The organism is Parasporobacterium paucivorans DSM 15970 (genome assembly GCF_900141895.1).
In the GTDB taxonomy this organism is placed as follows: domain Bacteria; phylum Bacillota; class Clostridia; order Lachnospirales; family Lachnospiraceae; genus Parasporobacterium; species Parasporobacterium paucivorans.
The window spans coordinates 55473-167825 of the sequence record NZ_FQYT01000003.1 but is presented as its reverse complement, the minus strand read 5'-3'; the positions used below and the strand labels follow the sequence as shown (position 1 = coordinate 167825).

123 protein-coding genes, 2 tRNA genes, 1 other RNA gene, 1 riboswitch and 1 other annotated feature are annotated in these 112353 nt (G+C 43.3%); of the genes, 29 read left to right on the top strand and 97 right to left on the bottom strand.

The genetic code is table 11. The features are described 5' to 3' along the window. The coding region (locus BUA79_RS02035) for an IS3 family transposase (protein ID WP_143147864.1) at positions 1-266 on the top strand (266 nt) is incomplete at its 5' end. 260 nt (positions 267-526) lie between these two features. Here BUA79_RS02035 and BUA79_RS02030 read toward each other — a convergent pair. The 40 genes from BUA79_RS02030 to rpsJ form a co-directional block, all read right to left on the bottom strand. Next, positions 527-790 carry a Txe/YoeB family addiction module toxin gene (locus tag BUA79_RS02030; RefSeq protein WP_073992692.1) on the bottom strand — a complete coding sequence of 88 codons (264 nt, stop codon included), beginning with the start codon at positions 788-790 and terminating at the stop codon, positions 527-529. Further along, the gene (locus tag BUA79_RS02025) at positions 783-1049 is read right to left on the bottom strand and encodes a type II toxin-antitoxin system Phd/YefM family antitoxin (protein ID WP_073992691.1); all 267 of its coding nucleotides are present in this window, start codon (positions 1047-1049) and stop codon (positions 783-785) included. Before BUA79_RS02025 ends, BUA79_RS02030 begins: the two co-directional genes overlap by 8 nt. 142 nt (positions 1050-1191) lie before the next feature. After that, positions 1192-1584, bottom strand: a complete 393-nt coding sequence (gene rpsI / locus BUA79_RS02020; RefSeq protein WP_073992690.1) for a 30S ribosomal protein S9 — start codon at positions 1582-1584, stop codon at positions 1192-1194. 24 nt (positions 1585-1608) lie between these two features. Then, complete coding sequence (rplM, locus tag BUA79_RS02015) at positions 1609-2037, bottom strand: 50S ribosomal protein L13 (protein WP_073992689.1); 429 nt, start codon at positions 2035-2037, stop codon at positions 1609-1611. A 106-nt stretch (positions 2038-2143) separates the two neighbouring features. Further along, positions 2144-2923: a tRNA pseudouridine(38-40) synthase TruA gene (gene truA / locus BUA79_RS02010; RefSeq protein WP_073992688.1), complete on the bottom strand. Its 780-nt coding sequence runs from the start codon at positions 2921-2923 to the stop codon at positions 2144-2146. A 12-nt stretch (positions 2924-2935) separates the two neighbouring features. Beyond that, entirely contained in the window at positions 2936-3769 is an 834-nt protein-coding gene (locus BUA79_RS02005; RefSeq protein WP_073992687.1) for an energy-coupling factor transporter transmembrane component T family protein, read from the bottom strand. Further along, positions 3766-4629, bottom strand: a complete 864-nt coding sequence (locus BUA79_RS02000) for an energy-coupling factor transporter ATPase (RefSeq protein WP_073992686.1) — start codon at positions 4627-4629, stop codon at positions 3766-3768. The genes BUA79_RS02005 and BUA79_RS02000 overlap by 4 nt, the downstream gene beginning before the upstream one ends. Beyond that, complete coding sequence (locus tag BUA79_RS01995) at positions 4605-5465, bottom strand: energy-coupling factor transporter ATPase (protein WP_073992685.1); 861 nt, start codon at positions 5463-5465, stop codon at positions 4605-4607. Before BUA79_RS01995 ends, BUA79_RS02000 begins: the two co-directional genes overlap by 25 nt. A gap of 144 nt (positions 5466-5609) precedes the next feature. Next, positions 5610-6146 (bottom strand): bL17 family ribosomal protein, encoded by a 537-nt coding sequence (locus BUA79_RS01990; protein WP_073992684.1) that lies wholly within the window; start codon positions 6144-6146, stop codon positions 5610-5612. A 26-nt stretch (positions 6147-6172) separates the two neighbouring features. Further along, positions 6173-7132, bottom strand: coding sequence for a DNA-directed RNA polymerase subunit alpha (locus BUA79_RS01985; protein WP_073992683.1), 960 nt, complete (start codon positions 7130-7132; stop codon positions 6173-6175). A 29-nt stretch (positions 7133-7161) separates the two neighbouring features. Then, on the bottom strand, positions 7162-7758 hold the full coding sequence (gene rpsD, locus BUA79_RS01980; RefSeq protein WP_073992682.1) for a 30S ribosomal protein S4: 597 nt from the start codon (positions 7756-7758) through the stop codon (positions 7162-7164). 16 nt (positions 7759-7774) lie between these two features. Next, positions 7775-8170, bottom strand: a complete 396-nt coding sequence (rpsK, locus tag BUA79_RS01975) for a 30S ribosomal protein S11 (RefSeq protein ID WP_073992681.1) — start codon at positions 8168-8170, stop codon at positions 7775-7777. Positions 8171-8213: 43 nt separating this feature from the next. Continuing rightward, positions 8214-8582, bottom strand: a complete 369-nt coding sequence (rpsM, locus tag BUA79_RS01970; protein ID WP_073992680.1) for a 30S ribosomal protein S13 — start codon at positions 8580-8582, stop codon at positions 8214-8216. 98 nt (positions 8583-8680) lie between these two features. Then, on the bottom strand, positions 8681-8794 hold the full coding sequence (rpmJ, locus tag BUA79_RS01965) for a 50S ribosomal protein L36 (protein WP_073992704.1): 114 nt from the start codon (positions 8792-8794) through the stop codon (positions 8681-8683). Positions 8795-8902: 108 nt separating this feature from the next. Continuing rightward, a complete protein-coding gene (gene infA / locus BUA79_RS01960) occupies positions 8903-9121 on the bottom strand; it encodes a translation initiation factor IF-1 (RefSeq protein WP_073992679.1) in 219 nt (72 codons plus the stop codon). A gap of 19 nt (positions 9122-9140) precedes the next feature. Further along, positions 9141-9386 (bottom strand): KOW domain-containing RNA-binding protein, encoded by a 246-nt coding sequence (locus BUA79_RS01955; protein ID WP_073992678.1) that lies wholly within the window; start codon positions 9384-9386, stop codon positions 9141-9143. A 12-nt stretch (positions 9387-9398) separates the two neighbouring features. After that, positions 9399-10148, bottom strand: coding sequence for a type I methionyl aminopeptidase (map, locus tag BUA79_RS01950; RefSeq protein WP_073992677.1), 750 nt, complete (start codon positions 10146-10148; stop codon positions 9399-9401). A 2-nt stretch (positions 10149-10150) separates the two neighbouring features. Then, positions 10151-10795, bottom strand: a complete 645-nt coding sequence (locus BUA79_RS01945; protein ID WP_073992676.1) for an adenylate kinase — start codon at positions 10793-10795, stop codon at positions 10151-10153. A 38-nt stretch (positions 10796-10833) separates the two neighbouring features. After that, positions 10834-12159 (bottom strand): preprotein translocase subunit SecY, encoded by a 1326-nt coding sequence (gene secY / locus BUA79_RS01940; RefSeq protein WP_073992675.1) that lies wholly within the window; start codon positions 12157-12159, stop codon positions 10834-10836. Continuing rightward, positions 12159-12599: a 50S ribosomal protein L15 gene (gene rplO, locus BUA79_RS01935; RefSeq protein WP_073992674.1), complete on the bottom strand. Its 441-nt coding sequence runs from the start codon at positions 12597-12599 to the stop codon at positions 12159-12161. The genes secY and rplO overlap by 1 nt, the downstream gene beginning before the upstream one ends. 22 nt (positions 12600-12621) lie before the next feature. Beyond that, positions 12622-12804 carry a 50S ribosomal protein L30 gene (gene rpmD / locus BUA79_RS01930; protein ID WP_073992673.1) on the bottom strand — a complete coding sequence of 61 codons (183 nt, stop codon included), beginning with the start codon at positions 12802-12804 and terminating at the stop codon, positions 12622-12624. A 15-nt stretch (positions 12805-12819) separates the two neighbouring features. Continuing rightward, the gene (rpsE, locus tag BUA79_RS01925) at positions 12820-13329 is read right to left on the bottom strand and encodes a 30S ribosomal protein S5 (protein WP_073992672.1); all 510 of its coding nucleotides are present in this window, start codon (positions 13327-13329) and stop codon (positions 12820-12822) included. A 16-nt stretch (positions 13330-13345) separates the two neighbouring features. Further along, a complete protein-coding gene (rplR, locus tag BUA79_RS01920; protein WP_073992671.1) occupies positions 13346-13714 on the bottom strand; it encodes a 50S ribosomal protein L18 in 369 nt (122 codons plus the stop codon). Positions 13715-13731: 17 nt separating this feature from the next. Then, a complete protein-coding gene (gene rplF, locus BUA79_RS01915) occupies positions 13732-14274 on the bottom strand; it encodes a 50S ribosomal protein L6 (RefSeq protein WP_073992670.1) in 543 nt (180 codons plus the stop codon). Positions 14275-14303: 29 nt separating this feature from the next. Continuing rightward, complete coding sequence (rpsH, locus tag BUA79_RS01910) at positions 14304-14705, bottom strand: 30S ribosomal protein S8 (RefSeq protein ID WP_073992669.1); 402 nt, start codon at positions 14703-14705, stop codon at positions 14304-14306. Positions 14706-14760: 55 nt separating this feature from the next. Then, positions 14761-14946 carry a type Z 30S ribosomal protein S14 gene (locus BUA79_RS01905; protein WP_073992668.1) on the bottom strand — a complete coding sequence of 62 codons (186 nt, stop codon included), beginning with the start codon at positions 14944-14946 and terminating at the stop codon, positions 14761-14763. Between the two features lie 13 nt (positions 14947-14959). Further along, on the bottom strand, positions 14960-15502 hold the full coding sequence (gene rplE, locus BUA79_RS01900) for a 50S ribosomal protein L5 (RefSeq protein WP_073992667.1): 543 nt from the start codon (positions 15500-15502) through the stop codon (positions 14960-14962). Between the two features lie 23 nt (positions 15503-15525). Then, on the bottom strand, positions 15526-15834 hold the full coding sequence (rplX, locus tag BUA79_RS01895; protein ID WP_073992666.1) for a 50S ribosomal protein L24: 309 nt from the start codon (positions 15832-15834) through the stop codon (positions 15526-15528). 13 nt (positions 15835-15847) lie between these two features. Continuing rightward, on the bottom strand, positions 15848-16216 hold the full coding sequence (gene rplN, locus BUA79_RS01890) for a 50S ribosomal protein L14 (RefSeq protein ID WP_073992665.1): 369 nt from the start codon (positions 16214-16216) through the stop codon (positions 15848-15850). Positions 16217-16233: 17 nt separating this feature from the next. After that, positions 16234-16488: a 30S ribosomal protein S17 gene (gene rpsQ / locus BUA79_RS01885; RefSeq protein WP_334292707.1), complete on the bottom strand. Its 255-nt coding sequence runs from the start codon at positions 16486-16488 to the stop codon at positions 16234-16236. Positions 16489-16511: 23 nt separating this feature from the next. After that, complete coding sequence (gene rpmC, locus BUA79_RS01880; RefSeq protein ID WP_073992664.1) at positions 16512-16721, bottom strand: 50S ribosomal protein L29; 210 nt, start codon at positions 16719-16721, stop codon at positions 16512-16514. After that, on the bottom strand, positions 16711-17148 hold the full coding sequence (gene rplP / locus BUA79_RS01875) for a 50S ribosomal protein L16 (protein ID WP_073992663.1): 438 nt from the start codon (positions 17146-17148) through the stop codon (positions 16711-16713). Before rplP ends, rpmC begins: the two co-directional genes overlap by 11 nt. After that, positions 17148-17804: a 30S ribosomal protein S3 gene (rpsC, locus tag BUA79_RS01870; RefSeq protein ID WP_073992662.1), complete on the bottom strand. Its 657-nt coding sequence runs from the start codon at positions 17802-17804 to the stop codon at positions 17148-17150. Before rpsC ends, rplP begins: the two co-directional genes overlap by 1 nt. A gap of 11 nt (positions 17805-17815) precedes the next feature. Beyond that, positions 17816-18202: a 50S ribosomal protein L22 gene (gene rplV / locus BUA79_RS01865; RefSeq protein WP_073992661.1), complete on the bottom strand. Its 387-nt coding sequence runs from the start codon at positions 18200-18202 to the stop codon at positions 17816-17818. Between the two features lie 28 nt (positions 18203-18230). Next, on the bottom strand, positions 18231-18512 hold the full coding sequence (gene rpsS, locus BUA79_RS01860) for a 30S ribosomal protein S19 (protein ID WP_073992660.1): 282 nt from the start codon (positions 18510-18512) through the stop codon (positions 18231-18233). 14 nt (positions 18513-18526) lie between these two features. Continuing rightward, positions 18527-19369: a 50S ribosomal protein L2 gene (rplB, locus tag BUA79_RS01855; protein WP_073992659.1), complete on the bottom strand. Its 843-nt coding sequence runs from the start codon at positions 19367-19369 to the stop codon at positions 18527-18529. Between the two features lie 66 nt (positions 19370-19435). Continuing rightward, entirely contained in the window at positions 19436-19735 is a 300-nt protein-coding gene (gene rplW / locus BUA79_RS01850; RefSeq protein ID WP_073992658.1) for a 50S ribosomal protein L23, read from the bottom strand. Further along, the gene (rplD, locus tag BUA79_RS01845; RefSeq protein WP_073992657.1) at positions 19735-20355 is read right to left on the bottom strand and encodes a 50S ribosomal protein L4; all 621 of its coding nucleotides are present in this window, start codon (positions 20353-20355) and stop codon (positions 19735-19737) included. Before rplD ends, rplW begins: the two co-directional genes overlap by 1 nt. Positions 20356-20383: 28 nt before the next feature. Next, positions 20384-21019: a 50S ribosomal protein L3 gene (rplC, locus tag BUA79_RS01840; RefSeq protein WP_073992656.1), complete on the bottom strand. Its 636-nt coding sequence runs from the start codon at positions 21017-21019 to the stop codon at positions 20384-20386. An 89-nt stretch (positions 21020-21108) separates the two neighbouring features. After that, the gene (gene rpsJ, locus BUA79_RS01835) at positions 21109-21426 is read right to left on the bottom strand and encodes a 30S ribosomal protein S10 (protein WP_073992655.1); all 318 of its coding nucleotides are present in this window, start codon (positions 21424-21426) and stop codon (positions 21109-21111) included. 552 nt (positions 21427-21978) lie between these two features. Between rpsJ and BUA79_RS01830 the strand changes: the two genes are divergently transcribed. Then, entirely contained in the window at positions 21979-22839 is an 861-nt protein-coding gene (locus BUA79_RS01830) for a class I SAM-dependent methyltransferase (protein ID WP_073992654.1), read from the top strand. A 54-nt stretch (positions 22840-22893) separates the two neighbouring features. Here BUA79_RS01830 and tuf read toward each other — a convergent pair whose 3' ends face one another. The 4 genes from tuf to rpsL all read right to left on the bottom strand — a co-directional run bounded on the left by tuf (position 22894) and on the right by rpsL (position 27434). Continuing rightward, positions 22894-24087 carry an elongation factor Tu gene (gene tuf / locus BUA79_RS01825; protein WP_073992653.1) on the bottom strand — a complete coding sequence of 398 codons (1194 nt, stop codon included), beginning with the start codon at positions 24085-24087 and terminating at the stop codon, positions 22894-22896. A gap of 127 nt (positions 24088-24214) precedes the next feature. After that, positions 24215-26332: an elongation factor G gene (fusA, locus tag BUA79_RS01820; protein ID WP_073992652.1), complete on the bottom strand. Its 2118-nt coding sequence runs from the start codon at positions 26330-26332 to the stop codon at positions 24215-24217. Between the two features lie 45 nt (positions 26333-26377). Next, on the bottom strand, positions 26378-26848 hold the full coding sequence (rpsG, locus tag BUA79_RS01815) for a 30S ribosomal protein S7 (protein WP_207647306.1): 471 nt from the start codon (positions 26846-26848) through the stop codon (positions 26378-26380). 163 nt (positions 26849-27011) lie between these two features. Further along, positions 27012-27434 (bottom strand): 30S ribosomal protein S12, encoded by a 423-nt coding sequence (gene rpsL, locus BUA79_RS01810; protein WP_073992702.1) that lies wholly within the window; start codon positions 27432-27434, stop codon positions 27012-27014. Between the two features lie 176 nt (positions 27435-27610). Here rpsL and BUA79_RS01805 point away from each other — a divergent pair, with 176 nt between their 5' ends. Next, on the top strand, positions 27611-28066 hold the full coding sequence (locus BUA79_RS01805; protein WP_073992650.1) for a GNAT family N-acetyltransferase: 456 nt from the start codon (positions 27611-27613) through the stop codon (positions 28064-28066). A gap of 38 nt (positions 28067-28104) precedes the next feature. On the opposite strand, the gene rpoC is transcribed toward BUA79_RS01805, so the two are convergent. The 15 genes from rpoC to glpK form a co-directional block, all read right to left on the bottom strand. Further along, positions 28105-31743, bottom strand: coding sequence for a DNA-directed RNA polymerase subunit beta' (gene rpoC / locus BUA79_RS01800; RefSeq protein ID WP_073992649.1), 3639 nt, complete (start codon positions 31741-31743; stop codon positions 28105-28107). A gap of 18 nt (positions 31744-31761) precedes the next feature. Further along, the gene (gene rpoB / locus BUA79_RS01795) at positions 31762-35601 is read right to left on the bottom strand and encodes a DNA-directed RNA polymerase subunit beta (RefSeq protein WP_073992648.1); all 3840 of its coding nucleotides are present in this window, start codon (positions 35599-35601) and stop codon (positions 31762-31764) included. A gap of 204 nt (positions 35602-35805) precedes the next feature. Beyond that, a complete protein-coding gene (gene rplL / locus BUA79_RS01790; RefSeq protein ID WP_178138514.1) occupies positions 35806-36165 on the bottom strand; it encodes a 50S ribosomal protein L7/L12 in 360 nt (119 codons plus the stop codon). 49 nt (positions 36166-36214) lie between these two features. Next, positions 36215-36709, bottom strand: a complete 495-nt coding sequence (gene rplJ, locus BUA79_RS01785) for a 50S ribosomal protein L10 (RefSeq protein WP_073992646.1) — start codon at positions 36707-36709, stop codon at positions 36215-36217. Positions 36710-36740: 31 nt separating this feature from the next. After that, positions 36741-36887, bottom strand: a sequence feature (ribosomal protein L10 leader region). Between the two features lie 30 nt (positions 36888-36917). After that, positions 36918-37616: a 50S ribosomal protein L1 gene (gene rplA / locus BUA79_RS01780; RefSeq protein WP_073992645.1), complete on the bottom strand. Its 699-nt coding sequence runs from the start codon at positions 37614-37616 to the stop codon at positions 36918-36920. Between the two features lie 55 nt (positions 37617-37671). Next, on the bottom strand, positions 37672-38097 hold the full coding sequence (rplK, locus tag BUA79_RS01775; RefSeq protein WP_073992644.1) for a 50S ribosomal protein L11: 426 nt from the start codon (positions 38095-38097) through the stop codon (positions 37672-37674). Positions 38098-38159: 62 nt separating this feature from the next. After that, complete coding sequence (nusG, locus tag BUA79_RS01770; RefSeq protein ID WP_073992643.1) at positions 38160-38675, bottom strand: transcription termination/antitermination protein NusG; 516 nt, start codon at positions 38673-38675, stop codon at positions 38160-38162. A gap of 18 nt (positions 38676-38693) precedes the next feature. Continuing rightward, positions 38694-38894 (bottom strand): preprotein translocase subunit SecE, encoded by a 201-nt coding sequence (gene secE, locus BUA79_RS01765; protein WP_073992642.1) that lies wholly within the window; start codon positions 38892-38894, stop codon positions 38694-38696. A 63-nt stretch (positions 38895-38957) separates the two neighbouring features. Continuing rightward, on the bottom strand, positions 38958-39107 hold the full coding sequence (gene rpmG, locus BUA79_RS01760; RefSeq protein ID WP_143147862.1) for a 50S ribosomal protein L33: 150 nt from the start codon (positions 39105-39107) through the stop codon (positions 38958-38960). A 137-nt stretch (positions 39108-39244) separates the two neighbouring features. After that, positions 39245-39973: a ComF family protein gene (locus BUA79_RS01755; protein WP_073992640.1), complete on the bottom strand. Its 729-nt coding sequence runs from the start codon at positions 39971-39973 to the stop codon at positions 39245-39247. Then, positions 39970-42213 (bottom strand): SF1B family DNA helicase RecD2, encoded by a 2244-nt coding sequence (gene recD2 / locus BUA79_RS01750; protein ID WP_073992639.1) that lies wholly within the window; start codon positions 42211-42213, stop codon positions 39970-39972. Before recD2 ends, BUA79_RS01755 begins: the two co-directional genes overlap by 4 nt. A 68-nt stretch (positions 42214-42281) precedes the next feature. Beyond that, positions 42282-43295: a rod shape-determining protein gene (gene mreB, locus BUA79_RS01745; RefSeq protein WP_073992638.1), complete on the bottom strand. Its 1014-nt coding sequence runs from the start codon at positions 43293-43295 to the stop codon at positions 42282-42284. Positions 43296-43544: 249 nt separating this feature from the next. After that, positions 43545-45575 carry a sodium-translocating pyrophosphatase gene (locus BUA79_RS01740; RefSeq protein ID WP_073992637.1) on the bottom strand — a complete coding sequence of 677 codons (2031 nt, stop codon included), beginning with the start codon at positions 45573-45575 and terminating at the stop codon, positions 43545-43547. Positions 45576-45714: 139 nt separating this feature from the next. Then, on the bottom strand, positions 45715-46311 hold the full coding sequence (gene mobA / locus BUA79_RS01735; protein ID WP_073992636.1) for a molybdenum cofactor guanylyltransferase: 597 nt from the start codon (positions 46309-46311) through the stop codon (positions 45715-45717). Positions 46312-46356: 45 nt separating this feature from the next. Beyond that, entirely contained in the window at positions 46357-47856 is a 1500-nt protein-coding gene (gene glpK, locus BUA79_RS01730; protein WP_073992635.1) for a glycerol kinase GlpK, read from the bottom strand. 137 nt (positions 47857-47993) lie between these two features. Between glpK and BUA79_RS01725 the strand changes: the two genes are divergently transcribed. Continuing rightward, positions 47994-48407, top strand: coding sequence for a Fur family transcriptional regulator (locus BUA79_RS01725; protein WP_073992634.1), 414 nt, complete (start codon positions 47994-47996; stop codon positions 48405-48407). A 45-nt stretch (positions 48408-48452) separates the two neighbouring features. Continuing rightward, complete coding sequence (locus tag BUA79_RS01720; protein ID WP_073992633.1) at positions 48453-48995, top strand: NADH peroxidase; 543 nt, start codon at positions 48453-48455, stop codon at positions 48993-48995. A gap of 60 nt (positions 48996-49055) precedes the next feature. Here the strand turns inward: BUA79_RS01720 and ileS are convergent, their stop codons facing one another. Further along, positions 49056-52169, bottom strand: a complete 3114-nt coding sequence (gene ileS / locus BUA79_RS01715) for an isoleucine--tRNA ligase (RefSeq protein WP_073992632.1) — start codon at positions 52167-52169, stop codon at positions 49056-49058. A 313-nt stretch (positions 52170-52482) separates the two neighbouring features. Continuing rightward, positions 52483-53958: a nicotinate phosphoribosyltransferase gene (locus tag BUA79_RS01710; RefSeq protein ID WP_073992631.1), complete on the bottom strand. Its 1476-nt coding sequence runs from the start codon at positions 53956-53958 to the stop codon at positions 52483-52485. Between the two features lie 159 nt (positions 53959-54117). Between BUA79_RS01710 and BUA79_RS01705 the strand changes: the two genes are divergently transcribed. Next, positions 54118-54852, top strand: a complete 735-nt coding sequence (locus BUA79_RS01705; RefSeq protein ID WP_073992630.1) for a lysophospholipid acyltransferase family protein — start codon at positions 54118-54120, stop codon at positions 54850-54852. Here BUA79_RS01705 and cls read toward each other — a convergent pair. Further along, entirely contained in the window at positions 54845-56317 is a 1473-nt protein-coding gene (gene cls / locus BUA79_RS01700) for a cardiolipin synthase (protein ID WP_073992629.1), read from the bottom strand. The genes BUA79_RS01705 and cls overlap by 8 nt on opposite strands. Before the next feature lie 158 nt (positions 56318-56475). Between cls and BUA79_RS01695 the strand changes: the two genes are divergently transcribed. Further along, complete coding sequence (locus BUA79_RS01695) at positions 56476-56928, top strand: hypothetical protein (RefSeq protein ID WP_073992628.1); 453 nt, start codon at positions 56476-56478, stop codon at positions 56926-56928. Positions 56929-56946: 18 nt separating this feature from the next. On the opposite strand, the gene BUA79_RS01690 is transcribed toward BUA79_RS01695, so the two are convergent. From BUA79_RS01690 to ffs, 22 genes are all read right to left on the bottom strand, one after another. Further along, on the bottom strand, positions 56947-57417 hold the full coding sequence (locus tag BUA79_RS01690; RefSeq protein WP_094757256.1) for a YwiB family protein: 471 nt from the start codon (positions 57415-57417) through the stop codon (positions 56947-56949). Further along, positions 57404-58234 carry a glutamate racemase gene (murI, locus tag BUA79_RS01685; protein WP_073992627.1) on the bottom strand — a complete coding sequence of 277 codons (831 nt, stop codon included), beginning with the start codon at positions 58232-58234 and terminating at the stop codon, positions 57404-57406. Before murI ends, BUA79_RS01690 begins: the two co-directional genes overlap by 14 nt. 15 nt (positions 58235-58249) lie before the next feature. Further along, positions 58250-58930 (bottom strand): GntR family transcriptional regulator, encoded by a 681-nt coding sequence (locus BUA79_RS01680; RefSeq protein ID WP_073992626.1) that lies wholly within the window; start codon positions 58928-58930, stop codon positions 58250-58252. Between the two features lie 17 nt (positions 58931-58947). Further along, complete coding sequence (ispE, locus tag BUA79_RS01675; RefSeq protein ID WP_073992625.1) at positions 58948-59817, bottom strand: 4-(cytidine 5'-diphospho)-2-C-methyl-D-erythritol kinase; 870 nt, start codon at positions 59815-59817, stop codon at positions 58948-58950. A 39-nt stretch (positions 59818-59856) separates the two neighbouring features. After that, entirely contained in the window at positions 59857-61587 is a 1731-nt protein-coding gene (locus BUA79_RS01670; RefSeq protein ID WP_073992624.1) for a phospho-sugar mutase, read from the bottom strand. After that, positions 61557-62957: a CCA tRNA nucleotidyltransferase gene (locus BUA79_RS01665; protein ID WP_242941624.1), complete on the bottom strand. Its 1401-nt coding sequence runs from the start codon at positions 62955-62957 to the stop codon at positions 61557-61559. The genes BUA79_RS01670 and BUA79_RS01665 overlap by 31 nt, the downstream gene beginning before the upstream one ends. Beyond that, positions 62957-64390 carry a proline--tRNA ligase gene (proS, locus tag BUA79_RS01660; protein ID WP_073992623.1) on the bottom strand — a complete coding sequence of 478 codons (1434 nt, stop codon included), beginning with the start codon at positions 64388-64390 and terminating at the stop codon, positions 62957-62959. The genes BUA79_RS01665 and proS overlap by 1 nt, the downstream gene beginning before the upstream one ends. A 117-nt stretch (positions 64391-64507) precedes the next feature. Next, complete coding sequence (gene metK, locus BUA79_RS01655; RefSeq protein WP_073992622.1) at positions 64508-65695, bottom strand: methionine adenosyltransferase; 1188 nt, start codon at positions 65693-65695, stop codon at positions 64508-64510. A gap of 77 nt (positions 65696-65772) precedes the next feature. Next, a riboswitch (SAM riboswitch) is annotated at positions 65773-65869 on the bottom strand. Positions 65870-65934: 65 nt separating this feature from the next. Continuing rightward, on the bottom strand, positions 65935-67227 hold the full coding sequence (locus BUA79_RS01650; protein WP_073992621.1) for a UDP-N-acetylglucosamine 1-carboxyvinyltransferase: 1293 nt from the start codon (positions 67225-67227) through the stop codon (positions 65935-65937). 138 nt (positions 67228-67365) lie between these two features. Continuing rightward, complete coding sequence (locus BUA79_RS01645; protein WP_094757255.1) at positions 67366-68850, bottom strand: LysM peptidoglycan-binding domain-containing M23 family metallopeptidase; 1485 nt, start codon at positions 68848-68850, stop codon at positions 67366-67368. A gap of 102 nt (positions 68851-68952) precedes the next feature. Next, positions 68953-69516: a flavin reductase family protein gene (locus BUA79_RS01640; RefSeq protein ID WP_073992620.1), complete on the bottom strand. Its 564-nt coding sequence runs from the start codon at positions 69514-69516 to the stop codon at positions 68953-68955. 20 nt (positions 69517-69536) lie between these two features. Beyond that, entirely contained in the window at positions 69537-71183 is a 1647-nt protein-coding gene (locus BUA79_RS01635; protein WP_073992619.1) for a putative manganese-dependent inorganic diphosphatase, read from the bottom strand. A gap of 6 nt (positions 71184-71189) precedes the next feature. Further along, a complete protein-coding gene (locus BUA79_RS01630; RefSeq protein WP_073992618.1) occupies positions 71190-71891 on the bottom strand; it encodes an NUDIX domain-containing protein in 702 nt (233 codons plus the stop codon). A 12-nt stretch (positions 71892-71903) separates the two neighbouring features. Further along, a complete protein-coding gene (locus BUA79_RS01625; protein WP_073992617.1) occupies positions 71904-72857 on the bottom strand; it encodes a transketolase family protein in 954 nt (317 codons plus the stop codon). Further along, complete coding sequence (locus BUA79_RS01620) at positions 72845-73681, bottom strand: transketolase (protein ID WP_073992616.1); 837 nt, start codon at positions 73679-73681, stop codon at positions 72845-72847. The genes BUA79_RS01625 and BUA79_RS01620 overlap by 13 nt, the downstream gene beginning before the upstream one ends. Positions 73682-73699: 18 nt before the next feature. Continuing rightward, a complete protein-coding gene (gene fsa, locus BUA79_RS01615) occupies positions 73700-74353 on the bottom strand; it encodes a fructose-6-phosphate aldolase (RefSeq protein WP_073992615.1) in 654 nt (217 codons plus the stop codon). 22 nt (positions 74354-74375) lie between these two features. Next, complete coding sequence (locus tag BUA79_RS01610) at positions 74376-76145, bottom strand: tetratricopeptide repeat protein (RefSeq protein ID WP_073992614.1); 1770 nt, start codon at positions 76143-76145, stop codon at positions 74376-74378. Positions 76146-76165: 20 nt separating this feature from the next. Next, positions 76166-76765 carry a recombination mediator RecR gene (gene recR, locus BUA79_RS01605; RefSeq protein WP_073992613.1) on the bottom strand — a complete coding sequence of 200 codons (600 nt, stop codon included), beginning with the start codon at positions 76763-76765 and terminating at the stop codon, positions 76166-76168. Positions 76766-76782: 17 nt separating this feature from the next. Then, the gene (locus BUA79_RS01600; protein WP_073992612.1) at positions 76783-77151 is read right to left on the bottom strand and encodes a YbaB/EbfC family nucleoid-associated protein; all 369 of its coding nucleotides are present in this window, start codon (positions 77149-77151) and stop codon (positions 76783-76785) included. Positions 77152-77154: 3 nt separating this feature from the next. Then, positions 77155-78717 carry a DNA polymerase III subunit gamma/tau gene (gene dnaX, locus BUA79_RS01595; protein WP_073992611.1) on the bottom strand — a complete coding sequence of 521 codons (1563 nt, stop codon included), beginning with the start codon at positions 78715-78717 and terminating at the stop codon, positions 77155-77157. 86 nt (positions 78718-78803) lie between these two features. Further along, positions 78804-79451, bottom strand: a complete 648-nt coding sequence (locus BUA79_RS01590) for a DUF1287 domain-containing protein (RefSeq protein ID WP_073992610.1) — start codon at positions 79449-79451, stop codon at positions 78804-78806. Between the two features lie 144 nt (positions 79452-79595). Beyond that, positions 79596-79857: signal recognition particle sRNA large type (gene ffs, locus BUA79_RS01585), an RNA gene on the bottom strand. Between the two features lie 140 nt (positions 79858-79997). On the opposite strand from ffs, the gene BUA79_RS01580 reads away from it, so the two are divergent. After that, positions 79998-80954 carry a metallophosphoesterase family protein gene (locus BUA79_RS01580; RefSeq protein ID WP_073992609.1) on the top strand — a complete coding sequence of 319 codons (957 nt, stop codon included), beginning with the start codon at positions 79998-80000 and terminating at the stop codon, positions 80952-80954. Position 80955: 1 nt separating this feature from the next. Here the strand turns inward: BUA79_RS01580 and tadA are convergent, their stop codons facing one another. Beyond that, entirely contained in the window at positions 80956-81435 is a 480-nt protein-coding gene (tadA, locus tag BUA79_RS01575; RefSeq protein ID WP_073992608.1) for a tRNA adenosine(34) deaminase TadA, read from the bottom strand. Between the two features lie 79 nt (positions 81436-81514). Between tadA and BUA79_RS01570 the strand changes: the two genes are divergently transcribed. Genes BUA79_RS01570 through BUA79_RS01550 form a run of 4 tightly spaced genes read left to right on the top strand, consistent with a single transcriptional unit; the run spans position 81515 to position 83792 of the window. Further along, entirely contained in the window at positions 81515-82195 is a 681-nt protein-coding gene (locus BUA79_RS01570) for an anaerobic ribonucleoside-triphosphate reductase activating protein (protein WP_073992607.1), read from the top strand. 37 nt (positions 82196-82232) lie between these two features. Then, on the top strand, positions 82233-82571 hold the full coding sequence (locus BUA79_RS01565; protein ID WP_073992606.1) for a DUF4190 domain-containing protein: 339 nt from the start codon (positions 82233-82235) through the stop codon (positions 82569-82571). A gap of 17 nt (positions 82572-82588) precedes the next feature. Further along, positions 82589-82981: a DUF4190 domain-containing protein gene (locus tag BUA79_RS01555; protein ID WP_094757254.1), complete on the top strand. Its 393-nt coding sequence runs from the start codon at positions 82589-82591 to the stop codon at positions 82979-82981. Between the two features lie 22 nt (positions 82982-83003). After that, positions 83004-83792, top strand: coding sequence for a prolipoprotein diacylglyceryl transferase (locus BUA79_RS01550; RefSeq protein ID WP_073992605.1), 789 nt, complete (start codon positions 83004-83006; stop codon positions 83790-83792). Here the strand turns inward: BUA79_RS01550 and rsmA are convergent. The 3 genes from rsmA to metG are packed head-to-tail and all read right to left on the bottom strand — an operon-like array spanning position 83742 to position 87310. Continuing rightward, positions 83742-84602 carry a 16S rRNA (adenine(1518)-N(6)/adenine(1519)-N(6))-dimethyltransferase RsmA gene (gene rsmA, locus BUA79_RS01545; RefSeq protein WP_073992604.1) on the bottom strand — a complete coding sequence of 287 codons (861 nt, stop codon included), beginning with the start codon at positions 84600-84602 and terminating at the stop codon, positions 83742-83744. The two genes, BUA79_RS01550 and rsmA, sit on opposite strands and share 51 nt — an antisense overlap. 2 nt (positions 84603-84604) lie before the next feature. Beyond that, complete coding sequence (locus tag BUA79_RS01540; protein WP_073992603.1) at positions 84605-85378, bottom strand: TatD family hydrolase; 774 nt, start codon at positions 85376-85378, stop codon at positions 84605-84607. Then, positions 85379-87310, bottom strand: a complete 1932-nt coding sequence (gene metG, locus BUA79_RS01535) for a methionine--tRNA ligase (protein ID WP_073992602.1) — start codon at positions 87308-87310, stop codon at positions 85379-85381. It abuts the gene before it with no gap. Positions 87311-87426: 116 nt separating this feature from the next. Here metG and BUA79_RS01530 point away from each other — a divergent pair, with 116 nt between their 5' ends. Next, on the top strand, positions 87427-88137 hold the full coding sequence (locus tag BUA79_RS01530; protein WP_073992601.1) for an HAD family hydrolase: 711 nt from the start codon (positions 87427-87429) through the stop codon (positions 88135-88137). Positions 88138-88148: 11 nt separating this feature from the next. Here BUA79_RS01530 and BUA79_RS01525 read toward each other — a convergent pair whose 3' ends face one another. From BUA79_RS01525 to dnaA, 8 genes are all read right to left on the bottom strand, one after another. Further along, a complete protein-coding gene (locus BUA79_RS01525) occupies positions 88149-88682 on the bottom strand; it encodes a Fe-S-containing hydro-lyase (protein WP_073992600.1) in 534 nt (177 codons plus the stop codon). A 13-nt stretch (positions 88683-88695) separates the two neighbouring features. Further along, the gene (locus tag BUA79_RS01520) at positions 88696-89541 is read right to left on the bottom strand and encodes a fumarate hydratase (RefSeq protein WP_073992599.1); all 846 of its coding nucleotides are present in this window, start codon (positions 89539-89541) and stop codon (positions 88696-88698) included. Then, positions 89538-92024 (bottom strand): DNA gyrase subunit A, encoded by a 2487-nt coding sequence (gene gyrA / locus BUA79_RS01515; RefSeq protein ID WP_073992598.1) that lies wholly within the window; start codon positions 92022-92024, stop codon positions 89538-89540. Before gyrA ends, BUA79_RS01520 begins: the two co-directional genes overlap by 4 nt. A 24-nt stretch (positions 92025-92048) precedes the next feature. Beyond that, positions 92049-93968 carry a DNA topoisomerase (ATP-hydrolyzing) subunit B gene (gene gyrB / locus BUA79_RS01510; RefSeq protein WP_073992597.1) on the bottom strand — a complete coding sequence of 640 codons (1920 nt, stop codon included), beginning with the start codon at positions 93966-93968 and terminating at the stop codon, positions 92049-92051. Positions 93969-93990: 22 nt separating this feature from the next. Beyond that, a complete protein-coding gene (gene recF, locus BUA79_RS01505; RefSeq protein WP_073992596.1) occupies positions 93991-95070 on the bottom strand; it encodes a DNA replication/repair protein RecF in 1080 nt (359 codons plus the stop codon). After that, on the bottom strand, positions 95070-95276 hold the full coding sequence (locus BUA79_RS01500; protein WP_073992595.1) for an RNA-binding S4 domain-containing protein: 207 nt from the start codon (positions 95274-95276) through the stop codon (positions 95070-95072). Before BUA79_RS01500 ends, recF begins: the two co-directional genes overlap by 1 nt. Positions 95277-95294: 18 nt before the next feature. Then, a complete protein-coding gene (dnaN, locus tag BUA79_RS01495) occupies positions 95295-96398 on the bottom strand; it encodes a DNA polymerase III subunit beta (protein ID WP_073992594.1) in 1104 nt (367 codons plus the stop codon). Positions 96399-96663: 265 nt separating this feature from the next. Beyond that, on the bottom strand, positions 96664-98025 hold the full coding sequence (gene dnaA, locus BUA79_RS01490; protein ID WP_073992697.1) for a chromosomal replication initiator protein DnaA: 1362 nt from the start codon (positions 98023-98025) through the stop codon (positions 96664-96666). Positions 98026-98519: 494 nt separating this feature from the next. Between dnaA and rpmH the strand changes: the two genes are divergently transcribed. The 14 genes from rpmH to BUA79_RS01420 all read left to right on the top strand — a co-directional run bounded on the left by rpmH (position 98520) and on the right by BUA79_RS01420 (position 109870). Continuing rightward, positions 98520-98654: a 50S ribosomal protein L34 gene (rpmH, locus tag BUA79_RS01485; protein ID WP_073992593.1), complete on the top strand. Its 135-nt coding sequence runs from the start codon at positions 98520-98522 to the stop codon at positions 98652-98654. 52 nt (positions 98655-98706) lie between these two features. Next, a complete protein-coding gene (rnpA, locus tag BUA79_RS01480; RefSeq protein ID WP_073992592.1) occupies positions 98707-99051 on the top strand; it encodes a ribonuclease P protein component in 345 nt (114 codons plus the stop codon). Positions 99052-99054: 3 nt separating this feature from the next. Continuing rightward, positions 99055-99285 (top strand): membrane protein insertion efficiency factor YidD, encoded by a 231-nt coding sequence (gene yidD, locus BUA79_RS01475; RefSeq protein WP_094757253.1) that lies wholly within the window; start codon positions 99055-99057, stop codon positions 99283-99285. Between the two features lie 17 nt (positions 99286-99302). Next, positions 99303-100373, top strand: a complete 1071-nt coding sequence (locus BUA79_RS01470; protein ID WP_073992590.1) for a YidC/Oxa1 family membrane protein insertase — start codon at positions 99303-99305, stop codon at positions 100371-100373. A 15-nt stretch (positions 100374-100388) separates the two neighbouring features. Then, a complete protein-coding gene (jag, locus tag BUA79_RS01465) occupies positions 100389-101015 on the top strand; it encodes an RNA-binding cell elongation regulator Jag/EloR (RefSeq protein WP_073992589.1) in 627 nt (208 codons plus the stop codon). Between the two features lie 67 nt (positions 101016-101082). Beyond that, positions 101083-102462, top strand: a complete 1380-nt coding sequence (gene mnmE / locus BUA79_RS01460) for a tRNA uridine-5-carboxymethylaminomethyl(34) synthesis GTPase MnmE (RefSeq protein ID WP_073992588.1) — start codon at positions 101083-101085, stop codon at positions 102460-102462. A 19-nt stretch (positions 102463-102481) separates the two neighbouring features. Continuing rightward, complete coding sequence (mnmG, locus tag BUA79_RS01455) at positions 102482-104362, top strand: tRNA uridine-5-carboxymethylaminomethyl(34) synthesis enzyme MnmG (protein WP_073992587.1); 1881 nt, start codon at positions 102482-102484, stop codon at positions 104360-104362. 10 nt (positions 104363-104372) lie between these two features. Beyond that, positions 104373-105095, top strand: coding sequence for a 16S rRNA (guanine(527)-N(7))-methyltransferase RsmG (gene rsmG, locus BUA79_RS01450; RefSeq protein WP_073992586.1), 723 nt, complete (start codon positions 104373-104375; stop codon positions 105093-105095). Between the two features lie 133 nt (positions 105096-105228). Beyond that, a complete protein-coding gene (locus BUA79_RS01445; RefSeq protein ID WP_073992585.1) occupies positions 105229-106044 on the top strand; it encodes a ParA family protein in 816 nt (271 codons plus the stop codon). Continuing rightward, positions 106041-106919 (top strand): ParB/RepB/Spo0J family partition protein, encoded by an 879-nt coding sequence (locus BUA79_RS01440; RefSeq protein WP_073992584.1) that lies wholly within the window; start codon positions 106041-106043, stop codon positions 106917-106919. The genes BUA79_RS01445 and BUA79_RS01440 overlap by 4 nt, the downstream gene beginning before the upstream one ends. 21 nt (positions 106920-106940) lie before the next feature. Next, positions 106941-107453, top strand: coding sequence for a DUF4446 family protein (locus BUA79_RS01435; RefSeq protein ID WP_073992583.1), 513 nt, complete (start codon positions 106941-106943; stop codon positions 107451-107453). 63 nt (positions 107454-107516) lie between these two features. Continuing rightward, the gene (serS, locus tag BUA79_RS01430) at positions 107517-108800 is read left to right on the top strand and encodes a serine--tRNA ligase (protein ID WP_073992582.1); all 1284 of its coding nucleotides are present in this window, start codon (positions 107517-107519) and stop codon (positions 108798-108800) included. A gap of 9 nt (positions 108801-108809) precedes the next feature. Beyond that, the gene (locus BUA79_RS01425; protein WP_073992581.1) at positions 108810-109691 is read left to right on the top strand and encodes a DUF3881 family protein; all 882 of its coding nucleotides are present in this window, start codon (positions 108810-108812) and stop codon (positions 109689-109691) included. A gap of 102 nt (positions 109692-109793) precedes the next feature. Further along, positions 109794-109870: transfer RNA gene (locus tag BUA79_RS01420), tRNA-Arg, on the top strand. Between the two features lie 52 nt (positions 109871-109922). On the opposite strand, the gene BUA79_RS01415 is transcribed toward BUA79_RS01420, so the two are convergent. Beyond that, positions 109923-111260 carry a D-alanyl-D-alanine carboxypeptidase family protein gene (locus tag BUA79_RS01415; RefSeq protein ID WP_073992580.1) on the bottom strand — a complete coding sequence of 446 codons (1338 nt, stop codon included), beginning with the start codon at positions 111258-111260 and terminating at the stop codon, positions 109923-109925. A 132-nt stretch (positions 111261-111392) separates the two neighbouring features. Between BUA79_RS01415 and trmB the strand changes: the two genes are divergently transcribed. Both trmB and BUA79_RS01405 read left to right on the top strand, forming a co-directional pair. Beyond that, positions 111393-112037, top strand: a complete 645-nt coding sequence (gene trmB, locus BUA79_RS01410) for a tRNA (guanosine(46)-N7)-methyltransferase TrmB (RefSeq protein WP_073992579.1) — start codon at positions 111393-111395, stop codon at positions 112035-112037. A 123-nt stretch (positions 112038-112160) separates the two neighbouring features. Further along, positions 112161-112233 (top strand) — tRNA-Lys (locus tag BUA79_RS01405). Positions 112234-112353 lie beyond the last annotated feature (120 nt).

The following is a 112353-nucleotide window of genomic DNA, read 5'->3' as shown; positions in this document are numbered from 1 at the left end:
ACAGAACATTTCATTCAAAACTTGAAAGGGCAGGAATGACCCAGAGTATGTCAAGGGTAGCCAAATGCATTGATAATGGACCGATGGAAGGATTTTGGGGGATCATAAAAAGAGAACGTTATTACGGAAAAAGATTTACTAGCAGAGAAGCTATCGTTGAAATGATAGAAAATTACATTAGATACTATAACAATAAAAGATTACAACGAAACTTAGGTGTGCTGACTCCAATGGAAAAGCACGAAATGTATTTACAAGCGGCGTAAAAACTGCCAGTAGGTTATCTACTGGCAGAAAAGATTTATATTTTTTCAATTGTCTACTTGACGGGAAGCAGTTCAGCATTCTGGGGCTTTGATATACATTTTTGATTCGCAGGTAACTGCCTATCTCTTTGATAGCTGTTTGAGAACTGTAGAATCGCATGGATGCTGGATTCTTTTGACAGAGTGTTAGTTACGTGTTTGTTACCCAGGACAATATTATACGATTAAATACGTTTTATCATTTTCAACTAATCATACCATCACTTATCACCATAATGGTATCTGCACGCCAAAACATAGATATTTTCATTATCAATTTTATATATCAAACGATCCTTGTCATTGATTCTTCTGCTCCAAAATCCGGCCAGATTTCCACTCAGAGCTTCTGGCTTTCCAACCCCTTCATTTCCATTTCTAGCGATATCTTCAATTAATTGATTAATTTTTCTTAATGTTTTTCTATCTTCCGTCTGCCAATAAATGTAATCATCCCATCCATTTTTTGTAAATACCTTATTCATCAGCTTCAACCTCAGGAAGATCATGTACAGATGCCATTCCATTTTCCAACTGAGCCTTTGATTCCATTAACCAATCATAATTATATTTATTTCCCATTACATATATATTTTCCATCATATTGTTATAAGACTCTTCGGATATAATAACAACATTTTTGTTATCTTTTCTTGTAACTATCATTGTCTCATAATCATCTGTGATTTTATCCATATATGTCTTCATATTATCTCTTAACGTTGTATAGTTAACCGCCAACATAAAAACACCTCCATTTCGTACGTTTTTCTGTACTCTCATTATACCGTACAGATATCTGTACGTCAACAATAATAATTTATGCTAAATAATAAAAAAAAATCCCCAAAACATTTCTGTCCTAGGGATTTGAATTTTATAATGATTATCTCTTTGAAAACTGAGGTGCTCTACGGGCTGATTTAAGTCCGGGTTTCTTTCTTTCCTTCATTCTTGGATCTCTTGTCAGGAATCCTGCTTTTTTCAGAGCCGGACGGAAGTCACCATCTGCCTGTAATAAAGCTCTTGAAACTCCGTGTCTGATTGCGCCCGCCTGGCCAGTATATCCGCCTCCGCGTACGTTTACAAGAACATCAAATTTACCCAATGTCTCAGTCAGAACCAAAGGCTGACGGACAATAACCTTTAAGGTCTCCAGTCCGAAATATGCATCAATATCTCTTTTATTTACAGTAATCTTACCTGTTCCAGGTACCAGATATACTCTCGCAACACTCTTTTTTCTTCTGCCAGTTCCATACAATCTATCTTTAGTCAATGTTATTTCCTCCTTTCAGTTCAATTAGAATTTTAATGCTTCGGGTTTCTGTGCTTCATGTTTATGCTCTGGTCCTGCATATACAAATAACTTTTTGTGCATCTGTCTTCCCAGAGGTCCTTTTGGAAGCATTCCCTTAACTGCAAGTTCAATAACTTTTTCAGGTTTTTTAGCAAGCATTTCTTTTAAGGTTGTTTCTTTCATACCGCCAACATAATCTGAATGGTTGTAGTATACTTTCTGATCCAGTTTTTTTCCGGTAACAGTAATTTTTTCTGCATTTATAACAATTACATAATCCCCTGTATCTGCATGAGGTGTAAAGATTGGTTTGTTTTTTCCTCTTAATACTTTTGCGATTTCAGTGGAGAGACGTCCTAATGTACAGCCGTCTGCATCAACTACATGCCATTTTCTATCAACTTTATCCGGATTTACCATATAAGTTTTCATCGGTTTTCCTCCCATTATTCATAAATCTATAATCATATACAAAATACTCTTACCGGGGCATTGGCTGGAGTATTCTTATCATATGTCGTCACAGTGATTAATTATATTATACTTGTCCACCCATGTCAATAATTTTATCATCATTTCCGGTGAAATTAATCCCTATTAGGGTCAGACCCCTCGGGGGGGCGGTCGGTCCGGCAAACCTCCGGTCTCTTTTTTCTATTATTTCCTGCACGCTCTCGGGAGTCCTGTACCCCTGGCCCACCTGAATCAGAGTCCCCGAAATGATTCTGACCATATTATATAGAAAACCGGTCCCCGATACGCGTATTGTGATGATGTCACCCTCTTTTTCCACATCCAGTGCGGTAATTGTCCGGACGCTTGTCTTTGTCTGCCCTCCAATCGAGCTGAAGCTTTTAAAATCGTGCTCACCGACCAGATAAGCGGCTGCCTTCTGCATAGCCTCCACGTCTAAGGGATAATATATGAAGTGTGTATATAAGCGGCATATGGGCTGTGGAAACGTGCGGTTTAATATTTTATATTCATAAGTCTTTATGGCGGCAGCGTATCTGGGATGAAATTCCTTGGGAACCTCTTCTGATTTCTGCACCGTTATATCCTCCGGAAGCCTCTGGTTGAGTCCATACGATATTTTTTCCGGCGGTATTCTTGTATGCGTATCAAACACGGCCACGTTACCAAGGGCATGTACACCTGCGTCGGTCCGGCTTGCCCCCATAATGCATATTTTCTCACCCAGCAGTCCGCTGAGACTCTTGTTGATCATTTCCTCTACTGTAATTCCATTTTCCTGTATCTGCCATCCGCAATAGCGGGTGCCGTCATAAGCTATGGTCAGTTTTATTCTTTTATGCATGTCCGGTTCCTTTTATACTACAAAAATGCTCAGAGCGGGTATCCTTGGTACGATTATGCTTTCCGCCAGAACTACAACGAGAAACAGAATGATTACTGCGTAGGCCACTCCATCTCTTTTTGCATACTTGAGCGGCTTCATTTTTGTCCTGCCTTCCCCTCCGTGATAACAGCGGGCTTCCATTGCTGTTGCGAGATCCGTCGCTCTTCTGAAAGACGATATGAACAGCGGAATAAGGATTGGGATAAGGGATTTAGCTCTTTTCAGAATATTTCCACTTTCAAAATCTGCCCCTCTGGCAATCTGTGCTTTCATTATCTTATCCGTCTCGTCCACAAGTATCGGAATGAACCTCAATGCAATAGACATCATCATTGCCATCTCGTGGATTGGGAACTTCACTTTATTCAGGATATGAAGGGATTTTTCCAGCCCTGAAGTCAGGTCGTTTGGCGTCGTCGTCAATGTCATCAGGGATGATCCTACGATTACATAAATAAGCCTTACTGCAAGAAAAACGGCAAGCCGTATCCCTTCCTTTGTAATTTTAATGATCCATATCTGAAAGACGATTTCCCCCTTGGTAAGAAAAAGGTTGAACGCAACGCTGAGCAGAAGAAGAAGAATAATGGCTTTCAGGCCCTTCATAATAAAGGAAAGAGGTATTTTTGAGACATAAATTATTGCACCCAGAAAAATTGTTGCGATAATATAACCCAGGAAGCTGTTGACTATAAATAGTGATACTACAAACAGCAGGGTTCCGAATAGTTTTACCCTGGGGTCCAGCCGGTGCATAACTGATTCCGACGGATAATACTGTCCGATTGTTATATCTCTGATCATGATTTCCTTTCAGCGCCGGCCATTTTGTCATAAATTTCCCTGCAGGCATCCTCTATTGTTATTAGGCTGGTATCCACCGCTATCCCTGATTCTTTCAGTTTATTGAGTATATATGTGACCTGGGGTGCAGCCAGACCTATACTCTCCAGTTCTTTGTAGTGGGCGAAAACCTTCCTGGTTTCGTCATCATACAGGATTCTTCCCTGATTCATAACGATTATTCTTTCCACATACTTTGCCACATCTTCCATACTGTGGGAGACCAGGATGACTGTGATGTTTTTCTCCTTCTGCAGTATGGCAATCTGGTTAAGGATTTCTCCCTTTCCACCAGGATCCAGGCCTGCGGTTGGTTCATCCAAAATGAGATATTCCGGCTGCATGGCAAGGACGCCGGCAATGGCAACTCTTCTCTTCTGCCCACCGGAAATCTCGAAAGGAGATTTATTGTAAAGCTCCTTATCTATTCCCACTATATCCAGGGCATATTCCGCCCTGGCTCTGACTTCATCCGCACCCAGTCCCAGATTTTTCGGTCCGAAGCAGACGTCCTCAAACACAGTTTCTTCAAAAAGCTGGTATTCCGGGTATTGAAAGACCAGACCCACATGGGTACGAAGATTCCGCATGTTGAAGTCCTTGTCATAGATGTTTTTTCCATTATAGTAGATATTTCCTGATGTTGGCTTTATCAATCCATTAAGGTGCTGTATCAGGGTTGATTTCCCCGAACCGGTGTGTCCGATCAGCCCGATAAAAGATCCTGCTTCTATCTCAAGATTGATATCCACCAGGGCCGCACTTTCCATAATTGTATCTACACTGTATGCATAATTTATATTTTCGAGCTTAATCGACATACTTCATCCACCAATTCATCTATCGTGAGAATTCCCTCACGGATTTGAAGACCTTTCTCTTTGAGGCAGTACGCCAGCTCCGTAACAGCCGGAACCTCCAACCCTAAAGATTTCAATTCTGTCACCTTCGAAAAAATTTCACCAGGAGTTCCCTGCATTCGTATCTGACCTCCATCCATGACGATGACCCGGTCTGCATGAATGACTTCTTCCATGTTGTGCGTAATATATATTACCGTGACCTTTTCCCGGCGGTTCAGTTCTCTGACCGTCTGAAGTACCTCTTTTCTGCCAAGAGGATCCAGCATGGCCGTAGGTTCATCCAGTACGATGCACTTTGGCTTCATGGCAAGAACACCGGCAATGGCTACCCTCTGCTTCTGTCCACCAGACAGCTTGTTCGGAGACTTCTTCCGGAATGCATTCATATCCACTGCTTCCAGCGCATCATTAACCCGGTTCCAGATCTCACCGGTTTCTATTCCCATATTTTCCGGTCCGAATCCGACGTCTTCTTCCACCACGGTTCCAATAATCTGGTTGTCCGGGTTCTGGAATACCATTCCAGCCGTCTGCCGAATTTGCCAGAGGAATTCCCTGTCCTGCGTATCCATGCCGTCCAGCCACAAAGTCCCTTCCGTCGGCGTCAGCAGCGCATTTATGTGCTTGGCAAAAGTCGACTTCCCTGAACCGTTATGTCCTAGTATGGCAATAAATTCGCCATCGAGGACTTCTATGTCCACTCCGTTTATTGCCCTGCTTATTTCTTCACTTTTTTCGTCTTCGCTCAATCTCACATAATCGTAGACAAGCCTCGTGGATTTAATGATACTCATTCGAATTTTTCCTTAATTTATTTACCTTTTTAAGAGTACCTTATATTGTAAATTATTTAATCGTATTTTGCAACTGTTCTGTTGCAGCATCAAAAAAAGAAAAGTGTTCAGCCATTAAGACCGGACACTTTTCTGATATTTGAATTATACAAGTTCTAATAATACTTCCATTGCTGCATCACCTTTACGCAGGCCGATTTTCACAATTCTTGTGTATCCGCCATTACGCTGGGTGTATTTAGGAGCAATTTCATCAAAAAGTTTACCAACCAGATCAACATCAACCGTGTTTTTCTTTTTGCCGGCAGCCTTCTGTGGCACTTCCTTTACAGGGTAAAGTACGCTGAGCATTTTTCTTCTGGCATGCAGACGGGAAGGAGCATCTTTTTTGATAGTTTTATCAACTTCATCAAAAATATCAACCTTTTTGCCATCTACTACTTCCTTAACCCTCTTACCATCTTTATCCTTACGGGCTACTTTAGCTTTTACCGTAACTTCCTCAAAATTGTCTTTCTCTTTTACAGCTAATGCAATCAATCCTTCAGCAACTTTTCTAATTTCCTTGGCTTTCGCCTCAGTTGTTACGATTTTGCCATTATATAACAGATTAGTTACCTGATTTCTGATCAGGGCCTTTCTCTGACTGCTGGTTCTACTGAGTTTTCTGTATCCTGACATCTTACTACCTCCTTTACACAGGCTTTTTATTCCTCGCTTTGATTTAACGCCAAGCCAAGTTCTTTAAGTTTTGCAAGCACTTCTTCCAAAGACTTGCGGCCAAGGTTTCTAACCTTCATCATGTCGTCAGCTGTCCTGTTGGTCAACTCTTCGACTGTGTTGATTCCGGCTCTCTTGAGACAATTATATGAACGAACGGAAAGTTCCAATTCATCAATGTTCATTTCAAGCACTTTTTCTTTTTTGTTATCTTCCTTCTCCACCATAATTTCAGCATTTTTTGCATTGGCGGATAAGTCTATAAATAAACTTAAATGTTCACTGAGAACTTTAGCTGCAAGACTTACGGCTTCATCCGGGAAGAGTGTTCCGTTTGTATAGCAGTCCAAGGTAAGTTTATCATAATCTGTAATCTGGCCTACACGGGTGTTCTGCACGTTCAGATTAACCCTTTCAACCGGAGTATAGATGGAATCAATCGCAATCACGCCGATTGGCAGATCGTCATTTTTATTCTTTTCAGCACTTACATAGCCTCGTCCCTTAGTGATGGTAAGCTCCATGTACAGCCTGCAATCCGCTGAGCCGTCAAGCGTTGCTATTACCAGCTCCGGATTGATAATCTCAATATCCGGATCCGCTTTGATATCGGCAGCAGTAATCACACCTTCACCAGTGTACTCAATATATGCGGTTTTTGCTTCATCCGTGTCGCATGTATTTCTTATGGCCAAGTTTTTTATATTCATAATGATTTCAGTAACATCTTCCTTAACACCGGGGATTGTACTGAATTCATGTAAAACTCCGTCGATCTTTACCTGGCTTACTGCAGAACCCGGTAACGATGAAAGCATAATTCTTCTCAAAGAGTTGCCAAGGGTGATACCATAACCTCTCTCCAAGGGTTCAACTACAAATCTTCCATATTTCTTGTCATCGGATATTTCAGCAATTTCAATATTGGGTTTCTCAAAATCGAACACTACACAGCCCCTCCTTTTTTTGGAATTGCCTAATTCTTAGAATATAATTCGACAATAAGCACTTCATTAACTGGTACGTCAATGTTTTCTCTTAAAGGAAGTTCTTTGATTGCACCTTTAAGATTTTCGGGATCTGCCTCCAACCAATCAGGAACAAGTCTTCCTCCGGTTGCTTCTAACACATCCTTATATCTCTGGGAATCTTTGCATTTCTCTTTAATTTCAATAGTATCGCCTGCTTTAACCAGGTAGGATGGAATATTAACGCATCTTCCATTTACAAGTACATGTTTATGACCAACGATCTGTCTTGCTTCTCTTCTGGTTCTGGCAAATCCTAAACGGTAAATAATATTATCAAGTCTTGTCTCTAACATGATTATAAGGTTAGGACCAGCCTGTCCGCTCATTTTTTTCGCTTTATCATAATAGTTTCTGAAAGGTTTCTCCAGAACACCATATATGAATTTTGCTTTCTGTTTTTCTCTAAGCTGAAGACCATACTCGCTGAGCTTTCTGTTGCTTCTTCTTAATTCTCTTGTTGATTTCTTATCTATTCCTAAATAAACTGGATCTAATCCAAGTGATCTGCATCTTTTAAGAACAGGAACTCTATTTACTGCCATCTATGTGCACCTCCCATTAAACTCTTCTGCGTTTTGGTGGACGACATCCGTTATGTGGTACCGGTGTAACGTCCTTAATACTTGTGACTTCAAGACCGCAGGCCTGGAGCGCACGGATTGCTGCTTCTCTTCCTGATCCCGGACCTTTAACCATAACATCAACTGATTTCAAGCCGTGAATCAAAGCTGCTTTAGTTGCAGTTTCCGCTGCCATTTGAGCTGCATAAGGAGTAGATTTCCTTGAACCTCTAAATCCAAGACCACCGGCACTAGCCCATGATAAGGCGTTTCCTTCTGTATCCGTTAACGTTACAATCGTATTGTTAAAAGATGATTGGATATGTGCCTGTCCTCGTTCAACGTTTTTCTTAACACGCTTCTTTGTCACTTTTTTCGTAACTTTTTTAGCCATTTATAAACTAACCTCCCTTATGGGTTCCCGTTTCTGGGTTTAATTATTTTTTCTTGTTCGCAACTGTTCTTCTTGGGCCTTTTCTAGTTCTTGCGTTAGTTTTTGTTTTCTGTCCGCGAACTGGAAGTCCTTTTCTATGACGAATGCCTCTGTAGCATCCAATTTCCTGTAATCTCTTGATGTTCATAGCGATTTCTCTTCTTAAATCGCCTTCAACCATTTGTGAATCATCGATAACTGCGCTGATTCTTTTGATTTCATCATCTGTTAAGTCTCTGACTCTTGTATCGGGATTAACTTTTGCATCAGCAAGTATGCGATTTGCACTAACTCTGCCGATACCATAAATGTATGTTAATCCAATTTCAATTCGTTTTTCTCTTGGTAAATCAATTCCGGAAATACGAGCCATGGTTTATTGCACCTCCATTGTTTATTATATAGATTTTATTTAATAGTAGTGAACAACTTTACCTGGTGTCTCACTACTGCAGCCGCTTAGAACCAGCATTAACCCTGTCTTTGTTTATGCTTAGGGTTTTCACAGATTACTCTGATACTGCCTTTTCTTTTAATGACTTTGCATTTTTCACAAATAGGTTTAACTGATGATCTTACTTTCACAGTAAATCCTCCTTTCAAAAAAAGTCCGCTTTTCATTATAGCATCCCAATATGGAATAATCAAGCAAAACTTGTGTTGAGTTTTTCTTCCCAATTACGTGCATCCGGCTTACTTATCTCGCCAGATTATTCTTCCTTTTGTCAGGTCGTAGGGAGAAAGTTCTATGGTAACTTTGTCACCTGGTAAAATTTTAATAAAGTTCATTCTGAGTTTTCCGCTTATATGCGCCAGTACTTTGTGTCCGTTTTCCAGCTCAACCTGGAACATAGCATTTGGGAGTTTTTCGATTACTCTTCCTTCAATTTCGATAACGTCAGCTTTTGACATTCACAAGACCTCCTATAATCTATTTTGACTTGTAGAGTTTTATTCCTCTTTTTATATCCTCATTGGTAATTGTCTTCTCGGTCTCGATTTTACTGTGAATTACCTGGATGTGTTTCTTGTTTTTTTTCTTGGGATTTTCTATTGTTTTGATCTTTCCATCTGCCAGGAATACATATTCAGGTTCCTCCGATATTATAACATAGAGATTGTCCTTGTCATGCCCTGCCCTTGAAAACACCAGCGTCCCAATTTCATATTGTGTCATAAGTACTTCCTCTTACAAAGTCAAAATTTCAGGCTCACCGTCCGTGATCAGTACTGTGTTTTCGTAATGAGCTGAAAGCGATCCGTCATCCGTGACTACGGTCCAGTCATCATCCATCCAGACCACGTCATACCTTCCGGCGTTGATCATGGGTTCTATGGCCAGCGTCATTCCCGCTTTAAGTCTGACGCCTCTTTTTACCTGCTTAAAATTTGGAATCTGCGGATCTTCATGCAGATGTTTCCCTATTCCATGCCCGACCAAATCCCGGACAACTCCATACCCAAAATTTTCTGCGTATTCTGCAATTGCATTGGATATGTCGTGCAGGTAATTTCCCTCTTTTGCATATTTCATTCCTTCAAAGAAGCTTTGCTTTGTAACCTCAATCAGTGCGGCTGCCTCTTCCGAAATATTGCCTACCGGGTAAGTCCTGGCTGCATCAGCATGATATCCGCTGTATATCACCCCGGCATCAAAACTGACAATGTCGCCATCATGAAGTATTTTTTCTTTAGTAGGAATCCCGTGTACCACTTCATCATTTACTGAAATGCACACAGAAGCTGGAAATCCCTCATAATTCAGAAATGATGGTTCACAGCCATAGCTGCGGATTAGCTTTTCGCCGATTTGATCAATCTCCCAGGTGGAAACTCCTGCCTTTACGGACTCGCCCAGTTGAAGGAGCACATCCGACAGTATTTTCCCAGCTTCGCGCATTAACGCTATTTCTCTGTTCGATTTAATGGACACCGACATTTTTACGCCTCCAATATGCTGATGATGTTGTTGAATACTTCCATCATTTCCTGAGTTCCATCAATATTTACCAGAATCTTCTTATCCTCATAATACTGAATCAAAGGCTGAGTCTGTTCATGGTATACATCCAAACGTTTTTTAACCGTCTCCGGTCTGTCGTCATCCCTTATAATAAGATTGCCTTTGCATATGTCGCATATTCCTTCAACTTTGGGAGGAACATTTTCGATATGGTAGGTAGCGCTGCATGAACCGCAGGCTCTTCTTCCAGCCATTCTTTTTACAATCTTTTCGTCAGGGACTTCAATATTAAGTGCAAATTCAATCTTTTCATTCAGATTTTTCAATGCAGCTTCCAGGCTTTCTGCCTGTGGTATTGTCCTGGGGAATCCGTCAAGTATGTAACCGTTCCTGCAGTCTTCCTGTTGAAGGCGATCCACCACCAGGTCCACCACCAGCTCGTCCGGAACCAGAAGCCCCTGGTCCATATAGGATTTTGCCTTAGTACCAAGTTCCGTACCGTTTTTAATATTTGCCCTGAATATATCTCCTGTGGAAATATGGGGGATCTTGTACTTGTCTGAAATCATTTTTGCCTGTGTACCTTTTCCTGCTCCAGGTGCACCTAACATAATTATTTTCATTTTAACTTAACCTCTTTTCAAAATCGCGGAACCTTGCATCAGTCATTCAGGAAGCCTTTATAGTTACGGACAACCATCATGGACTCAACCTTCTTAACCGTGTCCAGTATAACGCCTACGATGATGATCAGTGAAGTACCTCCAAATGATAATGATGTTGCAAAATATCCTGAGAATATGATTGGCACAGCTGCAACTATAAGCAGTCCGACCGCTCCTATAAAAATAACGTAGTTCAAAATTCTGGTAAGGTACTCGGTCGTTGGTTTTCCTGGCCTGATACCTGGTATGAATCCACCCTGTTTTTTCATGTTGTCTGCCACTTCCATTGGATTGAAAGTGATTGACGTATAGAAATAAGCAAAAAATATAACAAGGATGATATATAGGATAAAACCTACTGAATAAATCGGATACTGCGGATTGCACCAGTAGTGTGTACTGAAGAATCTGGTCCATTCCGGGGTGGATGTCGACGTAAAGCTTGTTATGATAACCGGTATCTGTAAAAGTGAAGACGCAAAGATGATTGGAATTACACCGGCCGTGTTTACCCTTAAAGGGATATTGGACGACTGGCCTCCATAGGTCTTTCTGCCTGCAATTCTTTTAGCATACTGGACCGGAATCTTCCGCTGTCCGCCCTGCAGGTATACAACAAACAGGACTACAAATACAATTACTGCAATGATTATCAGAGCTGCCAGTGCAGAACCACCTACGGAGCTGGCTCCTTTTACGAACTGATTGATCAGTCCTGCAAGATCCGTCGGCATACGGTCAATAATGTTAACCATAAGAATTATGGAGATACCGTTTCCGATACCTTTTTCCGTAATTCTTTCACCAAGCCACATGATAACCGCTGCACCAGCGGTCATAGTAATAACGGCTACAGCAAGTGTCCATACATATTCAGTAGTGGACATCGAGGATTTTGAGCCGAACATACCCTGGTTTCCAAATCCGATGCTCATGGCCGTCGACTGAACCAGCGCAAGACCTACCGTCAAATATCTTGTAATCTTTGCAATTTTCTTTCTTCCGTCTTCTCCCTCTTTCTGCAGTTCCTCAAGCTTTGGTATGGCTATCGTCAGAAGCTGCATGATAATGGTCGAAGTGATGTACGGCGTGATGTTCAATGCAAATATGGACATATTACTAAAGGAGCTGCCGGTCAGGGCATCGAAGAAGCTGAATGCACCAACCGAGAAGTCTCCCATGATTTGTTTTATTACGTCGGCGTCAGTGCCTGGTAATGGAAGCTGGCATCCTATTCTGACGATAATCAGAATAATAAAAGTGTAGAAAATGCGGTTTCTGATTTCTTTAATCTTAAATGCATTTCTTAAGCCTTCCAGCATTAAATCACCTCGCTGACTCCACCAACTGCCTCAATTTTCTCTTTCGCTCCGGCACTAAAACCGTTTGCTATAACTGTCAGCTTTTTGGTAAGTTCTCCATTACCCAATATTTTAACTCCATCTTTAGGGTTTCTAACGATTCTTGTATCAACCAACATTTCGATGGTAACAACAGTATCATTATCAAATATTTCCAATGAGCCTATATTAACGCTGACAATATCTTTAGTGTTTCTGTTTGTGAAGCCTCTTTTAGGGATTCTTCTGTAAAGGGGCATCTGTCCGCCTTCAAATCCGATTCTCGGACTTCCTGAACGGGCTTTCTGGCCTTTATGTCCTTTACCAGCGGTTTTTCCGTTTCCTGATCCGTGGCCGCGTCCCCGTCTGAAGTTATCACTATGTTTTGATCCCTCAGCTGCTTGTAAGTTTGATAAGTTCATTTCCAGCACCTCCTTATCGTTATTAAATTTCTTCTACTTTTACTAAATGCTTAACGTGCCAAATCATTCCTCTTATGGCTTCATTATCCGGCATCTCAACGCATTTGTTTAATTTTCTCAAGCCTAATGCTTCTATCGTTTTCTTATGCTTTGGAATTGCACCAATAGGAGATTTGACTAAAGTTATTTTTAATTTACCTGCCATCTCTGACCCTCCTGGTTATCCTAAAATTTCTTCTACGGTCTTCCCGCGAAGTTTTGCTACCTGCTCAGGTGTCTTCAAAGCTGCTAATCCCTGGATTGTAGCAAGAACAACATTCTGTTTGTTATTAGATCCTAAAGATTTTGTACGGATATTCTTAATTCCGGCCATTTCCAATACGTTACGCGCAGGACCTCCTGCGATAACTCCTGTACCTTCCGGTGCCCTCTTAAGCAGTACGGAAGCACTGCCGAATTTTCCGATAATATCGTGAGGAATACTTGCGTTGTCATCCATTGGTATTGCTACCAGTTTTTTGGAAGCGTCTTCTTTTCCCTTGCGGATTGCTTCAGGAATTTCAGTCGCTTTTCCCAGACCTACGCCAACGTTTCCGTTGCCGTCGCCGACAACAACTAAAGCGGTAAATCTGAAATTACGTCCACCTTTAACAACCTTGGTAACACGTTTAATGGATACTACTTTTTCTTCCAGTTCCAGCTGACTGGCATCAACGATTGTACGTTTCATATGTTCTCCTCCCTGATTAGAATTTCAGACCAGCTTCTCTTGCCGCATCTGCCAAAGCCTGAACTTTGCCGTGATATATGAAGCCGCCTCTATCGAAGACAACATCCGTTATACCTTTTTCAATTGCTCTTTTGGCAACCGTTGCACCTAAATATGCTGCTGCATCAACGTTATTGGTTTTTTCCAGCTCTGCCTTAATATCTTTTTCAAGCGTAGAGGCAGACGCCAAGGTATTTCCAACTGTATCGTCAATAATTTGAGCATACATATGATTATTACTTCTGAACACAGCCAGACGTGGTCTTTGTGCAGTACCACTGAAACGATTACGTAATTTTCTGTGTTTATTAACACGGACTTCTGTTCTTGATTTTTTATTAACCATTTTTGTCACTCCTTTAATTATTTCTTACCAGTCTTACCAACTTTACGTCTGACAACTTCATTAGCATATTTAATACCTTTGCCTTTATATGGCTCTGGTCTTCTCTTATCTCTGATTTCAGCTGCATATTGGCCAACTTTTTCTTTATCAATACCACTTACGGTTATCTTGGTCTGATCGGTAACTATTGCTTCGATTCCTTCGGGATCTTCCATCTCAACCGGGTGGGAATATCCAAGTGTCAATACTAATTTATTTCCCTGTTTTGCCGCTCTGTAACCAACGCCAACGATTTCCAGGTTTTTCTTATATCCTTCGGATACACCGATTACCATATTGTTAATCAGCGACCTTGTAAGTCCGTGCAATGACTTCATTCTCTTTAAATCATTAGGTCTGGAAACAATAAGTGTTTCGCCTTCTAATTTAAGATCCATTTCCGCAGGCAATACTCTTTCAAGTGTTCCCATTGGTCCTTTCACAGTCACTTTATTATTTTCTGCTATATCGACCGTTACTGCTGCCGGGATAGCGATAGGCATTCTTCCTATACGTGACATGCCGTTACCTCCTTAATAATCTGGTTATTTTACCAAACAAACGCTAATACTTCTCCGCCTACGTTCAGCTTTCTAGCTACTTTATCAGTTACAACTCCACTATTCGTTGAAATAATAGCTATTCCGAGTCCTCCGAGAACTCTTGGAAGCTCATCTTTGTTAGCATATACACGAAGTCCTGGTTTTGATATTCTCTTGAGGCCGGTAATGATTTTTTCATTCTTGTCTTTACCGTACTTGAGGGTTACGTGGATATTCTGAAAATTTCCGTCCTGGACTACTTCATATTTTTTGATATAGCCTTCCTTAAAAAGGATCTCAGCTATAGCTAATTTCATCTTTGATAATGGGATATCCACAGTGTCGTGTTTAGCAGTATTTGCGTTACGAATTCTTGTAAGCATATCTGCGATTGGATCACTCATAGTCATTTATTTTTCCTCCTTTAAATCTGGAAAACTTCTGGCTGTTTTCCGAATGTTCCACCTACCAGCTTGCTTTTCTGACTCCTGGTATTTGTCCTTTATATGCTAATTCACGGAAACATATTCTGCAGATTCCGTATTTTCTTAAATAAGCATGTGGTCTTCCACATATTCTGCAGCGAGTGTATTCCTGAGTGGAAAACTTAGCTTTGCGCTGCTGTTTTATTTTCATAGCGGTCTTTGCCATCTAATTGCCTCCTTTATTGTTTCTGAAACGGCATATTGAATAATGTCAATAATTCACGGGCTTCTTCATCTGTATTTGCAGTTGTGACAATGATAATGTCCATGCCTCTTGTTTTATCGATTTTATCATATTCAATTTCAGGGAAAATCAACTGTTCTTTAATTCCAAGTGCGTAATTTCCTCTTCCGTCAAAAGAATTCGGATTTACACCCCTGAAGTCACGAACACGTGGAAGTGCCAGGTTTACTAAACGATCCAGGAACTCATACATCTTCTCGCCTCTGAGTGTTACTTTGCATCCGATTGGCACGCCTTCTCTGAGTTTAAAGTTTGCAATTGAATTTTTAGCCTTTGTTATAACAGGTTTCTGACCAGCAATGATTGACATGTCCTTAACAGCTGAGTCCAATACCTTTGCATTGTCTTTTGCCTCGCCAACTCCCATGTTGATAACGATCTTGTTGATCTTTGGAACCTGCATTTCATTCTTGTAGCCGAATTTATTTATCATTGCATTTACAACTTCATTATTGTAAGTTTCTCTAAGTCTGCTCAACTTTATGGGCCTCCTCTCCTAAATTAATCAATCACATCGCCAGTTGATTTCGCAACGCGTACTTTTTTGCCATCTTTCACGGTAAATCCTATTCTTGTAGGTTTTCCTTTGTAAATGTACATTACGTTGGAAATATCAAGAGGGCCTTCCTGATTGATGATACCGCCTGCCTGATTTGTAGCACTTGGTTTTGAATGTTTTGTCATCATGTTGATTCCTTCCACAAGAACAGTGTTCTTCTTTCTGTTAATCTCTATGATTTTGCCTTCTTTATCTTTATCTTTACCGGCGATTACCTTTACCAGGTCGCCTTTATTAATTTTACTTGCCATTATCTACACCTCCCTACAGTACTTCCGGTGCTAATGAAACAATTTTCATAAATTGCTTTTCTCTTAGCTCTCTGGCTACCGGCCCAAAGATACGGGTTCCTTTTGGATTCATATCATCTTTAATGATTACGGCAGCATTCTCGTCAAATTTAATGTACGAGCCGTCCTTACGACGTGCGCCTTTTACTGTACGTACGACAACCGCCTTAACAACATCGCCTTTTTTGACAACACCGCCTGGTGTTGCATCTTTAACAGTGGCAACGATTATATCACCAATATTGGCATATCTTCTAGTAGAACCTCCCAATACTCTGATACAAAGGATTTCTTTGGCGCCGGTGTTATCAGCAACTCTAAGTCTGCTTTCCTGTTGGATCATAATAATACTCCTTCCTACTATTTTGCCTTTTCGATTATTTCAATAAGTCTCCATCTTTTATCTTTAGATAAAGGTCTTGTCTCCATTATTTTGACTTTATCGCCGATGCCGCATTCATTTTTTTCATCATGAACTTTAAGCTTGGAAGATCTCTTCATGATCTTTTTATATAAAGGATGCTGAACGTGATCCTCAACCAAGACAACAACGGTTTTATCCATTTTATTGCTCACTACCGTACCGGTACGGGATTTTCTCATATTTCTTTCCACAACAATTCCTCCTTCCTATAGGATTATTCTGCAGCATTAGCTTTTTGTGTTATCAAAGTCTGAACTCTTGCGATGTTTTTTCTGACTTCTTTAATCCTGCTAGTGTTGTCTAATTGATTTGTTGCGTTCTGAAACCTTAGGTTAAAAAGTTCCTTTTTAGCAGCTACTAATTCTTCGTTTAACTCTGTAGCTGATTTTGTCATTAAATCTTCTACATATTTATTAATTTTCACTGTTATCACCGCCTTCTAAGTCTGCACGAGAAACGATTTTGCATTTCAGTGGTAATTTGTGTGACGCAAGACGCAATGCCTCTCTTGCTGTCTCCTCAGGTACTCCGGCTATTTCAAACAGGACACGTCCTGGTTTTGCTACTGCTACCCAATATTCCAAAGAACCTTTACCTGAACCCATACGTGTCTCAGCTGGTTTTGTAGTTACTGGCTTGTCAGGGAAGATTTTAATCCATACCTGGCCACCACGTTTGATGTAACGGGTCATAGCTACACGGGCTGCTTCTATCTGATTGGATTTGATCCACGCCGGTTCCATAGCGACAATACCGAATTCACCATGTGAGATTTTATTGCCTCTTGTTGCTTTTCCGGCCATAGATCCACGGAACTGCTTACGACGTTTTACTCTTTTTGGCATTAACATTATTTATCGCTCCCTTCCCTATTGCCTTTAGTTGGAAGTATTTCACCTTTATATATCCAGACTTTGATTCCTAATTTTCCAAAGGTAGTATCTGCTTCGGCAAAACCATAGTCGATATCTGCGCGCAGTGTCTGCAGTGGAATGGTTCCTTCACTGTAGAACTCAGTACGAGCCATATCTGCTCCTCCTAAACGGCCTGCTACGGCTGTTTTGATTCCCTTTGATCCTGCTTTAAGGCTTCTGGACATTGCTGATTTCATGGCTCTTCTGAAAGATACACGATTTTCAAGCTGCTGGGCAATGTTTTCTGCTACAAGCTGTGCGTCTTTTTCTGGTCTTTTAACTTCCTTGATATCGATAACAAGTTTTTTATCAGTCAGTTTCTGAACTTCTTTTTTAACTTTCTCGATTTCAGTTCCGCCTTTTCCGATAATTACACCGGGTTTAGCCGTAAAGACGATTACTTTTAATCTGTCTGATGCTCTTTCAATTTCAATCTTTGAAACACCTGAATTATATAATCTGGACTTAAGGTACTTTCTAATTACATGGTCTTCAACGAGATTGTCTGCAAAGTCCTTCTCTGCATACCATTTCGAATCCCAGTCCTTGATAATGCCGACCCTTAAGCCATGAGGATTAACTTTCTGTCCCATTATTGCCCTCCTTATCTCTCATTAAGCACTACAGTGATATGGCTCATTCTTTTCTCAATTCTGTAAGCCCTTCCCTGCGCTCTGGGTTTAACTCTTTTCATTGTTGGTCCTTTGTTTGCAAAACACTCTTCGATATAAAGATTGTCCGCTTTCATTCCATTATTGTTCTCAGCATTTGCGATGGCTGATTTCAATAACTTCTCTACTAAAGCAGATGCATATCTAGGGTTGTATGCCAGGATTCCAACTGCAGTCTGCACATCTTTGCCTCTGATGGCATCTAATACGAAACATGCTTTCTGAACAGACACTCTTGCATATGATAACTTTGCTGATGGTCTGAGATCTTTATTTGCATTTCTCTCTCTTTTTATCTGACTTCTATGTCCTTTTGCCATGGATTAAACCTCCTTTCAAACTCATAGTTTAACGAGACTTGCTCTTCTTTTCGTCTTTTCCATGTCCTCTATATGTTCTTGTGGCCACAAACTCACCCAGTTTATGTCCAACCATATCTTCTGTTACGTAAACCGGAACATGTCTTCTTCCGTCATGTACTGCGATGGTAAATCCCATCATTGATGGAAAAATTGTTGAACGGCGTGACCAGGTCTTGATAACCTGTTTTTGTCCTGATTCGTTCATTGCATCTATCTTTTTAAGCAGACTCACATCTGCAAATGGACCCTTTTTAAGCGACCTTGACATAGGTATTTACCTCCTTATTTCATATTCTTTCCGTCTCTTCTTCTTACGATCATCTTGTTAGAATGTTTGTTTTTCTTTCTTGTCTTATATCCAAGAGCTGGTTTGCCCCAAGGAGTACTTGGACCGGGACGTCCGATACCAGTTCTTCCTTCACCACCACCGTGTGGATGATCGTTAGGATTCATGACGGAACCACGAACTGTTGGTCTGATACCCATGTTTCTCTTACGTCCGGCTTTACCGATATTTACAAGATCATGCTCAATGTTTCCGATCTTGCCAATGGTAGCTCTGCATAAGATTGGGACCATTCTCATCTCGCCTGAAGGAAGTCTGAGTGTTGCGTACTTACCTTCTTTAGCCATCAGCTGAGCGCTGTTTCCTGCTGAACGGACAAGCTGGCCGCCTTTGCCTGGATAAAGCTCGATGTTGTGGATTTCGGTACCTACTGGTATATTTCCGAGAGGAAGGCAGTTGCCCACTTTGATCTCAGCTTTTTCACCGTTCATTACCGTCATTCCATCTGTTAATCCGTTTGGTGCAAGGATATATGCCTTTTCACCATCTGCATAAGCGATTAACGCGATGTTAGCTGTTCTGTTTGGATCATATTCGATACCGATAACCTTTGCAGGCACATCGTCTTTTCTTCTCTTGAAGTCGATGATCCTATATTTTCTTCTAGATCCGCCTCCGCGGTGTCTTACTGTTATTTTACCCTGATTATTACGACCTGCGTTTTTATTTAAAGAAACCAGCAAAGACTTTTCTGGAGTTTTTTTGGTGATATCTTTGTTATCCAGGCTGGTCATAGCTCTTCTGGAAGGTGTATATGGGTTGTACTTTTTAATTCCCATTTTGGTGACTCCTTTCAACAACTAATGTTTATTATCACGCTTTACTGCGTATAGTTAGGACCTGTATTAAAGTCCTTCGAAGATTTCGATGTCTTTGCTTTCCTGTGTCAGCTGGATGATAGCTTTCTTAGTCTTAGCTGTTCTTCCGACAGTCGTTCCTCTTCTTTTCTTTTTTCCGTCTAAGTTCATTGTGTGGACACTCTTGACTTTTGTACCAGCGAACATTTTTTCAACTGCTTCTTTTATCTGAAATTTTGTTGCGGCGGTATGTACAAGAAATGTATATTTTTTGCTTGTCATTGCGTCCATGCTTTTTTCTGTGATTACCGGTTTGAGGATCACATCATAATACTGTAAACTTGCCATTATGCATACACCTCCTCAATTGTTGCAACGGCTGCCTTGTCAATAACGATTGTGTCGTATTTGAGGATATCATATACGTTGATCGTATTTGTAAGTGCCGTCTTGATCTGTGGAACGTTTCTTGCTGATAAAATTACATTTTTATCGTTTTCATTCAAAACCAGAAGAGCTTTTGAGATTTTAAGGTTATCCATAACCTCTACCAGTCTCTTTGTTTTGATTCCTTCAAATTTGAATTCATCAATAACAATGAATTTATTCGCAGCTACTCTGGAAGTAAGGGCCGATTTAAGAGCAATCCTTTTTTCCTTTTTGTTCAATCTGATTGTGTAGTCTCTTGGCTTCGGTGCAAATACAACGCCGCCGCCTTTCCACTGTGGAGCTCTCGTTGAACCCTGTCTTGCATGACCGGTCCCCTTCTGCTTCCATGGTTTTCTTCCGCCGCCTCTTACATCTGAACGTGTCTTGGCACTTTGTGTGCCCTGACGGTTGTTTGCAAGCTGGCTGACCACTGCTTCATGCACTAAATGTTCATTTACTTTGACACCAAATACAGCTTCGTTGAGTTCAATCTCTCCAACCTGTGTGCCTTCCATATTATAAACAGATACTTTTGACATCTGTGTGTTCCTCCTTTCTTACAAAAAACTATTTAGATGTTTTAACTGATTCGCGGATTGTGACCATTGATTTTCTAGGTCCCGGAACCGCACCTTTAACTAAAAGCAGATTGTTCTCTGCGTCAACTCTGATAATTTCAAGATTCTGAACGGTAATCCTTTTTGCTCCCATGTGTCCTGGCATTTTCTTTCCTTTGAAAACTTTACCAGGGTTGGTTGCGGCACCGTTGGAACCTGCATGACGATGGAACTTAGAGCCGTGAGCCATAGGTCCTCTGGACTGATTATGTCTCTTGATTGCGCCCTGGAATCCTTTTCCCTTGGATACAGCGCTTGCATCCACTTTGTCGCCTGCAGCAAAAACGTCTGCTTTGATTTCATCTTTTACAGAATATTCCTCAGCATTTTCGAGTCTGAATTCTCTCAGGAATCTCTTATAGGAAATGCCGGCTTTCTCATACACGCCTTTTTCCGGCTTGTTTACCAGTTTCGCCCTGATATCGGAATAACCGACCTGGATGGCACTGTATCCGTCTTTTTCCATTGTTTTAACCTGTGTTACAACACATGGTCCAGCCTGAAGCACAGTGACTGGTGTAAGTATACCAGCGTCATCAAAGATCTGTGTCATGCCGATTTTTGTTGCTAAAATTGCTCTCTTCATCATTACCTCCTGTTAATCTACAGCGGAACACGCTGATGCATGTTCATCCTAGAACAGTTAATATACCGTATATATTAAGCCCTTCAGGATTATTTCGTTTTCATTTTGATATCAATATAAACACCTGCTGGCATTTCCAGCTTGGACAGTGCATCTACTGTCTTCTGTGTTGGTGCAATGATATCGATAAGTCTTTTGTGAGTTCTTTGTTCGAACTGCTCTCTTGAATCTTTGTACTTGTGTACAGCTCTAAGAATAGTTACTACTTCTCTCTTAGTTGGCAACGGAATTGGTCCGCTTACCTGTGATCCGGTTTTCTTCACCGTATCAATGATTTTTCCGGCTGACTGATCTATTAATTTGTGATCATATGCCTTCAACGTGATTCTCATTACTTGACTTGCCATAAAAAAAGCCGCCTCCTTTTCGCACTATATAACTTTACAGTACGACAAGTGGTGACTGTACACTCTTCCGTGTGTGTCGCAAACTTGCCAATAAATAGCATGTGCATAAGCACTTCTTGCAAACCTACACGTCGTTTCCGTCCCGATGACGGACCAGTATCTTTGTACAGTGACTTGTCGCCAGTTTCCTAACATGACATTCGCTCCACGGAAAACCTGCCATTTGCATGCAGCAACCTCTCGTATCATAGCTATCTATGTCACAGCTTTACTAGTATATATTAGTAGATTTCAAATTGCAAGTGTTTTTTCTTTTTTTGTCAAAAAACTTTATCTCCACCCACAGCATGAACCATATCATCCAAAGTTTTACGTAAATACATAATACATGAGTTTCAGACACTAGACAAGTTTTAATTTTAATTTCGGGAAATCCCATTAAGGACAAGACCGCCATGTCCCATAATCCACTGTTACATTCATTGCATTTATGATATAATTGCCACAATTATATTAACTGGTATCATTTATATGGAAGGAATGGAATAATATATGTGGATAGCTGACGGATGGAAGGATTACGAGGTACTGGATACTTCGGGCGGTGAAAAACTGGAAAGGTGGGGTGATTTCCATCTGGTACGGCCGGATCCCCAGGTAATCTGGAACACGCCAAGAGAGAACAAGCTGTGGAAACAGCCAAATGGCCATTATCACAGAAGCGCGCAGGGAGGCGGTGAATGGGACTTTTTCAATCTTCCTGAACAATGGCAGATAGGATACAAAACGCTCCGTTTCAACCTTAAGCCTTTCAGCTTCAAACATACAGGGCTTTTCCCAGAACAGGCCACGAACTGGGACTGGTTTAGTGGCCTGATTCAAAAAGCCGATAAACCGATCAAGGTTCTGAATCTTTTTGCCTACACCGGAGGTGCCACGCTTGCAGCCGCAGCCGCCGGTGCTGAAGTCACCCACGTGGATGCTTCGAAAGGAATGGTCTCGTGGGCAAAAGAAAACGCAAAATCTTCCGGGCTGGGAGACGCACCCATACGATGGCTTGTGGATGACTGCGTAAAGTTTGTGGAAAGGGAAATCCGCCGCGGCAATAAATATGATGCGGTTATCATGGATCCGCCCTCCTACGGAAGAGGTCCCAAGGGGGAAATCTGGAAAATAGAGGACAGCATTTATGATTTTGTGAAACTCTGCGCCCAGATTCTTTCAGACAATCCCCTTTTCTATCTGATTAACTCCTATACAACGGGACTTGCCCCTTCAGTCCTCACTTATATGCTGGAATTAGAAGTCCGCTCAAAATTCGGCGGTACGGTAAAATCCTCCGAAATCGGACTCCCCGTATCCGGGAATGGTCTTTTTCTCCCTTGCGGTGCAAGCGGACGTTGGAGCAGATAAATACAAAAGTGCCGGAAAGCTTAGCTTTCCGGCACTTTTTATATTACTATTTAATTATTCAACGATTTCGATAACTTTTCCTGATCCAACTGTTCTTCCACCTTCACGGATAGCGAAGCCTAAGCCCTGCTCCATAGCGATTGGATGAATCAGCTCGATGTCCATTACGATGTTATCGCCAGGCATACACATTTCTGTGCCTTCTGGTAAAGAGATAACGCCAGTAACGTCAGTTGTTCTGAAATAGAACTGTGGTCTGTAGTTGTTGAAGAAAGGAGTATGACGTCCACCTTCATCTTTTGTCAGAACGTAAACCTGAGCTTTGAATTTCTTGTGGCATTTGATTGAGCCCGGTTTGCAAAGAACCTGTCCTCTTTCGATTTCTGTTCTCTGAACTCCACGTAAAAGTGCTCCGATGTTATCGCCTGCTCTGGCTTCATCAAGAAGCTTTCTGAACATTTCGATACCTGTAACAACAACTTTACGAGTCTCTTCGTGGATACCAACGATTTCAACTTCTTCCTGAACATGAAGTGTTCCACGCTCAACTCTACCTGTTGCAACTGTTCCACGGCCTGTGATTGAGAATACATCCTCAATTGGCATAAGGAAAGGTTTGTCTGTTTCTCTGACAGGATCTGGAATCCATGAATCAACAGCGTCCATTAATTCAAGAACTTTATCTCCCCATTCTCCTGAAGGATCTTCAAGAGCTTTAAGAGCGGAGCCTTTGATGACAGGAGTATCATCTCCTGGGAATCCATAGTCATTCAGTAAATCTCTGATGTCCATTTCAACCAGTTCAAGAAGCTCTTCATCATCAACAGCGTCGCATTTGTTCATGAATACAACAACATAAGGAACGCCTACCTGACGGGACAGAAGGATATGCTCTTTAGTCTGAGCCATAACACCGTCTGTTGCAGCAACAACCAGGATAGCACCATCCATCTGTGCAGCACCGGTGATCATGTTCTTAACGTAATCGGCATGTCCTGGGCAGTCAACATGAGCATAATGTCTTTTGGTTGTCTCATATTCAACGTGAGCTGTAGAGATTGTGATTCCTCTTTCTCTTTCTTCCGGAGCTTTGTCGATCATATCAAAAGCAACAGCCTGACCTGTTCCTAATCTCTGATGCAGTGTTTTTGTAATAGCTGCTGTTAATGTTGTTTTACCATGATCTACGTGACCAATGGTTCCAATATTACAATGTGGTTTGGATCTCTCAAATTTAGCTTTAGCCATTTTTGTAATTCCTCCTTATAATTATCTACCATAACGGTATAATTTCGCTTTTTTAAAATCATTTTTTCAAGCTCACATCTGATTATATTTCAAATGTAAGACATTTTCAAGTACCTATTTGCATCATTTATTTAGACTGTGCGCTGAGTACTTTTTCCTGTATGGATTTTGGTGCCTGTTCGTATTTATCAAAGAACATGGAGTAGTTTCCACGGCCCTGTGTTCTTGAACGAAGGTCTGTTGAGTAACCGAACATTTCAGCAAGGGGAACAAATGCTTTGATCATCTTGCCGCCTCCGATATCCTCCATACCTTCAATACGACCACGCCTGGAATTGATATCACCGATTACGTCGCCCATGTAGTCTTCAGGTGTTGAAACCTCAACCTTCATGATTGGCTCTAACAGAACCGCACCGGCTTTATGCATCGCTTCCTTGAATGCAAGGGATCCGGCAATATGGAATGCCATTTCACTTGAATCGACTTCATGATAAGAGCCATCATATACGACTGCTCTTACGCCGAGCACTGGGAATCCTCCAAGAATACCAGCTTTGGAAGCTTCTTCAATACCTTCTCCGACAGCAGGAATATATTCCTTAGGTATGGAACCACCTACTACTTCGGATGCAAACTCAAATGTTTTCTCTGCGTTCGCGTCCATAGGCTCAAACCTTACACGGCAATGTCCGTACTGTCCACGTCCACCGGACTGTTTAGCATATTTGCTGTCAACCTCAACCGTTTTGGTGAAAGTTTCCTTATATGCAACCTGTGGTGCGCCAACGTTGGCTTCAACCTTGAACTCACGAAGAAGTCTGTCTACGATGATCTCCAGATGGAGCTCGCCCATTCCGGAAATAATAACCTGGCCAGTCTCTGTATCCGTATGAGCCCTGAATGTTGGATCTTCTTCAGCAAGCTTTGCCAACGCTTCGCCCATTTTACCCTGGCTGGCTTTGGTTTTCGGCTCAATAGCTACGTCAATAACCGGTTTCGGGAATTCCATTGACTCTAATATTACGGCGTTCTGCTCATCACAGATTGTATCGCCTGTTGTAGTGGTTTTAAAACCTACTGCTGCCGCGATATCTCCGGAATAAACTTTATCAATTTCTTCCCTTTTATTTGCATGCATAAGCAGGATACGACCCACACGTTCTTTTTTGTTCTTTGTTGCATTCAGCACATATGAACCGGAATTCATAGTACCGGAATAAACCCTGAAGAATGCAAGTTTTCCTACAAAAGGATCTGTCATAATCTTGAATGCAAGAGCGGAAAATGGTTCCTCATCGGAAGAATGTCTCTCGATAGGATTTCCGTCCATGTCGATTCCCTGGATTGCCGGGATGTCAATAGGAGACGGAAGGTACTCAATGATAGCATCCAAAAGCTTCTGTACGCCTTTATTTTTATATGCAGAACCGCAGCATACAGGGATAAGCAGACCCTCACAGGTAGCTTTTCTTAAAGCAGCTCTCAGTTTTTCCTCAGAAGGTTCTTCCCCTTCCAAGTACTGCATCATCAGTTCGTCGTCGGTTTCACAGATTTTTTCTACCATTTCTGCACGGTAAATCTCTGCTTCATCCTTCATGTCTTCCGAAACTTCCGATATAGTTATATCTTCGCCCTTTTCATCATTATAGATGTAGGACTGCATTTCGAACAAATCGATGATTCCTTTGAATTCATCTTCTTTGCCGATTGGCAGCTGAACTGGAACCGGATTTTTTCCGAGTCTGTTTTTTATCTGATCAACTGCTTTGTAGAAATCTGCACCCATGATATCCATTTTGTTAACGAATGCCATACGTGGTACACGATACTTATCCGCCTGACGCCAAACGTTTTCTGACTGGGGCTCTACACCGCCTTTAGCACAGAATACGCCTACTGCTCCGTCGAGTACGCGCAATGAACGCTCAACCTCAACTGTGAAATCAACGTGGCCCGGAGTATCGATAATATTGATTCGATGCGCCACAGCCCCTGGAGCTGTTATTGTCTCCTTTTGAGGAGTCCAATGACATGTTGTTGCGGCGGAAGTGATGGTGATTCCTCTTTCCTGTTCCTGCTCCATCCAGTCCATAGTCGCAGTACCTTCATGAGTATCACCGATTTTATAGTTAACACCGGTATAAAATAAGATACGCTCGGTCAATGTGGTTTTACCAGCATCAATATGAGCCATAATACCGATGTTCCTTGTTCTCTCTAGTGGATATTCTCTTCCAGCCAAAGTTCTTCCTCCTTACGATAATAGAGCAGCACTCATACAGGTCTATTAGAACCTGTAATGGGCAAATGCCTTGTTTGCATCTGCCATTTTGTGCATGTCTTCTTTTTTCTTAACGGATGAACCAGTGTTATTGGCTGCATCCATGACTTCATTCGCTAATCTGTCAATCATTGTCTTTTCGCCTCTTTTGCGAGAATACATTGTCAACCAGCGAAGTGCCAGAGCCTGTCTTCTGTCTGTTCTAACCTCGATTGGCACCTGGTATGTAGCTCCACCGATACGTCTTGCTTTTACTTCGAGAACTGGCATGATGTTGCTCATACCCTCTTCAAATACTTCTAAAGCAGATTTACCGGTTTTTTCTGCAACCTTTTCAAATGCACCATATACAATTTTCTGAGCTACTCCTCTTTTTCCGTCCAACATGATGTTGTTGATGAGTTTTGTAACTACTTTGCTATTGTACATAGGATCTGCTAATACATCTCTTTTTTGTGTATGTCCTTTACGTGGCACGTTGCTTCCCTCCTTAATCATAGTATTCAATTGAATAAATCAATTGTAGAATTAATTCATCGGTACTCACTTTGATTGTGTACATGCACGGCAACTATATAAAAACCTTAAAGTACAGGTAAAATATGAAAATCCGAGCACAATATCATTCAACCTATGAATCCTATTTTTTTGCGTCCTTTGGTCTTTTCGCGCCATATTTGGAGCGGGCCTGACGTCTGTTCGCTACACCTGCCGTATCGAGTGTTCCTCTTACGATATGGTATCTTGTACCTGGTAAATCCTTAACTCTTCCACCACGGATAAGTACAACACTATGTTCCTGAAGGTTATGACCTTCTCCCGGGATATAGCTTGTTACTTCAATACCGTTGGAAAGACGGACTCTGGCAATTTTTCTAAGAGCCGAGTTTGGCTTCTTAGGGGTAGCTGTTTTAACTGCTGTACAAACACCTCTCTTTTGTGGAGAAGCCGTATTTGTAGATTTCTTTCTTAAGGAGTTGTATCCTTTCAAAAGTGCAGGTGCGGTTGCTTTCTTCTCTGCAACCTGTCTTCCGTTTCTTACTAACTGGTTAAATGTAGGCATGCTTTTCTTTTCACCTCCTGTAAAATATTTTATAACATTTTTGCATACAAAAAGCAATGTGCTTCTTGCACGCTTACTCATTATATAGAGCTGATTTAAAAATGTCAAGGAGTTTCGGTTGAATAGTTTTCCCTCAGGACGTATAATAGCATTATAATAATCTTAAGGAGTGTCCAATGATTAGAGGAAAATATTTGGGTTTCGGCGACGACCTCTCCGGAGCAGCCCATGTGCGGAACAAGGTCCTGCATGCAGGGCTTGACGAAAAGGATAACCTGGCCATAAATGTAGTTGTGTACGATGGAAGCCACGTGGTCGGCACCGGTAGGATTACTCCGGATGATTTCAGCCTGGCCGGCAGTTTTCGTTTCACAATTGATAAGGTTTGTGTTCTTGAGGAATACAGGAATTCCGGTTACGGGGATTTCATCGTGAGAATGCTTGCTGACCGGGCGGCCAACGCCGGCGCGGACAAGGTCTACGCACACATTCCGGTTGAATGTAGGGGCTTCTTCGAGAAACTGATGTTCATCGAGGATAAGTCCACTGTTCAAAGCAGTTCTCAAACCAGTACAATGGTTTTAACCCTGAAGGATCTTACAACTCCCTGCGGGGGGCACTGTCAGAATTAAGCAATGCACGGGGTTCGTACCCCGTGCATTTTTTTGCCTTACTCTTCTGTGATTTCTATTTCGTCCATTTTTATCGTCAGTGCATCATCGTCATCAAAATCTTCTGAAATCAAAATCTCTTCGTCTCCAGAAATCTCGCTTTCATCTGTATCCAGGATAACCGAACGGTATCGTTTCATACCCGTTCCTGCCGGAATCAGCTTACCGATGATTACGTTTTCCTTAAGACCGATCAGTGGATCCACTTTGCCGTTGATGGCAGCTTCAGTGAGCACCTTCGTTGTCTCCTGGAAAGATGCCGCCGACAGGAATGAATTCGTTGCAAGAGATGCCTTCGTGATTCCCAGCATGGTTCTCTTGCCTTGTGCCGGTTCGAGTCCTTCTGACTCTATCTTATCATTGGCTTCGTTGAAGTCAAGGACATCTACGGACGCTCCCGGCAGGTACTCGGAATCTCCGCCTTCTTCAACCTTGACCTTTTTGAGCATCTGCCTTACGATAACCTCGATATGTTTATCGTTAATCTCAACACCCTGCAGTCTGTATACGTTCTGTACTTCCTGAATCATGTAATCCTGCACGGCACGTACTCCCTTAATCTTAAGGATATCATGCGGATTTACGCTTCCCTCTGTCAGCTCATCTCCGGCTTCAAGCATCTGTCCGTCCTGAACTCTGATTCTGGAACCATAAGGTATTAGGTACGTCTTAGTATTTCCCGTTTCATAATCTGTAATGATTATTTCACGTTTTTTCTTTGTGTTCTTAATTTCAAGTTTGCCCGCAAAATCCGCGATGATGGCAAGTCCTTTCGGTTTTCTTGCCTCGAAGAGCTCCTCGACACGGGGAAGACCCTGTGTGATATCATCTCCGGCAACACCACCTGTATGGAATGTACGCATTGTGAGCTGTGTTCCCGGCTCGCCGATAGACTGTGCCGCAATGATTCCGACTGCTTCACCAACCTGTACGGCCTGACCGGTTGCAAGATTGGTTCCGTAACATTTTGCACATATTCCCACGTGGGATTTACAGGTAAGAACTGTACGGATCTTAACGGAATCCTTACCAGTCTTGATTACCATAGCTGCCCTCTTGCGTGTAATCATCTGGTTCTTCTCCACAATGATTTCACCCGTTTCAGGATCTTCAATGGTTTCAGCAGCATATCTTCCGGTAATTCTTTCTTCCAGACCTTCGATTTCTGCTTCGCCATCTACAAATGCTTTGATCTCCATGAACGGAATCTCTTCTTTACCTTCAAAACAGTCCGTTTCTCGGATAATGAGATCCTGGGATACGTCTACGAGCCTTCTTGTCAGGTATCCGGAATCGGCTGTTCTTAATGCCGTATCGGAAAGACCTTTTCTGGCTCCATGGGCTGAAATAAAGTATTCCAGTACATCAAGTCCTTCTCGGAAGTTGGATTTAATAGGAAGTTCGATTGTATGTCCAGCTGTATTTGCCATAAGTCCACGCATTCCGGCAAGCTGTTTGATCTGCTTGTCAGAACCACGGGCTCCAGAATGGGCCATCATGAATATATTATTGTATTTGTCCAAAGTTTTCATAAGGGAAGCGGTAACCCTGTCATCAGCCTCTTTCCAGGTGCTGATAACTTCGTTATATCTCTCTTCATCCGTTATAAAGCCTCGTTTATAGTTTTTGGCAATCATTTCAACTGTCTGCTCTGCTTCAGTGATGATCTCTTTCTTATCGGCAGGTACAGTCATGTCAGAAACTGAAACGGTCATGGCTGCTTTGGTAGAGTATTTATAGCCTATGCTCTTGATATCATCCAGCACTTCTGCCGTCTTGGTTGAGCCATGTGTGTTGATGACCCTTTCCAATATTTTCTTCAGTTCTTTTTTAGCAACCAGATAATTCACTTCCAGCTTGATAAGATCTTCATCTGTCTTTCTTTCCACGATTCCCAGATCCTGGGGCAGAATTTCATTAAACAGAAATCTTCCAAGGGTTGCTTCTTCTATCCCTTTGACAATTCTTCCATCATGTGTTGTTTTGGTAACTCCAACCTTGATTTTGGCATGAAGGGAGATTACCTGGTTTTCGTACGCAAGAATGGCTTCGTTTGAGTTCTTGAATACCTTGCCCTCGCCCATGTCTCCATCTCTCTGCTGGGTCAGGTAATAGATACCAAGAACCATATCCTGGGATGGAACGGCCACCGGTGCTCCGTCCGAAGGTTTCAGCAGATTGTTTGGTGAAAGCAGAAGAAATCTGCATTCTGCCTGCGCTTCAACGGACAGTGGGAGATGGACAGCCATCTGATCGCCATCAAAATCGGCATTGTATGCAGTACAAACCAGCGGATGCAGCTTGATAGCCTTACCTTCTACCAGTACAGGTTCAAATGCCTGGATACCCAGTCTGTGAAGGGTCGGTGCACGGTTCAGCATAACAGGATGTTCTTTAATTACATCCTCCAGGACATCCCATACTTCATTCTGCATTTTCTCTACCATTTTTTTGGCATTCTTGATGTTATGTGCTGTTCCGTTTGCCACAAGCTCTTTCATAACAAAAGGTTTGAACAACTCAATAGCCATTTCTTTTGGAAGGCCACACTGGTAGATCTTCAACTCAGGTCCAACAACGATTACGGAACGTCCGGAATAATCGACACGTTTTCCGAGCAGGTTCTGACGGAATCTTCCCTGTTTCCCTTTCAGCATGTCTGAAAGGGACTTCAGTGCACGGTTGCCAGGTCCGGTTACGGGACGTCCGCGTCTTCCATTGTCTATCAGGGCGTCAACCGCTTCCTGGAGCATTCTTTTCTCATTTCTAACAATGATTTCAGGAGCGCCCAGCTCTAAAAGTCGCTTTAAACGGTTGTTTCTGTTGATGATTCTTCTATATAAATCATTCAGGTCCGATGTCGCAAAACGTCCGCCGTCCAACTGAACCATAGGTCTCAAATCAGGAGGGATAACAGGTATGACCTTAAGCACCATCCATTCCGGTTTGTTTCCAGAAGAACGGAATGCTTCAACTACCTCCAGCCTCTTGATGATTCTTGCTCTTTTTTGTCCGGTGGAATCTTTCAGATCTCTTTTTAATTCCACAGACTCCTTTTCCAGGTCAATTGTCGCAAGCAGCTCATCGACTGCTTCCGCCCCCATCCCTGCACGGAATCCGGTACTCCATTTGTCATAGGCTTCCCTGTATTCCTTCTCGGAGAGAACCTGTTTATACTGAAGATCGGTAAGTCCTGCATCCAGAACTATATAGGACGCAAAATACAGTACCTTCTCCAGTGTTCTTGGAGATATATCCAGCATTAGTCCCATACGGCTGGGGATTCCTTTGAAATACCAGATGTGTGAAACAGGAGCTGCCAGTTCGATGGATCCCATTCGATCTCTTCGTACGCTGGACTTTGTAACTTCGACTCCGCATCGGTCGCAGACTACGCCCTTATATCTGATTTTCTTATATTTACCGCAATGGCACTCCCAATCCTTACTTGGTCCGAATATTCTTTCACAGAACAGGCCGTCCTTTTCAGGCTTTAAGGTTCTATAGTTTATGGTTTCCGGTTTCTTTACCTCGCCCCTTGACCATTCCCTGATTATTTCAGGAGAAGCTAAACCAATCTTGATCTTATCAAAGGACATGGACTGAGTTGCTTCTCTGTTGGCTTCTTGAATTTGCATGTATGGTACTCCCTTCTATTATTCTTCAGAATAGTCAGTGTCGCTGAAGTCAGAATCGTCATCTTCGGTTTCGTCTTCTAAATCCACAAATTCTCCGTCTTCGACAATCTTCTCCTGATAACCAGCGGCTGCCAGATCCTCCTTGCCAACATAGTTTGTATCAATCAGGGCTTTCTTTAATTCATTATTTGCATCGTCTGCCTCGTCAATGTACTCATTCATTTCCACTTCCGTGTCATCCTCACGCAACACTCTTACGTCCAGGGCCAGAGCCTGCAGCTCCTTCAATAATACTTTGAAAGATTCAGGCACTCCAGGTTCAGGAATATTCTCACCCTTAATGATGGCTTCATAAGTCTTCACACGCCCGATGACATCATCCGATTTTACAGTCAGGATTTCCTGAAGAGTATAGGCAGCACCATATGCCTCAAGCGCCCATACTTCCATCTCTCCGAATCTCTGCCCACCAAACTGTGCCTTTCCTCCCAGCGGCTGCTGTGTAACCAGGGAATATGGTCCGGTTGAACGGGCATGGATTTTGTCGTCAACCAGGTGATGAAGTTTAAGATAGTACATATGTCCGATAGTAACCGGATTATCAAATGTCTCTCCAGTCCTTCCGTCCCTGAGCCACACCTTCCCATCTCTGGAAATAGGCACGTCCTTCCACTCTTTCCTGTGGTCCTGATTCTCATGCAGATAGTCAATAATTGTCGGATCCACAGAATCCTTGTATTTTGCTTCGAAATCAGACCATTCTGAATTTACATAGTCATTAGCCAGATCCAGTGTGTCCATGATGTCGAACTCATCCGCTCCATCGAAAACGGGAGTGGAAATCTTAAATCCTAATGCGGTCGCCGCCAGACTTAAATGCGTTTCCAGAACCTGTCCGATATTCATACGGGAAGGTACTCCCAATGGATTCAGAACGATATCCAGCGGTCTGCCATTTGGCAGGAAAGGCATATCCTCCATAGGAAGTATACGGGAGACAACACCCTTGTTTCCATGGCGTCCCGCCATTTTATCTCCAACGGATATTTTTCTTTTCTGTGCAATATAAATTCTGACAGATTTATTCACTCCCGGTGAAAGCTCATCGCCATTTTCCCTGGTGAATACCTTCGCGTCAACAACAATTCCATATTGACCATGTGGAACTTTGAGGGATGTATCTCTTACTTCTCTTGCTTTTTCGCCAAAGATCGCACGGAGCAGTCTTTCTTCCGGTGTAAGTTCAGTTTCTCCCTTAGGAGTCACTTTACCTACCAGTATATCTCCCGCTCTGACCTCCGCGCCGATTCGGATGATTCCTCTCTCATCAAGATCTTTGAGGGCATCGTCACCAACTCCCGGAACGTCACGGGTAATTTCTTCCGGTCCCAGCTTTGTATCACGGGATTCGGATTCATATTCTTCTATATGGACAGATGTATAAACATCTTCCTCAACAAGACGCTCACTTAACAGAACAGCATCTTCATAGTTATAGCCTTCCCAAGTCATAAAGCCGACAAGAGGGTTCTTTCCAAGAGCAATTTCACCCTGGGAGGTAGAAGCACCATCCGCGATTACATCTCCTGCTTCAACGCGCTCGCCTTTGAAAACGATAGGACGCTGGTTGTAGCAGTTGCTCTGGTTACTTCTTGAAAATTTAGTAAGTTTATAGGACTCTGCCGTTTCATCATCATACCTTAATGTGATTTCCCTGGCACTGACATTTTCCACGACACCTGCTTTTTTCGCAATCAGACATATGCCCGAGTCAACAGCCGCTTTGCCTTCCATTCCGGTTCCCACTACTGGTGCTTCTGTAGTAAGGAGAGGGACAGCCTGACGCTGCATGTTGGATCCCATAAGGGCACGGTTTGCATCATCATTTTCAAGGAACGGTATCATGGATGTTGCCACGGAAAATACCATTTTAGGAGATACATCCATGTAATCCACGCTGTGTTTATCATATTCGGATGTTTCATCACGGTAACGTCCGGAAATATTTTTGCTGAGGAAATGACCCTGCTCATCCAGCAGCTCATTCGCCTGGGCTACAACATATGCATCCTCTTCATCTGCCGTCATATAGACAACTTCGTCCGTTACCACAGGGTTTTCCAGATCGGATTTATCCACTTTTCGATATGGCGCCTCAATAAACCCATATTCATTAATCCTTGCATAGGAAGCGAGGGAGTTGATCAGTCCAATGTTCGGACCTTCGGGTGTTTCGATTGGGCACATTCTGCCGTAATGTGTATAATGAACGTCTCGAACCTCGAAACCTGCACGGTCTCTGGAAAGACCACCAGGGCCCAGGGCAGACAAACGTCTTTTATGTGTAAGTTCACCCAGCGGATTATTCTGATCCATAAACTGAGACAGCTGGGAACTTCCGAAGAACTCCTTCACTGCAGCCGTTACAGGTTTAATGTTAATCAGAGACTGCGGGGAAATGGAATCGATGTCCTGGGTGGTCATTCTTTCCCTGACAACTCTTTCCATTCTGGAAAGGCCAATACGGTACTGGTTCTGAAGCAATTCGCCGACAGCCCTTATCCTTCTGTTTCCAAGGTGGTCAATATCATCTGCATTGCCGATTCCGGCTTCCAGGTTCATGTTGTAATTAATGGAACCAATAATATCCTGTTTTGTAATATGCTTAGGAATCAGGTCTGCTATTCTTCTGCGGATCGCCTCTTCCAATTCTTCCCTGGATTCACAGCTCTCCAGAATTTCCGTCAGAACCGGATAGAATACATTCTCAGTAACACCAAGATGTCTTGTCGGAAAATCTACGTATTTATTTATGTCAACCATCATATTCGACAGGACTTTTACATTTCTCTCTTCGGACTGAATCAGAACGTAAGGAATTCCGGCATCCTGAATCTGGATTGCCAGCTCTTCCGAGACTTTTGTGCCCGCTTCCGCCAGCACTTCACCGGTATTTACGTCAATCACGTCTTCCGCCAGTATGTGTCCGCGAATTCTGTTTTTATATGCTAATTTTTTGTTGAATTTATATCTTCCGACTTTTGCAAGGTCATACCTTCTGGCATCAAAAAACATGCTGGTCACTAAATTCTCTGCATTTTCGATCTGCAGAGGCTCGCCTGGGCGTATTTTCTTGTAAAGCTCCAGAAGACCTTCCTGATATGACTGGGAAGGGTCTTTGGAAAAGGTTGCCAGAAGTTTCGGTTCTTCCCCAAACAATTCAACGATTTCCGTGTTTGTGCCATAACCGAGCGCCCTAACCAATACAGTTACCGGCACTTTCCTCGTTCTGTCTACACGTGCATAAAAGATATCGTTTGAGTCCGTTTCATATTCCAGCCACGCACCCCTGTTAGGGATAACAGTAGAAGAATAAAGATTTTTACCCACTTTATCGTGGGCCACAGAGTAGTAGATTCCGGGCGATCTGACCAACTGGCTTACGATAACCCTTTCTGCTCCATTTATAATAAATGTTCCCGTTGCCGTCATTAACGGCAAATCTCCCATGAAAATTTCATGTTCGCTGATCTCTCCAGTTTCTTTATTGTGGAGGCGAACCTTGACTTTCAAAGGAGCTGCATATGTTGCGTCACATTCTTTGCACTCATCAATTGAATATTTTAGATCGTCTTCGCATAAATGGAAGTCAGTAAATTCCAAGCTTAAATGTTCACTGTAGTCTTCGATTGGAGAGATATCTTCAAAAACCTCTTTGAGTCCTTCCTCAAGAAACCATTGGTACGATTCTTTCTGTACCTCAATTAAATTCGGCATTTCGAGTACTTCCTTCTGTTTGGAATAACTCATTCGGATGCCTTTTCCTGCCTTGACCGGATGTATCCTGTTTTTCTCCATTGACATTCCACCCCTTGGTTTGTATTATAATAGCAGTATCAAATCTATACGCTAATTGCCATATGGTGACCGCAACCTGCGATTCGCCATAATAGTGCACCATCCATCGTATCACATGGATTTTAATGTGTCAATATAAACTGAATTTGTCAACATACAAAAAAAGGGGCCTTTGAAGCCCCTTTTTTATGCAATGTGCCACAATTATTTAAGTGTAACTTTTCCGCCTTCAGCTTCAACTTTTGCTGCAATTTCGTCAGCTTCTGCTTTTGAAGCAGCTTCTTTGAGGATTTTAGGAGCGTTATCAACTAAGTCTTTAGCTTCTTTTAATCCCAGTCCGGTAACGTCACGAACAACTTTGATGATTTTAACCTTGTTTGGTCCAACTTCTGTTAACTCAACATCAAATTCAGTTTTTTCTTCCTCTGCTTCAGCAGCTGCTGCTGCAACTACTACGCCTGCTGCTGCAGAAACGCCAAATTCTTCTTCACATGCTTTAACTAATTCATTTAATTCTAATACGGATAATCCTTTGATTACTTCAATAATTTCCTGGGTTGTCATATTATTTTCCTCCATTATTTTTTAATTTAAGATAGCTATGCGGCACATTTTATGCTGCTGTTTCGTTTTTCTCTGCAATCTGTTTGATAACGCGTGCAAAGTTTGTGATCGGTGACTGAATGCTTCCGAGGAACTTTGCAATAAGTTCGTCTCTTGAAGGAATCGTTGCGATTACCTTTATAGCGTCTTTACCGTAGTATTCGCCTTCAACAACGCCTGATTTCAGTTCGAGTATTGGCGCTTCTTTTGTGAAGCCGAACAGGATTTTTGCAGGTACCGTAGCATCTTCCTTTGAAACGGCGATAGCTGTAGGTCCTTCTAAATCAGCAGCCAGTTTTTCAAACTCAGTTCCCTGAACAGCAAGATTGATTAATGTGTTTTTGTATACTTTAAAAACAACATTTGCTTCTCTTAACTGTTTGCGGAGTTTGGTTTCCTGCTCTGCAGTAAGTCCACGATAGTCAACCAGTACAGCTGCTTTCGCTCCATTGAGCAATTCAGCAATTTCGTCTACTACCACTTTTTTAATTTCTACTTTTGCCATGAACCTTGTGCCTCCTTTTTTTATTTGATGCCGAAGTAAATTAAAAGCCCTCCCGAAAAATGCAGGAGGGCTATACGTTCTACTCAATAACTAAGCAAACATTTATAATCCTCGGCAGGCAGAAAATAATTTCTTTACGCAACGCGCCTGCTGTCTCCGGCTAATTCATCGGAATTCTATCATAGAATTCCATTTATGTCAATTCTTATTATGCATTCATGATTTTTGCTACATTAAGCTTGATGCCAGGTCCCATTGTGGAAGTTACAGTGATGCTCTTGATGTACTGTCCCTTTAAGGCGCTTGGTTTTGCTTTAATAACTGCATCCATAAGTGTTTTGAAGTTTTCTTCCAGCATAGCTTCTGCAAAAGAAGCCTTTCCAATTGGAACATGGATGATGTTTGTCTTATCAAGTCTGTATTCAATCTTACCAGCTTTGATGTCTGCAACCGCTTTTGTAACATCTGTAGTTACGGTACCTGCTTTTGGGTTAGGCATAAGGCCTTTTGGTCCAAGTACACGTCCGAGTCTACCTACAACACCCATCATATCAGGTGTGGCAACTACTACATCGAATTCAAACCAGTTTTCGTTCTGGATCTTCGGAATAAGGTCCTCAGCCCCAACAAAATCTGCTCCGGCAGCCTGTGCTTCTGCTGCTTTATCGCCTTTTGCGAAAACAAGGATTCTGACTTTTTTGCCAGTTCCATGAGGCAGTACTACTGCTCCACGAATCTGCTGCTCTGCATGGCGTCCGTCACAACCTGTTCTTATATGTGCCTCAACAGTTTCATCAAACTTTGCAACTGCTGTCTTTTTCACGAGAGACATAGCTTCAGTTGAATCGTAAAGATTTGTACGGTCTACGTTTTTCGCAGCCTCTTGATATCTTTTTCCTCTTTTCATTAAATGACCTCCTTGTGGTATTATCGGTTGAGCCTCCCACATTTTTCTATTGTAATTATTCTGTTACGGTAATGCCCATACTTCTTGCAGTTCCAGCAATCATGCTCGTTGCAGTTTCAACGGATCCTGCGTTTAAATCTGGCATTTTAAGCTCTGCGATTTTCTGAACTTCTGCCATTGAAATGGTAGCAACCTTTGTCTTGTTCGGGGTCGCTGAACCGGATTCAATCTTGCAGGCTTTCTTAAGCAGAACTGCTGCCGGTGGAGTTTTAGTAATGAAGCTAAAGCTTCTGTCGCCGTACACGGTGATGACTACAGGAATGATCATTCCTTCCTGATCGGCCGTTCTTGCGTTGAATTCTTTTGTGAACTGAACGATATTAACGCCGTGCTGTCCGAGTGCGGGTCCTACTGGTGGAGCCGGTGTTGCCTTTCCAGCAGGTATCTGCAATTTGATAAATCCATTAATCTTTTTAGCCATAATTGGCACCTCCTATGTGGTGTTATCGGGAATCCCTCCCACGATCTATACAGTTAGATTCGTTACATTTTTTTGATTTCCGTGAAGCTAATTTCGACAGGTGTCTCCCTGCCAAACATATCAACATTAATGGTAAGGCTCTGTTTACCCGGATTGATGCCACGAATAACACCCACTGTGCCTTCCCAGGCACCGCTGGTTACCGTTACGGCATCACCCACTTCGAAATCCAGAACCAATTCTTCCAATTTGATGCCCAAAGGCTTCATTTCAGCCTCTGTCAGAGGAACCGGTTTAGATCCCGGGCCGACAAATCCCGTAACACCTCTTGTGTTGCGGACAACATACCAGGTATCATCATTCATTACCATGTTAATAAGAACATATCCGGGAAAGCGTTTCTTCTGAACCTGCTTTCTCACTCCGTTCTTAACTTCAGTTACATCCTGCATGGGAACCGTAACTTCCAGAATCTGATCTTGTAGTCTTCTGTTTTCAATTGTTTTTTCTATGTTTGCCTTTACTTTATTCTCATACCCCGAATAAGTATGCACAACATACCAATGTGCTTCTGCCATATTCTCACCCTGCCTTAGCTATGCTATAAATTTCATACCCACCTGAATAAGCATATCCAGGACCTTGATTACTGCACCGAGTACCACAGATATAGCTATTACAGCTACCGTTTGTTTTGCTGCAGATCTTTTGTCAGGCCAGATAATTTTCTTGAATTCAACTTTAAGACCACGGAACCATGTTTTGATTCCCTTCTTTTCAGCTGCAGTTTCTCCCATATTAAAACTCTCCTTTTTCACTTTCGTGACAGCCTAACGACCTAATGAAGTGTCTTACTGTAATTATTTTGTTTCCTTGTGTAATGTATGAGTCTGGCAAAATCTACAATACTTCTTGGTTTCGACTCTTTCAGGATGAGCCTTTTTCTCTTTCGTTGTATTGTAATTGCGTTGCTTACACTCTGTACATGCTAATGTTATCTTTACGCGCACTACTTCCACCTCCACTTATCATCAGTATGAGCAAATATACCCTTGAATATTCTGTTTTTTTGGGCATAAAAAAAAAGACTTCTTTCATTGCCAATACAATATATCATAACAGATATCGTCCGTCAATATTTTTTTTCTTATAATCCTTCACCAATACTCACAGTAATAAAGTACACGCTTTTAACACCTGCCTCATTTAATGCTCTGGCGCAGGCGTCCACGGTCGATCCCGTTGTGTAGATATCATCAACAAGAAGCACCCTCTCATATCTGCCAGTACTATCGGTTACGGCGAATGCCTTTTCAAGGTTACGGGCCCTCTGGGCTTTCCCCAATTCCTTCTGGGCATCTGTATTTCTTATTCGCTTCAGATAGCCTGCGTCCACCGGCACTCCCGTCAGCGCACTGATTCTGCCTGCCAGGATTTCCGACTGGTTAAAGCCTCTTGTAAGCATTTTTTTCTGATGAAGAGGAACAGGAATCAGGGCTTGAGCTCCCCATATTTTAATGGTCTGTTCGAACTTTTTGACCAGCTCTTCTGCATAAAAATCAGCGTATTCTCTTTTATTTTTGTATTTAAATTCATATAGGGAATGGCGGATGTTTTTGTCGTGCTCAAACAATGCAGCTCCCTGTTCGAAATAATGCTTTTTTTTCACACAGTCGTGACAGTATTCACTGGAAGCATCCTCAATTCCCTTTCCGCACTTTTTACAGGCCGGTTCCTCGATATATGGGAGAATCTTTCTGCATTCAGGGCACACTCTGTCCCTTTCGGGAATTACTATCCTGCCACAGATTGCGCATCTTCGCGGATACAGGATGTTCAGCAAATTATCCCTGAGGAGGTTTGTCTTTCTTTTCATAGCGGCTGTCCCACTCCTTCTTTAAGTTCCTTCAGCCTCTCTCCAAGTCCGGAATACCGGATCTGTTCACTTTTATTATCTGTCATCTGCCAGATGGTTTCTTCGTCTCCCAACAGACAGACACATTTTTTGGCCCGTGTGACCGCCGTATATAATATATTCCGATTCATGAGCATCCTTGGTCCCGTCAGGACCGGCACCACAACTGCGGGATATTCGCTGCCCTGTGCTTTATGTATTGTTATGGCATAAGCCGGTTCCAGCTCGTCCAGCTGCCTGAAGCTGTAGGAGACCAGACGGCCTTCGTCAAATTCGACTTCCATAACTTCCGCGTAAGTGTTCACAGTCCGGATAATGCCCATATCCCCATTAAAAATGCCCATCCCCCTCTTAACAGTTACTCCGTAACGGTTGCTCATTTCCCACTCCAGCTGGTAATTATTCTTGATCTGCATCACCTTATCTCCCTCCCGGAAGACGATTCCCTGAAATTCCTTTTCTCTTTTGGATACATCCTTCGGATTCAAGTAGTCCTGCAGTATTTTGTTGAGGCGTTCGACACCGAGCATTCCCTTACGCATCGGAGTAAGAACTTGAATATCTGCCACATCGCATTCTACATATTCCGGCAGCTTCTTCAGGATTAGCGTGAGCATTGCCGCGATAATTTTATTGGAATCTTCCCTTTTAATGAACAGGAAATCCTTGCTGGGCTTCTTCAGATCCAGCTTTTCCCCGCAGTTTATTTTGTGGGCATTTAATACGATATCGCTTTCCTGAGCCTGTCTGAATATCTTCGTCAGCCTCACCACCTTGAAGCATCCGCATTCCAGTATATCCTGCAGTACATTTCCAGGACCCACAGAAGGGAGCTGATTCACGTCTCCCACCAGAATAAGCCTGGTTCCAACCGTAACTGCTTTCAGAAGAGCGTGCATCAGGAACATATCCACCATGGACGCCTCATCGATTATTACCACGTCCGCCTCCAGAGGATTTTCTTCATTCCGCTCAAAGCGTGCCGCGTAGGACGAATCTCCCAGGTTTCCGGAAATCTCAAGCAGCCTGTGAATCGTCTGTGCCTCCAGCCCTGTTGCCTCCGTCATCCTTTTCGCTGCACGGCCTGTGGGAGCGGCCAGCAGAATCTCATGGTTCGTCATAGAAAAGTACTTGATGATTGCATTTATAGTTGTGGTCTTTCCCGTTCCGGGTCCACCCGTTATCACAAGAAACCCATTGTGTGCAGCTTCCATGACTGCCGTCTTTTGCAGTTCATCCAAGGTGATTCCGGTGTCTTTTTCTATCTTCGAAATATAATCTTCTGTTTTTTCCTGTCCCTTACCTTCTGAAACATTGAGATCATGCAGCATTTTTGCAGAATTCAGCTCTGTATAGTAGTAATTGCTGACATAGGCTTTTCTGTCCTCATCCCTCACGATGATTCGTTTATCCAGAATCAGGTCCATAATGTTTTTTTCAAACTCTCCGGACTCAACTTCCAGGAGCTGTTTTGCCCTGATAGTCAGGTCTTCCATAGGAAGATAAACATCCCCGTTTGAGGAAGCCTGTAAAAGCACATACAGAATCCCGCTTTTGATACGGTAATGGGAATCCGTCTGGATTCCGACTTTTTTGGCTATTTCATCCGCGGCCTTAAATCCGATACCGGCTATTTCATCCGCCATTTTATAGGGATTATCTCTGATTACTGCATACAGCCCCGATCCGTACTGTTCGTATATTTTTACTGCCATGCTCAGGGAGACCCCATATTTCTGCAAGAAAATCATGGCCTGGCGCAGGTCTTTTTTCTCTTCCACCTGATCCGCGATTTCCATGGCTTTACGAGTGCTGATTCCCTTGACTTCCGCCAGCCTTTCCGGCTGTTTTTCCATGATTTCAAAGGTTTCCAGACCGAATTTTCTGACAATCCTGTCCGCCAGAGCTTCTCCCAAGCCTTTTATGCTTCCGGCTCCCAGATATTTGCGTATGGAATCGATATCATCCGGACTCTTGACAGAATACGAATCCACATTTAACTGCTCGCCATATAGGCTGTGGTTGCTGAATTCGCCCGAGGCCTCAATAAACTCTCCCTCATCGACAGCCGCAAAATATCCGACACATGTAATTTCATCCTCAAAGGAATCCTCTCCTGACATCGATAAAGAAAGCACCGTGTACCCATTGTCTGCATTCCTGTATACAATTTTTTCAATATATCCCTTTACGGTTTCCATACCCTCTCCCGTCCGCCGGAAACAATTCAGGCATCTGCGTTTTCACAGATGCCTGAATACATTACTTATTATTTATCAAACAAGCCGCGCTTTGCCGTCCTTGTTTCACTGGCATACTCTATGAACTTTCCCGTTCCCACGGCAACAGCCGTCAACGGATCATCTGCCGTCATGGTGGAAATGCCGATTTTATCCTCTATCAGTTCTTCCAGTCCATGAAGAAGACAGCCGCCTCCGGTCAACACTATTCCGCGGTCTGCAATATCCGCAGCCAGTTCCGGCGGGGTTCTCTCCAGCACACTGTGAATTGCTTCCACTATCTGGGCTGTCGCTTCCCTCAAGGCCTCTTCGGTTTCTTCCGAAGTGACAGTGACTGTTCTGGGAAGTCCGGATACGAGATTTCGTCCTCTTACTTCCATGGATACAGGCTCTGCCCTTCTGAAAGCTGAACCGATGTTTATCTTGATGTCTTCTGCAGTTCTTTCTCCAATCAGAAGGTTGTGTTTTTTACGCATATATCTGACAATCGCTTCATCAAAGTCATCGCCGGCGATCTTTACAGACGTGCTGACCACGGTTCCTCCGAGTGAAATAACAGCGATATCGGTTGTTCCTCCCCCGATATCAACAATCATATTTCCGCACGGCTTAAATATATCTATCCCCGCTCCAATGGCTGCTGCAATGGGTTCCTCAATAATTGTAACTTCTCTTGCACCTGCCTGGTAAGTTGCATCTTCAACAGCTTTCTTTTCAACTTCTGTTACACCGCTGGGAACGCATACGCTGATAAGGGGTTTCTTGAATGTCCTTTTTCCAATTGCTTTCTGTATGAAATATTTAAGCATTTTCTCTGTAACAGTATAGTCCGAGATAACACCCTGCCTGAGTGGTCTGACCGCGATAATATTCCCGGGGGTCCTTCCGATCATCAGCCTGGCTTCCTCACCGATTGCCTTTATCTTATTGGTATCCCTGTCAAAAGCAACCACTGAAGGTTCCTTTAATACCACACCTTTTCCCTTAACATAAACAAGTACACTTGCAGTTCCTAAATCGATTCCAATATCTGCACCTAACATGTAAATCTCCTTTCATCTATTAACAAATAACACGCCTAAAGTCTCCCTGGTCCGCAAGGTCTGGCATTGCTGCGCTTTCCTTCCCAAAGACTGTCATTGGCAAAATCATGTATTCACATTTTCATAGCGTAATTTTTATTATACTTTAAAACCAATAGATTATCCACAAAAATTTTTTGCAAATAATAAAAGCCCTCAAGCAATAAACGCTCAAGGGCTTTTTCGTATGCACTATATAATCAATTCAAACTATTTAATAAAAAGATCCAGCAGTGAACCTACCTGAACAAATACCGGAGCAAATACCAGGGCAACGATACTCATAAGCTTGATCAGGATGTTAAGGGATGGGCCGGAAGTATCCTTGAGGGGATCTCCTACGGTATCGCCAACTACGGCCGCCGCATGAAGAGGTGTTCCTTTTCCATTTTCCATTGATTCAATAGATTTCTTCGCATTATCCCATGCACCGCCGCTGTTTGCCATCTGGATGGCATTTACGACACCTACTACGGTCGCTCCGATCAGAAGACCGATCAGCGCGTCTACTCCGAGGACAAAACCTACAAGCAGTGGGCATACTATGGCAAGAAGGCCTGGTACAACCATCTGTTTCAAAGCTGCTGCCGTTGAAATATCAACGCATCTTGTATAATCGGCTTTTGCACTTGGATCTCCGGCAAGAAGGCCTGGGATTTCTCTGAACTGACGGCGAACTTCTTCTATCATTTCTCCGGCTGCTTTAGAAACCGCATCAATGGTGAGCGCTCCAAAAAGCATAACCAGCATACCGCCGATAAACATACCTGCAATTACACGGGCGTCGAGTACGTTGACTCCTGTTTGCAGGTCGATTCCTGCGGCTGTTGCAAAAGAGACAAACAAGGCAAGAGCTGTAAGAGCTGCAGAGCCGATAGAGAAACCTTTTCCAACTGCTGCAGTGGTGTTTCCAATAGAGTCAAGCTTATCTGTAATTTCACGCACTTCATGAGGAAGGCCTGCCATTTCTGCAAGACCGCCTGCATTATCGGCAATCGGTCCATAGGAGTCAACTGCAATAACTGCACCAACTGTCGCAAGCATACCCACAGCTGAAAGTGCGATTCCGAACATTCCAGAAGTATAGAAGGCGATGATAACTGCGATTGCGATGATAATAACGGGAATTCCTGTGCTTCTCATTCCCAGTGAAAGGCCTGCGAGGATATTTGTCGCAGAACCGGTCTTGCTCTGTTCAACGATCAGCTTAACATGTTTAAACTCTCCGGAAGTATATCTTTCCGTAACAAAACCAATTACCAACCCGGCAACAACACCCGTTGCAATCGCCCAAAAAGGACGGAGAGTGCCAAGCATGTTCAGGCATAAGACGAAAGATACAACCAGCAGGATAACCATACTGATATATGTTCCAAGCATCAGAGTAACCTGTGCAGGAGCATTTTTAATGACAAATACACAGAGGATACCTATAATCGCAGCTACAATACCGGTTGTAGCTACCATCATAACGAACGAAACGAGACTTTCTGACGCAACACTCGCAAATATTCCGGTTCCGCCGGCAGCAACAGCAAGAACGAGGGATGAAATAATGGCTCCTACATAAGACTCGAAAAGATCCGCACCCATTCCGGCAACGTCACCAACGTTGTCACCAACATTGTCTGCAATTACTGCTGGGTTTCTCGGATCATCTTCCGGAATTCCCGCTTCAACCTTGCCTACGAGGTCAGCACCTACATCGGCAGCTTTGGTATAGATACCACCACCAACTCTGGCGAACAGGGCGATGGAGCTGGCTCCAAGACTGAATCCGGTAAGGATGGTCACATCCTTGAACACTAAATAGATAATTGTGACGCCCAGAAGTCCAAGACCTACAACGCTGAGTCCCATTACGGCTCCGCCGCCATATGCTATGGTAAGAGCGTTTCTTTCGCTCTTCTGTGCCGCCTCTACTGTACGGGCATTGGCTTTTGTCGCTGCCCTCATGCCGATATTACCGGCAAGTATTGAAAGTACAGCACCTGAAACAAATGCAAGCATAGTCTTCCATCCCATGCTTGGAATTACTGACAAAATGATTGCCATTACTATGACGAAAATTGCAACTACCTTATATTCCCTCGACAAGAACGCCATTGCCCCATCTCTGACAAATCCGGACAATTCCTTGACCCTGTCATTCTGAATGCTCACGCGGCTGTTCTTTGTGGCAAATACAAGTGCAAGTAACAATGCCACCACTGTGGCAACGATTGCAAAAATGTACTCCATTACGATTCTCTCCTTCATTCAACATGTTATTTTGTTTGTAAATCTTATCTAAAATTCCACACTATATCTATAATAAGACATAATTTGAAATTGTCAACCAGAATCTACCATCACAATAGCCAAAACGGACATGTGTTTTTTATTGTTTTTTTACATATTTCGTGTATTCCGTCTTTGTGTTCAGGTTCACCAAACAGTCATCCATTTTTTCCGTTACCAGATATTCGAGACTGTTCTGTGGGATGATTTTGACATCACAGTTTCTGCATAATTTTGTCATGCTGTGATCCCCCTGATTTAGAAGTTTCTCAATCTGGTTAAGACAGCTTCGTCTGTAAACGCCGAAAAGCGGCTCCAGTCTCGAATCGGCATTCTCCATGATACAGATATCATGTCCGCTGCTCAGATCAATCAGGGCAAGGGCTGCCCGTACGGATACGAACGGTGTATCCACGCTCACAACAAAGATTTCCGAATAATCCGTCTGCTTGAATATGGAATATAATCCTCCCATTGGGCCAGCGCAATCGACTATGTCCTCTATCTCCACTAAGTCTAGGTTCAGCCCTGCATACTTTGGTTTCTTGTCCACGGACAAAATCACATTTTCAAAATTCGGGCTGAATTTATCATACAGCTCCTCAATAAAGGTGTGCCCATTAATGGTAAGAAGACCTTTATCCGTTCCCATCCGGCTGCTCTTTCCACCCGTCAAAATAACAATTGCCTGGTTCACATCAACACCTCCCGCATTTTCACTGCCTATAATTATAACACAGCCTTATTCATTTTCAAATGCCCAGCTTATGGCACTGGCAACAGCCCTGTTCCACCCGAACAGCTTCTTTTCTGCTTCTTCCCGAGGCATATGGGCGGTAAAACAGCTGTCTACCACCTGATTTTTCAGAAGTTCTTCTCTGTCTTTCCAATATCCGGACGCAAGCCCTGCCAGGTAGGCAGCCCCCAATGCTGTAGTCTCAATGATTCTTGGTCTTAACACCCCGCAGCCCAATATATCTGCCTGGAACTGCATGAGGAAATTATTGGCGCAGGCGCCACCGTCGACTTTCAGTTCCTTCAGGTCGATTCCTGAATCCAGTTCCATAGCCTTTAAGACATCATAGGTCTGATACGCAAGGGATTCCAGGGTTGCCCGGACAATGTGGGCCTTCGTTGCTCCCCGGCTGATTCCGAATATGGCTCCTCTGGCGTTCTGCACCCAGTAAGGAGCTCCCATTCCAGTAAAGGAAGGAACAACATATACACCATTGGTATCTTTCACCTTTAAAGCGAGCTTCTCCGATTCCGAAGAGCTTTCAATCAGGCCCATTTCATCCCGCAGCCATTGTATGGCAGCCCCGGCAACAAATACGCTTCCTTCCAAGGCATACTCCACTTCCGGTCCAAGCGATGCTGCGATTGTGGAAATCAGACCATGTTCGGATTGTATGATTTTTCTTCCGGTATTCATAAGAAGGAAACATCCCGTCCCATATGTATTCTTTACACTTCCGGGACGGAAACAGCATTGTCCGAACAACGCTGCCTGCTGGTCTCCCGCAATCCCGCTTACAGGAACCGGTACATCGGTAATCTTTTCATCGGTCATACCGAACAGCCCGCTGGAAGGCTTCACCTGCGGAAGCATACATTCAGGAATATTCAGCTTGTTCAGAATGGTTTTGTCCCAGCAAAGATTCTGTATATCAAACAACATGGTTCTCGATGCATTTGTGTAGTCTGTGAAAAAGGTTTCTCCCCCCGTCAGGTTCCATAAAAGCCAGGTGTCAATCGTACCAAAAAGAAGCTCCCCCTTCTCTGCTCTCTCTCTGGTTCCTTCTACATTTTCCAATATCCATTTGATTTTAGTGGCCGAAAAATAAGCATCTGCAATGAGTCCTGTTTTTTCCCTTATGTATTTGTCAAAGCCGTCCGCTTTCAATTCTTCAATCATACCCGCCGTCCGGCGGCATTGCCATACAATTGCGTTATAGACAGGCTCTCCCGTGGCCTTATCCCACACCACAGTAGTTTCCCGCTGATTTGTAATTCCGATGGCTGTAATTTCAGACATGGTCACTCCGATTTTTGCCACAGCCTCACGGATTACATCCAACTGTGAATTCCAGATTTCTTTCGGATCATGTTCTACCCAGCCCGGCTGCGGAAATATCTGTGTAGACTCCCGCTGGGATTCGCTCCGAATGTTGCCTTCATGGTCAAACAGGATACATCGTGAGCTTGTAGTCCCCTGATCTAAGGCCATAATGTATTTTTCCATATTGGCTGCCCCCGTTTCGCTTCTTTTTCTCACATAATATCACAAATTATGTCTGTTTAATATAGAAGCTATTATATTGACATTTTAACGCGAATGATTTATTCTAGTAATAGTTACTATTATTAAGAGGTGATTATATGAAAGAATTGAAATACAGCCGCCAGAGAGAATCCATTAAGGATTTTCTCATGACGCGCAAGGACCACCCTACCGCCGAGGAGGTCTACCTCAATGTCCGGAAGACATTTCCAAATATCAGTCTCGGTACAGTATACAGAAATCTGTCTCTTCTCACCAGCATCGGATCCATACAGAAAATTTCCTGCGGAGACTCCTGTGAACGTTTCGACGCCTCCACAGATTCGCATTATCATTTTATCTGTAGGAAATGCGGATGCGTGATGGATATGGATATGCCTGACCTTTCATTCATCAATACCCTGGCTGACAAATCCTTCTGTGGAGAAATCGAGGGAAGCGTCACATATTTTTTCGGATTATGTGAAAAATGCAGTCAGGAATATGTTGACAAACCGGAGAGCAAGAGGTAATATAATAACAGGAATTATTACTATTTTAATACAGGAGGATTTATTATGACAAAATTTGTATGTTCAGTATGCGGTTATGTACACGAGGGCGACAGCGCTCCTGAGAAATGTCCGATTTGCCAGGCAAGCTCGGATAAATTCAAGAAACAGGAAGGCGAAATGACATGGGCGGCAGAACATGTCGTAGGTGTTGCTTCAGGTGTGAGTGAAGATATTAAGAAGGATTTAAGAGACAATTTTACCGGTGAGTGCAGTGAAGTCGGCATGTACCTTGCCATGTCCAGGGTTGCCTTCCGTGAGGGATATCCAGAAGTAGGCCTTTATTTTGAAAAAGCAGCTTACGAAGAAGCCGATCATGCTGCAAGATTTGCTGAATTGCTTGGAGAGGTAATTACAGACAGCACTAAGAAAAACCTCGAAATGAGAGTGGATGCTGAAAACGGCGCCACCGCAGGCAAGACCGATCTTGCGAAACGCGCTAAAGAAGCTGGTCTGGATGCAATTCATGATACGGTTCATGAAATGGCAAGAGATGAAGCAAGACATGGGAAAGCATTTCAGGGTCTTTTAGGCAGATATTTCAAATAATTTCAAGGGAGCATATCCATCACTGGAAATGCTCCCTTCTTTTTATCATTCTGTAATCGGTTAAATTCTCTCAACTCCAAAAACTACTTCTTCGGAATTGATGTTCCATTCTTTCGAATATCCTGCCGGTGCGGCGTCCAGAATTATCTCCTGTGCCAGGACTTCCGCTTTGATCTCCACTTCGTTCCTTTTGATAATTTCCCTCACATGGTCATTCTCTCCCACATAAATTCTGATTTTATCCATCACTTCAAAATCCGCTTCTTTTCGCATCGTCTGGATTTTGCTGATAATTTCCCGGACAAATCCTTCTTCTATCAATTCTTCCGTGAGATTCGTATCCATGGCTACTGTAAGCTTATTATTGGTCTGTGAAACGTATCCTTCTACCTGTGCAGTATCAATAATCAGGTCCTCTTTATCCAATATTATCTCTTCACTATCCAGAAGAAGTTTCAGCTTACCGCTTTCATTCACCTCGTCCATTGCAGAATTTCCATCCAGCGCAGAGAGGGCTGTACGGATCTGATTCAGGAGTTTTCCAAACTTCGGTCCCACTGTTTTTAACTGCGGCTTGAAGGAGTAGGAAGTGAAGTTTCTTGCGTCTTCGGTAAATACCACTTCCTTGACATTCAATTCCTCTTCTATGATTTCTTTATAGTATTCGGACAGCGCTTTTTCCGATTTTACATACATTTTTGCTATAGGCTGCCGATTTTTTATGTTGGAAATATTCCTGCAGGCCCTTCCCATAACCACGATTTCCAGTACCGAATCCATGTTGTCTTCCAGCTCTTTGTCCATAAACAGGTCATCCGCAGATGGAAATTCACACAAGTGGATGCTCTCCGGAGCCTCCTTATCCACACTGATTACGAGGTTCTGATAGATGGCTTCGGTCATAAACGGAATCATAGGAGCTGCCACCTTGCATACAGTAACCAGCGCTGTATACAGGGTCATGTATGCATTTATCTTATCCTGTTCCATTCCCTTGGCCCAGAATCTCTCCCTGCATCTTCGAACATACCAGTTGCTCAGGTCATCCACGAATTCCTGGATAGCTCTTGCCGTCTCTGTGACCTTGTAGTTCTCCAGATTATTGTCGGCATCCGCAACCAGGGAATTCAATTTTGATAAAATCCATTTATCCATTACAGAAAGCTTATCATACTCCAGGGAATATTTTGTGGGATCAAACCCATCAATATTTGCATAAAGAACATAAAATGCATAGGTATTCCATAATGTTCCCAGGAATTTCCGCTGTCCTTCCGTTACCGCCTTGTCATGGAAGCGGTTCGGAAGCCATGGAGCGCTGTTTACATAAAAATACCATCTTATTGCATCTGCCCCAAACTGATTAAGGGCGTCCAGAGGCTCTACTGCATTCCCCTTGGATTTTGACATCTTCTGTCCGTTTTCATCCTGTACATGCCCCAGCACGATGACATTTTTAAAGGATGGTTCATTGAACAGCAGGGTGGAGATGGCAAGCAGCGAATAGAACCACCCTCTTGTCTGGTCAACAGCTTCCGATATGAAGTCCGCAGGGAACTGCTCTTTAAAAAGTTCCTGGTTTTCAAAGGGATAATGATGCTGGGCAAAAGGCATGGAGCCGGAATCAAACCAGCAGTCAATCACCTCCGGAACCCTGTTCATCTGTTTTCCACATTGCCCGCATGTTATCGTCACGTCGTCGATATATGGACGATGCAGCTCAATATCATCCGGACAATTCGGGGACATTTCCTTTAATTCCGAAATGCTTCCTATAGAATGGATATGTCCGCATTCACATTTCCAGATGTTGAGCGGCGTACCCCAGTAGCGGTTCCGGCTGATCCCCCAGTCTTGCACGTTTTCAAGCCAATCCCCGAAACGGCCTTTGCCTATGCTTTCCGGAATCCAGTTAATCTTATTGTTGTTTTTGATCAAGTCTTCCTTGACCTGGGTCATAGCGATAAACCAGGATTCCCTTGCATAATAAATGAGAGGAGTATCACATCTCCAGCAGTGCGGGTAGCTGTGCTCATATTCAGGTGCCTCGTAAAGCATCTCCTTCTCATCAAGATCCCTAAGTATGAAATCATCGGCATCCTTGCAGAAAACGCCTGCCCACGGGGTTTCCTCCGTCATTTCACCTTTGCTGTCTACCAGCTGCAGCAGAGGAAGGTCGTATTTCTTTCCGACATTGGAATCATCCTCACCAAAGGCAGGTGCTATATGGACAATTCCTGTTCCATCCGTCAGGGTGACGTAGTCTGCACAGGTGACATAGAAAGCCTTTTTCTTGACATTTGTGAAATCAAACAGCGGTTCATATTCCTTATATTCCAGATCTTTTCCTTTAAAGGTCTCCAGCGTCTTAAAGTTTTCCTTCAGAACTGTCTCCAGAAGCGACTCGGCCATGTAGTAGGTTCTTCCCTCATGCTCTACCTTTGCGTAGGTCTCTTCAGGGTTGACGCACAGGGCAACATTGGAAGGCAGCGTCCATGGCGTGGTGGTCCACGCCATAAAATATGCATCCTCACCCTTTACTTTAAATCTTACAATGGCTGATTTTTCCTTGACATCCTTGTATCCCTGGGCAACCTCATGGCTGGAAAGGGGCGTTCCGCAACGAGGGCAGTAAGGAACGATTTTATGTCCTTCATACAGAAGACCTTTTTCCCAGATTTGCTTAAGGGCCCACCATTCCGACTCGATGTAGTTGTTTTCGTAGGTTACGTAGGGATGATCCATGTCCACCCAATATCCGACCACGGAAGAAAAATCCTCCCACATCCCTTTGTATTTCCACACGCTTTCCTTACATTTTTCGATAAAACGGGCCATGCCGTACTCTTCAATCTGCTCTTTCCCATCAAGCCCAAGCAGTTTCTCCACTTCGATTTCTACTGGAAGGCCGTGGGTATCCCACCCTGCCTTGCGGGGAACCCGGTATCCCTTCATCGTCTTATATCTTGGGATCAGATCCTTGATGACCCTCGTCAGCACATGTCCAATATGCGGCTTTCCGTTGGCCGTCGGAGGCCCTTCATAAAAAACAAATGGCTCGGCATCCTTTCTGTCCTCGATGCTCTTTTCAAAAATCCGGTTCTCTTTCCAGAACTTCTCTACTTCTTTTTCTCTTGCCACGAAATCCAGGCTGGTTGATACTTTATCGTACATTCTTTTTCCTCCTTAAAAAAGCAAAAATCCCCCGCCCTGTAAAAGGACGAAGGATAAATTCTTCGTTATACCACCTATTACGCCATACATACATATGTGTTCCTTGTAACGCAGGAAAAACGTCAGATTCTACTGCCTTTGTCCAAGGTTTCAAACTGAAGCTACGGAGTGATATTCAGATATCCCATATTCGCACCCGGCTCTCACCATCCCGGGCTCGCTAATGCTTTCAAAGTTATCCTACTGTCTCCATCAACGCTTTTGTATAAATTTAGCTCATTATACTGTTTAATATAATTTCTGTCAAGTTTGTTTATCTGACCCGGTTTTTCATCTTGACATCCGGAAAGTCTTCAAGAATTTCCTTTTTCATGTCATAAAGGGTATCGGACAAATCTACGTTTACCTTGTGAGGATTTACCAGTCTCCTGGTTTCTTCCCATAAGGTGTCCATTTCTTCCTTGCATTTTTCCCGTATTTCCATCACATCCGGGGATTCGTAGACACATTTCCCCTCCCGGAAGACAGGGACCAGCAGTTCTTTAACAGTAAATTCCCCTGCCTCCAGCAGAGTCTCTTTCCATGTATCGACCGGATCAAAAAGCTTGATATCCTTTTCGTTGGAAAAGGTTTCATCTGCAAGGGCTATCAGATCGGCCTTGATTTTCCCGGTATTTTTATCGTACAGGCGGAAAACGGTCTTGTTGCCAGGATTGGTTATTTTTTCAGAATTTTCCGACACCTTGATCTTCGGGACGAATCTTCCCGTTTTTTCATCCCTTATGGCAACCAGTTTGTATACTCCCCCGAAGGAAGGACAGTCATCAGAAGTGATCATTTTCGTTCCGACTCCCCAGGAATTTATCTTTGCGCCCTGCAGCTTCAGGCTGGTAATCAGGTGCTCGTCCAAATCACTGGATGCCGATATGACCGCATCTGTAAATCCGGCTGCATCCAGCATATGGCGTGCAACTTTTGACAGATAGGCTAAATCCCCGCTGTCCAGCCTGATTCCATAGTTAGAAAGTTCATAGCCCTGTTCCTTCATCTCCCTGAAAACCCGAATAGCATTAGGGACGCCTGAATGAATGGTATCGTAGGTATCCACCAGGAGAACGCATACCTTGGGATATAAAAGCGCATAACTCATGAAAGCTGAATATTCGTCGGGGAAACTCATAATCCAACTGTGGGCATGGGTTCCCGCCAGGGGTACTCCGAATCGGCGCCCCGCCAGAACATTGCTTGTCCCCGTGCACCCTGCGATGATTGCCGCCCTGGCACCGTACGTGCCCGCATCAGGTCCCTGGGCTCTCCTAAGCCCAAACTCCATGACCCCATCCCCTTTTGCGGCATACACAACCCTGGATGCTTTTGTGGCGATGAGACTCTGATGGTTGATAATATTCAAAATCGTAGTTTCTAACAGCTGTGCTTCGATAATTGGGGCTACTACCTTCACCATAGGCTCCTTTGGAAATACAACCGTACCTTCTGGAATGGCGTATATGTCTCCTGTGAATCGAAATACCTTAAGATAGGAAAGGAAATCCGCTTCAAAAATCCCCAGGCTGCGGAGATAATCAATATCTGCCTCCGTAAATTTCAGCTTTTTAACATACTCCATAATCTGTTCCAAACCGCAGGCAATGGAATACCCGCTCCCGCATGGATTGCGTCGGAAGAACGTGTCGAAAACAACAATATCCCTGTTTTTATTTTTATAATACCCCTGCATCATAGTCAGCTCATACAGGTCTGTTAATAGAGTCAGATTTCTATCACTCATATCATATCTCCGGTTTTTGCTTTACATTATATCACATTCACGGATACTTCCAACCATTTTGTATAACCCTCTTTACTAAAAACAACGCAGATGTTAAAATCTAATTGCCTGACTTCGTGGTACAGACAGGCACAAAATCACCGCCACAGAAAGAAATTTATGATTCGATTAATAATTGCCCTAATATTTCTCCTTTTTTTCTTCGTAATAAGCCTTTTGCTCCTGATTCTGGAATGGATCCTTGGTAAAATCAGCCTGACGGCAAGACATAAGACTTCATTATGGATCGTGCAGGCGGTTTTCAAAGTCATCCTCTTTATAAGCGGAACGAAAGTCATCGTCAAGGGACGTGAAAACCTCCTTCCGGACGAGGCTGTTCTGTATGTAGCGAACCATCGGGGATATTTTGATATTGTTGTTGCCTATGGGCTTATGCCTTCTCTGACGGGCTTCATTGCAAAAAAGGAAATGGAAAAAATTCCCCTTCTATATCATTGGATGCGGTTCCTGAACTGCATGTTCCTTGACCGCAAGGATACAAGACAGGGTTTGAAAACAATCCTGGAGGGAATCGATAAAGTCAGGAACGGTATTTCCGTGTTTATTTTTCCGGAAGGCACAAGAGGGGAAAGCGATCTAACTCCACTTCCCTTTAAAGAAGGCAGTTTCAAAATTGCCTCCAAAACAGGGTGTCCCATCATACCCGTTGCTATAAGCAATACGGCGTCGGTTCTTAAAACACATCCGCTCCGCCTGAAAAAGGCTCGTGTTGTAATTGAATTCGGAAAGCCGTTTACAGTGGAACAGCTTTCCGTCGAAGATCAGAAAAGCCTTTCCGTTATCACCAGAAATCAGATTATGGATATGGCTGCAGTCAACGCCAGACTTACATAAGAGGTGCCAGAAGCCTGGAAATCTGCTCTTTGAAGCGGATAACCAGGTTTCTTTTTTCGTACTCATGTCTGGTGATTTCCCTGCAGGATTTCAGGTCTTCCATGAAAATTCTTTCCAGTCTGCCTGTTGTTTCAGCGTCATATATAACTGCATTCACTTCAAAATTCAGCTCAAAACTCCGGATATCCATATTCGCGGTTCCATAGGAGCATGCTATGCCGTCTACCATCATCCCCTTGGAGTGCAGAAAACCGTCTTCATATGCATAACTGCGCACTCCATAAGCAAGGAAGTCTCCTACGTAGGAATAGGTCGCCCAATACACGAAGGGGTGGTCCGGCTTCGACGGAATCATGATGCGGACGTCCACCCCGGATCCGGCGGCGATGATGAGGGCTGTACTTATGGATTCATCTGGAATCAGGTAAGGGGTCTGAATATAAATACTTTTTTTAGCTTTATGAATCAGACGTATGTAATTATCCCTGACTGCTTTCCGCTTTGAATCTGGTCCGCTGGAAACGATTTGAATCCCGGTTTTGCCGGTCATCTGTGTATATTCATTGTAGAAATATTTTTCTTTGGTAATGATATTCTCTCTGGTTGCAAAACTCCAGTCCAAAGCAAACCGCACCTGCAGGTCATTGACTGCCAGTCCGGTAATCTTTAGGTGCGTGTCCCTCCAATGGCCGAATCTCTTGACTTTCCCAATATATTCTTTACCTATGTTATATCCTCCGACGAAGCCGACTTTTCCATCGATTACAACAATTTTTCTGTGGTTTCTGTAGTTCATCCTCAGCTGGAGTTTGCCCAGGGCGGCCGGAAAAAACTCGCCCAGCATAAAACCATCTGCCTTAAGTCCTTTTAGGGTTTTTCTTTTCAGACTTTTTCCGCCCATGGCATCATACAGTATTCTGACTTCCACGCCTTCTTTGATTTTTTCCCGCAAGGCATCTGTAATGGAAGTAAAGACCTCATCATCCCGGATTATATAATATTGGATGTGAACGAAATTTTCTGCCTTCCGGATTTCATCCAAAAGAGCCCCGAATTTATCCGGACCCTCCGTATATATTTCCACCTCATTGTTTTCAGAATAAACAGCCTTATCCGCGGACAGATTGTAATAGATCAAATCGGCAAAATCCTTAAGTCTCGGATCCGAAATAATCGGCTCATTATTTACGATATCATCTTCCTGCCGTTTGATTTCAGAATTAATTATATCTTCGATTTCTTTAGTCTTAAACATCAACTTTTTATGATAATCATGGCCAAGGAATATATAAAGGATAAATCCTACAATTGGTATAAAATAAAGCACAAGAAGCCAGCTCCATACCGACATGGGATTCCGGCGTTGGAAGAATACGATGATAAACGCAAATATTATATTGATATAAACAATATTATTTATCAGCCACTCCCAAACCTTGACGGCTGTATCGAAAAAATTGGTCAAATAATACCCTCCTCATTGCATTTATTATCGATTTATTATATAGTATTTTTATGCATATATTCGCATACAGTATAACATAATATCGCAGAAAAAAGGACTGTATTTTATCATGCAACTATGATAAAATAATCGACATGCAGATATAGTAGGAGGTTTTTATGAATACCGGCGCGATAGTTTTTATAATTTCATTAGTAGTACTTGTTTCAATAATAGGTGCTCTATATTTTTTAAGCAAACGAACGGAAAAGAAATCAAAAGCGAATCAAGAGGCATTGGAGGCAGCTTCCCAGAGCATGTCTTTCTACATCATCGACAAAAAAATGATGAAGATAAAAGATGCGGGTCTTCCCAAGATAGTATATGAACAGACTCCCAAATATTTAAGATGGACCAAAGTTCCTGTATTAAAGGTAAAAGTCGGAGCTAAGGTCATGTCACTTATGTGTGACGAGAAGATCTTTCCGCAGCTTCTTCCTAAACAGGAAGTCAAAGCCAGTGTAAGCGGTATATATGTCACTGCTGCAAAAAGAATCCGCGGCCCTGTCTATGAGCCAAAGAAGAAAAAAGGATTTTTCAAAGGGAATTTTTTCAAAGGAAATAAACGATAACAAAAAGGCAGATCTAAGCTAAAGCTTAAGATCTGCCTTTTCTTTTGACTGTACATTCACCACTATTTCGCTGTTGGAGATATGCTGTCCATTAATTTCGAGTCCATAGGAAATGGTGATTTCCATGGCATCCTCCTGCCGGGACATTCTGACACGGTTTGTATAAGTCCCCACAACCAAATCCCCGTACGGGGTGTTGTAATAGCTTACATGTTTCCGCCCTTCTTCAAAAATCATATGAACGGACATCGGTCCGTTCTTAATCATTTCCAGTCCATTGTTTTTGATCTTTATCGTACATTTTGTCACTTCTTTGGGCTTGTCTTCCGAAACCTCTTCATAATTTATATAATGTATGTCATCCTCAAAGAAGTATTCTCCCGCGGTTATGACTTTGATTGGTTCATCCTCGTTATTATCGAATTGGATTCCGGATATGGATAACAATACTTCTTTTGTCAACTTATCTTCTACCTCAATATTCTTCAATGTTTATTTTTCTTATGGAATCAAAATCGGATGGGAGGATGGTTCTTGCGAAATCTTCAAATTTTTTGGTAGTATCACTCACAAAAATCTCATATTTTCCGCTTTCTTCATCCAGTTTCTCTTCTGCCATAAGGCCTTCCTTCATAAGCATTTCCCGGAGTTGTGTGGCCGTCTCATATGCCGGATTAACAAGAGAGACTCCACTGCCCATAATATCTGCAATCGTTTTGCGCAGAAGAGGATAGTGGGTGCATCCTAAAATCAGTGTATCGATATTTTCCTGTTTAAGGTCCTTCAGATACCTGGATGCTATCTCCGTCGTCACCGGATCATCCGTGTACCCTTCTTCCACAAGAGGCACGAAAAGTGGACAAGCTTTCCCAGCAACCTTTGCGTCTGTGAGGATTTTCTTTATAAATTCGGAATAAATCCCGCTGGCTATAGTGGCTTCCGTACCGATTATCCCTATGCGTTTATTGGCGGTCGTCATTGCGGCTGCACGGGCTCCGGGTTCTATAACTCCCATGATGGGAATATCGATTTCATTCTTGATATCCTCAAGGGCATAGGCGCTGGCGGTGTTGCAGGCTATGACGATTGCCTTGACATTTTTGGTTTTTAAAAAACGTATGATCTGCCTTGAATATTTTGTAATGGTTTCTTTTGACTTACTTCCATAAGGCACCCGGGCCGTATCTCCAAAATAGATGATCTTCTCTCCCGGAAGCTGGCGCATGATTTCCCGTACGACGGTCAGCCCCCCCACACCTGAGTCAAACACGCCGATAGGATTTGCACGTTCATTTTCAGTTTTCATTTATGCCTCCCGGGTTTATCTTCCCGTATGGTCTTCGTTTATTACCGTAAGAATATATTTTTCCTGTTTTTCGATATGCTTTTTCATGCCGTTTCTTGCTGCTTCTTTATCATGGTTGAGTATTGCATTTACGATGTCGATATGTTCGTCCAGCAGATCCTGTCTTCTTTCGATTTCCCGGATATATTCCAGCCTGTACCGGAAGATATGCTCCCGCAGATTATTCAGAATCTGAACAAGCCGCTCATTCTTGGTTGCCTTGTATATCAGCTCGTGAAAATGTGCATCTATACCTGCCACTTCGGTCAGTTCATTTTTTTCTATAGCTTCCTTGAAAACGGACAGTGAGTTTCTCAGATTCTCTTCTTCTTCTTCTGTGATTCTCTCGCATGCCAGCTCTGCCGCCAGGCATTCCAGGGCTGTTCGGACCTCCAGAACATCTGTCAGTTCTTTTGCCGTAATAGGAGCTACTTCCGCTCCCCTGCGTGGTTCCATGGTAACAAGGCCTTCCAGCTGAAGCATCCGGATGGCTTCCCTTACAGGTGTCCTGCTGACCCCCAGTTTCTGGGCAAGTTTAATTTCCATGAGTCTTTCTCCGGGCTTTAAGTCGCCTTTAATAATGGCCTCCCTTAAATTCCTGAACACGATGTCCCGTAAAGGCAAAAACTCATCATTAGCTATGTCCAGATTTTTCATTATTTTTCCTCCAGTTCTTATTCGACATTATGGGGCTCTGTCAAAAATATCTGTTTTGCCAGCTTCATTTCTCTTATCGCATTCATTGCGAATTCTGCTTCTTCCGGTTCATCAAAAATGCCAAATACAGACGGACCGCTGCCGCTCATTATGGAATTCAATGCACCATTATCAATCATTGCCATTTTAATATCTTCGATTACCGGATGTTCCTTAACCGTAACGCTCTCCAAAACATTCCCCATCAGAGAAGACATCTCATAGATATCTTCCTCTTCTATTGCATCAATAATTCCGTCAATATCCGGGTGGCTCTGGATTTCGTTCAGACGGAGCTTTTCATATACATGTTTTGTTGAAACGGAAAATCCGGGTTTTGCTATCAGAATGCAGCATTCCGGCATAGGAGCTATTCGGGTCACATTTTCCCCGATGCCTTCGGCAAGAGCCGTGCCCTTCATCAGGCAGAACGGCACATCCGCGCCTATAAGCGCACCTCTTTCCATAAGTTCCTTTTTGCTCAGACCAAGCTTGAATAATTTGTTCATGGCGTAGAGAATCGCAGCTGCATCGCTGCTCCCGCCCCCCATACCTGCTGAAACAGGAATGTGCTTCTGCAGGTCGATGCTGACACCGCAATTTATTGCAAACTCATCCATTAGAAGTTTTGCGGCTTTATAGACGAGGTTCTTTTTATCCGTTGGAATAAATCCCAAATTGGTAGTGATACTGATATCTCCGGATGAAGCCTTATCCACTTTGATATTGTCGTGGATCCGGACCGTCTGCATGACCATGCGGACTTCATGGTATCCATCTTCCCTCTTTGCCATTACATCAAGACCGATATTAATTTTTCCATAGGCTTTTACTTTCAATGAGTCCAAATCATCACCTCAAAATAAGATATATTATACATTTCCAAGCTAAAAAGCGCAATTACAAATTTCCATGATGCTTTCCCCTAGTTTCAGTGCTTTTTCATCTGCATCCGACAGACTAGTTCCCTTGACACCAAAATACAGCTTGATTTTGGGCTCCGTTCCGGATGGCCTTACACATACCCAGGATGACTCCTCCAGCTCATAATAAAGGACATTCGACGCAGGCAGTGTCAGTTTCTCGGTTTCTCCCGATTCCGTCAGACACCTGGTGCCGGACTGATAGTCCCTGACCGCCTGCACCCGTAATCCTCCGATTTCCTGGAGATAATTCTTGCGAAGGGTCTGCATAATGGCAGAGATTCTTTCTGCTCCTTCTTTTCCCTTCATGGTTACAGAAACAATATCGTCTTTATAATAACCGTACTTTTCATACATCCCGATCAGAGCGTCCCACAAGGTCATACCCAGCGATTTGTAATACGCTGCGGCCTCACACATCGCCATGGCCGCTGATACTGCATCCTTATCCCGGGCATAATCCCCGATAAGACATCCGTAGCTTTCTTCAAATCCAAAAAGGAAGGTTCCCTTTCCTGTCTTCTCGAATTCCAATATCTTCTGTCCGATATATTTAAATCCGGTCAGTTCTTCATACAGATCTATTCCGTAGTAGTCACTTACCGCATCGGCCATATTTGTGGTCACAATAGTCTTTATCAGGGCTCCGTCTTCCGGTATTGTCCCCTTTTCCTTCATTTGCCCCAATCTGTATTCTGCCAGAAGGCATCCTGTCATGTTTCCCGTAAGGGCCATATACTCTCCTGTTTTACGGTTAAGGACATATGCTCCCAGTCTGTCTGAGTCCGGATCCGTGGCCAGAACCAGATCTGCATCATATGTTGGAGCAAGCTTCAGGGCAAGCTCAAAAGCTTCCCTGGCTTCCGGGTTAGGATAACCCACCGTCGGAAAGTCCCCGTCCGGGAGTTCCTGTTCCTTTACCACATGAACATTCGTGAATCCGATTTCGGACAGAATTCTTCTGACTGGAACATTTCCAGATCCATGCAGCGGCGTGAAGATAATATTCAATTTGTCCTGGTTTTCCTTTATACATTCCGGATTCAAGACATATTTCTTCAGTTCCCCCATATATCGGGAATCCAACTCTTCCCCGATTTCAACATAAAGCCCTTTCGATACAGCCTCTTCGAGCCGCATTGTGTTAACGGCACAGAAATCCGTCAGGCTTTCCACTTCCGACATAATAGCCGTATCATGTGGCGGCGTAACCTGTGCGCCATCTTCCCAGTATACTTTATATCCGTTATATTCAGGTGGATTATGGCTGGCTGTTACGTTGATTCCTCCCACACAGCCCAACTCCCTGACCGCATAGGAAAGCACCGGGGTCGGACGGAGACTTTCAAACACGTAGGTTTTTATACCGTTTGCATTCAGGCAGAGCGCAGCCTCCATGGCGAATTGTCCGGAACAGTGTCTGGAATCAAATGCAATCACCACTCCCTGTGTTGCTTTTTTCTGACTGATAATATAATTGGCAAATCCCTGTGTTGCTTTTCTGATAATATATATATTCATCCGATTGGTCCCGGCTCCCATGATACCCCTTAAGCCGCCGGTTCCAAATTCCAGATCCCGGTAGAATCTGTCCTCGATTTCTTTTTCATTGTCCCTTATTCCAAGCAGCTCCTTTTTTGTTTCGTCGTCAAAATACGGATTGCTCAGCCATTCCTGGTATCTCTCTTTATACATTGTTCCCCCCACAGGTTATGATTTCTTACATATTCTAAAAGAATATCACGTTCATTTAATGATGGATCCCCTAAAACCCTATCCAGCAATTCATTTAGCACTCTGCCAATGGTTTCCCCTTTTGAAAACCCCATTTCCAGCAGATCCTTGCCGCTTATTTTTAAATCTTTCATGGAAAGCGGATCCTGCCGTTCCACTATCTTTTCATACGTTTCTTTAAGATATTTCAGATAGCCGAAGCTCTTCTCAATGGCAAACCGGCTTTTTGCCGCCAAATCTGCATAGGAAAGCTCAATATACAGCGGGAAAATATCCGGACCGATCTTTGCAATCGCCCTGCGGATATTTTGCTCATTCATTTCGGTTTTGTAATCGTGGAATTTCACCAGTCTTGTTACAATATTTATGGTTTTCTTGTCAAACTTCAGATCCCGCAGGATTTGGTGTGCCATCTCGGATCCGGTTTTGCCGTGATTATAATAGTGATCCCGTCCATCCTGGTCTTCTATCCTGGCGTCCGGCTTTCCTACGTCATGCAGCAGAGCTGCCCATCTGAGGTAATGATTCCCCCTTGTATTCTCCAACACCGCCAGAGTATGCTCTCCTACGCTGTATTTATGATATATCGAATTCTGCGGAGTGTTCATCATGATATCCAGCTGCGGCAGAATATGGACTGAAATGCCCGTCTCATATACCAGCCTTATTTTGCCTGGATTTTTTGAGCACAGAATCTTATCCAATTCAGACTGGACTCTTTCCATACTGATATTCACGATAAGCTCCGACATTTCAGAAATGCATTCTTTCGTTCTGCCTTCAATATCAAACCCCAGCTGGGCTGAAAAGCGTATGGCCCTCAAAGTCCGGAGCGCATCCTCCGCAAATCTTTCCTTGGGATCTCCTACGCATCGGATGAGTTTGTAGCGCAGATCAATAAGTCCGCCAAAAGGATCCACCAGTCCGTCTTCCGTATTATACGCAATGGCATTTATAGTGAAATCCCTGCGCTGCAGATCCTCGATCAGATTGGAAATAAAACAAACCGAGGTTGGATGCCGGTTGTCTTCATATTCCCCTTCAACCCTGTAGGTCGTGACCTCAAAGGCATTCTTTCCCCAGAGTACCGTCACCGTCCCATGTTTTATTCCTGTATCCACGGTATTTCTAAAAAGCGCTTTTATTTCCGAAGGGTGAGCCGATGTCGTGATATCCCAGTCTTCGGGCTGTCTCTTCAAAAGGGAATCCCTGATGCATCCTCCTACTGCGTAGGCCTCAAAACCCTTTTCATTCAGGGTGTCCATAATATATTGGACATCCTCCGGAATATCTATATTAATATTTTTGTTTCCATTGTATATACTGCCCATTAATATGCTTTTCCCCAATAAACCATAGTTTTAGCCGGTTTCCCACAACACACGCATGTATCGGAAATGTTTTCTTCTTCGAAAGGCATGCATCTGCTGGTTGCCGTTGTATCTTCCTTGATTTTCAGCTCGCAGGTTTCTTCACCACACCACATGGCTTTTACAAAACCAGGCCTATTGGCGATGGTGTCCTTGAATTCTTCATAAGTAACTGCTGAAAACGTATGCTCGTCCCTGTGTTTTCTCGCTCTTTCCAGCATCTCATTCTGCATGGTTTCCATGACTTCCAACGTTTTCGCTGCAATAGAATCGAGGGAAACTGTAATTTTTTCCCTGGTATCCCTGCGGACGATGACAGCCTGTCCGGCCTCCATGTCCTTCGGTCCGATTTCTATTCTTAGCGGGATCCCTCTGATTTCCTGTTCGCTGAACTTCCAGCCCGGCGATTTGTCCGAGTCATCCAGTGCCACCCTTACGCCAGCAAGACCTGCTTTGATTTTCGCCGCGGCTTCCAATACTCCCTCTTTATGCTGAGCAATTGGAACTACCATAACCTGTACGGGAGCAATCATCGGCGGCAGTACAAGCCCGCTGTCATCTCCGTGAACCATGATTATCGCACCGATAATCCTGGTCGACAGGCCCCAGGAAGTCTGGTGTACATACTGCAGTTTGTTTTCCTTATCTGTATACTGGATATCGAATGCTTTTGCAAATCCATCCCCAAAGTTATGGCTGGTTCCGGACTGCAGAGCTTTTCCATCGTGCATCAAAGCTTCTATAGTATAGGTGGATTCCGCTCCTGCAAATTTTTCCTTGTCCGTCTTCTTTCCTTTAACCATCGGTATTGCAAGAAATTTTTCGCAAAACTCAGCATATATGTCCAGCATCTGGATTGTTCTTTCTTCTGCATCCTCCGCGGTGGCGTGAGCCGTATGCCCTTCCTGCCATAGAAATTCTGTGGACCGCAGAAACGGCCTGGTAGTCTTTTCCCATCTTACGACAGAACACCATTGATTATATAATTTGGGCAGATCCCTGTAAGACTGGATAATATTCGAGTAAAAATCACAAAACAGGGTCTCGGATGTCGGTCTTACGCACAAACGTTCCGCCAGCGGCTCCAGCCCCCCCTGTGTTACCCATGCTACCTCTGGTGCAAAACCTTCCACATGATCTTTTTCTTTCTGCAGAAGACTTTCCGGTATAAACATCGGCATATATACGTTTTCAACTCCGGTTTCTTTAAACATCCGGTCCAGTTCTTTCTGTACATTTTCCCAAATGGCATAACCGTTAGGCCTTAAAATCATGCACCCTTTAACACTCGAGTATTCAATTAATTCCGCTTTTTTCACGACATCCGTATACCATCTGGAAAAATCTTCTTCCATTGGTGTTATCGCTTCAACAAGCTTCTTTGCCTGAGCCATCTTGTAAATCCTCCTTGATTGTCCTAAAATAAGAAAAAATTGCACAAATCTTCTCTTTATACATGCGATTATACACGTTTACGAAGATTTGCGCAATTGTTAATAAAGTCTGTCCTGTTACAGATATTTTTTCAAAGTATCCGTTTTATCAAGCCGTTCCCATGGGAATTGTACATCTTCCCGTCCAAAATGTCCATATGTTGCCGTATTGCCGTATATCGGTCTTCTAAGATCCAGAGATTTGATTATCCCCGCCGGCCTCAAGTCAAAATTCTCCTTGATGATCTGAATCAGGCTGCGGTTGCTAAGTTTTCCGGTTTCGAATGTGTCTACCATGATAGATGTCGGATATGCTACGCCAATTGCGTAAGATAGCTGTATCTCGCATCTGTCAGCCAGCCCGGCCGCCACGATATTTTTTGCGATATACCTGGCCATATAGGCTGCAGATCTGTCCACTTTAGTAGGATCTTTTCCGGAAAATGCTCCTCCTCCGTGTCTGGCTGAGGAACCATATGTATCTACAATGATTTTCCGACCAGTAAGACCGCAGTCGCCATTCGGTCCGCCTATTACAAACCTGCCGGTTGGGTTAATCAGAAATTTGGTCTTGTCATCGATCATGGAGGATGGCAGTACCTCCTTGAAAACATATTTTCTTATGTCCAGTGCTATCTGCTCCTGGCTGACTTCCGGGGAGTGCTGGGTGGAGAGGACAACCGTGTTTATATGTACAGGATTATTGTCCTCGTCATACTCCACTGTGACCTGAGCCTTTCCATCCGGACGAAGGTAGGGAAGTGTTCCATCCTTTCTGATCTGAGCAAGTCTGTAGGTCAGCTTATGAGCCAGGCAGATGGCGTAAGGCATATATTCTTCTGTCTCGTTTGTAGCGTAGCCGAACATCATACCCTGATCGCCGGCTCCGATTGCATCCAGCTGTGAATCAGTCATATTCTGCTCTCTTGCCTCCAGTGCATTATCTACACCCATTGCAATATCCAAAGACTGCTTATTCATTGCAACCATTACCGCACATGTATCGCCGTCGAATCCTACCGCGGAACTGTCATATCCTATTTTCTTGATAGTCTCCCGGGCAACTCTCTGGTAATCCACATTAGCTTTTGCGGAAATTTCTCCCATGATAAGTACAAGACCAGTACTTACACACGTTTCGCAAGCAACCCTTCCCATAGGATCCTGTTCCAGCACTGCATCTAATATCGCATCTGAAATCTGGTCGCATATTTTATCCGGATGTCCCTCTGTTACTGATTCCGAAGTAAAAAGTATCTTTTCCATCTGTCTGCCTCCTGCATACAATTTTTCATTAAAATAAGCCCACTAAAAGTGGACTCGATTACAAGGTAAATCAAATCCTCTTATTGATCGATTGCTCGCTCAGGTTGGCACCTTCCTGTTAAGGGGTTGCCGTGACTTCGTAGATCCTTGTATCTCCATCACTCTGAATAAGAGAAGCTTCTATATAATTTATAAATGAAATACTACATTAGATTTATCACATTGTCAATATTTTATTTTCAGCCGACTTTGAGTTTGAATTTCTGGACATCCTTCTCTGAGGACACTTCTTCAATCTGAGCACCCAGTGCCCTTAATTTTCCGTCGAAGTCTTCATATCCACGCTGGATAAAGCGGATATCCTCCACCAGTGTCAGACCTTGTGCCGCAAGTCCTGCCAATACAAGCGCCGCACCTGCTCTTAAATCCGGGGCAGAAACCTGCGCACCCGTAAATTGATTAACACCATCTATAATAGCTGTGTTTCCTTCTACCTTAATCGAAGCACCCATACGGCGCAGCTCGTCCACATATTTAAACCGGTTTTCAAAAATACTCTCTGTGATGGTACTGGTCCCCTTGGCCATGGCCAGGGCAACAGAAATCTGTGGCTGCATATCCGTTGGAAAACCAGGATATGGCAGAGTTTTTACATGCGTACACACAATAGACTCCGATCCTTTTACCCGGACCGAATCATCATATTCCTCAACCGTACATCCAATTTCCAACAGCTTGGAGGTAATCGCCTCCAAATGCTTGGGAATTACATTTTTAACTGTAATGTCTCCTCTTGTCACGGCTGCCACAAACATGAAAGTCCCCGCTTCAATCTGGTCCGGAATGACGGAATATGTGGTACCGTGAAGTCTGGAGACTCCATTGACTCGGATTACATCTGTTCCAGCTCCTTTAATGTTTGCGCCCATGCTGTTGAGCATATTGGCAACATCGACTACGTGTGGCTCTTTTGCCGCATTTTCAATATCGGTAATGCCTTCTGCCATGACTGCCGCAAGCATTATGTTTATTGTAGCCCCTACCGAGACAACATCCATGTAAATATGTTTGCCCTGGAGTGTCCCTGCCTTCGCCAGGATCATGCCGTGCTCAATGGTCACTTCAGCTCCCAGAGCCTTAAACCCTTTGATATGCTGATCTATCGGCCGGCTCCCTATGTTGCAGCCGCCCGGAAGAGCAACCTGGGCCATTTTATATTTGCCGAGAAGAGCCCCCAGAAGGTAGTAGGACGCCCGAATTTTCTTTATGTATTCATAATCCACACTGACAGAAGATATCGTGGATCCATTTATCTTAACACAATGCCTGTCAACGCGCTCAACAACCGCCCCGATTCCCTGAATTGCCTGGAGCAGCACGTTCACATCCTCTACATCCGGCAGATTCTCGATTATAACGGTCTCATCGGTCATGATTGCCGCCGCAATTATTGCAAGGGAAGCGTTTTTTGCGCCACCGATTTCAACGGAACCGGTAAGCATTTTTCCACCTTTGATTATATATTGATCCATTCTGCACCTCAGCCTAACTTATTTCTATACTCTTTAAGATTATAACATAATCCATGAGATTGTAAATATTTTTTACATTTTCATGTATACACAAAAAAAGAAGATCCCCTTACCAGAGAATCTTCCTGATAAACCTACTTATTGCAGATATTTAAACGGATCCACCTGGTTGCCGTTTACAATAATTTCGAAGTGGAGATGTGGTCCGGTGCTGTCTCCGGTATTTCCACTCAGTGCAATTTGCTGGTTCTGTTCCACGTACTGGCCGGCAGATACAAGCGTTTTGCTGAGATGTCCGTACCTTGTCTGTTTTCCATCTGAATGCCTGATTACCACGGCATATCCATACCCGTTGGACCAGCCTGCACTTACAACTGTTCCTGCGCAGGAAGCTCTTACGGATGTACCCACAGGGCACGCCCAATCTACTCCCTCATGCATAGTTCCCCACCGTGGACCAAACGTCGATGAAAGGCTGCCTCCGGAAATAGGCTTTATAAAGGTAGGGCGCACCTTTGTTCCTCTTTTCTCAACCTGGGCAATCGGTTCGGTCAGGACATTCTGGTTAAGGATCTCCCGGTTGGTTTCTTCTCCATTTCTGTAGCTTATGAGTGCCGTTACCTGTCTGTGACCCTGTGTACCCTCTGTTACGACAGCGCTCTCTCCCTGGTACATGGAGTCATCTTCTATATAAACTGTTTCTGCATTAAAATCTTCTTCGTAGGTCTTCTGTTCGTTCACTATAACCGAAAGTTCCGGTTCCGGTACCGTAACGGTTACCTGATCCCCGATACCGATTATGGAGTCTTCCGTCAGACCAGCATTCATGGACACAAGCTGAGCCACCGTAAGTCCGAAGTCTGAAGCAATCGTCGACAGGCAGTCTCCCGCAACCGCTTCGTAAATTTTATTTTCTTCTTTATCTTTTGTAACCTGACTGATTGCTTCATCCAGTGTGCTGATTTCGCTATCATTCACATAGCTCTCAACAATTTCCACATTATCTTCAAAAGCCAGGCCTACTATCCCATCCGTTGAACCTGATTGGGCGTCCGCCGCAGCCTGTGCTTCTGCGGTTTTTTTTATTTCATAGGTGATGCTTGAATAGGTTCCGGATGTGGATTCAGAAAGGTTCACCTCAAAGTCACCGTTTGCATCATATTTATTTTTAGCAGCATCCAGAAGGGCAACAACATCTTCCCGGCTTCCGAGGGTAACCGTAAATCCGTCCATATCTACCACATATGCCTGCTTTTTATTTAAATTTGTGGATTCCAGAAGCAGAGTATAAATCTTATCTTCAATTTCTTTCGCGGTCTGTTGTGTGGCAAAAATCGTATCCTGTTTCTGCAAAACGATTTCTGGTTCCAGATATATCATAGTTCCAGTTTCTTGATTTATTCTTAATCTTGCATTTCTCAGGGCTTCCTCAAAAACGTCTTTGCTGGTTACAGTTCCAATCTCCTGGCCATTCAAGGTAATGGCATAATCGTAATTGTCCGATGCGGAAGCATAGCTTCCATAGGGAAACAGGATGGTCACAAGTAGGCATAAGACAATGGCCGAGGCTACATAGGTCATTTTAAGCTTCTTGTGGTGTTTCGTAAATTTCTTAATTATCATGATGGAATACTCCGTTCAATCTCCGTTATAAAAAACGTAATTCTTGCGTAACATTTCTGTAACATATCCTATCATAATATTTTTTCTTCTATTTGTAAAGAATTATTTTTTCTTAACACTGTACCCGAATTTTCCCAGTTTTGTTCCCAGGGTATAGTAATCGCCATGGGAGTAGACTATCGGTTCAGCTTTTGACAGGTCGAATTTTCCTTTTGAATCCATATATTTATTGTCTGCATGTACCGCAAGGACTTCTGCCAGAAACATATCGTGAGATCCGCATGGAATTATCTGTTTGGTTCTGCATTCAATATTTATGGGGCTCTCCTCTATCAATGGGGCTTTCACGTGTATTCCGTTACATGCATGCAGACCCAGTGCTTCAAATTTGTCCACGCTTCCGCCTGATTTCACCCCGCAGAAGTCCGTGGCACGGGCAAGCTCCCTGGTTGTCAGGTTGATTGCAAACTCCCCAGCTTCTTTTATAATGGAATATGAATATCTTTCAGGTCGCACAGAAATGTAGACCATGGCAGGGTTGGTGGAAACGGTCCCAGTCCAGGCCACTGTGATGATGTTCGGACTTCCTTTTTTGTCCCGCATGCTCACCATGACCACTGGCAGCGGATAAAGCATATTACCAGGTTTCCATATTTCTTTAGACATCGCCTTCTCCTTTGCGTCCCTTAATTCTGTATGGCTACCATAAGCGCTGGAACTACCTGTTTCTTACGGGAGACTATCCCTTTCAGATATACGGAATTCTCGCCGCAGGACATATCGAATGCCTGCTGTGCCGTTTCTCTCGATCTGCTTCCGTAATATATAAGAGTCGTAGATCTGTCCATTATGCTTGTCAGCATAAAGAATGTCATCTTCGAACTGCCGTCACTATGGTTTTCCTTTAGGTATTCTACGATTTTTTCCCTGATTTCAGGTATCTCATCGTTGCTGATAATGTTCACCTGACCAATTTCCAGGCTTATATCATTGATATTAAATACCTTGCAGTCCTGATAAAATATTTCTCCGGCTGTTTTTCCCTTAAAGCTGCTTCCTGCCTTAAACATCTCTCCGGCAAATTCATCCGTGTCAATTTCCGCTATTTTAGCCAGGCTTTCTCCTGCTTTCCGGTCTTTCGCAGTACAGGTAGGAGACGTATAGTACAGGGTATCCGATAAAATGGCAGAGCAAAGCAATCCGGCGATCTCCTTTGGAATTTCCACATCATTCTCGCAGAACATATCATATATAATGGTGGCTGTACATCCAAGAGGCTGGTTTCTGAAGTATACAGGATTGATGGTTTCTATGGATCCAATCCTGTGGTGGTCGATTATCTCGAGAATTTCTGCTTCTTCGACCCCCTCTACAGCCTGGCTTTTTTCATTGTGGTCCACAAGGATGAGTTTCTTTCTTGCTGCATTCAGCATATTTCTTTTCGAAATCATGCCGACATATCTGTCATCTACATCCAGTATCGGGAAATACCTGAATCTGTATTTAGCCATTGTATATTTTATCTGTTCAATATAATCCTCTTCCCTGAAAATCATGAGGTTTTCCGTGGACATGAAATGCCGGATCGGAATACTCTGATTGATAAGCCTTGCAACAGTATAGGAGTCCAGTTCCGTAGTGATGACGACGCATCCTCTTTCTGTGGCAAGCTTCCTTATGGTGGCGGATATCTCAGCACCGACACAGAGAATAATACAGGCAGCACCCGATTCTATGGCGCAAAATTGTGATTCATAGCGGTCACCTGCAACGACCATATCTCCTTCATCGATGAAGGTTTCCATTACTTCGGGTTTTGCCGCAGCTATCAGGACCTTTCCCTTGCAGAAAGATGCCTCTTCATCCCCAACGATAACCTCACCCTCCAGGGTTTCTGCTATGCTTTTATAGCGGGTTCCAGCCTCGGAAAGTATCCTGTTGTCGTACACCTCCATATAGGATCTCGCAATGTCATCAATGGTGATGAGACCTTTCAGTCTGCTCTGGCTGACAATGGGGAGCGTGGCAATATCAATTTTTTTCATCAGGGACCAGGCGGTTTTAAGGGATATGTCATCCGCCACACCTTCTACCCTTCGGATTTCAATATCCTTTATCTGAGTACCCACTTCTGAAATATAGGATGGCTCTTTTACCTTGAACCTCTTCAGGACATACTGTGTTTCCTCGTTTATTTTTCCAGCTCTCCTGGGAATATATTCATGCTCACCCGTTTTGTTTTTTAAATATGCATATGCAATGGATGAACATATGGAATCAGTGTCCGGATTTTTATGGCCAATTACAAATACCTGTTCTTTTTCCTTATCCATGTTTAACTACTCCTTTAAACTGCGAAGATACTGTATTCCTTCGGCGATGATGGCCGGATGGTCTGAAGCCAGTCCGACGGCGTGTTTTACAGTGTACTTTGTATTTTTTATCATCCCATCCCGGATGGATATGGACTGGATTCGGGCTTCCAGCCGGAGGTCAAATGACTTGTTTTCCACAATCAGGCGATACGTCTTTTCAACAGAAGGAGCCCCTGCCTCCTCAATTTCCCGTTCGGACAGCAGATTGAACTCCACTTCAAACCAGAGCGCATCCTGCGCGTCATCTCCAGCACGGAGCCCGGGCATTCCACTGCAAATCATTCCTATGAAGGCTGTTGTTATGACCCTTGTCCTCGGGTCACGGTGCACAGCCCCATAGGATGCCAGCTGCTCCATCTGGACGCCCTTTAGTCCTGTCTCTTCTTCCAGCTCCCTGGAGGCGGCAGATTCCAGATCTTCCTCCATATCAACAAAGCCTCCGGGAAGTGCCCAGAAGCCTATGTTGGGATGATTTTTTCTTTTTATCATTAATATTTTCAGATTTCCGGAAAGGTTCTCCCGCTGAAATACAAGGCAGTCCACGGTATGGGATGGAGCATCATATTCTTTTGGGTTATATTCCTCCAGAAACTCCTTAAGACTCTTTCCCTCTGCGTTGTTCTCCCCAGTTCCCAGAAATGTTTCGAGGTAATCTTTGTTTTCCATCCCGGTTTTCCTTTATGACTCCTGCAGGTAAAATTCTTTTACCCTGTTATATATTCCTTCAGCGTCCAATCCGTGTTTTTCAATCAGTTCCCAGCCGGTTCCGGATTCGCCAAAAACGTCATTGACTCCAATTCGGAGAACCTTCACAGGATATTCCTTTGAGAGCGTCTCACATACAGCTCCTCCAAGTCCTCCTATTATGGAGTGCTCTTCTATGGTGACTATTTTATTCGTCTCCTTCGCTGCCGATACGATGAGTTCCTCATCCAAAGGTTTGATTGTATGGATGTTGATTACTTTTGCGGATATCCCGTCCTTTTCGGAAAGCATTTCTGCTGCCTTCAGGGCTTCTCCCACGGGAAGTCCAGTGGCAACCAGGGTGATATCCCTGCCTTCCCGGAGCACGATTCCTTTTCCAATTTCAAAGTGATAGTCTGGATTTGTATTGATTACCGGAATGGCAAGTCTGCCAAACCTTAAGTAGACAGGTCCATTATATTCAGCCGCCGCAAATACTGCAGCTCTTGCCTCGACATCATCGGAGGGGTTGATCACGACCATCCCCGGGATAACCCTCATAAGAGCAAGGTCTTCAATGCACTGGTGGCTTGCGCCGTCTTCCCCGACAGACACACCCGCATGGGTGGCTCCTATTTTCACATTCAGATGGGGATATGCAATGGAATTTCTTACCTGCTCATAAGCTCTTCCAGCAGCAAACATGGCAAAGGTGCTGGCGAAGGGAAGTTTTCCGGTTGTGGCAAGACCTGCTGCAATCCCCATCATATTTGCTTCCGCGATGCCGCAGTCAATGTGCCTCTCAGGAAAAACTTTCTGAAAAGTACTCGTTTTGGTGGCCCCTGCCAGGTCCGCATCCAGGACTACCAGGTTATCCATTTTCATTCCAAGCTCCACCAAAGCCTCCCCATAGCTTTCGCGGGTTGCAATTTTCTTTACTTCTGACATAGCTCTTCACCCATCCTTTCCAATTCTTCCATGGCGATTCTGTATTCCTCTTCATTTGGTGCTTTACCATGCCAGGACGACTTGTTTTCCATAAAGGATACGTTTTTACCTTTTACGCTGTCGGCAATAATTGCCGTCGGCATCCCCTTGACCATTCTTGCTTCCTCAAAAGCCTGGCGGAGACTGTCAAAATCATGGGCATCCGCTAAAATGACGTGGAATTTAAATGCCTTCAGCTTCTGATCTATAGGGCATGGCGAGCAGATATCTTCCACATTTCCATCTATCTGCAAGCCGTTGCTGTCTATTATCACGACCAGGTTGTCCAGTTTATGATGGCCGGAAAACATGAATGCTTCCCAGACTTCTCCCTCCTGAAGCTCTCCGTCGCCCAAAAGCGCATATATCCTGTATTCTTCTTTGCTGAGTTTTGCCGACAGAGCCATTCCTGCTGCGGCTGATATCCCCTGCCCCAGAGATCCCGTTGACATATCCACGCCCGGGGTTCCCTTCATGTCGGGATGGCCTTGAAGCCTGGATCCCAATTTCCTTAATGTTTCCAGTTCCTTAATCGGAAAATACCCCCTGTTTGCCAGTGCAGAATACAGCCCCGGTGCCCCGTGTCCCTTTGACAGGACAAAACGATCCCTGTCCGGTTTTTTGGGATCCGCAGGGTCAATATTCATTTCTTCAAAATAAAGGTATGTCAGAATATCTGTAGCGGAAAGGGATCCGCCGGGGTGTCCTGACTGGGCATTGTATACTGCCGTAATCACCCCTTTGCGTATTTCATTTGCCTTTTTTTTCAATTCATGGTTGTTCATATTAGGTTTTCCTCTTTTCTATTCGCCGAATACCGCTCTATAATCCTCCTGGAACTTCACGATACCCTGGTCTGTCAGTGGATGTTTGACCATCTGCATAAGTACTTTATATGGAACCGTTGCAATATCGGCTCCTGCAAGCGCACAGTCCGTGACATGCATGGTATGTCTGATAGACGCAGCGATTATTTCCGTTTCAATATTATGGATTTCAAAGATTTCCGCAATCGACCGGATCAGCTCAACCCCCGGTTCGGATATATCATCCAGTCTCCCGACAAAAGGTGAGACGTAGGTAGCACCGGCTCTCGCCGCAAGGAGTGCCTGATTCGCAGAAAAAACAAGTGTGACATTCGTCTTGATGCCTTTCGATGTCAATCCCTTGCAGGCCTTCAGTCCCTCACTCGTCATGGGGATTTTGACCACCATATTTGGATGGATCTTTGCAATCTCCATTCCTTCTTCAATCATTTTCAAGCTGTCAACCGTAGTAGCCTTCACTTCCCCACTTATGGGACCGTCCACTATGGAGGCGATTTCCGCAATTACCTCTGAAAAGTTTCTTCCTTCTTTTGCAATAAGAGAAGGATTCGTAGTAACACCACAGATAATCCCCATTGCTTCCGTCTCTCTTATCTCTTCGATGTTTGCTGTATCAATAAAAAATTTCAAATTCGTCTCCTCCTATAATCTATTACATGAAGTCCGTTTCCCTTAAAACTTTTCGCTGGCTGCCTTTCTTCCTGAAAAGACCCAGCAGCTTCCCGCTTTTACTTCTTTTAATTGCTTCATCAACGATTTCCCAGGTGTCCTCTGCGATTATATTTTCACGTGTGCTGCAGAGATTTCCTATTCGGACATGAAGGGCAAGCCTGCCCATTTCATCAATATCATACCCGGATTCCTTTGCATACTGGCTGGCAAATTCCACCCATTCCTTTATCCCGGGTCCCTGGATGTTTATCACATTGGGAAACATTTCCTTAAGATCGGGGGTAACGCCCAGCAGCCTGTCGATGGCAGTATTGTTGTCCTCGAAAACGATAATCATATCTCCAGTGTAGCCCTTCATGGCCTTAACCAGTTCCCTGGCTGTTGAAGTGCTCATGCTGGCAGCCCTTTCGATAATCAGATCTGTTCCGATAAGTTTGGATAATGTATTGGCAATGTCTTTTCCGTTAAGGTTCGAACCCTTTACCTTTACGATTTTTCTTCCCCTTCTGTCTCTTTCCCTGTTCACTTCCTTGATGAGCTTAATGGCAAAAGATGTCTTTCCGGTCTTGGCATCCCCCATAACGATGAGATTGTTTTTTTCCGAGGTTCCGTCCCGGTCATACTTTTCGACCAGGTTATGCAATGCCAGGCACAGTTGTTTTTCCAAACCATCTATGCACAAATATTTTTCGAATATCTCCCTGTATGCATCATCTAATCCGAGACAGATTTCCTCCAGTTCAGCTTCTGATTCCGGCGTCAGTCCTATTTCCTGCTCTTCCCAGATTATTTCTTCTGCTTCTGTTTCCGTTTCTGCTTCCATTTCCGGTTTCGTTTCCACTTCTGGCTCCGTTTCCGTTTCTGGCTCTGCCTCAGGTTCTGGTTCGTCTTCCTCTTGCATTTCTTCCTCCAGATCGGCCGCGATTACTTCCTGAAGCGTCTTTTCAATTTCGCTTCTCGCTTCTTCCAGAATCTTCTTTTGTTTCTCATCAAAAGCTTCCATGAGGCCGCCAACCGTCGGCTGCACTTCCACTTCCATAATCTCGATTTCTTCCTCTACTTCCAATACCCTCTGTGTTTCTCCCGGTTCGGGTGATTCTTCCAGGAGTTCTTCCGGTTCCTCTGCAGCCTGGTGCTTCTTTTCGTACCTCTCCTGCTGACTTCTGGTCAGAGGGACATGCAGTCTTTTGAGCTCCATTGCCTTATCAACATATGTGCCTTCATTGAACCATAGAATAATCTCATCACATAGTTCTATACATTTTTCTGTCTGGCCCATTTCATTATAAAGCATGGCCAGTTCATACTGCCATCGTTCGTCCAGTTCAACAGAAACGAATTTTTCCAATATAGCCGCCTGCTTTTCCAATGGTTCTCCCTTGGCTCTGGCTATTTCGTACTGGAGCACATATTTCCCGGCATCTTTAGGTGACAGCTGCACGAAATCGTCATAATACTCCTGCGCATCCTCGATTGTCCCGGTCTTCAGGGACAGGGTAGTAAGGCGGTAAGCCAGCTGTCTCCCCATTGGCAGCCTCTCATAAGCCAGGGACAGGATGTCCTTTGCTTTTTCATACTGGCTGGTTTTCTCATATACATCCGCAATAATATTTATAAGTCTTAAATCCTTAAGTTTCTTAATCTCAAAGCTGTCTGCTATTTCCGCGGCGGTATTATAATCTTTTTCTCTATGCAGTTTTATCAGCTGTTCTGTTTTTAAATTGAGTTCGTATTTATCCAACACGCTCACCCCATCTTCCTGAAATCTCTCTAAATTTCAATTCGTCCTTCCAACGCGCGAAGCAGGGTCACTTCATCTATGCATTCCAGATCGCCGCCTACCGGAACACCGCTGGCAATTCTTGTCACCTTTATACCCACGGGTTTTATGAGCTTACTGATATACATGGCGGTTGTCTCCCCTTCAAGGCTTGAATTTGTTGCAATTATGACTTCTTTTACCGTATCGTCCCTGAGCCTTGCCATCAGTTCCTTCAGCCGGATGTCACCTGGTCCTATCCCCAGCATAGGGGCTATGGCACCGTGAAGCACATGATAAATTCCGCTGTACTTTCCTGTCTTTTCATAAGCGGCAAGATCCTTCGTGTTTTCCACCACCATGATTGTGGACTTGTCACGGACAAGACTTTTACATATCGGGCAAAGATCGTCATCGGTAAGAGTGAAACATTCCTTACAATACCGGACATTTTCTCTGGCGGATACCATGGCGTCTGCCAGCCTCTGAACCTGCTGCCCATCCATATTTACGATATGAAACGCCAGTCTCTGTGCGGACTTTGCGCCAATTCCCGGCAATGCGGAAAGGGATTCTATAAGTTTTGTAATATAATTACTGTAATATTCCATTATTTTTTGCTCCCGGTCTAGAAAGGAAATCCTCCAGGCAGCCCTCCGCCGAGGCCTCCTCCGAGACCACCGGTAACCTCTGACATGATTCCCTGGGACACGCCTTCCATCTTCCTGAGCGCCTCGTTGGTTGCTGCCATGATAAGGTCCTCCAGCATTTCGATGTCTTCCGGATCCACCACTTCCTGGGAAAGCTTGATCTTGGTGACCTCTTTTTTCCCGGAAACCGTAACTTCAACCGCTCCGCCACCTGCTGTAGCCGTAAACTCCTTGCTTTCCAGCTCTTTTGTTTTCTCTTCCATCTGTTGCTGCATCTTCTGTGCCTGTTTTAATAAATTACTCATATTTCCGGGCATTCCCCCTGAAAATCCACCTTTTTTTGCCATTTTTTATTCCTCCTCTTCTACGATAATCGGTATGTTTATTTTGCTGCGAATTTCTGCATAATGATCTTCAAATCTTTCTTCCGTCTCCAGCTGTTTCGTTTCTATATGTATCTGCTTTCCTATTTCCTGTCGGATTATGTTCTTAATATACTCCGCCTCTTTCTCTACCAGCTTGCAGGCATAAGAGTCGGAAAACACCATAAGAAGGGTGTTTTCTTCCTTTGCGCTTAGTTTTGCCTTGCCCAAGCAGACTTTCAGTCCGCCCTCCAGATGCCGCACAAGTTTTCCCCAGTTGTCCACCACATATTTGACATCCTCTATTCCAGCCTGGGGAAGAACCGGCTTGGGTTTGCTGGATTTTTCCAGCTTTGGACCGGTCTCCAGCTGATCCGCCTGAACCATGGGAATTCCTTTTTCCAGTTTTCCCTCCAGGATATTCAGCCGCTCCAGTATGGATCCCATATCGTTCTCCATTTGGGGAACCGCCATTTTTATCAGGGCCGTTTCCACCGTTATTCTTTTCTGGGAAGTATATTTCAGATTATTGGAGAGCTCGGATAAAATTCGGATATATCTGAGCAGGATCTCCATAGAAACGGATCCGGCTGAGGTTTTCAGGGCATCCAGCTTCTCTGCCGATATGCTCAGCAGCTCCTCGCTGACCTCATCGCTTGTCTTCAGCAGCATCATGTTTCGTAAATACCAGGTATAATCCAGCACAAACTGGGAAATGTCCACGCCTTTCATTACCAGTCTGTCCAGCCTGTTTATACATGAAATGGCATCTCTGTTTATCAGCTTTTCCGTAAAATAAGTGAATACTTCCGTATCCACCGCACCCAGGATGCCCAGAACATGTTCATATGTAAGCGGCTCGTTCAAGTAAAAGGAAATACACTGGTCAAACAGGCTGATGGCATCCCTCATGGAACCGTCGGCCGTTCTCGCAATATGCTTAAGTGCCTTCTCTTCAAAATCTATTCCTTCCTTGACTGCCAGCTCTGCCAGTGCCTGCGTTATCAGCTCTGCAGTAAGCCTCCTGAAGTCATATCTCTGGCATCTGGAAAGAATTGTTATAGGAATCTTATGCACTTCTGTCGTCGCCAGAATGAAAATCACATAGGCCGGAGGTTCCTCCAGTGTTTTCAGCAGCGCATTAAAGGCGCCTATGGAAAGCATATGCACCTCATCAATAATATATACCTTGAAACGTCCGCTTGTCGGTGAATACTGCACTTCATCAATAATCTGGCGGATATTGTCCACGCCATTGTTTGAAGCGGCATCGATTTCCACAACATCCATGGATGTTGTGTTCTGTATTGACCGGCATGTTTCGCATTCCCCACAGGGATTCCCGTCGGAAGTACGATTGCAGTTTACTGCTTTTGCGAAAATTTTTGCCACGCTGGTCTTGCCCGTGCCCCTCGTTCCGCAGAACAGATAGGCATGTCCGATCCTGTTGTTCGTGATCTGATTCTTCAGTGTGGTCACGATATGATCCTGTCCCTTGACCTCATCAAAGGAGTTGGGGCGAAATTTTCTGTATAAAGCTATATAAGACATAAATTACCTCGGTTTTATCTGCTTTCTATTCCGAATATTACCATATTCCAGGCCTAATATCAACCTGTTCACATAAAATACATGGCTCATCCCTGCCACCTGAAATGTCCTTTTATCGTGTATCTTCCTAAATCATCCGCCTCTCTGGCGCCCATTCCATCGTGATGAATAATATATGGTATCCCGTCCGCATTCCTTCTGTCCGAACAGATTGCGATGTGCTTTGAAAATACAACAATATCCCCCGGCTGCCATTCTTCCGGGTTCGCCAGATCCGTACCCAAATTCAGAGCCTTCCTTTCCAAAAAGACCTTCAGGTTTGCCACTCTTCTGAAATCAATATTGGAATCAGGGGTTTCGGCCGATGGATAGGCTCCGGTATTTTGGGCTATGTCCATATCCACCAGAGACTTCAGGTTATATCCGGCTGCCTGAAAGGCGTTCCAAATGACATCCGTGCACACACCGAAACCGTCATCCGGATACCCACCTTCGTAATAAATGCTTTTATACCGGGGATTTGTATCGATATAAGCCCTGGCTCCGGCCATAATATCCGAATAATCATCCAGTCCGTCACCATCCGCATCCAGGGGGCTTGCTATTTCTGCTATATCCAGCTCCTCTGCCGTGTACATCCTGACCTGGGAAACGGTATTCCCCTGCAGCATGTAAGTCAAGCCTGCGAACAGGATTATTCCTGCGAATATTCCGGCAAATAGGTGTTTTCTCATTGTATGTCTCCTGCCTGTTTCATTAATTATTAGGAAATTATATCATATCTACACATTGCATTCCAATTACACAAAAAAATAAGGCTCCATTCTGTTGTCCGTCTTGACGGGTACATGAACTGAAGCCTCGATATTTAAATTAATCCGTGCGTTTCGCTTTGAATATGACCCACAGACGTTACCCTGACAGTTAACTCGGCCCAGGCACCCTCACGGCACACGGGAGGTTCTACTTAGTGCTGCTTCATTCCTGACCTGACACGGTTCGTAAATTCCCATTGCGTAAGACCCAAGCGTCATTGTCACTTATCAGGGGCAGCTCTGCAAGCTTCCACCCGAGGCGAAACATCACCCCTGCTATAGCGGATTGCAGGTACAGGGCACCGCTGACTCCCCGGCTGCACGGAAATGTTATGACTTGATTGGTATATTGAATCATCAGTATAACGGAGTTTAATTTTTTTGTCAATTATTTTATCCATTTCCCCTTACAATTCAGTCCGGCTGATGTATAATATATTCAAATGATGATATGAGGTGATTTTTATGTTTACAAACAAACGATTGTCTGGTGCTTATGAAAATGCCCGGATTGAATATTTTGACAACACTTCCAAATATGTATTTATGAGTGATTCTCACCGGGGAGACGACGGTCTTTCCGATGAATTTACCCGGAACCAGAATATCTTCCTTCATGCCCTCGATCATTATTATGAGGATGGTTTTGTTTTTGTGGAGGCAGGCGACGGGGACGAGCTGTGGGAGCAGTCGAGCTATAAGTATCTGCGGCTGGCGCACCGGGATGTGTACAATGCCCTGAAAAAATTTTTTGACGACGGCCGGTTGATTCTGCTGTACGGCAACCATAATATACAGCTTAAATATCCGCAGTATGTCCGCGACAACTGCTTTTATTACTACAGCGAATATTATGAGCGCAAACACAAGTTCTTATATGGAATCGAACCCCAGGAGGCCCTCCTTATGAAGCACAGGGAAACCGGACAGGAGATACTCACCGTCCACGGACACCAGGGAGATTTTTTCAATGATCAGCTCTGGAGATTTTCCCTTATTTTATCCAGATATTTTTGGCGGTTCATGCATGTCATCGGTCTTCACAATCCTTCGAGCCCATCCAAGAACCTTCATAAGCGTCACAAGATAGAAACCGCCTATACGAAATGGATCCAGCTTAGCAAGACCATGCTGATCTGCGGACATACCCATCGTCCGAAATTCCCTAAAAATGGTGAGCTGCCCTACTTCAATACCGGATGCTGCATCCATTCCAGGGGCATCAACTGTATCGAAATTTCAGACGGAAAGATCCTGATGGCTGACTGGATTGTCCGGGCAAATGAAGATGGTCTCCTTGAGGTGAAACGAAAAGTGGTCCGCGGACCGGAACCTCTTGAGAAATATGACTTCAATTCTAATCCGGACTTAAATAAGATTATCCTTTCAATGAAATCGGATGATGAGGATGATTCCGTTTAATTTATTGGCTTTTATCTTTGTTTTTATTTTCGTTCCTTAGTTTTGCAAAGAATTCCTTTAAAAGCCCGCTGCATTCCTCTTCCATCACGCCGGTTTCAATAACTGCCTGATGATTGAATTCTTTTACATCCAAAAGATTCATTATGGATCCTGCACAGCCGGCTTTTGGATTCATGCATCCAATCACGACCTTTTTTATTCGCGACTGGATAATTGCGCCTGAGCACATCTGGCAGGGCTCCAGCGTCACATACATGGTGCAGTCATCAAGTCTCCAATCTCCCATTTTTTTGCATGCTTTTTTTATGGCCAAGAGTTCGGCATGGGCCAGAGCTGTCTTGTCTGTTATACGTCTGTTGTATCCACGCCCTATTATTTTGTCATTATGGACAATTACACAGCCAATAGGGACTTCTTTGATGGCAAAAGCCTTTTTTGCCTGCCTTATAGCTTCTTTCATATATTTTTCATTATTTTCCATAGCTTCTCCCGATGATTGAAATACTCCTTCTAATCTGTTATTATCAAAGCAGAATCATTATAATTTAAATGGAGGAATTATGCAAATCCACGGCCTCATAAAAACTTCCCTTGTAGACTATCCGGGGTACCTGGCATGCACCATCTTCACAGGCTGCTGCAATTTCAGATGTCCATTCTGCCAGAATAAGGGGTTAGTACTCAGCCCCGGCTCGGAACCGGTTATTCCCACGGAAACGGTTCTGGATTATCTGCAGAAGCGAAAAACCATATTGGAAGGGGTCTGCATCTCGGGGGGAGAACCCACATTGCAGGCGGGGCTTAAAGACTTCATCCGTTCCATAAAGGCCCTCGGACTGAAGGTTAAACTGGATACCAACGGCACCCGTCCTGATGTGCTTAAAGCTTTACAACACGAAAATCTTCTTGATTACGTTGCAATGGACATAAAGGCCCCCAGAAATAAATACGCTGAAGTATCCGGAATAGACAGCCCAGATATGGACAGAATCCAGGAAAGCATTGATTTTATTATGTCTTCCATGCAGGATTATGAATTCAGGACCACGGTGGTAAAGGAACTGCATTCCCTGGATGACATCCGGGAAATCATCTCCTGGATCAGAGGCTGCCGTCTGTATACAATTCAATCCTACAGAGATGGAGACACAGTCATCTGCCCGGGTTTTACAGCCTATACACAGGAAGAGCTTGACACCCTGGCCACTGAACCCTGGATCAAAATTGCAAACCGTTCATAACCATGCTACTATTAACAAATGCAAAGAGGAGGACCCTATGGAAAATTTAAATGAAAAAGAAGTTTCCGGATATCCGGCTGTCAGCGGACTTGCCATTGCTTCCATGGTTTTGGGAATCTTATCCATTATAACTTTTTACACTTTGGGATTTGGTATTCTGTTGGGAATTCTGTCCATCATTTTTGCCATTGTTTCCAAAAAACGCACCGGGGGGAGACTCAGCGGAATGGCCATTGCCGGTATAACCTGTTCTATTTGCGGCATCGTTCTTGGAGCTATATTCTGCGCTTTCGTTTTAATCGGACTCGCCATATCATTTAATGGCGGAGGCTGCACCCAATTTCATGAGTGGTTTAACTCCATCAAAAAATATTAACCAGACGGAGGAAAAGTATGAAAATATGTCCAAACTGCAACACTGCCAATGTGGATACCGTCAATTTCTGCACGCAATGCGGAAGACCCCTGGGTGACGTCCCTGTCACACCCCAAAAACAACATGCAGCCGTCGGAAACGATGACAATATATTTGCCCTGGCTTCCCTGATACTGGGAATCTTCAGCATCATCACCTACTGGGCTGCTTACTTCAATGTCCTTTCCCTGCTCGCCGGAATCGTAGGGATTCTGCTGGGAATCAAGGCACGAAACAGCATCCTCCCCGGTGAAAAAGGAAGAGGTCTGGCTAATGCAGGCTTTGTGTGCTCTGTAATCGGCGTCATTTTTTGCTGTATTGGCGTCTTTACCTGCACATTATGTTCTGTCTGCTCAACGTACATGCATTAAACTTTACACAGAAGAGGAAATTATGCATCCATTTATCCACATTTTTGGCAAGGAAATTGCCGCCTATGCAGTTATGTCCCTGCTGGGAATTCTGGCATGTGCCATAGCCATATATTTACTGAACAGAACACAGCCGCTGCGAAAGGACCAGTTTTCACATATCGCAGCGGCATCTCTTCTGGGACTTCTCCTGGGAGGCCACTTTCTGTACGGAATCACAAGGCTCCCTGATATTCTGTCCGCCCTGGGGGACGGACAGCTGAATTTCTCCTCTTTCCACGGAATAAATGATTTCTTTTCCCTATACTTCGGGGGCTTGGTTTATTTCGGAGGACTTTTTGGCGCCCTGGCGGGTGGGTATCTGTACTGCCGTTACAGCCGTCTGAATACGCGTACCTATATGAACGCTCTGGCTCCCGCTATCCCGCTTTTTCATGCATTTGGACGAATCGGATGTTTTTTGGCCGGCTGCTGCTATGGAATTGCCAGCGACTGTGGCTTTACCTATACCCATGCCCTGAGTGAGGCTGCCAACAACATAAAAAGATTCCCGGTTCAGCTCCTGGAATCTCTTTTGGAATTTGCTCTTTTTATTTTATTGGCATTTCTTCTTGTAAAATTCAGAAACCGTTATTCCCTGGTCCGGATTTATCTTCTCTGTTACAGCCTCATCCGTTTTCTGGATGAATTCCTCCGCGGTGACGAAATTCGTGGATTCCTTGGCCCATTTTCCACTTCGCAGTGGATAAGTCTTATTATCTTAGCTTGTCTGGCTTTCGAGCGCATCCGAAAACGCCGCAAACTGCTCTAATGTCAATGCCTCTCCCCGGATATCCGGTCTGAGTCCCAGGTCCTCAATAGCCTGTCTGATTTCCTCTTTGGAAAAATTAATATTTCCAGCATTTCCCAAACTATTCAGCATGGTTTTTCTTCTCTGATTGAAAACGGCCCGTATTATTGCAAACATAAGGGTCGTATTATTGACCTTTACCGGTTTTTCCGTCCGTCTTGTAAGCCGGATGACCGCCGAATCTACATTTGGTTTCGGTATAAAACAGGTTTTAGGAACAATGGCTACAATTTCCGGCTTGGCATAATACTGCACAGCCAGGGAGAGGGCTCCATAATCCTTTGTACCCGGGCCCACCCGCATCCGTTCGGCAACTTCCTTTTGAACCATAACCGTAATGCTTTTTATCGGCAGATTTTCTTCCAGAAGTTTCATGATGATAGGCGTGGTAATATAATAAGGCAGGTTCGCAACCACCTTCACCGATCTTTTCCCGTCCGCAATTTGGGTTAAATCCAATTTCAGAATGTCCTCATTGATAATACGGATATTCTTGTAATCCGACAGGGTCTCTTCCAAAATCGGAATCAGTTTTTTGTCAATTTCAACGGCAAAAACCTCTCCTGCTTTTTCACATAAAAACTGTGTCATCGTTCCAATACCAGGACCTATTTCGATTACCGTGTCTTCCACATTTATTTCTGCTGCCTCTACTATATTCCACACTATGTTGGAATCGATGAGGAAATTCTGTCCAAATCTTTTCTGCATGGAAAAATTATATTTTTCCAGAATCTGCACCGTGTTTTTGGGGTTAGCCAGATATGCCATCCTTACTGCTCCTTAATATTATACATTCTCATTGCATTTTGACAGGTAACCCGGATTACTTCCTCTTCACTGATCTTTTTAATCCGTGCAGTTTCCCGGATGATAAATGGAAGGTATAACGAAGAGTTTCTCTTTCCCCTGTTTGGTTCAGGTGAAAGATATGGACAGTCCGTCTCCAGAAGAATCTGCTCTAACGGCATATATTCAACCACTTCTTTTAACTTTCTGGCGTTCTTGAACGTCAGCACCCCGCCTATTCCCAGATAGAATCCCTTATTCAGGTACTCCCTGGCTGTCTCCACACCATAGGAAAAACAGTGAATCACTCCGCCGGCCTCTTCCGCTTTCAGAGCTTTCATCATATCCAGAGTGTCTTTGTTGGCGTCCCGGCTGTGAACAACCAGAGGAAGGTGCTTCTCCTTCGCCAGTTCGATATGTCTTTCAAACCATTTTTTCTGCAGGATGGCAGACGCATCCTTGTAATGATAGTCCAGACCCGTCTCCCCAACCCCAATTATTTTGGGCTCTCCCAAAGAATCCTCTACCAGCCTGAATTTTTCTTCATCCAGCCGGCTTATATCACTGGGATGCACTCCTGCCGTCCCATATATAAAATCAAATTTTTCCGTGAGCTTGATTGTGGATACTATTGTGTCCAGGGAAGAGGCTATATTTACAATATAACCGATCCCGTTTTCCTTCATGGAAGACAGCAGCTCATCCCTGTCCCCGTCAAATGCCTCATCATCATAATGGGCATGGCTGTCAAAGATCATCTAACATATCTCCGATCCGCTTATGATATCCTTATCCACGGTCATAACAGAAAGATTTCCTTCATCATCGCCGGCTGCCAGGATCATGCCCTCTGAGATGACCCCGCATAATTTTGAGGGTTTCAGATTTATTATAACAGCGACCTTCTTGCCAACAAGCTCTTCCGGTTTATAATGCTGGGCAATACCAGAAACCACCTGTATTGTGGCCGCTCCCACCCGGATTTGGGAAACCAGAAGTTTATTGGATTTCTTTACCGGCTCACAGGCAAGTATCTCCCCTACCTGAATCTGAATCTTATCAAAATCTTCGATGGTTATTTCCGGCTTTGCTTCCACCTGGGGGTACTTTACCTCATCCTCTTTTTCAGCTGCCGCAGCCTTCAGTACTTCTTCTAAGTCCAGTCGGGTAAAAAGTATTTCCGGATCCGGTGTCACTTTTCCTCCTGTCGGGTATTCTCCGTAGGATTCCATTGCTTCCAGGCTTCTGAGTCCCGAATTGAGCTGGGCCAGGATTTTCCCGGAAGTTTCCGGCATGAAAGGCTCAAGGAGGCTTGCACCGGTCACTATGCTTTCCACCAGATGATAAAGCACGGTCTGGAGCCTTGGATGATCCTTCTCTTCCTTTGCAAGCACCCATGGAATTGTCTCATCTATGTATTTGTTGCATCGTTTAAATAATGTGAATATATCTGTTATGGCGTCGGCGATGCGGAGCTTGTCCATTTTTGCCCTGACTTTGCCCGGTGTATGCAGCGTCAGCATAATCAACTCATCATCTACGGACTCATGCACGCCTGGATTTGTGATCACTCCATCAAAATATTTATTTATCATGGAGACTGTGCGTTTTACGAGATTTCCAAGTGTATTAGCAAGGTCCGAGTTGAATCGTTCCACAAGGAGTTCCCAGGTGATGATGCCGTCACTCTCAAACGGCATTTCGTGCAGGACAAAGTAACGTATGGCATCCACGCCAAAAACGTCTGTCAGGCTGTCCGCATAAATTACATTTCCCTTGGATTTACTCATCTTGCCGTCACCTTGCAAAAGCCATGGATGTCCGAAAATCTGCTTTGGCAGAGGCAGATTCAGTGCCATCAGCATGATCGGCCAGTAAATCGTATGGAAACGCAGTATATCCTTGCCAATCAGATGCAGATCGGCTGGCCAGAATTTTTTATAGAGATCTCCCTGGTTTCCATCCACGTCAAATCCAAGTCCGGTGATATAATTTGATAGGGCATCAATCCACACATATACTACGTGGTCGGGGTCAAAATCCACAGGAATTCCCCATTTAAAGGATGTCCTGGAGACACAGAGATCCTGCAGCCCCGGAAGAAGGAAATTATTCATCATCTCGTTTTTTCTGGATTCCGGCTGTATGAATTCCGGATTGTCTTTGATATGCTGAATAAGTCGGTCCGTATATTTGCTCATTTTTAGGAAATATGCTTCTTCCATGGCCGGAAGAACTTCTCTTCCGCAATCCGGACACTTTCCATCTGCCAGCTGCGATTCCGTAAAGAAGGATTCACAAGGGGTACAATACATGCCTTCGTAAAATCCTTTATATATATCGCCCTGTTCATAGAGCTTCCTGAAGATTTTCTGAACCTGCGCCACATGATATTCATCCGTGGTCCGGATGAATTTATCATAGGAAGTATTCATCATATCCCAGATATCCTTGATCTGAGCTGCTGTTCTATCTACGAATTCCTTGGGAGTGATTCCAGCTTCCGCAGCCTTCTGTTCAATTTTTTGTCCATGTTCATCCGTGCCTGTCTGAAAGAATACATCGTATCCTTCCATCCTCTTGAACCTGGCTATGCTGTCCGCCAATACGATTTCATAAGTATTTCCTATATGCGGTTTGCCTGATGTATATGCAATGGCTGTTGTTATATAATATGGTTTTCTGCTCATTTTGATCTCTCCTCTGATTTGCAAATATAATTAGTGTATTATTATAACCTTTATTTGTCAAGTCGTCAAAAACTTGCTATACTTACATCCATAGTAAAAAAATCTGGAGATAACTAATGGTAAAAAATGTATTATTTGACCTCGATGGAACACTCTTACCCATGGATCATGATAGATTCATAAAAAAATATTTAGACGTCCTCACCCTAAAGCTAAAAGAAACTCCTTATAATGCAGAGGAAATCATATTTGCCCTTGTATCCGGCATGCAGACCATAGCTAAGGACGAAAGCGGTATGTATACAAACAAAGAAACCTTCTGGAGAACTTTCACCCGGCTGTACCCGGTTGACAAGGCTGTCATGGAATCAGTTTTTTTGGATTTTTACGAAAATGAGTATTCCCAAATCAAAGAAATCGTGACTCCAAATCCAATCATTCGGGAATCTGTCACCCTTCTGCTGGAAAAAAATCACAACCTGATTCTGGCCACCAGCCCGGTGTTTCCCGAAATTGCGGTAGTCAACCGTCTGAAATGGTCGGATCTGAATCCGGTAGATTTCTCGTATATCTCGTCATTTGAAAACTCAAACTATGCCAAACCCAGCCTCAACTATTACGAGGATATTCTCCATAAGCTGGATCTTGATCCCGGTGAATGCATCATGGTCGGAAATGACCTGCACGAAGACGGAATCGTCGAAGAACTGGGTATAGACTGTTACCTCATCACGGATTTTATGATCAACCGGAATAACAGCACGAGAAAAACAAAGTGGATGGGCAGTTTTACCGATTTCCATAAAATCATCCAATCCAGCATATAAAACACGAGCGCCTAAAAAGGGCGCTCGTATAAGTTATTCCCTTTGGAATCGATAACGACAATTACAGGAAAATCAACAACTTCCAGTTCCCTGATGGCTTCCGTTCCCAGGTCATCATATGCAATAACCGTACTCTTGATGATTTTTTTGGACAGGAGTGCTCCTGCCCCGCCTACTGCGGCAAAATATACTGCTTTGTTTTTTACGATGGATTCCATTACTTCCGGGGAACGCTTTCCTTTTCCAATCATTCCCTTCAGCCCAAGCTCCAGCAGGGATGGCGTGTATTTATCCATTCTGGAGGAAGTGGTCGGCCCTGCTGAGCCAATCACTTTTCCTTCCCTTGCAGGGGAAGGCCCCATATAATATACAATATTATTCTTTAAATCAAAGGGTATTCCCTTTTTCTCTAGGATTGCCTCGTACATTCTTTTATGGGCAGCATCCCTGGCCGTATAAATTTTTCCGGTAATATATACATAGTCACCGGCAGACAGATTTTCAACCGACTCTTCATCCAGAGGGGCCTTAATATATTTCTCCATAATCATTCTCCGATTAGATGGTCTTCGTAATATGACGGTTAACGTGACAGCAGATATTGACAGCCAGCGGCAGTCCGGCAATATGGGTCGGATACGTTTCTATATTTACCGCCAGAGCTGTAACCCTTCCACCCAGTCCGCCCGGACCAATTCCTAAGGAATTAATCTCTTCCAGTAATTCCGTTTCCATCTGTTTCACATATTCTGTTGCAGAGTGGGAACCGACTTCCCGAAGCAGCGCTTTTTTTGCCAGCAAAGCGCATTTTTCAAAAGTTCCACCTAGCCCCACTCCCACGACGATAGGTGGGCAGGCATTTGGTCCGGCATCTTTTACTGCAGAAAGTATGGATGCTTTAACTCCTTCAATTCCGTCTGACGGTTTCAGCATAAATACCTTGCTCATGTTTTCACTGCCGAATCCCTTCGGGGCAAGCGTAATCCTGACCTTGTCCCCTGCCACGATTTCGTAGTGGATTACCGCAGGCGTATTGTCATTTGTGTTATTTCTGATCAGAGGATCTGCTACCACTGATTTTCTCAGATACCCCTCTTTATACCCCTGTCGGACGCCTTCGTTGACCGCGTCTTCCAGAAGGGCTCCTTCCAGATGGACATCCTGTCCGATTTCCAAAAACACCACGGCCATGCCTGTGTCCTGGCAGATGGGTATCATCTCTTCCTTTGCAATATCCAGGTTCTCATTTAATTGACATAAAATCTGTTTCCCAATATCCGATTCTTCTTTTTCGACGGCATCTTTCAGGGCTTTTTTCATATCCCCGGATAGTTCATGATTTATCCGGATGCACATCTCACGGATAGAATCGGTTATTTCACCGGTATTAACTATTCTCATCATTCTTCCTCTTGTTCTTCTTCATCTTCCGAACTCTGAAACTCTTCTCTTACTTTTGCTATGCTCGCAACTGTTATTTCACTGTCCTGATCCATATTGATTACCTTGACGCCGGAAGTCACACGGCCCAGCTTTGAGATTCCCGCAACCGGCATTCTTATAATGATGCCTTCTGTTGTTATGATCATAATCTCTTCATCATTGTTTACGGCTTTACAGCCCGCGACTTCACCTGTCTTTTCGTTGATTTTATAAGCCTTTACGCCTTTTCCACCACGGTTTTGCACATGGAATTCTTCCATGTCGGTGCGCTTTCCAAGTCCATTTTCTGAAACGATCAGAAGACTTTCGCCCTGGATGTCCATCTGCATGGCAACCACTTCATCGTCCCCGGACAGCCTCATTCCGGTTACACCCATAGACGTCCTTCCTGTTACCCGGACATCTCCTTCGTTGAACCGGATGCATTTTCCTTTTCTGGTCACAAGGAACACATCCATGTTGTTGTCTGTCATTTTCACTTCTATCAATTCGTCCGTATCTCTTAAATGTATCGCCTGCAATCCGTTTTTCCTTACATTGGCATACTCTTCAATTGGGGACTTTTTGACAACACCTTTTTTGGTTGCCATAAGCATGTAAGAAGATTCCCTGTATTCCCTGATTGGGATGACAGCGGTTATATTCTCTCCCGGCTGCAGCTGCAGGAGATTGATGATAGCAGTACCTCTGGCGGTTCGTCCCGATTCCGGAATTTCATAAGCCTTTAATCTGTATACCCTTCCCTTATTAGTAAAGAACATAATATAATGGTGGGTCGTCGTCATGAAGAGATCTTCAATGAAATCTTCTTCGAGGGTATGCATCCCTTTTATTCCCTTGCCGCCACGGTGCTGGCTCTTGAAATTATCGCTGGTCATCCTTTTGATGTAGCCGCGCTTGGTCATTGCAATAACTGTATCATTTTCAGGAATAAGATCTTCCATATCCACTGCGGAATCATCATAACCAATTCCCGTTCTTCTTTCATCTTTGTATTTTTCACAAACAATCAGAAGCTCTTCCCTGATTACCTTCAATAATCGGTTATTGTCTCCCAATATCAGCTTCAGACCTTCAATGCGCTCTTTCAGTTCCTTGTATTCATTTTCCAGTTTTTCCCTCTCCAGACCAGTAAGGGCTTTTAACCGCATGTCTACAATAGACTGTGCCTGTGCGTCGCTGAAGGCAAATCTCTCAATAAGACTTTCCTTGGCTATCTGCGTGGTTCTTGATCCTCTTATCAGACGGATGACCTCGTCGATATTGTCAAGAGCGATAACCAGGCCTTCCAAAATATGGGCTCTCTCTTCTGCTTTATTGAGTTCGTATTTAGTCCTTCTTGTTACCACTTCCTCCTGATGGCGCAGATACAGTTTCAGCACCTCAAGAATATTAAGTACTTTTGGTTCATTATTTACGAGAGCAAGCATTATGACGCCGAACGTATCCTGCAGCTGCGTGTGTTTATATAATAATTTTAAAATGACATTGGAATTGGCATCTTTTTTCAGTTCTATAACGATCCGCATACCAGACTGGTCAGACTCGTCCCTTAAATCTGCAATTCCCTCGATTTTCTTGTCTTTAACCAGGTCGGCAATTTTCTCAATGAGCTTGGCCTTGTTCACCATATAAGGCAGTTCCGTGATAATAATCCGGTCCCTTCCATTCCCCATTGGCTCGATGTTTGATACGCCGCGTACCTTTATTTTTCCTCTTCCGGTACGATACGCCTCTTCAATACCATATCTGCCAAGAATCGTTCCTCCCGTTGGGAAGTCAGGTCCTTTAACCACCTGAAGAATTTCCTCTAAATCCGTCTGTCTTCCTTCATCCGTACGGTTATCGATGATTTTGACGACAGCATCCACTACCTCTCTCAGGTTGTGAGGAGGAATGTTCGTAGCCATACCTACGGCAATGCCGCTTGCACCATTTACAAGAAGATTGGGATATCTTGCTGGAAGAACGGCCGGTTCTTTTTCCGTTTCATCAAAGTTTGGTGAAAAATCAACGGTATCTTTTGTGATATCCGCTATCAGTTCCATGGATATTTTACTTAATCTGGCTTCCGTATAACGCATGGCCGCTGCTCCATCGCCATCCACGGAACCAAAGTTTCCATGTCCATCCACGAGTGGATAACGGGTCGACCAGTGCTGGGCCATATTTACAAGCGCGCCATAAATGGAACTGTCTCCGTGGGGATGATATTTACCCATCGTATCACCGACAATACGGGCACATTTTCTGTGTGGTTTGTCAGGACCGTTGTTTAATTCCACCATAGAGTACAATACCCTTCTCTGTACAGGCTTTAATCCGTCCCGAACGTCAGGCAGTGCACGAGCTGCAATAACACTCATGGCGTAGTCGATATAAGATTTTTCCATGGTTTTCTTTAAATCTATATCCTGTATCTTATCAAATATATGTTCATCCATTTGATTCTCCTCCAACTAATTCTCCTACACATCAAGATTCTTAACGTATTTTGCGTTCTTTTCGATGAATTCCCTTCTTGGTTCTACCTGATCTCCCATAAGAGTCGTGAATGTCAGGTCGACTTCCGCCATATCTTCTCCATCTATGGATATTTTTTCTAATATTCTGGTCTTCGGGTCCATGGTGGTTTCCCAAAGCTGAATGGCATCCATCTCTCCAAGTCCTTTATAACGCTGAATCTTGTTATTGCCGTCCCTGCCGATTTCCACGAGTATCTGGTTTAATTCTTCATCCGAATACGCATAGTGATTTTTCTTGTTTTTGGAAATCTGATATAAAGGAGGTTTAGCCAGGTAAACGTATCCCTGCTTTATAAGTTCCGGCATGAATCTGTAAAAGAACGTCAGAAGAAGTGTGCTTATATGCGCACCATCCACGTCCGCATCCGTCATAATGATTATCTTATGATACCTTAATTTGGAAACATCAAAATCCTCATGGATTCCAGTTCCGAAGGCCGTGATCATGGCTTTGATTTCCGCATTTCCCAAAATTCTGTCCAGACGGGCTTTCTCAACATTCAGGATTTTTCCCCTTAAAGGAAGAATTGCCTGGGTTGCCCTGTATCTGGCTGTTTTGGCGGAACCTCCGGCGGAATCTCCCTCCACAATAAAGATCTCGCAGTTTTTCGGATCCTTATCGGAACAATCCGAAAGTTTTCCAGGAAGGCTGCTGCTTTCCAGAGCTGTTTTTCTTCTGGTCAGATCTCTTGCTTTTCTGGCCGCATCTCTTGCCCGCTGTGCAAGAATGGATTTTTCACATATGTTTTTTGCTACCGAAGGATTCTGTTCCAGAAAATACGTCAGCTTTTCATTGACAATTCCTTCAACGGCAGCCCTGGCTTCGCTGTTTCCAAGCTTCTGTTTCGTCTGTCCTTCAAACTGGGGATTTTCAAGTTTTATGCTTACAATAGCGGTAAGCCCTTCCCTTATATCCTCACCGGATAAATTGGTTTCACTATCCCTTAAAAGTTTATTCTTGCGGGCATAGTCATTTATGTTTTTTGTCAACGCCCTCTTTAAACCTTCCAGATGGGTGCCGCCCTCCGGTGTATTTATATTGTTTACGAATGTATAAATGCTTTCAGTGTAAGAATCATTATGCTGCAGGGCAATCTCCACATAGACCTTTTCCCTCATATCCTCAAAATATATGACATCGCTGTAAAGAGGTGTTTTTCCTTTATTCAGGTAGGATACGAATTCCTTGATTCCTCCCTCGTAATGGAACACCTTCTCCCTTTTCTCTTCCCTGTCATCCTTCAATATAATCTTCAGGTTTTTCGTAAGGAAGGCCATTTCCCTCATACGCCGTTCTAAAACTTCAAACTCATACACCGTCTCTTCAAATATTTCCTTATCCGGTAAAAAGGTTACCGCTGTTCCGGTTTTATCCGGCGGGCAGTCTCCCACTATCTCAAGTTTTGTCTGCGGAACTCCCTTGGCATATTTCTGGCTGTATATTTTTCCGTCATTATAAACATTTACTTCCAGATAGTCTGAAAGAGCATTGACAACCGATGCGCCAACTCCGTGCAGACCTCCGGATACCTTGTATCCGCCGCCACCGAATTTTCCGCCAGCATGCAGAATGGTAAATACAACCTCAACGGCTGGGATGCCGGCTTTTTTATTTATACCCACGGGAATTCCACGCCCATTGTCCGTAACAGTAACGGAATTATCAGAATTAATGCAGACCGATATTTCTGAACAATATCCTGCAAGTGCCTCATCTACGGCATTATCTACAATTTCATATACCAAATGATGGAGCCCTTTTGAAGAGGTGCTGCCGATGTACATTCCCGGCCTTTTTCTTACTGCTTCCAACCCCTCTAGTATCTGTATATTGTTTGCATCATATCCCTTACTGGCTTTCATTATGTTTCTCCTTTCAGAAGCGTTACTCTGATATCCTACCATCATCAACTTTTAATATTCTGTTCAATCCAAAATTTTTATTTATATAGTCATCCAGACCCGTACAAGTTATTACCGTCTGTATGTTATTCAAACTTTTAAGTAAATGTGTCTGCCTGCTGTTATCCAATTCAGACAGAACATCATCCAAAAGCAATACCGGCGTGTCTCCTGTCAGCTTTTTGAACACTTCAATCTCGGAAAGTTTTAAAGATAGGGCACAGGTGCGCTGCTGACCCTGACTTCCGTATTTCTTTATATCCAGATTTCCTATAAAAAACCCTATATCGTCCCTGTGCGGACCTGTGGACGTACTTTTATATCGGATATCTTTTTCCCTATTTCTCGCTATTTCTTCAGCCAGTCTCTCTACCGGCGTATCCGGCTCATAAGTAAGACTGAATATCTCGTCATTATGTGTAATTTCCCTGTGTATATCTAATACAATCCCATTAATAACATCAATGAATTCTTTTCTTCTTACAGATACTTTCCTTCCATAAGCGGCCAGCTGCATGTCCCAGATATCCAGCATCTCCTGTAATTCCCTTTTGTTATTGCATTCCTTCAGGAGTTTATTCCGGTTCATTATTATCTTGTTATAATTGACCAGGTTATAGACATATGTCTTGTCTATCTGGCACAATTCCATATCTATAAATCTTCTTCTTTCAGACGGTCCCCTTTTTATAATATTCAGATCCTCCGGGGAAAAAATTACCGCTGTCAGTATTCCGAAAAGATCACTGGTCTTTTTAATCGGAATTCCGTTTATAGCTATTCCTTTTCTGTTGTTCTTTTTAAAATGGATATCTATCCTGTACTTAAGATCCTTTTTAAGCAGAAACATTTTTATATGGGCCTCTTCCTGACCGAAGCGGATAATCTCATTATCCTTGCTTCCCCGGTGTGATCTTCCCATGGCACAATAATATAAAGACTCCAGAATATTTGTCTTACCTTGCGCATTGGCTCCGTAGAAAATATTCTTTTCTTTATCCAGAATTATCTTTTCAGATTCATAATTTCTATAATTTTTGATTTCTATAGATTCAATGATCATTATTGTATTTGTATTTCCTCATCCCCACAGGTAATTACATCGCCGGCTTTCAGTTTTTTTCCCCTCTGCATTTCCACGGCTCCATTCACTTTTACAAGACCGTCCTGTATCATCATTTTTGCCTCTACTCCGCTGGATGCGGCTCCCGCTGCTTTCAGCGCCTGACCCAGTTTAATATAGTCTTCTCTTAATTTAATGATTTCCATTCTTTCTCCATTCTTCGGCTATGCTATGAAATTAACCGGCAATATCAGATATATATATGATTCCTCTTCATTCTTTATATAACAGGGAGCTTTCGGATTGACCATGTATAAACTCACTTCCTCGTCATCGATAACACGTAATGCATCCATCAGGAATTTGGGATTGAAACCTATCATTATGTCCTTTCCCTGTTTGGAAATCTCTGCTTCTTCATGCATAGTTCCTGCCACGGAATTAATGTTTATTTCCATGGTGTTGTCTCTGATATTGATGATGACTGGTTTTTTATCTCCTTCTCGAATAAGAAGGGCTCCTCTTTCCAGGCATTCATACAGTTCCTTTTTATTTACTTTCAATTTTGTTTCGTAATCTCCGGACAGCATCTGGTCAATCTTGAAGTATTCGCCTTCTATGAGTCTGGTAACAACTTTTGTACTGTCGAATTCGAAAAGTATGTGGTTCTTTGTCATGAAGATATTCACTTCATCTTTCGCTTCCCCTGACAATATCTTGCTCACTTCCATGAGGCTTTTTCCAGGAACAATCACCTTCGTTTTTTCATAAGAAGTATCCAGCTCAATCTTACGGATGGATATTCTGTGTCCGTCCAGGGATATTACTTTCAAGATGTTTTCATCTATCTCAAATAGTTCCCCAGTCATTATTTTATTATTGTCATTATCAGAAATTGAAAAAATTGTCTGTCTGATTACTTCCTTTAGCGAAAACTGAGATAACGTAAGGCTTTTCGTCCTGTCAATATCCGGAAGAAATGAAAAATCTTCTCCTCTCTTTCCGGCGATGGTAAAGACTACATTCTCACACCGGATTGTCGTCTGATAATTGTCGTCTGTTTCAATCGTTACCATACTGTCCGGAAGTTTTCTCACTATTTCTGAAAATATTTTTGCATTTACGGCAATCATTCCATTTCTGCTGACCTCTCCGAAAAGCATCGTTTCAATGCCAAGTTCCATATCATTAGAAATAAGTTTAATATTATCCGAGCAGGCATCAATCAGAATACATTCCAGTATTGTCATTGTTGTTCTGGAGGGAACCGCTTTAAGGACAATATTTACCCCGTTTAATAAATCAGATTTTGTACATGTGATTTTCATTTGTGAATAACTCCTTTCAACGCGAATCATATATAAAAATGTTATTGATTTTAGTCGTAATAGCCGTAGGGGGTGTAGAAATGTTTAAAAGTGTTAAATCCCCATAACAACACGGGGAAAAACGGCTGGGAAAACTATGTGAATAAGATATTTTGATTTTTGTAAAAATCCCCAGTTATTAACAATGGAAAATTTAATAAAAAGTTATAAATGTTTTATCCACAGCATAAAATGCGATAAAGTTGATTACACGTGAATAAAAAAATCAGGACGGATTTATCTTCTTTTTAAGGACATCCAGTACGTTCTGAAGGGACTCGTTGGTCTCAGCTTCTTTTGTGATTTTATCTATTCCGTGAATGACGGTGGTATGATCTCTTTTGCCAAGTATGGTACCAATTGTTGAGAGAGAAGCATCTGTAAGATCTCTGCAGAGGTACATGGACAGCTGCCGTGGAAAAACAATCTCTTGATTTTTCTTTTTAGAAGAAAGGATGGCAGGTGTCAGATTGAAATGATCGGCCACCGTGTCAATAATGAACTGCGGTGTGATTTCTTTATGTCCGTCATCCGGGGATATAAGATCCTTTAACACTGTTTCTGCAAAAGAAATATCAATGGTACTGGTTGAAAGCTTGGAGTAGGCGACGATTTTTGTTAATGCGCCTTCTAGTTCCCTGATATTTGATTTTACATTGGAAGCAATATATTTTATTACATCGTCATCAATGACGAGCCCCTCCATTTCCTGCTTTTTCCTGAGTATAGCCATTCGTGTTTCATAATTAGGAGGCTGGACGTCAACAGTAAGACCCCATTCAAAACGGGAACGGAGTCGCTCTTCCAATGTTTCAATCTCTTTTGGCGGTTTGTCGGAAGATATGATGATCTGTTTTTTGTTTTCATGAAGTGTATTAAATGTATGGAAAAATTCCTGCTGAGTGCTTTCTTTTCCTATTATAAACTGGATATCATCGATAAGCAGAACATCGATATTCCTGTACTTATTCCGGAATTCCGTATTTGCGGACTGATTTTCGTTACGAATGGCCTCAATCAGCTCATTTGTAAAAGCCTCACTGGTAACATATAATACCTTGGCAGAGGGATTCTTTTGTAAAATGAAATGAGCAATGGAATGCATAAGATGGGTTTTCCCCAACCCTACTCCCCCATATATGAACAGGGGATTATATACCATGCCTGGAGATTCGGAAACAGCCAGTGATGCTGCATGCGCCAGATTGTTATTTTCTCCCACGACGAATGTGTCAAACGTATACCGTGGATTTAAATTAATTCCGGCATTCGCCTTAATGCCGGAATTATAATTATTCGGCGCCGGTGCCGGTTTATTGTCTGTAACCTGATAAGGAAGGATAAAGTCGATATCCAGTTCCAGTCCGGTTATTTCTTCAATGGATACTTTAAGAGGTATATAATATTTCTTCTTAATATATTGAAGGCCCATGTTTTCTTCCGGAACCAGAATCTTAAGCAGATTCGCTTCAACGGAATGCACTTCCAGCGGCAGAAGCCAGGTCTTGAATGAAACATCGGAAATATCGTGTTCCTGCTTGAGATTCTCCAGGATATCATTCCATTTATCTTTTACTAAGTCTAACATAATCATTTAAATCTCCCTATCCGTTCCTATAAGACAACTTAAATATATCAGCAGAGTTATCTGCTGATTCAATTCAAATCCTTTCTTATATAGTATACTAATTCAATGAAATTTTCAATGACAATTATTAGACAGGAATTTAGGCATTACCTGTGGAAATGATGTGTAATTATAGAAAATAAGTTTACAATAATTTTGCAGAAAGTATATAATGATGTGAATAACTATGAATGAAAAAATCCTTGCGTTTCCGTAACCGCGTGAATAACTAGAGCATAAATCCTCTGAATATACGGAGTTATACACATGTTATCCACAAAATGTGGATAACATTATGTCAATCTTGACAACCACATTATGTCAATCTTGAAACTGTGGATATCTTTTAGGGCTTCTCCAGGAAGGATAAGCCTTAAGAGAAAATGCTTGACTAATTATACCTTTGTCAATATAATTGAAAATGATATCTTCAGATATAAGGAGGTGAATTCGATATGAAAATGACATTTCAGCCAAAAAAGAGATCAAGAGCAAAAGTACACGGTTTCAGAGCTCGCATGAGCACTGTAGGCGGTAGAAAAGTAATAGCAGCAAGAAGAGAAAAAGGAAGAAAGCGTTTATCAGCGTAGACCGCAGTATTGTGGTCTTTTCTTCTGATTGGCATAATTCACCGGAGCGGGAATGAAAAGTTCTATTTCATTAAAAAAAAATAATGAATTCAGGTTTGTATATGAGAATGGAAAATCCTATGCAAATAAATATTTAGTCATGTACGTGGTAGAAAATAATCTGGAATATAATCGTATAGGAATATCAGTTAGTAAAAAAGTCGGTAATAGTGTAATCAGGCACAGGGTTACCAGGCTTATTCGTGAGAGCTACAGACTAAATATTAAAAGATTTAAGAGTGGTCTGAATATTGTTGTGGTTGCGAGAGTTGGTGCAAAGGATAAGACTTACAGAGAAATTGAAAGTGCATTGCTGCATCTGAGTAAGTTGCACGAAATTTTAGAAGAAGGCATTTAAATTATGAAAAGTTCAATCATCATCAGAACAGGGATGATAAAAGCCATTGTTTTTTATAGAAAATACTTATCACCTTTGAAAACGACAACACATTGCAGATATATTCCTACATGCTCGGAATATGCAATTGAAGCCTTAGAAAGACATGGAATTATTAAAGGAACGTACTTGGCCCTCAAGAGAATATTGAGGTGCAATCCATTTTCAAAGGGTGGATGTGACCCGGTTCCTTAAAACTAGGAGGATACAGAATGATCAATTTAGTTGCAAGCTGCAGCAATGTCCCTATTATAGGGGATATATTGAGCTGGCTGGCAAACATTTTAGGTTATCTGATGAACTGGATATATATATTTTTTGAGTCCATCGGTATAGCAAATGCGGGTCTGTGCATTATTGTATTTACGTTTGTTGTAAAGGCGATATTGCTGCCGTTAACATTCAGACAACAGAAGTTTTCGAAAATATCGGCGATAATGAATCCTGAAATTCAGGCGATTCAGAAAAAATATAAAAACAAAAAGGATGCCGAATCTGTTGGCAGAATGCAGGAAGAAACGAAACTGGTATATGCAAGATACGGCACTTCTCCAACAGGAGGATGTCTCCAGCTTGTTATACAGATGCCGATATTGTTTTCATTGTATTATGTTATCATGGATATTACAAAGTATGTCCCGAGTTTCCGTGAACTGACCGATGTGCAGATGCTGAAGGTAAATACATTCATGGGAATGAACCTCAGTTCCTCTCCATGGGAGCTGATAACAGGCGACGGACGGATTATTTATGCGGTACTTATTCCTCTGATTGCCGGATTTGCGCAGTTTTTAAGTACAAGAAGTATGAATATGGTTACTCCTTCGGTCAATGGAGAAGAGAATCCGATGGCTACTTCCATGAAGACGATGACTTTCACGATGCCGCTTGTTTCAACCTTTTTCTGCTTTACCATGCCTGCCGGCGTCGGTCTGTACTGGGTAGCCAGCAGTGTGTTCCAGGTTATTTCACAGTTAGGCGTCAATAAGTATTTTGAAAAAATCGATATCAAGGATATCATTTCGAAAAATGTGGTAAAACAAAAGAAAAAAAATGAAAAGAAGGGTATTTCTTCAAAGACGGTTGCCGATGCATCCAGATATAATACAAGAAATATTCCAGCACCAAAAGATATCGAAAAAAACGAAACTACTACTACTAATACAAATACTACAGAAACCAAAAAATCAAAAAATACCAGAACATCCGGAACTTCTACATCCGGAAACCTTGCATCCAAAGCAAATATGGTAAAAGACTTTAATGACAAAAATAAAAAATAAGTAGGAGATGTAGTTATGGAGTATATAGAGGTTGAAGGAAAATCCGTTGACGAAGCCCTTACTGAAGCTCTCATAAGACTGGGTACAACCAGTGACAAGATTGAATATGATGTAATCGAAAAAGGGAGCAGCGGAATATTAGGACTTTTCAACAGCAAGAAAGCAAAGATCCGAATCAGAAAAATTGAAACCGTGGAAGATATAGCGGTTGAATTTTTGAAAAATGTGTTCATCACTATGGGCATGGAAGTCGTTATCAATGCAAAGGCGGATTATGATGAAAAAGTCCTGAACGTAGAGCTTTCCGGAGATGACATGGGGGTTCTTATTGGAAAAAGAGGCCAGACTCTTGACTCGCTCCAATACTTATTAAGCCTTGTAGTAAATAAAAAAAGCACCGCGTACCTGAGGGTGAAGCTTGATACAGAAAACTACAGGGAAAGAAGAAAGAAAACACTTGAAAGCCTTGCCTATAATATCGGGGCAAAGGTGAAGAGATCCGGACGTCCGGTAAAACTGGAGCCGATGAATCCCTACGAAAGAAGGGTCATCCATTCCGCTTTACAAAATGACAAATATGTCACAACGAAAAGTGAAGGCGAAGAACCGAACAGACGGGTTGTTGTCATTCTTAAGAAGTAATTCATTAAATACCTTGGACAGCTTTTTGTGTTCAGGGTATTTCAATATTATGGAGAATAGATCTAATATGAATAAAACAGAGACAATTGCCGGTATATCAACGGCGATGTATAGTTCGGGAATAGGAATAGTAAGGATTAGTGGGGATGATGCATTTTCTGTCATTGACAGGATATTCAAACCGATAAAAAAGAGCAAGAAAATGGCGGAAGTCCCTTCCCATACAATCCATTATGGATTTATCATGAATGAAGATGATATCCTTGACGAAGTTCTAGTGCTGGTAATGAAGGCACCACATACCTATACCAGGGAGAATACTGTTGAAATAGATTGCCACGGCGGTGTGCTTGTAACAAAGAAAATTCTTGAACTTGTACTGAAAAGCGGAGCCAGAAGTGCAGATCCGGGAGAGTTTACCAAAAGGGCATTTTTAAATGGAAGAATTGATCTTGCGCAGGCAGAAGCCGTGATGGATTTGATCAACGCGGAAAATGAATTTGCCATGAGCAGTTCGGTTTCTCAGCTTAGAGGAAGTGTTTCTGAAAAAATCAGGAGCATAAGGGGAGAAATTCTTTACCATGTGGCTTATATCGAAGCTGCGCTGGATGATCCGGAACACATGGAACTGGATAATTATGGTGATACTTTGAGTCCTGTAATTGAAAAAGTATGCGCAGATATGGAAGAACTTCTGGCAAATGCTGATAATGGCAGAATTCTTAGTGAAGGAATACGGACTGTCATACTTGGGAAACCGAATGTGGGAAAATCCTCACTTCTGAATGTTCTGGTAGGGAGCGAAAGAGCCATTGTAACGGATATCGCAGGAACGACACGGGATACGCTGGAAGAGAAAATTCGGATAAAAGACATAAGCCTAAATATCGTAGACACAGCCGGCATCCGAAATACTGAGGATGTCATCGAAAAAATTGGAGTATCCAGGGCAAAAGAGAATGCGAGGGAAGCAGATCTCGTAGTATTTGTCGTGGACGCTTCCAGGGAGCTGGATGCAGATGATATGGAGATAGCCGGATTGATCCGGGAGAAAAAATCGATCGTGCTTCTGAATAAATCCGATCTGGAAACGAAAGTCACCAAATGCGAAATGGAAGAATTAACCAATAGCAATGTATTGGAAGTATCCGCAAAAGAAAATATCGGCATAGAAAAATTTGCAGACACCATAAACGAGATGTTTTACCAGGGAGAAATATCCTTTAATAATCAGGTCTTCATAACAAATGTCAGACATAAGGAAGCCATATCTCTGGCATACGAGAGCCTGAAAATGGTAGAAGAAAGTATTAAGAAAAAAATGCCTGAGGACTTCTATTGTGTTGACCTTATGAATGCCTATGGGGAGCTGGGGCGCATCATCGGAGAATCCGTTGATGAAGATTTGGTAGATGAGATATTCTGTAAGTTCTGTATGGGGAAATAGTCGGATGGAGGCATAGAAAGTGGCAAATATTAAAGAATATTACGATGTCCTTGTGGTCGGAGCGGGCCATGCCGGCTGCGAGGCGGCACTTGCGAGCGCAAGGCTTGGGATGAATACAATCATTTTTACCGTCAGCATTGAAAGCATAGCTTTAATGCCATGCAACCCCAATATCGGAGGATCGTCCAAGGGACACCTCGTGCGGGAAATAGATGCGTTAGGCGGTGAGATGGGCAGAAATACCGACAAGACATTTATACAGTCAAAGATGCTGAATAAGTCCAAGGGACCTGCTGTCCATTCTCTAAGAGCACAGGCAGATAAACAGGACTATACCAGGGAAATGCGTAAAGTTCTTGAAAATACGGATGGACTGACTATCCGGCAGGGCGAAATTACGGAAATCATGGTGGAAGAAGGAAAAATAATAGGCGCAAAAGCCTATTCTGGAGCAGAATATTATGCCAAAGCCGTGATTTTGGCCACCGGAACCTATTTGAAAGCCAGATGTATATTTGGGGATGTAAGCAGCCCGACGGGACCGAACGGTCTGCAGGCAGCCAATTTTCTGACTGCATCACTAAAGCAGGCAGGTATAGAAATCAGAAGGTTTAAAACAGGGACGCCTGCCAGGATTGACAGGCGCAGCATAGATTTCTCTAAAATGGAAGAGCAGTTTGGGGACAAACGGGTGGTGCCGTTTTCCTTCACGACAGATCCCGAATCTGTCCAGAAGCAACAGGTTTCCTGCTGGCTTACCTATACAAATGAGCAGACCCATCATATCATTCGAAAGAATCTGGACAGATCCCCCCTGTTTTCCGGTGAAATCGAAGGAACGGGCCCCAGATACTGTCCTTCTATCGAAGATAAGGTCGTGAAGTTCCAGGACAAAAACCGCCATCAGGTATTCATAGAACCGGAAGGCAATTATACAAATGAAATGTATCTTGGAGGCATGTCCAGTTCCATGCCGGAGGATGTACAGCAGGAGATGTACCGGACGGTAGCCGGACTTGAAAATGCGAAAATAGTCCGGAACGCCTACGCAATCGAATACGATTGCATAGATGGAAGACAGCTTTATGCGACTCTCGAGTTCAAGGAAATCGAAGGATTATACAGTGCCGGTCAGTTTAATGGAAGCTCCGGTTATGAAGAGGCCGCTGCCCAGGGTCTGATTGCAGGAATCAATGCAGCTCTGAAAATCCAGGGCAGGGAACAGCTTGTTTTGGACCGTTCCCAGGCTTATATCGGGGTGCTGATCGACGATCTTGTCACCAAGGAAAGCCATGAACCCTATAGAATGATGACATCCCGAGCAGAATACAGACTGCTGCTCCGCCAGGACAATGCGGACATTCGTCTTACAAAGATCGGGTTTGAAACGGGACTCATCAACCAGGAGAGGTACCAGAAATTAGTTGAAAAAGAGAGACTGATTGAAAAGGAGCTCTTGCGGCTGGAAAACACCCCAGTGGGAGCGAACAGCCAAGTGCAGGAATTTCTCGAAAAGAATAGAAGCTCCCTTCTCAAAACAGGATCTTCCCTGGCTGAATTGATCCGTCGCCCGGAACTGACTTATGAAATGCTGGCCGAGTTTGACCCGGAGAGACTTCCAGTTGCTGACGATATAGTCGAACAGATTAACATAAATATTAAATATAACGGATATATACAGCGGCAGATGAGGCAGGTAGAACAGTTCAAGAAGCTGGAAAACCGGAAAATCGAACCCGATCTGGACTATGATTCCATAGAGGGATTGCGGAAGGAAGCACGTCAGAAACTGACCCTGTACAGACCGGCATCTATTGGGCAGGCAGGAAGAATCTCCGGCGTTTCGCCTGCGGACATAGCCGTCTTGCTTGTGGCAATTGAAAATATTCGTAGAAAGTAGAGGTCCTATAATGAAATACAATCTTCAGGATTTTGCAAACAGGCTGGAGAAAATGAATGTTTCTTTATCGGATTCCCAGATGGAACAGTTCGTCAAGTATTACGAATTGCTGATTGAAAAGAACAAAGTTATGAACCTGACCTCCATCACGGATTTTGACGAAGTGATTTTGAAACATTTTGTGGATAGTCTTTCCTGTGTAAAGGCTGTCAATATGAATGGCGTAAAATCAGTCATTGATGTAGGGACGGGGGCCGGATTTCCGGGAATACCCATAAAAATCGTTTTTCCTCAGATTTCCGTAACACTCATGGATTCCCTAAGTAAGAGGGTTGGATTTCTCACAGAAGTTATCGAAGCCTTGGATTTGAGGGACATTTCCGCCGTCCATGGAAGGGCGGAGGAAATGGGTCAGGACCCCCAATATAGGGAAAGGTATGATATGTGCGTGTCACGAGCCGTATCAAACCTGGCGGTTCTTTCGGAGTACTGCCTGCCCTTTGTGGAAGAAAATGGTGTTTTTGTGTCATATAAAGCAGGTGAGATCCAGGATGAAGTAAAAGGTGCAGAGCACCCGATTGCACTGCTGGGTGGAAGAGTGGAAAGTATCACTTCTTTTGACTTGCCAGATTCGGAAATCAAAAGAACCCTGCTGGTTATAAAAAAGACCGGAAAGACTCCGGAAAAATATCCGAGAAAGCCCGGAATGCCGGCAAAAAAGCCATTGACCTAGAAGAATGTTTCACGTGAAACATTCTTCTGTTTTTTTGTAAATCTAAAATGTTTCACGTGAAACATTTTACTAATTGTTTGTAGATATTGAAACAGATAGGTGATATAATGGAAAAAAATTTAAGGGGGAAGAAATGGGAAGAATAATCGCAGTAGCCAATCAAAAGGGCGGGGTGGGAAAGACAACAACAGCCATCAACCTTTCTGCCTGCCTGGCTGAAAGAGGCAAGAAAGTCCTTACCATCGACACGGATCCACAGGGAAACACTACAAGCGGACTGGGTGTCGACAAGAACAATCTGGCCAAAACCATATACCATTTCCTGCTGGGAGAAGCCACTCTGGAGGAGTGTATAATCCAGAATGTGATTGAAAACTTGTCACTTCTTCCCTCTAATGTCAATCTGTCCGGAGCGGAAATCGACCTGATCGGCGTGGAGGGCAGGGAGTTCATACTGAAGAAGAATATCGATAAAATCAAGGAAGAATATGATTTTATCATAATTGACTGCCCCCCCTCCCTGAATATTCTGACCGTGAATGCCATGACTACGGCTGATGCGGTGCTGGTTCCCATTCAATGCGAGTATTACGCTCTGGAGGGACTGACCCAGCTTGTTCACACAATAAACCTTGTAAAGCAAAGACTGAATCCGGAATTGAAAATTGAAGGGGTCGTATTTACCATGTATGATGCCCGCACAAATCTTTCTCTGGAAGTGGTAGAAAATGTAAAGTCAAATCTAAGACAGAATATATACAAGACTATCATTCCAAGGAACGTTAGGCTGGCGGAGGCGCCCAGTCATGGTCTGCCCATAAATCTGTATGATACGAAGTCGGTTGGTGCTGAAAGTTATAGAAATCTTGCGGATGAAGTCATAAAAAAGGAGATGGAACCAGATGAAGTGCAGGAGTACACCGAAAGAGGAAGGAAAAAAGGGAGATGAATAAGACAAGGAAAACCGGGCTTGGAAAGGGATTAGACTCTCTCATACCGGAGATTGTTGAAGACAAGGCATTTTCATCGGAATCAAATGAAGGGATTCTGATGCTCAGTACAAATCTGGTAGAGCCAAACAGGGAACAGCCAAGGAAAGAATTCAACAAGGATGCTCTGACTGAACTTTCGGAGTCCATACGGCTGTACGGAATTCTGCAGCCGATCCTGGTACTGAAAAAAGACAAATATTATGAAATCATTGCCGGTGAGCGCCGATGGAGAGCCGCCAAAATGGCCGGATTAAAGGAAGTTCCCGTCATTATTAAAGACTATGACGACCGGGAAGTCATCGAAATCTCCCTGATTGAGAACATTCAAAGAGAAAAGCTGAATCCGATAGAGGAAGCGAAGGCTTATAAAAAATTGATTGATGAGTTTGAACTTAAACAGGAGGACATCGCCCAAAGGGTTTCAAAGAGCAGATCTCTGATAACCAACACCATGCGTCTTTTGAAACTGGCCGAGGATGTACAGCAGCAGCTGATTTCCGGAAGTTTATCCACAGGACACGCCAGGGCGCTTCTTGGTCTCGATAATCCGAAGCAGCAAAATGACGTTGCCCTAAAAATCATTGAACATGATCTGAGCGTACGGGAAACAGAAGCGATTGTCAAAAAACTCACTTCAGGGAAACAGAAGGCCCCGGAGAAAAAGGCAAACAACCCCATTTTCAGGGATATTGAGAAAAGCATCGAAAATATAATTGGAACCAAGGTGCGGCTGAGCCAAAAAGCAAAAGGCAAAGGTAAAATAGAAATAGAGTATTACTCGGACGAGGATCTGGACCGGATCCTGGAGATGCTCATGAAAATAGATAATTAAAAGGACATAGGGGAAATTTACATGAACAGTAAAATATTTGATTCATTGGGACTGGATGCTCTGGATCCGGCCGTTTACATTTTTGTATTGCTCGGACTGGTAATAATTCTGGTGATTATTACAATCCTTACATTAAGGGCCACAAATAAACTCAAGAAAAGATACGACAGGTTTTTAATGGGAAAAAATGCGGAAACGCTGGAAGATCTTATAAAAAACAGGTTTGAGGAACTGGAATACCTGAAGAAAGAAAATGAATCCAAAACCGCTCTGATTCAGGAAATATCAGAAAAAATCAGGATTTCTTACCAGAAGGCAGCAATTGTAAAATACGATGCCTTTAATGAAATGGGTGGAAAGCTGAGCTTTGCACTTGCCCTTCTGGACGAAAACAATACCGGTTTTGTCCTCACATCCATGCACAGCAGGGAAGGCTGTTATACCTATATCAAGGAGATTATCCGGGGTGAGTCCTATATTGTTCTTGGGGATGAGGAAAAAGAAGCGATAAATAAAGCCATTGTAAACGAATAATATACATGCTATAATGTCGTATTAAAGTGTGGCAGATCCATGGTGATTGGTTGGAGGAAAAAAATGTTAGATATAAAATTACTGAGAAATAATTTTGAAGAAGTTAAAGAAGCGATGGCTTCAAGAAATGAAGACTTCGACTTAGATAAATTCAAGGAACTGGACGAGAACCGCCGCAAACTCCTGGCAGAGGTCGAACTGCTTAAAAATGAGCAGAACAAGGCGTCTAAACAGGTTCCACTGATGAAAAAGGAAGGCAGAGACACCTCTGTACTGATGCAGGAAATGAAGGAACTTTCCAATAAAATCAAGGAATTTAACGGACAGGTCAATGATGCGGAACTGGAACTGAATAATTATATGCTCACCATTCCAAATATTCCGAACAAGACCGTTCCTCCTGGTAAGACGGACGAAGACAATGTGGAAATCAGAAGATGGGGAGAACCGACCAGTTTTGATTTTGAACCCAAGCCCCATTGGGACTTAGGTTCAGATCTGGACATCATTGATGCGGAAGCGGGCGCAAAAGTCAGTGGATCCAGATTCACCTTCTACAAGGGAGCGGGAGCAAGGCTTGAAAGATCCATAATGAATTTCTTTCTGGATACACATAACGAAAAACACGGATATACCGAGGTTTTCCCGCCGTTTATGGTCAGCCGGGAGAGCATGACGGGAACCGGCCAGCTGCCCAAATTTGAGGAAGATGCCTATAAGGTGACAGGTGATGGCAAAGAATACTTCCTGGTACCGACAGCGGAGGTGCCCGTCACAAATATGTACAGAGAACAGATATTGGACGGCAACAGGCTGCCCATCAAACATTGTGCATATACGGCTTGCTTTAGGGCTGAGGCAGGGTCAGCCGGCAGGGATACCAGGGGTCTGATCAGGCAGCATCAGTTTAATAAGGTGGAGCTGGTCAAATTCACAAGACCCGAAGATTCTTATGAGGAACTGGAGAAATTAACCAGAGATGCAGAGGCTGTGTTACAGATGCTGGGTCTGCCATACAGAGTCGTTAAAATCTGTGTGGGTGATTTGGGATTCACAGCAGCCTTAAAATATGATATAGAGGTATGGATGCCCAGCTACAACAGATATGTGGAAATATCCAGCTGTAGCAACTTTGAGGATTTCCAGGCAAGAAGGGCAAATATTAAATATAAGGACAATGTGACGGATAAGGCGAAATTTGTCCACACATTGAATGGAAGCGGAGTGGCAATTGGCAGAACAACGGCTGCAATTCTGGAGAATTTTCAGCAGGCGGATGGAAGCATTGTGATTCCTGAAGTGCTAAGAGGATATATGGGGGGAAAGACCCGTATTGAAAAAATATAGGAGTAATGAATGCATAGCTATTTAGGAGCCGTCGGATTTAAAGAAATCCAAAATATAAAAGAAGTCAGGAAACTTATTGAAAAAGTAATAAAAGATCCTGACGAGAGAAGAATGATCCATCTGGGCAACGGAGATAATATTGTTGAGATCAAAAAGGAATTCATGGATGGCATGGGGATAATTGTCCACGGATACATGGATGAAGAGGATGAATTCAACATAGAATATTATTATCCATATATTATGGGGGATTATGCCCAACCGGGCGAGGATGTCGTGGTGGAAAAGCATATCTCCAAGAACTCCCATTCCTGTATAAGCGAGGACCTGAGAGTTGGGGTTTCTTTAATATATTATCTGCAGAATAATCTGGATTATGTAAATCTTTCAGAAGAAGGCAGAAAGCTGAAAAAGAGGTATCCTGTAAGGTTCGCCGCTCTTTCCATGAATGGGACGATACTTCTTCCCATCAGGAAAACGGAAAGCGATAAACGGAAGGACAAGGTTGCATTAAAGAACCGGAAAAACCTTCTGAAAGCGGCCAAAAACGGAGATCCGGACGCGATGGAGAGCCTGACAATCGAAGATATCGATACCTATACAAAAATATCAAGGAGGATCTTAAAAGAAGACGTTTTTTCTATCGTCGATTCTTCCTTCATGCCTTATGGCGTGGAGTGTGATCTGTATACGGTTGTGGCGGATATTGTGGATGTGAAATCCATAGTAAGTCCGGAGACGAAGGAGGAAGTCTATAAAATCCACCTGAATTGTAATGAATTGCTTTTTACTGTGGGGATAAACAAAAAGGATTTACTGGGAGAACCGGAACCGGGAAGAAGGTTTAAGGGATCCATCTGGCTGCAGGGGACTGTTGATTTTAATGAATAAGTTGTTGACTTTAAGAGTGATTCAGGATATTATATATGATGTGTTTCAGATGACATCAGACTTATTTCCGCAATTCGAAGGGAAGTAAATATTTAAATAATTGTTTCCGTAGCTCAGCTGGATAGAGCGACCGCCTCCTAAGCGGTAGGCCGGGTGTTCGAATCACCTCGGGAACACCACAAATAATGCCGGAAAACCTTGTATAACAAGGAATTCCGGCTTTAATATTTTCTAAAATCTGTTATAGGAATCAGTTGATTTTTTTCTGTGAAGCCGCTTTCTCTTTCTGGCCATGGCCAGCTTTCTGCGGTAATTCTGGAAAAGGATGGCAAGAACAACCACTACTATGATAACGGGAATCAGCCAGACATTGAAATTAAAGGAGCCAGATTTTTCCGTGGCCGTTCCGTCCTCCGTGAGCAAAGGCGTAAAGGCCATGTTTCCTGCGAAGAGGGAATTGGTTTTAAGGGAAGCGGAGCCCACATTAACTCCATCATAGGAGTATTCCAGAGTTGCATACAGGTCATCATCCGGGTTTTTATCCAGGGACAGCGTTGCGGTAAGGTCCGAAAACGCTGCGTTGGAAGGAAATACGACGCTATCTTTGGAATCGATATAAACGGCCGGGTAGTCAGATTTAAAGATAGAACTGCTGCTTTGGGAATCTGAAAACAAGGTTTCACTTTCGGATACATTAGCCTTTGTAAAGTTATCAAAACCATAATTAAGGAGGCTGGTTGTGTCTTCGTACACATGGTAGCTGTCAGACCTCATGACTACGCTGATGAGGGTCATATTGTTTCGTCGGGCGAAAGTAATAAGGGTATTTCCGGACTGGTCCACGTAGCCGGTCTTTCCACCCAATATTCCCTCATAATACACGGAATTTGAAGGAAATAGCATTTTGTGCCGATTAGTCAGGTTGCGTACCTCGGCAGTCAGATTTGTGGCCCCCACGGTATGCGTGGTATTTTTTTCAATCTCTAAAAAAGAACTGTTCTTGATGGCTTCCCTTGTTATCATTGCCATGTCATAGGCTGTGGTATAATGATTTTCATCAAAAAGACCGGAAGGGTTAGTGAAATGGGAATTCAGGGCACCAGCTTCCTTGGCGGTCTCATTCATCATTTTGGCAAAACCATCGGTTGAACCGCCCACGTGCTCAGCAATGGCGTTGGCAGTTTCATTGGCGCTTGCAAGGAGAAGTCCGTACAGGCAGTCCTCCATCGTCAGTGTCTCGCCCTCTTTCATACCGATATTTGCATCGCCGATTTCAAGTGAAAAGACAGCATCGTGTGAAAATGTGACCGTTTCATCTAAGGAGGAGTTATGAAGAGCCACGAGAGCGGTCAGAACTTTTGTGATGCTGGCCGGATACATCTGGTTGTGGGCACCCTTATCATAGAGAACCGTCCCTGTTGAAGCCTCGATTACAACACCGGTTTCCGCAAAGATTTCCGGATAGGCTGGCCAGGATTCAGAAGCCGCCAGTATTTGCGTGGTATTAAAGGAAAAGACGCATGTGAAAAGTATAATAAAGGCCGAAATGGCCGTGATAAATTTTTTCATTGATATAAGCTCCCATATATAAATTTTTTCTATTTAACAATATACCACGTCTGCGCAAAAAATTCACCACAAACAAGCTTTTTAATTCAAGAAAAATAATGTATGATAATAAAAAAATATAGGAGAAAATAAATGCGATTAAGAAATGTGCGGGGCTCGAAAGAAGCCATAGCGGAAAGCCCTTATGTAATCAATAATCCGGAAGAATACCGGAATAAATGGAGGGAGGTCTTTAATAACAGCAATCCCTTATACATCGAGATCGGAATGGGAAAAGGCAGGTTCCTCACCCGGCTTGCCCAGCAGAATCCTGGAATCAACTATGTCGGAATAGAGAAATATGCCAGCGTTTTATACCGTGCCCTTGAAAAAAGGGAAAAGATGAAGATGGACAATCTGTATTTCATCGGAATGGATGCGGAAGATATAGCAGCAGTGTTTGGCGAAGGGGAAGTAGACTGGATCTATCTGAATTTTTCTGATCCATGGCCAAAGGACCGGCATGCAAAAAGAAGATTGACATCCAAGGAGTTCTTTGGCAGATACGACCGGATTCTCAGAAAGGACGGCAGAATCGAATTTAAAACCGATAACATGGACCTATTTGATTTTTCTCTGGAGCAGATACCTTTGACCAATTTCGAGATCACCGCTTATACAAAAGACCTGCATAATGATGCTATGAATGAAGGAAATGTGATGACGGAATACGAGGAGAAATTCTCCGGACTTGGACATCCCATCTGTAAACTCATTGCGGAAAGAAAAAAAGCATAATTATTATTGAGCACCCGGATGAAAAATCTGGGTGCCATGAAATTATTTGAAAATGCCGGACAAAAACTCTTGCATTTTCTGGAATATTACATTATAATAGCACTTACGTTGTGAAAAAAATAAGCGCTTCTAGCTCATCTGGTAGAGCACCTGACTCTTAATCAGGGTGTGCAGGGTTCGATCCCCTGGAGGCGCAGTCGAGTGTTTAAGCCTGGGAGGCGCAAGAACTCTAGGGTTTAGGCACTTTTTTAATTAGTGGAAGTAGGTTGAAATAAGCCGAAATAAGTGTAGTCAAAGTTTAGTCAAGGCCCATTTT

Bases quoted from the DNA above. Each gene is read 5' to 3' on its own strand.
- rpsD (WP_073992682.1), bottom strand. From the start codon at position 7,758: ATGGCAGTAAATAGAGTTCCTGTTCTTAAAAGATGCAGATCACTTGGA.
- BUA79_RS01435 (WP_073992583.1), top strand. From the start codon at position 106,941: ATGAACAGTAAAATATTTGATTCATTGGGACTGGATGCTCTGGATCCG.
- BUA79_RS01445 (WP_073992585.1), top strand. From the start codon at position 105,229: ATGGGAAGAATAATCGCAGTAGCCAATCAAAAGGGCGGGGTGGGAAAG.
- BUA79_RS01590 (WP_073992610.1), bottom strand. From the start codon at position 79,451: ATGAGAAAACACCTATTTGCCGGAATATTCGCAGGAATAATCCTGTTC.
- BUA79_RS01635 (WP_073992619.1), bottom strand. From the start codon at position 71,183: ATGGATAAGGAAAAAGAACAGGTATTTGTAATTGGCCATAAAAATCCG.
- truA (WP_073992688.1), bottom strand. From the start codon at position 2,923: ATGCATAAAAGAATAAAACTGACCATAGCTTATGACGGCACCCGCTAT.
- tuf (WP_073992653.1), bottom strand. From the start codon at position 24,087: ATGGCTAAAGCTAAATTTGAGAGATCCAAACCACATTGTAATATTGGA.
- gyrA (WP_073992598.1), bottom strand. From the start codon at position 92,024: ATGGATGAACATATATTTGATAAGATACAGGATATAGATTTAAAGAAA.
- dnaX (WP_073992611.1), bottom strand. From the start codon at position 78,717: ATGTCTTATATAGCTTTATACAGAAAATTTCGCCCCAACTCCTTTGAT.
- BUA79_RS01665 (WP_242941624.1), bottom strand. From the start codon at position 62,957: ATGGGCAGTATATACAATGGAAACAAAAATATTAATATAGATATTCCG.
- BUA79_RS01650 (WP_073992621.1), bottom strand. From the start codon at position 67,227: ATGGATCAATATATAATCAAAGGTGGAAAAATGCTTACCGGTTCCGTT.
- rplL (WP_178138514.1), bottom strand. From the start codon at position 36,165: ATGACAACCCAGGAAATTATTGAAGTAATCAAAGGATTATCCGTATTA.
- metK (WP_073992622.1), bottom strand. From the start codon at position 65,695: ATGGAAAAGATACTTTTTACTTCGGAATCAGTAACAGAGGGACATCCG.
- BUA79_RS01565 (WP_073992606.1), top strand. From the start codon at position 82,233: ATGGAAAATTTAAATGAAAAAGAAGTTTCCGGATATCCGGCTGTCAGC.
- secY (WP_073992675.1), bottom strand. From the start codon at position 12,159: ATGCTGGAAGGCTTAAGAAATGCATTTAAGATTAAAGAAATCAGAAAC.
- rplA (WP_073992645.1), bottom strand. From the start codon at position 37,616: ATGAAAAGAGGAAAAAGATATCAAGAGGCTGCGAAAAACGTAGACCGT.
- BUA79_RS01500 (WP_073992595.1), bottom strand. From the start codon at position 95,276: ATGGAAATCATTAAATTAAGAGAAGACTATATTAAACTGGGTCAGGCG.
- rpsS (WP_073992660.1), bottom strand. From the start codon at position 18,512: ATGTCAAGGTCGCTTAAAAAGGGTCCATTTGCAGATGTGAGTCTGCTT.
- BUA79_RS01540 (WP_073992603.1), bottom strand. From the start codon at position 85,378: ATGATCTTTGACAGCCATGCCCATTATGATGATGAGGCATTTGACGGG.
- yidD (WP_094757253.1), top strand. From the start codon at position 99,055: ATGAAAAGTTCAATCATCATCAGAACAGGGATGATAAAAGCCATTGTT.
- dnaA (WP_073992697.1), bottom strand. From the start codon at position 98,025: ATGTTAGACTTAGTAAAAGATAAATGGAATGATATCCTGGAGAATCTC.
- ileS (WP_073992632.1), bottom strand. From the start codon at position 52,169: ATGTACGATAAAGTATCAACCAGCCTGGATTTCGTGGCAAGAGAAAAA.
- BUA79_RS01470 (WP_073992590.1), top strand. From the start codon at position 99,303: ATGATCAATTTAGTTGCAAGCTGCAGCAATGTCCCTATTATAGGGGAT.
- mreB (WP_073992638.1), bottom strand. From the start codon at position 43,295: ATGTTAGGTGCAGATATTGGAATCGATTTAGGAACTGCAAGTGTACTT.
- rpsM (WP_073992680.1), bottom strand. From the start codon at position 8,582: ATGGCTCGTATTTCCGGAATTGATTTACCAAGAGAAAAACGAATTGAA.
- BUA79_RS01990 (WP_073992684.1), bottom strand. From the start codon at position 6,146: ATGTCAGGATACAGAAAACTCAGTAGAACCAGCAGTCAGAGAAAGGCC.
- rsmA (WP_073992604.1), bottom strand. From the start codon at position 84,602: ATGGCATATCTGGCTAACCCCAAAAACACGGTGCAGATTCTGGAAAAA.
- rpsC (WP_073992662.1), bottom strand. From the start codon at position 17,804: ATGGGACAGAAAGTTAATCCTCATGGCTTAAGGGTCGGCATTATCAAG.
- BUA79_RS01630 (WP_073992618.1), bottom strand. From the start codon at position 71,891: ATGGAAAACAAAGATTACCTCGAAACATTTCTGGGAACTGGGGAGAAC.
- jag (WP_073992589.1), top strand. From the start codon at position 100,389: ATGGAGTATATAGAGGTTGAAGGAAAATCCGTTGACGAAGCCCTTACT.
- BUA79_RS01695 (WP_073992628.1), top strand. From the start codon at position 56,476: ATGAATACCGGCGCGATAGTTTTTATAATTTCATTAGTAGTACTTGTT.
- murI (WP_073992627.1), bottom strand. From the start codon at position 58,234: ATGAAAACTGAAAATGAACGTGCAAATCCTATCGGCGTGTTTGACTCA.
- rplD (WP_073992657.1), bottom strand. From the start codon at position 20,355: ATGTCAAAAGTATCTGTTTATAATATGGAAGGCACACAGGTTGGAGAG.
- BUA79_RS01640 (WP_073992620.1), bottom strand. From the start codon at position 69,516: ATGTCTAAAGAAATATGGAAACCTGGTAATATGCTTTATCCGCTGCCA.
- glpK (WP_073992635.1), bottom strand. From the start codon at position 47,856: ATGGAAAAATACATTATGGCCTTAGATCAGGGGACTACAAGCTCACGA.
- rpoB (WP_073992648.1), bottom strand. From the start codon at position 35,601: ATGGAGAAAAACAGGATACATCCGGTCAAGGCAGGAAAAGGCATCCGA.
- BUA79_RS01440 (WP_073992584.1), top strand. From the start codon at position 106,041: ATGAATAAGACAAGGAAAACCGGGCTTGGAAAGGGATTAGACTCTCTC.
- BUA79_RS02005 (WP_073992687.1), bottom strand. From the start codon at position 3,769: ATGATCAGAGATATAACAATCGGACAGTATTATCCGTCGGAATCAGTT.
- BUA79_RS01555 (WP_094757254.1), top strand. From the start codon at position 82,589: ATGAAAATATGTCCAAACTGCAACACTGCCAATGTGGATACCGTCAAT.
- tadA (WP_073992608.1), bottom strand. From the start codon at position 81,435: ATGGAAAATAATGAAAAATATATGAAAGAAGCTATAAGGCAGGCAAAA.
- BUA79_RS01705 (WP_073992630.1), top strand. From the start codon at position 54,118: ATGATTCGATTAATAATTGCCCTAATATTTCTCCTTTTTTTCTTCGTA.
- rsmG (WP_073992586.1), top strand. From the start codon at position 104,373: ATGAAATACAATCTTCAGGATTTTGCAAACAGGCTGGAGAAAATGAAT.
- BUA79_RS01670 (WP_073992624.1), bottom strand. From the start codon at position 61,587: ATGTATAAAGAGAGATACCAGGAATGGCTGAGCAATCCGTATTTTGAC.
- BUA79_RS01720 (WP_073992633.1), top strand. From the start codon at position 48,453: ATGACAAAATTTGTATGTTCAGTATGCGGTTATGTACACGAGGGCGAC.
- rplP (WP_073992663.1), bottom strand. From the start codon at position 17,148: ATGTTAATGCCAAAAAGAGTAAAACGTCGTAAGCAGTTCCGTGGATCT.
- BUA79_RS01755 (WP_073992640.1), bottom strand. From the start codon at position 39,973: ATGAAAAGAAAGACAAACCTCCTCAGGGATAATTTGCTGAACATCCTG.
- recF (WP_073992596.1), bottom strand. From the start codon at position 95,070: ATGATCATTGAATCTATAGAAATCAAAAATTATAGAAATTATGAATCT.
- BUA79_RS01525 (WP_073992600.1), bottom strand. From the start codon at position 88,682: ATGGAGAAATATATTAAGGCCCCTCTGGATGAAGAGTCGGTTGAAAAT.
- rplB (WP_073992659.1), bottom strand. From the start codon at position 19,369: ATGGGAATTAAAAAGTACAACCCATATACACCTTCCAGAAGAGCTATG.
- rpmH (WP_073992593.1), top strand. From the start codon at position 98,520: ATGAAAATGACATTTCAGCCAAAAAAGAGATCAAGAGCAAAAGTACAC.
- rplN (WP_073992665.1), bottom strand. From the start codon at position 16,216: ATGATCCAACAGGAAAGCAGACTTAGAGTTGCTGATAACACCGGCGCC.
- rplW (WP_073992658.1), bottom strand. From the start codon at position 19,735: ATGGCAAGTTTACAGTATTATGATGTGATCCTCAAACCGGTAATCACA.
- BUA79_RS01805 (WP_073992650.1), top strand. From the start codon at position 27,611: ATGATTAGAGGAAAATATTTGGGTTTCGGCGACGACCTCTCCGGAGCA.
- rpoC (WP_073992649.1), bottom strand. From the start codon at position 31,743: ATGCAAATTCAAGAAGCCAACAGAGAAGCAACTCAGTCCATGTCCTTT.
- BUA79_RS01580 (WP_073992609.1), top strand. From the start codon at position 79,998: ATGTTTACAAACAAACGATTGTCTGGTGCTTATGAAAATGCCCGGATT.
- BUA79_RS01725 (WP_073992634.1), top strand. From the start codon at position 47,994: ATGAAAGAATTGAAATACAGCCGCCAGAGAGAATCCATTAAGGATTTT.
- map (WP_073992677.1), bottom strand. From the start codon at position 10,148: ATGTCGGTGTCCATTAAATCGAACAGAGAAATAGCGTTAATGCGCGAA.
- rpsL (WP_073992702.1), bottom strand. From the start codon at position 27,434: ATGCCTACATTTAACCAGTTAGTAAGAAACGGAAGACAGGTTGCAGAG.
- mnmE (WP_073992588.1), top strand. From the start codon at position 101,083: ATGAATAAAACAGAGACAATTGCCGGTATATCAACGGCGATGTATAGT.
- BUA79_RS01710 (WP_073992631.1), bottom strand. From the start codon at position 53,958: ATGAGTGATAGAAATCTGACTCTATTAACAGACCTGTATGAGCTGACT.
- rplR (WP_073992671.1), bottom strand. From the start codon at position 13,714: ATGGTTAATAAAAAATCAAGAACAGAAGTCCGTGTTAATAAACACAGA.
- BUA79_RS01830 (WP_073992654.1), top strand. From the start codon at position 21,979: ATGTGGATAGCTGACGGATGGAAGGATTACGAGGTACTGGATACTTCG.
- BUA79_RS01530 (WP_073992601.1), top strand. From the start codon at position 87,427: ATGGTAAAAAATGTATTATTTGACCTCGATGGAACACTCTTACCCATG.
- proS (WP_073992623.1), bottom strand. From the start codon at position 64,390: ATGGCTCAGGCAAAGAAGCTTGTTGAAGCGATAACACCAATGGAAGAA.
- BUA79_RS01645 (WP_094757255.1), bottom strand. From the start codon at position 68,850: ATGATAATTAAGAAATTTACGAAACACCACAAGAAGCTTAAAATGACC.
- infA (WP_073992679.1), bottom strand. From the start codon at position 9,121: ATGTCAAAAGCTGACGTTATCGAAATTGAAGGAAGAGTAATCGAAAAA.
- rplO (WP_073992674.1), bottom strand. From the start codon at position 12,599: ATGAACTTATCAAACTTACAAGCAGCTGAGGGATCAAAACATAGTGAT.
- BUA79_RS01995 (WP_073992685.1), bottom strand. From the start codon at position 5,465: ATGAGTATCATTAAATCCACGAGGCTTGTCTACGATTATGTGAGATTG.
- metG (WP_073992602.1), bottom strand. From the start codon at position 87,310: ATGAGCAGAAAACCATATTATATAACAACAGCCATTGCATATACATCA.
- serS (WP_073992582.1), top strand. From the start codon at position 107,517: ATGTTAGATATAAAATTACTGAGAAATAATTTTGAAGAAGTTAAAGAA.
- BUA79_RS01425 (WP_073992581.1), top strand. From the start codon at position 108,810: ATGCATAGCTATTTAGGAGCCGTCGGATTTAAAGAAATCCAAAATATA.
- BUA79_RS02030 (WP_073992692.1), bottom strand. From the start codon at position 790: ATGAATAAGGTATTTACAAAAAATGGATGGGATGATTACATTTATTGG.
- BUA79_RS01955 (WP_073992678.1), bottom strand. From the start codon at position 9,386: ATGACACAATATGAAATTGGGACGCTGGTGTTTTCAAGGGCAGGGCAT.
- BUA79_RS01550 (WP_073992605.1), top strand. From the start codon at position 83,004: ATGCATCCATTTATCCACATTTTTGGCAAGGAAATTGCCGCCTATGCA.
- BUA79_RS01415 (WP_073992580.1), bottom strand. From the start codon at position 111,260: ATGAAAAAATTTATCACGGCCATTTCGGCCTTTATTATACTTTTCACA.
- secE (WP_073992642.1), bottom strand. From the start codon at position 38,894: ATGGGAGAAACTGCAGCTGAAAAGAAGGGAATCAAAACATGGTTCCGT.
- BUA79_RS01600 (WP_073992612.1), bottom strand. From the start codon at position 77,151: ATGGCAAAAAAAGGTGGATTTTCAGGGGGAATGCCCGGAAATATGAGT.
- BUA79_RS01520 (WP_073992599.1), bottom strand. From the start codon at position 89,541: ATGATGAGAATAGTTAATACCGGTGAAATAACCGATTCTATCCGTGAG.
- BUA79_RS02000 (WP_073992686.1), bottom strand. From the start codon at position 4,629: ATGTCGATTAAGCTCGAAAATATAAATTATGCATACAGTGTAGATACA.
- rpsE (WP_073992672.1), bottom strand. From the start codon at position 13,329: ATGAAACGTACAATCGTTGATGCCAGTCAGCTGGAACTGGAAGAAAAA.
- rplM (WP_073992689.1), bottom strand. From the start codon at position 2,037: ATGAAAACTTATATGGTAAATCCGGATAAAGTTGATAGAAAATGGCAT.
- rpsH (WP_073992669.1), bottom strand. From the start codon at position 14,705: ATGACTATGAGTGATCCAATCGCAGATATGCTTACAAGAATTCGTAAC.
- BUA79_RS01905 (WP_073992668.1), bottom strand. From the start codon at position 14,946: ATGGCAAAGACCGCTATGAAAATAAAACAGCAGCGCAAAGCTAAGTTT.
- rpsJ (WP_073992655.1), bottom strand. From the start codon at position 21,426: ATGGCAAGTCAAGTAATGAGAATCACGTTGAAGGCATATGATCACAAA.
- rplC (WP_073992656.1), bottom strand. From the start codon at position 21,019: ATGAAGAGAGCAATTTTAGCAACAAAAATCGGCATGACACAGATCTTT.
- nusG (WP_073992643.1), bottom strand. From the start codon at position 38,675: ATGGCAGAAGCACATTGGTATGTTGTGCATACTTATTCGGGGTATGAG.
- BUA79_RS02025 (WP_073992691.1), bottom strand. From the start codon at position 1,049: ATGTTGGCGGTTAACTATACAACGTTAAGAGATAATATGAAGACATAT.
- rplJ (WP_073992646.1), bottom strand. From the start codon at position 36,709: ATGGCAAAAGTAGAAATTAAAAAAGTGGTAGTAGACGAAATTGCTGAA.
- recR (WP_073992613.1), bottom strand. From the start codon at position 76,765: ATGGAATATTACAGTAATTATATTACAAAACTTATAGAATCCCTTTCC.
- BUA79_RS01620 (WP_073992616.1), bottom strand. From the start codon at position 73,681: ATGAACAACCATGAATTGAAAAAAAAGGCAAATGAAATACGCAAAGGG.
- rpsK (WP_073992681.1), bottom strand. From the start codon at position 8,170: ATGGCTAAAAAAGTTACGAAAAAAGTGACAAAGAAGCGTGTTAAGAAA.
- recD2 (WP_073992639.1), bottom strand. From the start codon at position 42,213: ATGGAAACCGTAAAGGGATATATTGAAAAAATTGTATACAGGAATGCA.
- rplV (WP_073992661.1), bottom strand. From the start codon at position 18,202: ATGGCAAAAGGACATAGAAGTCAGATAAAAAGAGAGAGAAATGCAAAT.
- rnpA (WP_073992592.1), top strand. From the start codon at position 98,707: ATGAAAAGTTCTATTTCATTAAAAAAAAATAATGAATTCAGGTTTGTA.
- trmB (WP_073992579.1), top strand. From the start codon at position 111,393: ATGCGATTAAGAAATGTGCGGGGCTCGAAAGAAGCCATAGCGGAAAGC.
- BUA79_RS01625 (WP_073992617.1), bottom strand. From the start codon at position 72,857: ATGTCAGAAGTAAAGAAAATTGCAACCCGCGAAAGCTATGGGGAGGCT.
- dnaN (WP_073992594.1), bottom strand. From the start codon at position 96,398: ATGAAAATCACATGTACAAAATCTGATTTATTAAACGGGGTAAATATT.
- rplX (WP_073992666.1), bottom strand. From the start codon at position 15,834: ATGGCAAGTAAAATTAATAAAGGCGACCTGGTAAAGGTAATCGCCGGT.
- rpmD (WP_073992673.1), bottom strand. From the start codon at position 12,804: ATGGCAGGTAAATTAAAAATAACTTTAGTCAAATCTCCTATTGGTGCA.
- BUA79_RS01570 (WP_073992607.1), top strand. From the start codon at position 81,515: ATGCAAATCCACGGCCTCATAAAAACTTCCCTTGTAGACTATCCGGGG.
- rplF (WP_073992670.1), bottom strand. From the start codon at position 14,274: ATGTCACGTATAGGAAGAATGCCTATCGCTATCCCGGCAGCAGTAACG.
- BUA79_RS01740 (WP_073992637.1), bottom strand. From the start codon at position 45,575: ATGGAGTACATTTTTGCAATCGTTGCCACAGTGGTGGCATTGTTACTT.
- BUA79_RS01680 (WP_073992626.1), bottom strand. From the start codon at position 58,930: ATGAAAAATCTGGACATAGCTAATGATGAGTTTTTGCCTTTACGGGAC.
- BUA79_RS01945 (WP_073992676.1), bottom strand. From the start codon at position 10,795: ATGAAAATAATTATGTTAGGTGCACCTGGAGCAGGAAAAGGTACACAG.
- rplK (WP_073992644.1), bottom strand. From the start codon at position 38,097: ATGGCTAAAAAGATTAATGGATTTATCAAATTGCAGATACCTGCTGGA.
- gyrB (WP_073992597.1), bottom strand. From the start codon at position 93,968: ATGAAAGCCAGTAAGGGATATGATGCAAACAATATACAGATACTAGAG.